At 73.0% G+C, this 111,631-nt stretch carries 112 protein-coding genes and 1 pseudogene (2 of these 113 running past the window's edge); 69 read left to right on the forward strand and 44 right to left on the reverse strand.

The genetic code is table 11. The features are described from left to right. The 8 genes from ACIA8N_RS10975 to ACIA8N_RS11010 all read left to right on the forward strand — a co-directional run. Positions 1-793, forward strand: partial view of an alpha/beta fold hydrolase gene (locus tag ACIA8N_RS10975; RefSeq protein ID WP_365779981.1) — the 3' portion only. Its footprint begins 458 nt before the window's first position; only the last 793 of its 1,251 coding nucleotides appear in the window; its start codon lies off the left edge, out of view; the stop codon is at positions 791-793. Positions 794-802: 9 nt separating this feature from the next. Then, a complete protein-coding gene (locus ACIA8N_RS10980; protein WP_365779983.1) occupies positions 803-1,435 on the forward strand; it encodes an MBL fold metallo-hydrolase in 633 nt (210 codons plus the stop codon). Between the two features lie 70 nt (positions 1,436-1,505). Next, positions 1,506-2,285 (forward strand): exodeoxyribonuclease III, encoded by a 780-nt coding sequence (locus ACIA8N_RS10985; RefSeq protein ID WP_365779985.1) that lies wholly within the window; start codon positions 1,506-1,508, stop codon positions 2,283-2,285. Between the two features lie 116 nt (positions 2,286-2,401). Further along, a complete protein-coding gene (locus ACIA8N_RS10990; RefSeq protein WP_365779987.1) occupies positions 2,402-2,845 on the forward strand; it encodes a DUF6278 family protein in 444 nt (147 codons plus the stop codon). A gap of 174 nt (positions 2,846-3,019) precedes the next feature. Next, a complete protein-coding gene (locus ACIA8N_RS10995) occupies positions 3,020-3,766 on the forward strand; it encodes an amino acid ABC transporter ATP-binding protein (protein WP_365779989.1) in 747 nt (248 codons plus the stop codon). A gap of 14 nt (positions 3,767-3,780) precedes the next feature. Further along, a complete protein-coding gene (locus ACIA8N_RS11000; RefSeq protein WP_365779991.1) occupies positions 3,781-4,698 on the forward strand; it encodes a glutamate ABC transporter substrate-binding protein in 918 nt (305 codons plus the stop codon). A gap of 31 nt (positions 4,699-4,729) precedes the next feature. Beyond that, on the forward strand, positions 4,730-5,374 hold the full coding sequence (locus ACIA8N_RS11005; RefSeq protein ID WP_365779993.1) for an amino acid ABC transporter permease: 645 nt from the start codon (positions 4,730-4,732) through the stop codon (positions 5,372-5,374). Next, on the forward strand, positions 5,371-6,228 hold the full coding sequence (locus ACIA8N_RS11010) for an amino acid ABC transporter permease (protein WP_365779995.1): 858 nt from the start codon (positions 5,371-5,373) through the stop codon (positions 6,226-6,228). The genes ACIA8N_RS11005 and ACIA8N_RS11010 overlap by 4 nt, the downstream gene beginning before the upstream one ends. 38 nt (positions 6,229-6,266) lie before the next feature. Here the strand turns inward: ACIA8N_RS11010 and ACIA8N_RS11015 are convergent, their stop codons facing one another. Further along, entirely contained in the window at positions 6,267-7,832 is a 1,566-nt protein-coding gene (locus tag ACIA8N_RS11015; protein WP_365779997.1) for an alpha/beta fold hydrolase, read from the reverse strand. Between the two features lie 281 nt (positions 7,833-8,113). Here ACIA8N_RS11015 and ACIA8N_RS11020 point away from each other — a divergent pair, with 281 nt between their 5' ends. Continuing rightward, on the forward strand, positions 8,114-9,373 hold the full coding sequence (locus ACIA8N_RS11020; protein ID WP_365779999.1) for a cytochrome P450: 1,260 nt from the start codon (positions 8,114-8,116) through the stop codon (positions 9,371-9,373). Here the strand turns inward: ACIA8N_RS11020 and ACIA8N_RS11025 are convergent. Beyond that, positions 9,324-10,055, reverse strand: coding sequence for a hypothetical protein (locus ACIA8N_RS11025; RefSeq protein WP_365780002.1), 732 nt, complete (start codon positions 10,053-10,055; stop codon positions 9,324-9,326). The two genes, ACIA8N_RS11020 and ACIA8N_RS11025, sit on opposite strands and share 50 nt — an antisense overlap. Positions 10,056-10,160: 105 nt before the next feature. Between ACIA8N_RS11025 and ggt the strand changes: the two genes are divergently transcribed. After that, a complete protein-coding gene (gene ggt / locus ACIA8N_RS11030) occupies positions 10,161-11,960 on the forward strand; it encodes a gamma-glutamyltransferase (RefSeq protein ID WP_365780004.1) in 1,800 nt (599 codons plus the stop codon). A 27-nt stretch (positions 11,961-11,987) separates the two neighbouring features. Here ggt and map read toward each other — a convergent pair whose 3' ends face one another. Beyond that, the gene (gene map, locus ACIA8N_RS11035) at positions 11,988-12,755 is read right to left on the reverse strand and encodes a type I methionyl aminopeptidase (RefSeq protein ID WP_365780006.1); all 768 of its coding nucleotides are present in this window, start codon (positions 12,753-12,755) and stop codon (positions 11,988-11,990) included. A 32-nt stretch (positions 12,756-12,787) separates the two neighbouring features. On the opposite strand from map, the gene ACIA8N_RS11040 reads away from it, so the two are divergent. From ACIA8N_RS11040 to ACIA8N_RS11070, 7 genes are all read left to right on the forward strand, one after another. After that, positions 12,788-13,039, forward strand: coding sequence for a helix-turn-helix transcriptional regulator (locus tag ACIA8N_RS11040; protein WP_365780008.1), 252 nt, complete (start codon positions 12,788-12,790; stop codon positions 13,037-13,039). A 46-nt stretch (positions 13,040-13,085) separates the two neighbouring features. Then, positions 13,086-13,469 (forward strand): PPOX class F420-dependent oxidoreductase, encoded by a 384-nt coding sequence (locus tag ACIA8N_RS11045; RefSeq protein WP_365780010.1) that lies wholly within the window; start codon positions 13,086-13,088, stop codon positions 13,467-13,469. Between the two features lie 115 nt (positions 13,470-13,584). Beyond that, positions 13,585-14,907 (forward strand): UL36 very large tegument protein, encoded by a 1,323-nt coding sequence (locus ACIA8N_RS11050; RefSeq protein WP_365780012.1) that lies wholly within the window; start codon positions 13,585-13,587, stop codon positions 14,905-14,907. Positions 14,908-15,144: 237 nt separating this feature from the next. Then, a complete protein-coding gene (locus ACIA8N_RS11055) occupies positions 15,145-15,987 on the forward strand; it encodes a nitrilase-related carbon-nitrogen hydrolase (protein WP_365780014.1) in 843 nt (280 codons plus the stop codon). Next, positions 15,984-17,264, forward strand: a complete 1,281-nt coding sequence (locus tag ACIA8N_RS11060; RefSeq protein ID WP_365780016.1) for an aspartate aminotransferase family protein — start codon at positions 15,984-15,986, stop codon at positions 17,262-17,264. Before ACIA8N_RS11055 ends, ACIA8N_RS11060 begins: the two co-directional genes overlap by 4 nt. Before the next feature lie 28 nt (positions 17,265-17,292). After that, a complete protein-coding gene (gene hydA / locus ACIA8N_RS11065; protein WP_365780019.1) occupies positions 17,293-18,696 on the forward strand; it encodes a dihydropyrimidinase in 1,404 nt (467 codons plus the stop codon). Between the two features lie 27 nt (positions 18,697-18,723). Continuing rightward, a complete protein-coding gene (locus ACIA8N_RS11070; RefSeq protein ID WP_365780021.1) occupies positions 18,724-19,722 on the forward strand; it encodes a TIGR03842 family LLM class F420-dependent oxidoreductase in 999 nt (332 codons plus the stop codon). Between the two features lie 45 nt (positions 19,723-19,767). Here ACIA8N_RS11070 and ACIA8N_RS11075 read toward each other — a convergent pair whose 3' ends face one another. Beyond that, positions 19,768-20,124, reverse strand: a complete 357-nt coding sequence (locus ACIA8N_RS11075) for a cupin domain-containing protein (RefSeq protein WP_399416135.1) — start codon at positions 20,122-20,124, stop codon at positions 19,768-19,770. Between ACIA8N_RS11075 and ACIA8N_RS11080 the strand changes: the two genes are divergently transcribed. Together ACIA8N_RS11080 and ACIA8N_RS11085 are read left to right on the forward strand one after the other, a co-directional pair. Then, the gene (locus tag ACIA8N_RS11080; RefSeq protein WP_399416137.1) at positions 20,125-20,553 is read left to right on the forward strand and encodes a solute carrier family 23 protein; all 429 of its coding nucleotides are present in this window, start codon (positions 20,125-20,127) and stop codon (positions 20,551-20,553) included. A gap of 120 nt (positions 20,554-20,673) precedes the next feature. Next, entirely contained in the window at positions 20,674-22,215 is a 1,542-nt protein-coding gene (locus ACIA8N_RS11085) for an NCS1 family nucleobase:cation symporter-1 (RefSeq protein ID WP_365780023.1), read from the forward strand. Here ACIA8N_RS11085 and ACIA8N_RS11090 read toward each other — a convergent pair. From ACIA8N_RS11090 to ACIA8N_RS11100, 3 genes are all read right to left on the reverse strand, one after another. Next, on the reverse strand, positions 22,169-22,960 hold the full coding sequence (locus ACIA8N_RS11090) for a serine protease (RefSeq protein WP_365780025.1): 792 nt from the start codon (positions 22,958-22,960) through the stop codon (positions 22,169-22,171). The two genes, ACIA8N_RS11085 and ACIA8N_RS11090, sit on opposite strands and share 47 nt — an antisense overlap. Before the next feature lie 186 nt (positions 22,961-23,146). Continuing rightward, complete coding sequence (locus ACIA8N_RS11095; RefSeq protein WP_365780027.1) at positions 23,147-24,031, reverse strand: hypothetical protein; 885 nt, start codon at positions 24,029-24,031, stop codon at positions 23,147-23,149. A 56-nt stretch (positions 24,032-24,087) separates the two neighbouring features. Continuing rightward, positions 24,088-25,155, reverse strand: a complete 1,068-nt coding sequence (locus ACIA8N_RS11100; protein ID WP_365780134.1) for a biotin/lipoate A/B protein ligase family protein — start codon at positions 25,153-25,155, stop codon at positions 24,088-24,090. A 111-nt stretch (positions 25,156-25,266) separates the two neighbouring features. On the opposite strand from ACIA8N_RS11100, the gene ACIA8N_RS11105 reads away from it, so the two are divergent. From ACIA8N_RS11105 to ACIA8N_RS11130, 6 genes are all read left to right on the forward strand, one after another. After that, positions 25,267-26,103: an inositol monophosphatase family protein gene (locus ACIA8N_RS11105; RefSeq protein WP_365780029.1), complete on the forward strand. Its 837-nt coding sequence runs from the start codon at positions 25,267-25,269 to the stop codon at positions 26,101-26,103. Positions 26,104-26,175: 72 nt separating this feature from the next. After that, complete coding sequence (locus ACIA8N_RS11110; RefSeq protein WP_365780135.1) at positions 26,176-27,600, forward strand: NAD(P)/FAD-dependent oxidoreductase; 1,425 nt, start codon at positions 26,176-26,178, stop codon at positions 27,598-27,600. A gap of 46 nt (positions 27,601-27,646) precedes the next feature. Further along, positions 27,647-28,267 carry an L-threonylcarbamoyladenylate synthase gene (locus ACIA8N_RS11115; protein ID WP_030551207.1) on the forward strand — a complete coding sequence of 207 codons (621 nt, stop codon included), beginning with the start codon at positions 27,647-27,649 and terminating at the stop codon, positions 28,265-28,267. 159 nt (positions 28,268-28,426) lie between these two features. Continuing rightward, positions 28,427-29,191 carry a metallophosphoesterase gene (locus tag ACIA8N_RS11120; RefSeq protein ID WP_365780031.1) on the forward strand — a complete coding sequence of 255 codons (765 nt, stop codon included), beginning with the start codon at positions 28,427-28,429 and terminating at the stop codon, positions 29,189-29,191. Between the two features lie 75 nt (positions 29,192-29,266). Then, positions 29,267-30,751: an AlkA N-terminal domain-containing protein gene (locus tag ACIA8N_RS11125; protein WP_365780033.1), complete on the forward strand. Its 1,485-nt coding sequence runs from the start codon at positions 29,267-29,269 to the stop codon at positions 30,749-30,751. Positions 30,752-30,757: 6 nt separating this feature from the next. Continuing rightward, a complete protein-coding gene (locus ACIA8N_RS11130; RefSeq protein WP_365780035.1) occupies positions 30,758-31,261 on the forward strand; it encodes a methylated-DNA--[protein]-cysteine S-methyltransferase in 504 nt (167 codons plus the stop codon). Between the two features lie 17 nt (positions 31,262-31,278). Here ACIA8N_RS11130 and ACIA8N_RS11135 read toward each other — a convergent pair whose 3' ends face one another. After that, the gene (locus tag ACIA8N_RS11135; protein WP_365780037.1) at positions 31,279-31,998 is read right to left on the reverse strand and encodes a Sir2 family NAD-dependent protein deacetylase; all 720 of its coding nucleotides are present in this window, start codon (positions 31,996-31,998) and stop codon (positions 31,279-31,281) included. Between the two features lie 64 nt (positions 31,999-32,062). Here ACIA8N_RS11135 and ACIA8N_RS11140 point away from each other — a divergent pair, with 64 nt between their 5' ends. Continuing rightward, positions 32,063-32,266 (forward strand): type II toxin-antitoxin system VapB family antitoxin, encoded by a 204-nt coding sequence (locus tag ACIA8N_RS11140; RefSeq protein ID WP_365780039.1) that lies wholly within the window; start codon positions 32,063-32,065, stop codon positions 32,264-32,266. A gap of 18 nt (positions 32,267-32,284) precedes the next feature. Here ACIA8N_RS11140 and ACIA8N_RS11145 read toward each other — a convergent pair whose 3' ends face one another. The 3 genes from ACIA8N_RS11145 to ACIA8N_RS11155 are packed head-to-tail and all read right to left on the reverse strand — an operon-like array spanning position 32,285 to position 35,515. Then, on the reverse strand, positions 32,285-32,779 hold the full coding sequence (locus ACIA8N_RS11145; protein WP_365780041.1) for an NUDIX hydrolase: 495 nt from the start codon (positions 32,777-32,779) through the stop codon (positions 32,285-32,287). Next, complete coding sequence (locus tag ACIA8N_RS11150) at positions 32,776-33,843, reverse strand: ADP-ribosylglycohydrolase family protein (protein WP_365780043.1); 1,068 nt, start codon at positions 33,841-33,843, stop codon at positions 32,776-32,778. The genes ACIA8N_RS11145 and ACIA8N_RS11150 overlap by 4 nt, the downstream gene beginning before the upstream one ends. A gap of 1 nt (position 33,844) precedes the next feature. Beyond that, positions 33,845-35,515, reverse strand: a complete 1,671-nt coding sequence (locus tag ACIA8N_RS11155) for a BCCT family transporter (protein ID WP_365780045.1) — start codon at positions 35,513-35,515, stop codon at positions 33,845-33,847. Between the two features lie 112 nt (positions 35,516-35,627). Here ACIA8N_RS11155 and ACIA8N_RS11160 point away from each other — a divergent pair, with 112 nt between their 5' ends. Continuing rightward, entirely contained in the window at positions 35,628-36,779 is a 1,152-nt protein-coding gene (locus tag ACIA8N_RS11160) for a glycerate kinase (protein ID WP_365780047.1), read from the forward strand. Between the two features lie 45 nt (positions 36,780-36,824). Here the strand turns inward: ACIA8N_RS11160 and ACIA8N_RS11165 are convergent, their stop codons facing one another. Then, entirely contained in the window at positions 36,825-38,027 is a 1,203-nt protein-coding gene (locus ACIA8N_RS11165; RefSeq protein WP_365780049.1) for a helix-turn-helix domain-containing protein, read from the reverse strand. 196 nt (positions 38,028-38,223) lie between these two features. On the opposite strand from ACIA8N_RS11165, the gene ACIA8N_RS11170 reads away from it, so the two are divergent. The 6 genes from ACIA8N_RS11170 to ACIA8N_RS11195 all read left to right on the forward strand — a co-directional run bounded on the left by ACIA8N_RS11170 (position 38,224) and on the right by ACIA8N_RS11195 (position 44,209). Further along, positions 38,224-39,042, forward strand: a complete 819-nt coding sequence (locus ACIA8N_RS11170) for an ABC transporter ATP-binding protein (protein ID WP_365780051.1) — start codon at positions 38,224-38,226, stop codon at positions 39,040-39,042. Then, on the forward strand, positions 39,039-39,848 hold the full coding sequence (locus ACIA8N_RS11175) for an ABC transporter ATP-binding protein (protein WP_365780053.1): 810 nt from the start codon (positions 39,039-39,041) through the stop codon (positions 39,846-39,848). The genes ACIA8N_RS11170 and ACIA8N_RS11175 overlap by 4 nt, the downstream gene beginning before the upstream one ends. Further along, a complete protein-coding gene (locus ACIA8N_RS11180; RefSeq protein ID WP_365780054.1) occupies positions 39,845-40,735 on the forward strand; it encodes a branched-chain amino acid ABC transporter permease in 891 nt (296 codons plus the stop codon). Before ACIA8N_RS11175 ends, ACIA8N_RS11180 begins: the two co-directional genes overlap by 4 nt. Beyond that, positions 40,728-41,879: a branched-chain amino acid ABC transporter permease gene (locus ACIA8N_RS11185; RefSeq protein ID WP_399416143.1), complete on the forward strand. Its 1,152-nt coding sequence runs from the start codon at positions 40,728-40,730 to the stop codon at positions 41,877-41,879. Before ACIA8N_RS11180 ends, ACIA8N_RS11185 begins: the two co-directional genes overlap by 8 nt. Beyond that, complete coding sequence (locus tag ACIA8N_RS11190; protein WP_365780055.1) at positions 41,876-43,141, forward strand: ABC transporter substrate-binding protein; 1,266 nt, start codon at positions 41,876-41,878, stop codon at positions 43,139-43,141. The genes ACIA8N_RS11185 and ACIA8N_RS11190 overlap by 4 nt, the downstream gene beginning before the upstream one ends. Positions 43,142-43,207: 66 nt before the next feature. Continuing rightward, positions 43,208-44,209 (forward strand): GNAT family N-acetyltransferase, encoded by a 1,002-nt coding sequence (locus ACIA8N_RS11195; protein WP_365780056.1) that lies wholly within the window; start codon positions 43,208-43,210, stop codon positions 44,207-44,209. A 71-nt stretch (positions 44,210-44,280) separates the two neighbouring features. Here ACIA8N_RS11195 and pssA read toward each other — a convergent pair whose 3' ends face one another. The 9 genes from pssA to ACIA8N_RS11240 form a co-directional block, all read right to left on the reverse strand. Next, positions 44,281-45,147, reverse strand: coding sequence for a CDP-diacylglycerol--serine O-phosphatidyltransferase (gene pssA / locus ACIA8N_RS11200; protein WP_030211152.1), 867 nt, complete (start codon positions 45,145-45,147; stop codon positions 44,281-44,283). Beyond that, on the reverse strand, positions 45,140-45,796 hold the full coding sequence (locus tag ACIA8N_RS11205) for a phosphatidylserine decarboxylase (RefSeq protein WP_030211151.1): 657 nt from the start codon (positions 45,794-45,796) through the stop codon (positions 45,140-45,142). The genes pssA and ACIA8N_RS11205 overlap by 8 nt, the downstream gene beginning before the upstream one ends. 168 nt (positions 45,797-45,964) lie before the next feature. Beyond that, positions 45,965-47,170 carry an acyl-CoA dehydrogenase family protein gene (locus ACIA8N_RS11210; RefSeq protein WP_030211147.1) on the reverse strand — a complete coding sequence of 402 codons (1,206 nt, stop codon included), beginning with the start codon at positions 47,168-47,170 and terminating at the stop codon, positions 45,965-45,967. A gap of 2 nt (positions 47,171-47,172) precedes the next feature. Continuing rightward, a complete protein-coding gene (locus ACIA8N_RS11215) occupies positions 47,173-47,697 on the reverse strand; it encodes a MaoC family dehydratase (protein ID WP_315894343.1) in 525 nt (174 codons plus the stop codon). 4 nt (positions 47,698-47,701) lie between these two features. Further along, positions 47,702-48,676, reverse strand: a complete 975-nt coding sequence (locus ACIA8N_RS11220) for a CoA ester lyase (protein ID WP_359205018.1) — start codon at positions 48,674-48,676, stop codon at positions 47,702-47,704. Continuing rightward, positions 48,673-50,685 carry a protein meaA gene (locus tag ACIA8N_RS11225; protein ID WP_359205015.1) on the reverse strand — a complete coding sequence of 671 codons (2,013 nt, stop codon included), beginning with the start codon at positions 50,683-50,685 and terminating at the stop codon, positions 48,673-48,675. Before ACIA8N_RS11225 ends, ACIA8N_RS11220 begins: the two co-directional genes overlap by 4 nt. A gap of 14 nt (positions 50,686-50,699) precedes the next feature. Beyond that, the gene (gene ccrA / locus ACIA8N_RS11230) at positions 50,700-52,037 is read right to left on the reverse strand and encodes a crotonyl-CoA carboxylase/reductase (RefSeq protein WP_359205012.1); all 1,338 of its coding nucleotides are present in this window, start codon (positions 52,035-52,037) and stop codon (positions 50,700-50,702) included. 383 nt (positions 52,038-52,420) lie between these two features. Beyond that, complete coding sequence (locus ACIA8N_RS11235; RefSeq protein WP_365780058.1) at positions 52,421-53,281, reverse strand: TetR family transcriptional regulator; 861 nt, start codon at positions 53,279-53,281, stop codon at positions 52,421-52,423. Between the two features lie 97 nt (positions 53,282-53,378). Then, positions 53,379-55,160, reverse strand: coding sequence for a 3-hydroxybutyryl-CoA dehydrogenase (locus tag ACIA8N_RS11240; protein ID WP_365780059.1), 1,782 nt, complete (start codon positions 55,158-55,160; stop codon positions 53,379-53,381). A gap of 309 nt (positions 55,161-55,469) precedes the next feature. Here ACIA8N_RS11240 and ACIA8N_RS11245 point away from each other — a divergent pair, with 309 nt between their 5' ends. Continuing rightward, positions 55,470-56,093: a HEAT repeat domain-containing protein gene (locus tag ACIA8N_RS11245; protein ID WP_365780060.1), complete on the forward strand. Its 624-nt coding sequence runs from the start codon at positions 55,470-55,472 to the stop codon at positions 56,091-56,093. 289 nt (positions 56,094-56,382) lie between these two features. Here ACIA8N_RS11245 and ACIA8N_RS11250 read toward each other — a convergent pair whose 3' ends face one another. From ACIA8N_RS11250 to ACIA8N_RS11260, 3 genes are all read right to left on the reverse strand, one after another. Beyond that, positions 56,383-56,793: a RidA family protein gene (locus ACIA8N_RS11250; protein ID WP_365780061.1), complete on the reverse strand. Its 411-nt coding sequence runs from the start codon at positions 56,791-56,793 to the stop codon at positions 56,383-56,385. A 79-nt stretch (positions 56,794-56,872) separates the two neighbouring features. Then, positions 56,873-58,552, reverse strand: coding sequence for an alpha/beta hydrolase (locus ACIA8N_RS11255; protein ID WP_365780062.1), 1,680 nt, complete (start codon positions 58,550-58,552; stop codon positions 56,873-56,875). A 147-nt stretch (positions 58,553-58,699) separates the two neighbouring features. Further along, positions 58,700-59,731, reverse strand: a complete 1,032-nt coding sequence (locus ACIA8N_RS11260; RefSeq protein WP_365780063.1) for an Rv2578c family radical SAM protein — start codon at positions 59,729-59,731, stop codon at positions 58,700-58,702. A 149-nt stretch (positions 59,732-59,880) separates the two neighbouring features. On the opposite strand from ACIA8N_RS11260, the gene ACIA8N_RS11265 reads away from it, so the two are divergent. Beyond that, the gene (locus tag ACIA8N_RS11265; RefSeq protein ID WP_365780064.1) at positions 59,881-60,324 is read left to right on the forward strand and encodes an SRPBCC family protein; all 444 of its coding nucleotides are present in this window, start codon (positions 59,881-59,883) and stop codon (positions 60,322-60,324) included. Positions 60,325-60,576: 252 nt separating this feature from the next. Then, positions 60,577-63,063, forward strand: a complete 2,487-nt coding sequence (locus ACIA8N_RS11270) for an MFS transporter (protein ID WP_365780065.1) — start codon at positions 60,577-60,579, stop codon at positions 63,061-63,063. Positions 63,064-63,067: 4 nt separating this feature from the next. Here the strand turns inward: ACIA8N_RS11270 and ACIA8N_RS11275 are convergent, their stop codons facing one another. Next, on the reverse strand, positions 63,068-64,270 hold the full coding sequence (locus ACIA8N_RS11275) for a hypothetical protein (protein ID WP_365780066.1): 1,203 nt from the start codon (positions 64,268-64,270) through the stop codon (positions 63,068-63,070). 166 nt (positions 64,271-64,436) lie between these two features. On the opposite strand from ACIA8N_RS11275, the gene ACIA8N_RS11280 reads away from it, so the two are divergent. The 6 genes from ACIA8N_RS11280 (at position 64,437) to ACIA8N_RS11305 (ending at position 73,060) form a co-directional block, all read left to right on the forward strand. Beyond that, a complete protein-coding gene (locus tag ACIA8N_RS11280) occupies positions 64,437-65,765 on the forward strand; it encodes a hypothetical protein (protein ID WP_365780067.1) in 1,329 nt (442 codons plus the stop codon). Positions 65,766-65,862: 97 nt separating this feature from the next. Then, positions 65,863-66,696: a M55 family metallopeptidase gene (locus ACIA8N_RS11285; protein WP_365780068.1), complete on the forward strand. Its 834-nt coding sequence runs from the start codon at positions 65,863-65,865 to the stop codon at positions 66,694-66,696. Then, positions 66,689-68,023 (forward strand): M20/M25/M40 family metallo-hydrolase, encoded by a 1,335-nt coding sequence (locus tag ACIA8N_RS11290; protein WP_365780069.1) that lies wholly within the window; start codon positions 66,689-66,691, stop codon positions 68,021-68,023. The genes ACIA8N_RS11285 and ACIA8N_RS11290 overlap by 8 nt, the downstream gene beginning before the upstream one ends. A 61-nt stretch (positions 68,024-68,084) precedes the next feature. Then, positions 68,085-70,085, forward strand: coding sequence for a prolyl oligopeptidase family serine peptidase (locus ACIA8N_RS11295; protein WP_365780070.1), 2,001 nt, complete (start codon positions 68,085-68,087; stop codon positions 70,083-70,085). Beyond that, entirely contained in the window at positions 70,082-71,068 is a 987-nt protein-coding gene (locus ACIA8N_RS11300) for an LD-carboxypeptidase (protein ID WP_365780071.1), read from the forward strand. The genes ACIA8N_RS11295 and ACIA8N_RS11300 overlap by 4 nt, the downstream gene beginning before the upstream one ends. Positions 71,069-71,239: 171 nt before the next feature. After that, complete coding sequence (locus ACIA8N_RS11305; RefSeq protein ID WP_365780072.1) at positions 71,240-73,060, forward strand: CocE/NonD family hydrolase; 1,821 nt, start codon at positions 71,240-71,242, stop codon at positions 73,058-73,060. Positions 73,061-73,082: 22 nt separating this feature from the next. Here the strand turns inward: ACIA8N_RS11305 and ACIA8N_RS11310 are convergent, their stop codons facing one another. Together ACIA8N_RS11310 and ACIA8N_RS11315 are read right to left on the reverse strand one after the other, a co-directional pair. Further along, entirely contained in the window at positions 73,083-74,171 is a 1,089-nt protein-coding gene (locus ACIA8N_RS11310) for an adenosine deaminase (protein ID WP_365780073.1), read from the reverse strand. Between the two features lie 236 nt (positions 74,172-74,407). Beyond that, positions 74,408-75,190, reverse strand: a complete 783-nt coding sequence (locus tag ACIA8N_RS11315; RefSeq protein WP_365780074.1) for a GntR family transcriptional regulator — start codon at positions 75,188-75,190, stop codon at positions 74,408-74,410. A 179-nt stretch (positions 75,191-75,369) separates the two neighbouring features. Between ACIA8N_RS11315 and ACIA8N_RS11320 the strand changes: the two genes are divergently transcribed. The 5 genes from ACIA8N_RS11320 (at position 75,370) to ACIA8N_RS11340 (ending at position 79,149) form a co-directional block, all read left to right on the forward strand. Further along, positions 75,370-75,630 carry a DUF1049 domain-containing protein gene (locus ACIA8N_RS11320; RefSeq protein WP_365780075.1) on the forward strand — a complete coding sequence of 87 codons (261 nt, stop codon included), beginning with the start codon at positions 75,370-75,372 and terminating at the stop codon, positions 75,628-75,630. Further along, positions 75,627-75,977: a hypothetical protein gene (locus ACIA8N_RS11325; RefSeq protein ID WP_365780076.1), complete on the forward strand. Its 351-nt coding sequence runs from the start codon at positions 75,627-75,629 to the stop codon at positions 75,975-75,977. Before ACIA8N_RS11320 ends, ACIA8N_RS11325 begins: the two co-directional genes overlap by 4 nt. 107 nt (positions 75,978-76,084) lie before the next feature. Beyond that, positions 76,085-76,624 (forward strand): GNAT family protein, encoded by a 540-nt coding sequence (locus ACIA8N_RS11330; protein ID WP_365780077.1) that lies wholly within the window; start codon positions 76,085-76,087, stop codon positions 76,622-76,624. 242 nt (positions 76,625-76,866) lie between these two features. Next, the gene (locus tag ACIA8N_RS11335) at positions 76,867-78,846 is read left to right on the forward strand and encodes a DUF5107 domain-containing protein (protein ID WP_365780078.1); all 1,980 of its coding nucleotides are present in this window, start codon (positions 76,867-76,869) and stop codon (positions 78,844-78,846) included. A gap of 129 nt (positions 78,847-78,975) precedes the next feature. Beyond that, positions 78,976-79,149 carry a hypothetical protein gene (locus tag ACIA8N_RS11340; RefSeq protein WP_365780079.1) on the forward strand — a complete coding sequence of 58 codons (174 nt, stop codon included), beginning with the start codon at positions 78,976-78,978 and terminating at the stop codon, positions 79,147-79,149. Positions 79,150-79,165: 16 nt separating this feature from the next. On the opposite strand, the gene ACIA8N_RS11345 is transcribed toward ACIA8N_RS11340, so the two are convergent. Together ACIA8N_RS11345 and ACIA8N_RS11350 are read right to left on the reverse strand one after the other, a co-directional pair. Then, positions 79,166-80,011, reverse strand: coding sequence for a methyltransferase domain-containing protein (locus ACIA8N_RS11345; protein WP_365780080.1), 846 nt, complete (start codon positions 80,009-80,011; stop codon positions 79,166-79,168). 90 nt (positions 80,012-80,101) lie between these two features. Further along, positions 80,102-80,620, reverse strand: coding sequence for a GNAT family N-acetyltransferase (locus ACIA8N_RS11350; protein ID WP_365780081.1), 519 nt, complete (start codon positions 80,618-80,620; stop codon positions 80,102-80,104). 192 nt (positions 80,621-80,812) lie between these two features. Between ACIA8N_RS11350 and ACIA8N_RS11355 the strand changes: the two genes are divergently transcribed. From ACIA8N_RS11355 to ACIA8N_RS11365, 3 genes are all read left to right on the forward strand, one after another. Next, entirely contained in the window at positions 80,813-82,021 is a 1,209-nt protein-coding gene (locus ACIA8N_RS11355; protein WP_365780082.1) for a sulfite oxidase, read from the forward strand. A 149-nt stretch (positions 82,022-82,170) separates the two neighbouring features. Then, positions 82,171-83,403, forward strand: a complete 1,233-nt coding sequence (locus ACIA8N_RS11360) for an aminotransferase class I/II-fold pyridoxal phosphate-dependent enzyme (RefSeq protein ID WP_365780083.1) — start codon at positions 82,171-82,173, stop codon at positions 83,401-83,403. Positions 83,404-83,521: 118 nt separating this feature from the next. Then, positions 83,522-84,577, forward strand: a complete 1,056-nt coding sequence (locus ACIA8N_RS11365; RefSeq protein ID WP_365780084.1) for an MBL fold metallo-hydrolase — start codon at positions 83,522-83,524, stop codon at positions 84,575-84,577. Here ACIA8N_RS11365 and ACIA8N_RS11370 read toward each other — a convergent pair. Next, complete coding sequence (locus ACIA8N_RS11370; protein WP_365780085.1) at positions 84,557-85,243, reverse strand: VTT domain-containing protein; 687 nt, start codon at positions 85,241-85,243, stop codon at positions 84,557-84,559. The two genes, ACIA8N_RS11365 and ACIA8N_RS11370, sit on opposite strands and share 21 nt — an antisense overlap. Beyond that, complete coding sequence (locus tag ACIA8N_RS11375; protein WP_365780086.1) at positions 85,243-86,022, reverse strand: MBL fold metallo-hydrolase; 780 nt, start codon at positions 86,020-86,022, stop codon at positions 85,243-85,245. Before ACIA8N_RS11375 ends, ACIA8N_RS11370 begins: the two co-directional genes overlap by 1 nt. Positions 86,023-86,157: 135 nt before the next feature. Here ACIA8N_RS11375 and ACIA8N_RS11380 point away from each other — a divergent pair, with 135 nt between their 5' ends. The 3 genes from ACIA8N_RS11380 (at position 86,158) to ACIA8N_RS11390 (ending at position 90,483) form a co-directional block, all read left to right on the forward strand. Continuing rightward, positions 86,158-86,562 (forward strand): hypothetical protein, encoded by a 405-nt coding sequence (locus ACIA8N_RS11380; protein ID WP_365780087.1) that lies wholly within the window; start codon positions 86,158-86,160, stop codon positions 86,560-86,562. Between the two features lie 336 nt (positions 86,563-86,898). Next, positions 86,899-89,013, forward strand: a complete 2,115-nt coding sequence (locus tag ACIA8N_RS11385; RefSeq protein ID WP_365780137.1) for a phage holin family protein — start codon at positions 86,899-86,901, stop codon at positions 89,011-89,013. A gap of 66 nt (positions 89,014-89,079) precedes the next feature. Next, positions 89,080-90,483 carry an amino acid permease gene (locus ACIA8N_RS11390; protein WP_365780088.1) on the forward strand — a complete coding sequence of 468 codons (1,404 nt, stop codon included), beginning with the start codon at positions 89,080-89,082 and terminating at the stop codon, positions 90,481-90,483. Between the two features lie 39 nt (positions 90,484-90,522). Here ACIA8N_RS11390 and ACIA8N_RS11395 read toward each other — a convergent pair whose 3' ends face one another. Beyond that, the gene (locus ACIA8N_RS11395; RefSeq protein ID WP_365780089.1) at positions 90,523-90,786 is read right to left on the reverse strand and encodes a helix-turn-helix domain-containing protein; all 264 of its coding nucleotides are present in this window, start codon (positions 90,784-90,786) and stop codon (positions 90,523-90,525) included. A gap of 33 nt (positions 90,787-90,819) precedes the next feature. Next, positions 90,820-91,170, reverse strand: a complete 351-nt coding sequence (locus ACIA8N_RS11400; protein WP_365780090.1) for a hypothetical protein — start codon at positions 91,168-91,170, stop codon at positions 90,820-90,822. Between the two features lie 617 nt (positions 91,171-91,787). Here ACIA8N_RS11400 and ACIA8N_RS11405 point away from each other — a divergent pair. The 5 genes and pseudogenes from ACIA8N_RS11405 (at position 91,788) to ACIA8N_RS11425 (ending at position 93,777) form a co-directional block, all read left to right on the forward strand. Then, positions 91,788-91,985, forward strand: coding sequence for an alpha/beta hydrolase fold domain-containing protein (locus tag ACIA8N_RS11405; RefSeq protein ID WP_399416411.1), 198 nt, complete (start codon positions 91,788-91,790; stop codon positions 91,983-91,985). Between the two features lie 169 nt (positions 91,986-92,154). After that, positions 92,155-92,436: pseudogene (locus ACIA8N_RS11410) on the forward strand (serine hydrolase domain-containing protein); the annotation flags it as partial. A 150-nt stretch (positions 92,437-92,586) separates the two neighbouring features. Then, complete coding sequence (locus ACIA8N_RS11415; RefSeq protein ID WP_365780091.1) at positions 92,587-92,976, forward strand: hypothetical protein; 390 nt, start codon at positions 92,587-92,589, stop codon at positions 92,974-92,976. Between the two features lie 57 nt (positions 92,977-93,033). Beyond that, positions 93,034-93,195, forward strand: a complete 162-nt coding sequence (locus ACIA8N_RS11420) for a hypothetical protein (RefSeq protein WP_365780092.1) — start codon at positions 93,034-93,036, stop codon at positions 93,193-93,195. A gap of 153 nt (positions 93,196-93,348) precedes the next feature. Beyond that, positions 93,349-93,777, forward strand: a complete 429-nt coding sequence (locus tag ACIA8N_RS11425; RefSeq protein ID WP_365780093.1) for a hypothetical protein — start codon at positions 93,349-93,351, stop codon at positions 93,775-93,777. Positions 93,778-93,832: 55 nt separating this feature from the next. Here ACIA8N_RS11425 and ACIA8N_RS11430 read toward each other — a convergent pair whose 3' ends face one another. The 3 genes from ACIA8N_RS11430 to ACIA8N_RS11440 are packed head-to-tail and all read right to left on the reverse strand — an operon-like array spanning position 93,833 to position 95,212. Then, positions 93,833-94,228, reverse strand: a complete 396-nt coding sequence (locus ACIA8N_RS11430; RefSeq protein ID WP_365780094.1) for a DUF2267 domain-containing protein — start codon at positions 94,226-94,228, stop codon at positions 93,833-93,835. Beyond that, the gene (locus tag ACIA8N_RS11435) at positions 94,225-94,785 is read right to left on the reverse strand and encodes an STAS domain-containing protein (protein WP_365780095.1); all 561 of its coding nucleotides are present in this window, start codon (positions 94,783-94,785) and stop codon (positions 94,225-94,227) included. The genes ACIA8N_RS11430 and ACIA8N_RS11435 overlap by 4 nt, the downstream gene beginning before the upstream one ends. Beyond that, a complete protein-coding gene (locus ACIA8N_RS11440) occupies positions 94,778-95,212 on the reverse strand; it encodes an Hsp20/alpha crystallin family protein (protein WP_365780096.1) in 435 nt (144 codons plus the stop codon). The genes ACIA8N_RS11435 and ACIA8N_RS11440 overlap by 8 nt, the downstream gene beginning before the upstream one ends. 129 nt (positions 95,213-95,341) lie before the next feature. Here ACIA8N_RS11440 and ACIA8N_RS11445 point away from each other — a divergent pair, with 129 nt between their 5' ends. Next, on the forward strand, positions 95,342-96,031 hold the full coding sequence (locus tag ACIA8N_RS11445; protein WP_365780097.1) for a type III effector protein: 690 nt from the start codon (positions 95,342-95,344) through the stop codon (positions 96,029-96,031). A gap of 31 nt (positions 96,032-96,062) precedes the next feature. Here the strand turns inward: ACIA8N_RS11445 and ACIA8N_RS11450 are convergent, their stop codons facing one another. Next, positions 96,063-96,872, reverse strand: coding sequence for a helix-turn-helix transcriptional regulator (locus ACIA8N_RS11450; protein ID WP_365780098.1), 810 nt, complete (start codon positions 96,870-96,872; stop codon positions 96,063-96,065). Between the two features lie 90 nt (positions 96,873-96,962). Between ACIA8N_RS11450 and ACIA8N_RS11455 the strand changes: the two genes are divergently transcribed. Both ACIA8N_RS11455 and ACIA8N_RS11460 read left to right on the forward strand, forming a co-directional pair. After that, positions 96,963-97,268 (forward strand): 4a-hydroxytetrahydrobiopterin dehydratase, encoded by a 306-nt coding sequence (locus ACIA8N_RS11455; RefSeq protein WP_365780099.1) that lies wholly within the window; start codon positions 96,963-96,965, stop codon positions 97,266-97,268. 39 nt (positions 97,269-97,307) lie between these two features. Further along, positions 97,308-98,060 (forward strand): class I SAM-dependent methyltransferase, encoded by a 753-nt coding sequence (locus tag ACIA8N_RS11460; RefSeq protein WP_365780100.1) that lies wholly within the window; start codon positions 97,308-97,310, stop codon positions 98,058-98,060. Here ACIA8N_RS11460 and ACIA8N_RS11465 read toward each other — a convergent pair. Both ACIA8N_RS11465 and ACIA8N_RS11470 read right to left on the reverse strand, forming a co-directional pair. Continuing rightward, positions 98,047-98,514, reverse strand: coding sequence for a hypothetical protein (locus tag ACIA8N_RS11465; RefSeq protein ID WP_365780101.1), 468 nt, complete (start codon positions 98,512-98,514; stop codon positions 98,047-98,049). The genes ACIA8N_RS11460 and ACIA8N_RS11465 overlap by 14 nt on opposite strands. Next, on the reverse strand, positions 98,511-99,005 hold the full coding sequence (locus ACIA8N_RS11470) for a hypothetical protein (RefSeq protein ID WP_365780102.1): 495 nt from the start codon (positions 99,003-99,005) through the stop codon (positions 98,511-98,513). Before ACIA8N_RS11470 ends, ACIA8N_RS11465 begins: the two co-directional genes overlap by 4 nt. Positions 99,006-99,044: 39 nt before the next feature. On the opposite strand from ACIA8N_RS11470, the gene ACIA8N_RS11475 reads away from it, so the two are divergent. Beyond that, complete coding sequence (locus ACIA8N_RS11475) at positions 99,045-99,995, forward strand: YafY family protein (protein WP_365780103.1); 951 nt, start codon at positions 99,045-99,047, stop codon at positions 99,993-99,995. Between the two features lie 8 nt (positions 99,996-100,003). Here ACIA8N_RS11475 and ACIA8N_RS11480 read toward each other — a convergent pair whose 3' ends face one another. Further along, positions 100,004-100,930 (reverse strand): NmrA family transcriptional regulator, encoded by a 927-nt coding sequence (locus ACIA8N_RS11480; protein ID WP_399416162.1) that lies wholly within the window; start codon positions 100,928-100,930, stop codon positions 100,004-100,006. Positions 100,931-101,036: 106 nt separating this feature from the next. Here ACIA8N_RS11480 and ACIA8N_RS11485 point away from each other — a divergent pair, with 106 nt between their 5' ends. Beyond that, positions 101,037-101,969 (forward strand): AraC family transcriptional regulator, encoded by a 933-nt coding sequence (locus tag ACIA8N_RS11485; protein WP_365780105.1) that lies wholly within the window; start codon positions 101,037-101,039, stop codon positions 101,967-101,969. Positions 101,970-102,072: 103 nt separating this feature from the next. Next, positions 102,073-103,023, forward strand: a complete 951-nt coding sequence (locus ACIA8N_RS11490) for a class I SAM-dependent methyltransferase (protein ID WP_365780106.1) — start codon at positions 102,073-102,075, stop codon at positions 103,021-103,023. Between the two features lie 12 nt (positions 103,024-103,035). On the opposite strand, the gene ACIA8N_RS11495 is transcribed toward ACIA8N_RS11490, so the two are convergent. From ACIA8N_RS11495 to ACIA8N_RS11510, 4 genes are all read right to left on the reverse strand, one after another. Next, positions 103,036-103,500 (reverse strand): RICIN domain-containing protein, encoded by a 465-nt coding sequence (locus tag ACIA8N_RS11495; RefSeq protein WP_365780107.1) that lies wholly within the window; start codon positions 103,498-103,500, stop codon positions 103,036-103,038. 71 nt (positions 103,501-103,571) lie between these two features. Further along, on the reverse strand, positions 103,572-104,366 hold the full coding sequence (locus ACIA8N_RS11500) for an aldo/keto reductase (RefSeq protein ID WP_365780139.1): 795 nt from the start codon (positions 104,364-104,366) through the stop codon (positions 103,572-103,574). 189 nt (positions 104,367-104,555) lie between these two features. Beyond that, a complete protein-coding gene (locus ACIA8N_RS11505; protein WP_365780108.1) occupies positions 104,556-106,379 on the reverse strand; it encodes a long-chain fatty acid--CoA ligase in 1,824 nt (607 codons plus the stop codon). A gap of 374 nt (positions 106,380-106,753) precedes the next feature. Next, positions 106,754-107,620: a LysR substrate-binding domain-containing protein gene (locus tag ACIA8N_RS11510; protein ID WP_037635730.1), complete on the reverse strand. Its 867-nt coding sequence runs from the start codon at positions 107,618-107,620 to the stop codon at positions 106,754-106,756. A 124-nt stretch (positions 107,621-107,744) separates the two neighbouring features. On the opposite strand from ACIA8N_RS11510, the gene ACIA8N_RS11515 reads away from it, so the two are divergent. The 5 genes from ACIA8N_RS11515 to ACIA8N_RS11535 all read left to right on the forward strand — a co-directional run. Beyond that, positions 107,745-108,836, forward strand: coding sequence for a bile acid:sodium symporter family protein (locus tag ACIA8N_RS11515; protein WP_365780109.1), 1,092 nt, complete (start codon positions 107,745-107,747; stop codon positions 108,834-108,836). Positions 108,837-108,861: 25 nt separating this feature from the next. Next, positions 108,862-109,383, forward strand: a complete 522-nt coding sequence (locus ACIA8N_RS11520; RefSeq protein WP_365780110.1) for an isochorismatase family protein — start codon at positions 108,862-108,864, stop codon at positions 109,381-109,383. Next, the gene (locus tag ACIA8N_RS11525; RefSeq protein ID WP_359204871.1) at positions 109,380-109,763 is read left to right on the forward strand and encodes a (2Fe-2S) ferredoxin domain-containing protein; all 384 of its coding nucleotides are present in this window, start codon (positions 109,380-109,382) and stop codon (positions 109,761-109,763) included. Before ACIA8N_RS11520 ends, ACIA8N_RS11525 begins: the two co-directional genes overlap by 4 nt. A gap of 218 nt (positions 109,764-109,981) precedes the next feature. Beyond that, on the forward strand, positions 109,982-110,941 hold the full coding sequence (locus tag ACIA8N_RS11530; RefSeq protein WP_365780111.1) for a beta-ketoacyl-ACP synthase III: 960 nt from the start codon (positions 109,982-109,984) through the stop codon (positions 110,939-110,941). A gap of 217 nt (positions 110,942-111,158) precedes the next feature. Beyond that, on the forward strand, positions 111,159-111,631 hold the 5' portion of the coding sequence (locus ACIA8N_RS11535) for a hypothetical protein (protein WP_365780112.1). It continues 97 nt past the right edge of the window; the window shows 473 of its 570 coding nt (coding positions 1-473); the start codon lies at positions 111,159-111,161; the stop codon falls past the right edge of the window.

Genomic DNA, 111,631 nt, shown 5'->3' on the forward strand with positions numbered 1-111,631 from the left:
GCTCTTCGCCGGCGCGCAGCCCGCCATCGTCGACTGGGCCGTCCAGATGGTCCGTACGACCGATCCCGGCTGCTACGTCGCCGCGTGCGAGGCCCTCGCCGTCTTCGACGTGCGTGAGGCCCTGGGCCGTATCGGCGTCCCCGCGCTCGTCCTCGTCGGTTCCGAGGACCAGGTCACAGGACCCGCCGAGGCCCGCACCCTGGTCGCGGGCATCGCGGACGCCCGCCTCGCCGTCGTCCCCGGTGCCTCGCACCTCGCCCCCGTCGAGCAGCCCGCCGCCGTCACCGACCTGCTCACCGAGCACTTCGCGGGCACCGCCCCGGAGACCAGCGGCACGCTGACCGTGCCGCCCCTGCCGGTGTCCGCGGTCCCCCTGGCCGTGCCCGCCCCCGCCGCCGAGCCCGCGGAGGCCGGCCGCCCCGACCCGTACGAGCGGGGGCTCGGGCTGCGCCGGGAGGTCCTCGGCGACGCCCATGTCGACCAGGCCCTCGCCGACGACCCCGACGGAGGCTTCCAGGAGCTGGTCACCCGCTACGCGTGGGGCGAGGTCTGGAGCCGTCCGGGCCTCGACCGGCGCACCCGCAGCGTCGTCACCCTGACGGCCCTCATCGCCGGCGGCCACCGGGAGGCCCTCGCCGACCACACCCGCGCCGCCCTCCGCAACGGCCTGTCGCCCGAGGAACTGCGCGAGATCGTGCTCCACGCGGGCGTGTACTGCGGCTTCCCCGCGGCGGAGACCGCGCTGCGGGTCGTGGCCCGCGTCGTCGAGGAGGAGACGACGCCCCCGGCGTAACCTGGCGGCGTGAAGCTGACGAAGAAGTCCCACGCGTGCGTGCGGCTGGAGAAGGACGGACGGACGCTCGTGCTGGACCCGGGAGGGTTCACCGAGGAGGACGCGGTCCTCGGGGCCGACGCCCTCCTCGTCACGCACGAGCACCCCGACCACTTCGACGAGGGCCGCCTGCGCGCGGCCCTCGACGCCAACCCGGCCGCCGAGGTCTGGACGCTGCGCAGCGTCGCCGGTCAGCTGTCGGCGGCCTTCCCCGGGAGGGTGCACACCGTCGGTCACGGCGACGCCTTCTCGGCGGCCGGGTTCGACGTCCAGGTGTACGGCGAGCTGCACGCGGTGATCCACCCGGACATCCCGCGCGTCACCAACGTCGGCTTCCTCGTCGGCGGCACCGTCTTCCACCCCGGCGACGCGCTCACCGTCCCCGACCGGCCCGTGGACACGCTGCTGCTGCCCGTCATGGCCCCCTGGAACAAGATCTCCGAGGTCATCGACTACGTCCGCGAGGTGAAGCCGCGCCGGGCCTACGACATCCACGACGCCCTGCTCACCGATCTCGCCCGGCCCATCTACGACCGCCAGATCGGCGCCCTCGGCGGCACCGACCACGACAGGCTCGCCCCCGGCGCCTCCACCGAGCTGTGAGCGCTCGTCGACGAGCCGTCCCTGCCCGGTGAGGCGTCGGTTGTCGGACCCCGCACGTAGGCTTGCGGGCATGCGCATCGCCACCTGGAACGTCAATTCGATCACCGCCCGGCTGCCCCGGCTCCTGGCCTGGCTGGAGAGCAGCGGCACGGACGTGCTGTGCATCCAGGAGACCAAGTGCACCGCCGAGCAGTTCCCCACCGAGGAGCTGCGCGCCCTCGGATACGAGTCCGTGGTCAACGCCACGGGCCGGTGGAACGGCGTGGCGCTGGTCTCCCGCGTCGGCCTCGCGGACGTGGTCACGGGCCTCCCCGGCGGTCCCGAGTACGAAGGGGTCGAGGAGCCCCGGGCGATCTCGGCGACCTGCGGCCCGGTCCGCGTCTGGTCGGTGTACGTGCCGAACGGCCGGGAGGTGGCCCACGACCACTACGCGTACAAGCTGCGCTGGCTGGAGGCGCTCAAGGCGGCCGTCGGGGACGACGCGGCGGCGGACAGGCCCTTCGCCGTCCTCGGCGACTACAACATCGCCCCGACCGACGACGACGTCTGGGACATCGCCCTGTTCGAGGGCGCCACGCACGTGACGGAGCCGGAGCGGGCCGCCCTCGCCGGCCTGCGCGAGGCCGGTCTGACCGACGTGGTCCCGCGCCCCCTCAAGTACGACCACCCCTACACGTACTGGGACTACCGCCAGCTCTGCTTCCCGAAGAACAAGGGCATGCGCATCGACCTGGTCTACGGCAACAAGCCGTTCGCCGAGGCGGTCACCGACAGCTATGTGGACCGTGAGGAGCGCAAGGGCAAGGGCGCGTCGGACCACGCGCCCGTCGTCGTCGACCTGGACGTCTAAGGGGTGTCTTCCGGACCATCCGGGGCTCTCGGGCCGGTTGCCGGCCCGGCCCGGCGGCGGGATGATCTCCGCGCGCCGGGTGGTCGACCCCGAGGTGACGGTGCGAGGCTGTTCAGATGAACATCCCGTTTCTGGACCAATGGCGCAAGCGGCATGAGCCCCCCTCTCCCGGTGCCTCGCTGGCCGCGGCCTTCGACCGCGACCCGGAGGGAGTGGGGGAACTGCTCGCCGAGTGCGAGCTGCTGCGCGCCCGGGTCGCGGACACCGGGGTGTCGCTCGACGACACCCCGCGTTCCCTCCAGGAGCTGGACCAGCTGCCGCCGCGCTGGCGCGACGATCCGGAGGAGCTGCCCTGGGTCGGGAACGACGCCGGGCTCTACCTCGGCACGGTGATCGTCCGGAACGTGCGGGGCGCCCGCTGGCAGGTGCTGCCGAGCGGCGGACCGGTCGTGCGGCTCGCCTCCGGCCGGGAGATCCATGTCGTCGGGGCGGGTCTCGACTGGGCGATGACGGGGTCGCCCGAGCTGTCCCAGGTGTACGCGGAGGCCGCCGAGTACTGAGCCCGCCCCCGCCCGGAATTGGAAGCGCGCCCCCGCCATCTGTCGTACAGCCGTGCCACCCTTCCGCAGCAAATACGGTTTTTCCCGTTTTCATGCGTGTCAGCCGTGAAGTCCCTTTCCCGGTGGATAGTTTGCGTTGACTCGACACCGCTGAGAAATGGGGCAGGGCAGCGTATGGCCGTCGTCGATCCGCTGATCGAACTGCGTGGCGTCAACAAGCACTACGGCACGTTGCACGTCCTCCAGTCCATCGATCTCACCGTCGGCCGGGGGGAGGTGGTCGTCGTCATCGGCCCGTCCGGGTCCGGCAAGTCCACCCTCTGCAGGGCGATCAACCGCCTGGAGCGCGTGGAGTCGGGCGAGATCCTCATCGACGGACAGCCGCTCCCCGAGGAGGGCAAGGCGCTCGCCCGGCTGCGGGCCGAGGTCGGCATGGTCTTCCAGTCGTTCAACCTCTTCGCGCACAAGACCGTCCTCGCGAACGTCTCCCTCGCACAGCTCAAGGTCCGCAAGCGCAGGAAGGACGAGGCCGACCGGCGGTCCCGCGAACTCCTCGAACGCGTCGGACTCGCCGCGCACGCCGACAAGTACCCGGCGCAGCTCTCCGGCGGCCAGCAGCAGCGCGTGGCCATCGCCCGCGCCCTCGCCATGGACCCCAAGGCGCTGCTCTTCGACGAGCCGACCTCGGCGCTCGATCCCGAGATGATCAACGAGGTCCTGGAGGTCATGCAGCAACTCGCCCAGGAGGGTATGACGATGGTCGTCGTCACGCACGAGATGGGCTTCGCCCGCTCCGCCGCCAACCGGGTCGTCTTCATGGCCGACGGGAAGATCGTCGAGGACCGCGCCCCGGAGGACTTCTTCACCGCCCCGCGCAGCGAGCGCGCCAAGGACTTCCTCTCCAAGATCCTCAAGCACTGAGCGGGGTGGGAACCATGCAGCGCACGCACCGGACCCCGCTCGCTCTCGCCCTGCTGCTCGCCGTGACGGCGGCGCTCGGCGGCTGCGGCAGGGAGGGCAGCCCGCCCGTCAAGGGCCCCCAGCCCGAGCAACTCCCCGTCTACCAGGTCCAGTCGGACTTCACCCTGCCCGACTCCGCCACCTGGAACCGGGCGAAGAAGCGCGGCCGGCTCGTCGTCGGCGCCAAGGAGGACCAGCCCTACATGGGCGAGAAGGACCCGGCCACCGGCCGCTACTCGGGCTTCGACATCGAGATCGCGAAGATGATGGCGGCCTCCCTCGGCTTCGACCCGGCCGGCATCGACTTCCGTACGATCGCCTCGGCCAACCGCGAGACGGCCCTGCAGAACGGCCAGATCGACTACTACGTCGGCACCTACACCATCAACGACAACCGCAAGAAGCTCGTCGGCTTCGCCGGACCCTACTACCAGGCCGGCCAGTCCCTCCTGGTCCGCACGGACGAGAACCACATCAAGGGCCCCCAGGACCTGGCGGGCAAGCGCGTCTGCTCGGCCGCCGGCTCCACCCCGTACCAGCGGATCGAGAAGGACTACCCGCAGGCCGAACTCGTCGCCTACGACACGTACTCGGCCTGCGTGGACAACCTCCTGACCTACCAGGTCGACGCCGTCACCACCGACGACACGATCCTCATGGGCTACGCCGCGAAGGTCCCCGACGAACTCAAGGTCGTCGGGGAGCCGTTCTCGAAGGAGCCGTACGGCATCGGCGTCCCGCGCGGCGACAACGCGCTGCGCTTCGCCCTCGACGACGCCATCGCCGCCCACGAGAAGAACGGCGACTGGAAGAAGGCGTACGACGCCACCCTCGGCCTCTCCGGGGTCCCCGCACCGCCGCCGCCCGCCATCGACCGCTACCCGGCGAGCTGACCCGGAGGAGCCCCCACATGGAGTCACTGGCATGGACGTCCTGACCGACAACTTCTCGCTCTACGGCAAGGGATTCCTCGGCACCGTCGAACTCACCGTCTACGCATCCGCGCTGGCCCTCGTCCTCGGCTTCCTCATGGCCTCGTTCCGCGTCGCGCCCGTCGGCTCCTTCCGGGTCTTCGGCACGGTCTGGGTCACCGTCCTGCGCAACACCCCGCTGACCCTGCTCTTCTTCGCCGTCATGCTGGGCCTGCCCCGGTTCGGACTCGTGCTGCCCTTCCAGCTGTTCGCGGTCCTCGCCCTCGGGTGCTACACCTCGGCCTTCGTCTGCGAGGTGCTCCGCTCCGGCATCAACACCGTGCCGCGCGGCCAGGGCGAGGCCGCCCGAAGCCTCGGCATGACCTTCACCCAGACCCTCGGCACGGTCGTCCTGCCGCAGGCCTTCCGCACGGTCATCCCGCCGATCGGCTCCACCCTGATCGCCCTCGCCAAGAACTCGGCCATCGCGGGCGCGTTCAGCGTCACCGAGCTCCTCGGCACCTACAAGACGCTGAGCGAACTCGGTTACAACATCGTCTGGACCTTCGTCTGGATCGCCGTCGGATACCTGATCATCACCCTCACCATCAGCGCCCTCTTCCACGTGCTGGAGAAGCGCTGGGGAGTCGCCCGATGACCGAGTCCACCGCCCTCTACGACATCCCCGGCCCGCACGCCAGGCGGCGCCACCTCCTCTACGGCCTCGCGTCGACCGTGGTGCTCCTCGCCCTGGCCGGCTGGCTCCTCTATCTCCTCTTCGACACCGACCAGTTCACCTCCACCAAGTGGTCGCCCTTCCTCTACGAGGGCATCCAGGAGCTGCTGCTCGAAGGCCTCGGCAACACCCTCAAGGCCTTCGCGTACGCCTCGGTGCTCTCGCTCGCCCTCGGGGCGGTCCTCGCCACCGGGCGTCTCTCCGAGCACCGGGTGCTGCGCTGGATCTCCACCCTGATCGTCGAGTTCTTCCGCGCCATGCCGGTCCTCGTGATGATCTTCTTCATCTTCGTGGCGCTCAAGGTGCAGCCGCTGCCCGCGCTCGTCGCCGGACTGACCCTCTACAACGGCTCCGTGCTCGCGGAGGTCTTCCGCACCGGAATCCACTCCGTCGCACGCGGCCAGGGCGAGGCCGCGTACGCGCTGGGCATGCGCAAGACGCAGGTCATGACCTACGTCCTGACGCCGCAGGCGGTCCGCGCGATGCTGCCCGCCATCATCAGCCAGCTCGTCGTGGCCCTCAAGGACACGTCGCTCGGGTTCCTCATCACCTACGAGGAGTTCCTGCACGCGGGCAAGCTGATCGCGTCGAACCTCGACTACGACCTGCCGTTCATCCCGGTCGTGCTCGTCATCTCACCCATCTACATCGGCATGTGCATGCTCCTCTCCTGGTTCGCCACCTGGGTGGCCCGCAAGGAGCGCCGCAACCCGAAGACCAAGGCCGTGGAGGTCGCTCCGGCCGAACCACAGACGCTGCTGCCGGGACAGCCGTAGCGAGCGAGGAGCCGCACCCGCCCGGCAGCAGCCGGTGATCACTCCTTCCGCAGCGGTACCGACACGTACGACGGGTCGGCCGCGGGGGAGGAGAAGGTCAGCTGCGCGCCGGTCGGGTTGTGCTCGATGTAGAGCGGATCGACGGTGTCGACGACCAGCGCGAGCCGGTGCCCTGCCGGTACGTCGTACGCCGTGGAGAACAGCTCCAGGTCGACGGGGAAGGGCGTTCCCGGGGTCCGGTCGTGGAAGGTGTACGGGGCGTTGCTGATCAGCTTGCCGACGCCGAGCGGGCCCACGTCGTAGAGGTACGCGACGAGGGTGCCGCTGCTCTCGGCGGGGGTGACGGTGGTGTGCACCTTCACCGTGCCGCGCACCCGCTGTGCGGTGTCGTACCGCACCGACTGCCAGACGCCGGCGAAGGCGCGGGGCAGCAGGGGGACGGAGACCAGGGGAGGGGTGCGGAGGAACTGGTCCAGTGCGTTGGTGAGCAGGGTGATGCCGCCGTTGGCGCCGGAGTCGACGTTCGCCCAGATCCGCTGCGTACCGTCGAGGTCGAACTTGCGCTGGTTCGCGTGGACGGACTTCCAGTCGGGGTAGCCCTCGTAGCCGCCGGTCGAACGGGACTTGAGCTGGACGGGCTGCTCGCGGTCGATGCCGTTGTCGACGCCCTTGAGGTGGTGGTCGAACCAGCGGTGGGCGCTGGTCCAGGTGTCGTTGGGCAGTCCGAACAGGCCGGTGGCCTCGGCGGTGGCGTGGTCGCCCGGGCGGAACTCCAGGCGCTTGGGGCCGGTCAGCTTCTCGTAGAAGCTCGCGTACTGGTTGGGCGGGAAGATGGTGTCCCCCCAGGCGTTGCCGAGCATGATCGCGGCGCCGTTGGCGTTGATCCGGTCCAGGTGGGCGGCGGGGGAGCGGGTACGGCCCCAGGCGATCATCTCGTCCTCCTTGTCGAGGTTCGACGAGAGGAAGTCGCCCAGGATCTCCTTGAGTTCGGGTCCGGGCCGGCCCGTCAGATATCCGGCGCCGCCGAGCAGGGCGGCGGCCTGGAGGTGCTGGGTGCGGCCGCTGTAGATGGACTCGATGAGGTCGGCCCAGCCGCTGAGCGCGGCGACCGCCTTGATGCGCGGGTCGTGGGCGGCGGCGAGGAGGCTGATCCCCGCCCCGTACGAGACGCCCGCCATGCCTATGTGATCGGGGTCGGACGGCGTGTTCGCGAGGGCCCAGTCGACGACCTTCGAGGCGTCGGCGATGTCCTTGGGGCCCGCGGTCTCGATCTCTCCGCCGGACTGCCAGAAGCCGCGCGAGTTGTAACTGACCACGACGTAACCGGAGTCGGCGAGCTGCTTGGCCTGGGCGAGGTACTCGATCTGGGGCATGGCCCAGCTGGTGGGGAGCACGATCAGGGGGTGGCGGGCGGCGGCGCCGGCACCGGCGGGGGTGACGACGTTCGCCTTGAGGACGGTGCCTCCCTCTCCGGCGATGTCGACGAAGCGGATGCCGGTGTCGGTGCTCGTGCCGGTCTCTTCGGCCTGGGCGGCGGGGGCGAGCCCGAGGGCCGTCCCGGCCACGAGGGCGGCCGAGACGGCGAGGGCCAGGGATGTGCGCACGGGTCACTCCTCACTGGGGACACTGCTGGGGCGTGATGGGGGGCAGTGAAAGTGACCCGACGGTAACCTCGGTCTCTTACCCGTGGTAACCGGTCGGTATGTTACGTGCGAGTAACGATTGCACCCGCGGCGGTGGCCGCGGCCTCGGCGTGCGGCGAGTTTCGGCAGGTGGGCCGCCGGGCTCGCCCGGGCGAGCGCCTGTGTGATCAGTCCTACGAAGACCGCCCCTGACCTGTCATGATGGGAACGTCTTCACCCCTGGACAGCTGTCGGCGGGAGGCATGGTGGGGGACGCGAGCGACGTGCCTGATGTCTTCGATCCGCGGATCTACGCCGCCGGGATCCCGCACGACCGCTTCCGCGCGCTGCGCGATCTGGCCCCCGTCGCCCGGCAGGCGGAGCCGGAGATCCTGGGGTGGCCCGCGGGGACCGGCTTCTGGGCCGTCACCCGGCACGCCGACGTCGTCCGGGTGCTCAAGGACTCGGGAACGTACTCCTCGTGCATCGGCGCCACCCAGATCCGCGACCCCGACCCCGCCGACCTGCCGTTCATCCGGCGCATGATGCTCAATCAGGACCCGCCGCTGCACGGTAGGTTGAGGCGGCTCGTCAGCCGGGCCTTCACCCCGGGGCGGATCGAGCGCTTCGGCGCCACCGCGCGCGAGCGGGCCAGGACCCTGATCGCCGCCGCGGTGGCGGACGGCGGCGAGACGGACCTCGTCCGGACCGTCACCGACGACTACGCCCTGCTCAACCTGACCGACCTGCTCGGCGTCCCCGCGAGCGACCGGGGACTCCTCCACGCCTGGACGGAGCGGGTCATCGCCTACCAGGACCCCGACGAGCCGCCCGTCCTCGACGCCGAGGGGCGGCCGGTCAACCCCCGCTCGCCCGCCATGCTCGCCGAGATGTTCGCCTACGCCCAGGAGCTCGCCGCCTACAAGCGCGAGCATCCCGCCGACGACGTCATGACCTCGCTCGCCACGTCCGAACTCGTCGACGCCGAGCTGGAGATGTTCTTCTTCCTGCTGACCGTCGCAGGAAACGACACCGTCCGCAGCGCCGGCCCCGGCGGACTCCTCGCCCTCGCCGAACACCCGGACGAACAGCGGAGGCTGTGGGCGGGGCAGGTGGGCCTGGACACCGCGGTGGACGAACTCCTGCGCGTGCACCCGCCCGTGCTGTCGTTCCGGCGCACCGCGGCCCACGACACCGAGCTGGCCGGTCAGCCCATCCGGCGCGGCGACAAGGTCGTCGTCTTCCACGCCTCCGCCAACCACGACGAGCGCGTCTTCCCCGACCCGCACCGCCTCGACCTCGGCCGGACCCCGAACCCGCACGTCTCCTTCGGCGACGGCCCGCACGTCTGCCTGGGCGCCCACTTCGCCCGGCTCCAACTCCGTGTCCTGCACGAGGAGGTGCGCCGGGCCTGCGGCGGCCTGGAACTCACCGGACCGCCCCGCCGGCTCGTCTCCAACTTCATCAACGGCGTCAAGTCGCTGCCGGTGCGGCTGCGGGAGCCGTCAGCGCCGCGCGCGTGACATCGGCCACCAGCTCCACCACATCAGGGCCGTACGCCTGGGTGTTGACCACCTTGAGGAGCAGGACGAAGGTGCCCGAGCGGTGAGTGCGCGCCAGGGACTCGTGGTGGCGGGCCAGGTAGCGGGTCGCCGCCTGGTTGGTGATGGCACGTTGCCCGCAGAAGAGGAAGACGGGCCGGCCTCCCTCCCCGGCCGTGAGCCGGGCGAGTATCACGTACTCGGCGACCCCCTTCTCCATGAGGTGCTGCTCGCCGCCGACCGTGATCGATCCCCGGACGTCGCTGGGCTGCACGTCCACGTTCATGGTCACACCGGGGAGCAGGGTCGCGAGATGCGCGGCCGTGCGTCTGTTCGAGTACGGTCCGCCGACACAGAACTCGGTCCGGTCCCCGAAGCCCTGGTGGGCCACATCGTGCGCGAGGATCCGGGCCTGTGCCCCGCAGTCCTTGATGAGCGCGGAGAGTTCGAGCATCGCGAAGACGTCGAAGCGGTGCACGACGTTGTCGCCGCCCGCCTCGCGGTTCACCACGAGCAGGCACTCCGAGCCCGCCGGAAGCCCGAAGAACGCCTGCTTCCGGCGGAGCCTGCGCCGCCAGAGGTACGTACGGGCCAGCCAGCCCAGGGACGCGCTGACCCCGGTCGCCAGGACTCCCAGCACGATGTTGCGCACGTCTTCGTTCATGGGCGCGCATGTTAGGGCATGTCCGGCCCCGTGTTCGAGGCGGTCCTGACGGAACGGGCCCGGGGAAGTTACGCTGCGCGGACGGTCGTTGACTGGAGGTTGCGCATGCGTCGATCCGCCGCTCGGAAGGTCTCCGTTCTCGCTGTCGCGGTGACGGTCCTCTCGATGGGCGCCGCCGCGCCTCCCGGAGCCCCGCCGTCACCGGTCAAGGTGCCAGTCGCCGTCGGCTACGGCGGCGCCGTCGCCAGTGTCGACGCCGACGCCTCGGCCGTCGGCGTCGAGGTGCTCCGCAAGGGCGGCAACGCGGTGGACGCCGCCGTCGCCGTCGCGGCCGCCCTCGGCGTCACCGAGCCCTACTCGGCGGGCATCGGAGGCGGCGGCTACTTCGTGTACTACGACGCGAAGAGCCGGACCGTGCACACCGTCGACGGGCGCGAGACCGCGCCCCGCTCCGCCGACGCGAACCTCTTCGTGGAGGACGGCAGGCCCATCCCCTTCGAGGAGGGCATGACCAGCGGCCTCGGCGTCGGCACCCCCGGCACCCCGGCGACCTGGAAGACCGCGCTCGACGCCTGGGGCAGCAAGCGGCTCGGAACCCTCCTGGAGCCCGCCGAGCGCCTGGCCCGGGAGGGTTTCACCGTCGACCCGACCTTCCGCGCGCAGACCGCGGCCAACGAGGCGCGCTTCCGCGACTTCGCCGCCAGCTCCGAACTCTTCCTTCCGGGCGGGCAACTGCCCGTGGTCGGCTCCGTCTTCAAGAACCCCGACCTCGCCCGTACGTACGACACGATCGGCCGCCAGGGCGTCGGCGCGCTCTACCGGGGCCCGCTCGCCCGCGACATCGTGAACACCGTCCGGACACCCCCGGTCCGCCCGGACACCACCCGCAAGGTCCGGCCGGGTGACCTGACGGAGGGCGATCTCGCCGCGTACCGCACCGAGTCGCTCCGTCCCACGAAGGTCTCGTACCGGGGCCTCGACGTCTACGGCATGGCCCCCTCCTCCTCCGGCGGCACGAGCGTCGGCGAGGCCCTCAACATCCTGGAGGGCACCGACCTCGCCGCCGCCTCCCCGACCCGCTATCTGCACCGGTACATCGAGGCCAGCCGCATCGCCTTCGCCGACCGGGGCCGCTGGGTCGGCGACCCGGCCTTCGAGCCGGTGCCGACGCGCGGCCTGCTCTCCCAGCGGTACGCCGACTCCCGCGCCTGCCTGATCCGCGACGACGCCGTCCTGACCAGCCCCCTGGCGCCCGGGGATCCGAACAGTCCGGTGCCGTGCGCGAGCGGCGGCACGGCGGCCCCGACCACGTACGAGGGCGAGAACACCACCCACCTCACCGTGGCCGACAAGTGGGGCAATGTCGTCGCCTACACGCTCACCATCGAGTCCACCGGCGGCAGCGGCATCACCGTGCCCGGCCGGGGCTTCCTGCTCAACAACGAGCTGACCGACTTCTCCTTCGCCCCGGCCAACCCGGCCGTGCACGACCCGAACCTGCCCGGACCCGGCAAGCGGCCGCGCTCCTCGATGTCCCCGACGATCGTCCTCGACGGACACGACCGGCCCGTCCTCGCCCTCGGGTCCCCGGGCGGCGCGACCATCATCACCACCGTCCTGCAGACCCTCACCGGGGTCGTCGACCGGGGCCTGCCGCTCGTCGACGCCATTGCCGCGCCCCGCGCCAGCCAGCGCAACCAGGCGACCACCGAACTCGAACCGGGTCTGTGGAACAGCCCCGTCAGGGCCGAGCTGGAAGCGATCGGGCACGGTTTCCGGCAGAACGCGGAGATCGGTGCGGCGACCGGCGTTCATCGCCTCCCGGACGGTCGCTGGGTGGCCGCCGCGGAGACGGTCCGCAGGGGCGGCGGCTCGGCGATGGTGGTCCGGCCGGCGGGGAGGTAGCCGGCCCGGAGCCCTCCGAGGCTCGTCCTACAGCGCCGTCAGCACGCGCGGGCCCTGGTCGGTGATCGCCACCGTGTGCTCCGCGTGCGCGGCGCGCGACCCGTCGAGGGTGCGGATCGTCCAGCCGTCGCGTGCCGTGTAGTGGTCGTCCGTCCCGCCCCCGATGAGCATCGGCTCGATCGCGAGCACCATCCCGTGGCGGAGCTTCATGCCCCGGCCCGGGCGTCCCTCGTTCGGGACGCCCGGGTCCTCGTGCATCGTGCGGCCGATGCCGTGGCCGCCGAAGCCGTCCGGGACGCCGTACCCGGCGGCCCGGCAGACCCTGCCGATCGCGTGCGCGATGTCGCCGATGCGGTTGCCGACGACGGCCGCCGCGATGCCCGCCTCCAGGGCAGCCTCCGCCGCGGCGATCAGCCGGGTGTCCTCCGGCCGGGCCGGGCCGACCGTGAAACTGACGGCCGAGTCGCCCGCCCAGCCGCCGAGCAGGGCCCCGCAGTCCGCCGAGACCAGGTCTCCGGGGGCCAGCACGGTGTCGTCCGGGATGCCGTGCACGATCGCGTCGTTGACGGACACGCACACGACCGCGGGGAACGGGACCGGCGCCCATTCCGGGCGGTAGCCCAGGAAGGGGGAGCCGGCGCCCGCGGCGTCCAGCACCTCCCGCGCGGCCTGGTCGAGCTCCGTCAGCTTCACGCCGGGCGCCGCCTTCTCCCGTACGGCCGCGAGGGCGCGCGCCACCACCCGTCCCGCTTCACGCATGGCCGTCAGGTTCTCGTTCGTCTTGATCTCCACCATTCCAATTACTATACCGGTATTAGAATGACGGCATGGTGCGTACACCCCTGACCCCCGAAGAGCGCGAGCGCGGCGAGCGCCTGGGCCTGTTCCTGCGCGAGGCGCGCGGCGAGCGGTCCATGGTCGAGATCGCCGCCGCGGCCGGCCTGTCCGCCGAGACCCTCCGCAAGATCGAGACCGGCCGGGCGCCGACCCCGGCGTTCTTCACCGTCGCGGCCCTCGCCGGGGTCCTCGGCCTGTCCATGGACGAGCTGGTGGTCCGGTGCGCGTTCGTGCCCGTCTGAGGCCCGGGACTCACCCGCCGGCCGTCCCCCGCATAGGCTCCCGGGCATGATGCCCGAAGAGCTGCGGCGCGGCCGCTACGTCAGCCTGACCACCTACCGGAAGAACGGCACGGGGGTCGCGACACCCGTCTGGTACGCGGTGGACGGCGCCGAGCTGTACGTCTGGACCCGCGCCGACTCCTGGAAGGTCAAGCGCCTGCGGAACGACCCGCGGGTCGAGGCCGCCGTCTGCGACCTGCGGGGGAACGTCCCCGAGGGCGCCGAGCGCGTCACCGGCGAGGGGCGGCTCGTGGAGGGCGACGAGCTGCGCCGGATCCGGCGGCTGCTCTCGCGCAAGTACACCTGGCAGTTCTGGCTGACCGACGTGCCGGCCATGCTCGTCCGGCTCGGCAAGCGCCCGCACACCGGGATCGTCGTGACCTTCGGGTGAATCGCGTCGGACGGACCTCAGAGGAAAACGGTCCGTAGTCGTCCCGTAACACGACTGCGGTCCAATACCCGCGGACCGGAAGGTTCCAGTCGACGGCGGGGCAGGTGCGTATCGCATGACGGTCTATCAACTCCCGGTGGAGGTGGCCACCTTCACGCGCTGGCTGGCGGAGCTCATGGGCCGCGTTCCGGCGGGAGCCGGCTGGCACGGAGTCTTCGCCGAACGCGACCCCGAAGGACTCCGGGCCTGCTTCGCCGGGGCGGAGATCCTTCCCTGGGACGTCGTCGAGTCCCTCCTGCAGGACGTCGGGGAGCCGGCCGACGGGCCGCTCGCACTTTGGGGCCGGGAGCTGTACACGGCAGCCGCCCACGCCCATGACCGCCGGCCCGGCGGAGCGGCGGCGCTCACCGAACGCCGGGAACTCATGGAACGCGAGCGCCGGTACGCCGAGTCCCGGGCGCGCGAGCTGGACGACCGGTTCCGCGCGCACCCGGCGCCGGGCCCCGAGGAGGCCGCCCGGCTCGAACACGACCTCGCCTGGACGCGGGACGACCACGCGAGAGCGGCGGCCCGCGTCGCGGATCTGACGGCCCGCCTGAGGCGCCTGGGGGAGCCGGGTGCTCCCGCGCCGGGGCGCGACGCGCCGGGTCCTTCCGCGCCGGGGCGCGACGCGCCGGGCGGGGGTGCCCCGCACCGGGAGAGCCTTCCCGCGAAGGCCAGGCGGCGCCCCCGCGGCGCGCGGTACGCCTGGCTGGAGGAGGCCGACGACCAGGGGCCGGTGGCCACGCCCGTACCCGAGGCGGTGCTCCCGACCGGGGGCGCGGCGCCCCGGGGGGCCCGGTTCGGCGGTGCCGCCGCGCCCGAGCGGCCGCCCGGCGCGGTCCCGACCCCGGAGGCCGACCCCGCCGAAGTCGCCCGCGCCGCCGCCAACGCTGTCTACGCCCTTCAGCGGCTCCGCGCCCAGGGCCGCAGCGGCGAGGCCCACGCGCTGCTCTGCGAGGCGCTCAACGGGCCGCCCGCCAGACTGCCGGCCCTCGCGGGCGAGCTGCACAGGGCCGGACTCGGCGCCGACTGGACGGTCCTCCTCTGGGAGGCGGCCTCACTGCCCCCCGGCCGTCTCGCCGCCGTCGCCGGAGTGCTCGCCGACGCGGGCCGGACGTCCGACTGCGAGCAGCTCCTCCGGCAGGGCGTGGCGCGGCCGGTGGAGGAACTCGCCGGAGCGTGCGCCGCCCTGCGCGCCGAGGGTCACCACGGCGAGGCGCACGCGCTGCTCACCGCCTTCGTGCGGGTCAGGACCCCCGAGGACGCGGCCCGCCTCGCGGGCGAGGATCCGCGCGGGCTCGTCCCCCGGCTCCTCGAAGCCGCCCGCGCCGTGTCGACGGCCCGCGAGCGCGACCTCGTCCACGCCCTGCGCGTGGCGGGCCTCGCCGGCGTCTGAGGCCGTACCTTCCCACGCCCTCGCGGGCGTCTGAGGCCGTATCCCCTCCACGTGTCCGCCCTTGCCGGTACGTGTCGGTACGTGTCCGACGTGGACCACTCGGGTATGAAACATGATCGACCCGGCCGCTTCACTGCGGCGGTCTTGCTCCGCGGTGTGACGGGGCTTACGTTCTCCTCCTACGCATCGCGTCTACGTGCGTAGAGGCTCTCTGACGCCGTGCCGAAGGAGCAGCTCATGACCGACGTCGTACGCGCCGCGCTCGTCCAGGCGACCTGGACGGGCGACACCGAATCCATGATCGCCAAACACGAGGAGCACGCCAGGGAGGCGGCCCGCCAGGGAGCGAAGGTGATCGGCTTCCAGGAGGTCTTCAACGCCCCCTACTTCTGCCAGGTCCAGGAGCCCGAGCACTACCGCTGGGCCGAGCCCGTCCCCGACGGCCCGACCGTGCGCCGGATGCGGGACCTCGCCCGGGAGACCGGCATGGTGATCGTGGTGCCCGTCTTCGAGATCGAGAGCGAGGGCTTCTACTACAACACCGCCGCCGTGATCGACGCCGACGGCACGTACCTCGGCAAGTACCGCAAGCACCACATCCCCCAGGTCAGGGGCTTCTGGGAGAAGTACTACTTCCGCCCGGGCAACGCCGGCTGGCCGGTCTTCGACACCGCCGTCGGCAAGGTCGGCGTCTACATCTGCTACGACCGCCACTTCCCGGAGGGCTGGCGCCAACTCGGCCTCAACGGCGCGCAGTTGGTCTACAACCCGTCCGCCACCCACCGCGGACTCTCCTCCCACCTCTGGCAGCTGGAACAGCCGGCCGCGGCCGTCGCCAACGAGTACTTCGTCGCCGCCATCAACCGCGTCGGCGTCGAGGAGTACGGCGACAACGACTTCTACGGCACCAGCTACTTCGTCGACCCGCGCGGCAAGTTCGTCGGCGACGTCGCCTCCGACAAGACCGAGGAACTTGTCGTCCGCGACCTCGACTTCGGCCTCATCGAGCAGGTGCGCCAGCAGTGGGCCTTCTACCGGGACCGCCGACCCGACGCGTACGACGGGCTGGTGAGCCCGTGAGCAGCCTCCACGACCGGCACAAGGCCGTCATCCCCGACTGGGTCGCCCTGTACTACCAGGACCCCATCGAGATCACCCACGGCGAGGGCCGGCACGTCTGGGACGCCGAGGGGCGCAGGTACCTCGACTTCTTCGGCGGCATCCTCACCACCATGACCGCCCACGCCCTGCCCGAGGTCACCAAGGCCGTCGCCGAGCAGGCCGGACGGATCATCCACTCCTCCACGCTCTACCTCAACCGCCCGATGGTGGAGCTCGCCGAACGGATCGCCGCACTCTCCGGCATCCCCGACGCCCGGGTCTTCTTCACCACCTCCGGCACCGAGGCCAACGACACGGCGCTGCTCCTCGCCACCGCGTACCGCCGCTCGAACCAGATCCTGGCCATGCGGAACAGCTACCACGGCCGCTCCTTCTCCACCGTCGGCATCACCGGCAACCGCGCCTGGTCGCCGACCGGCCTCTCCCCGCTGCAGACCCTGTACGTGCACGGCGGCGTCCGCACCCGGGGCCCGTACGCCCAGTACACCGACGAGCGGTTCACCGAGGCATGCGTCGCCGACCTCGAGGACCTCCTCGGCCACACCAGGGACGTCGCCGCCCTCATCGCCGAGCCGATCCAGGGAGTCGGCGGCTTCACCTCCCCGCCCGACGGCCTGTACGCCGCCTTCCGCCGCGTCCTCGACCGGCACGGCATCCTGTGGATCTCCGACGAGGTGCAGACGGGCTGGGGCCGCACCGGCGACAACTTCTGGGGCTGGCAGGCCCACGGCCAGGCCGGGCCGCCCGACATCCTCACCTTCGCCAAGGGCATCGGCAACGGCATGTCCGTCGGAGGCGTCGTCGCCCGCGCCGAGGTCATGAACTGCCTCGACGCCAACTCCATCTCCACCTTCGGCGGTTCACCCATCACCATGGCGGCGGGCCTCGCCAACCTCGCGTACCTCCTCGACCACGACCTCCAGGGCAACGCGCGCCGCGTCGGCGGCCTCCTCGTCGAACGCGTACGGGCGGCCTGCGCCGGAGTGGCGGAGGTACGCGAGGTCCGCGGCCGCGGCCTCATGATCGGCATCGAGCTGACCGAACCGGGCACCGAACGGGCGAACCCGGACGCGGCAGGCGCCGTCCTGGAAGCCGCCAGGGAGAACGGCCTGCTCATCGGCAAGGGCGGCGGCCACAACACCAGCACCCTGCGCATCGCCCCACCGCTCTCGCTCACCGTCGCCGAGGCCGAAGAGGGCGCGGCGATCCTCGAACAGGCCCTTGCCGCGCTGTAGTTCCCGCTCCTCAAGCAGGGAGAGTCCCGTGAGCACCCGTACCGTCATCCGGGGTGGCCTCGTCGTCACCGCCGCCGACGAACTCCACGCCGACGTGCTGATCGAGGACGGCCGCGTGGTCGCCCTCGCGGCCCACGGCTCGGACGTGGCGGCCGGCTGGACCGCCGCCCGCACCCTCGACGCCACCGACCGCTACGTGCTGCCCGGCGGCGTCGACGCCCACACCCACATGGAACTGCCCTTCGGCGGCACCTCCGCATCGGACACCTTCGAGACCGGCACCCGCGCCGCAGCCTGGGGCGGCACCACCACCATCGTCGACTTCGCCGTCCAGACCGTCGGCCAGGCCCTGCGCGAAGGACTCGACACCTGGTACGCCAAGGCCGACGGCAACTGCGCGATCGACTACGGCTTCCACATGATCCTCTCCGACGTCAACGAGCACACGCTCAAGGAGATGGACTGGCTCGTGCAGGAGGGCATCACCTCCTTCAAGCTCTTCATGGCCTACCCCGGCGTCTTCTACAGCGACGACGGCCGGATCCTGCGCGCCATGCAGCGCTCCGCCGAGAACGGCGGGCTGATCATGATGCACGCCGAGAACGGCATCGCCATCGACGTCCTCGTCGAACAGGCCCTCGCCCGCGGCGAGACCGACCCCCGCTACCACGGGGAGGTCCGCAAGGCCCTGCTCGAGGCCGAGGCCACCCACCGGGCGATCCAGCTCGCCCGGGTCGCCGGCGCGCCGCTGTACGTCGTCCACGTCTCGGCGGAGGAGGCCGTCGCCGAGATCACCACCGCCCGCGACAAGGGACTGCCCGTCTTCGGCGAGACCTGCCCCCAGTACCTCTTCCTCTCCACCGACAACCTCGCCGAGCCGGGCTTCGAGGGCGCCAAGTACGTGTGCTCGACCCCGCTGCGCCCCAAGGAGCACCAGGCCGCGCTGTGGCGCGGGCTGCGGACCAACGACCTCCAGGTGGTCTCCACCGACCACTGCCCGTTCTGCTTCACGGGCCAGAAGGAGCTGGGCCGGGGCGACTTCTCGAAGATCCCCAACGGCCTTCCGGGCGTCGAGAACCGCATGGACCTGCTCCACCAGGCGGTGGTGGACGGACACATCTCGCGCCGCCGCTGGATCGAGATCGCCTGCGCGTCCCCGGCGAGGATGTTCGGCCTCTACCCGCAGAAGGGGACCATCGCGCCGGGCGCGGACGCGGACATCGTCATCTACGACCCGCACACCACCCAGACCCTGTCGGCCGCGACGCACCACATGAACGTCGACTACTCGGCGTACGAGGGGAGGACCGTCACCGGGCAGGTCGAGACGGTGCTCTCCCGGGGCGAGACGGTCATCGACCGGCGCGAGTACGTCGGCCGCGCCGGCCACGGCACCTTCGTCCCCCGCTCCACCTGCCAGTACCTCGACTGAACCGATCCTCGAACCAGGAGGCCCCGCATGGACTTCGGACTCGTCCTGCAGACCGACCCGCCCGCCTCGCAGGTCGTCGGGCTGATGCGCCGGGCGGAGCGCAACGGCTTCCGCTACGGATGGACCTTCGACTCCGCCGTCCTCTGGCAGGAACCCTTCGTCGTCTACAGCCAGATCCTGGAGCACACCACCAAGCTGCACGTCGGCCCGATGGTGACGAACCCGGGGACGCGGACGTGGGAGGTGACGGCCTCGACCTTCGCCACGCTCAACGACATGTTCGGCAACCGGACCGTCTGCGGCATCGGCCGCGGCGACTCCGCGATGCGCGTCGCCGGCCGCAGGCCCAACACCCTGGCCCGGCTCGGCGAGGCCATCGACGTCATCCGCGACCTCGCCGAGGGCCGCGAGGCGGTGGTCGACGGCAGCCCGATCCGCATCCCGTGGATCAAGGACGGGAAGCTGCCGGTGTGGATGGCGGCGTACGGCCCCAAGGCCCTCGCACTCGCGGGCCAGAAGGCGGACGGCTTCATCCTCCAGCTCGCCGACCCGTTCCTGACCGAGTGGATGGTCAAGGCCGTCCGGCAGGCCGCCACCGACGCGGGCCGCGACCCCTCCTCGATCACGGTGTGCGTCGCCGCACCGGCGTACGTGGGCGACGACCTGGCCCACGCCCGCGACCAGTGCCGCTGGTTCGGCGGCATGGTCGGCAACCACGTCGCCGACCTCGTCGCCAAGTACGGCGAACACTCCGACATGGTCCCCGAGGCGCTCACCGCGTACATCAAGGACCGGCACGGCTACGACTACTCCCACCACGGGCGCGCCGACAACCCGTCGACCGACTTCGTCCCCGACGAGATCGTCGACCGCTTCTGCCTGCTCGGCCCCGCCGAGGCCCACATCGAGAAGCTGCGCCGCCTCAAGGACCTGGGCGTCGACCAGTTCGCCGTGTACGCGATGCACGACGACCGCGAGGGCACCATCGACGCCTACGGCTCCGACATCATCCCGGGGCTGAGCTGACGAAGCCGTAGGACGGGGGTTCCCACGCGGGGCGGCACCGCACCGTCAGGAATCCAGTACCTCCACGTGGTCGCCGATCGCGACCACCAGGACCCGCGAGCCCGGCTCGGTGGAGCGCCAGCGGTGCCGGACGCCTCCGGACAGCAGCAGCGTGTCCCCCCGGCCCAGCCGGTGGACCCGGCCGTCCGCCTCCACCTCCACCGAGCCGTCCGCCACGTACATCAGCTCGTCGTTCCGGTGCCGGAACTCGCGGTCCGCCTCGTGCGCGCCGACGAACTCGAGGGCGTGCAGCTGATGGCGGCCGCGCACCACCGGGCGGACGCCCGCCTCCCGGACGAGGCCGCTGTCGTCGCCGGCGCGCACGACGTCGACCGTGCGCGTCTCGTCGGAGGCCGCGAGCATTTGGTCACCAGCGCCGAGAACATCGGCATCGGCCGCCTCACCGGAGCCCGCAGCCGCTTCGTGACCGCCGGGGCCGGAGTGCTCCTGATCGCCCTCGGCCTGGCCACACCCATCTCCCGGGCGCTGGCCGGCGTACCCGAGGCCGTCGTGGGCGGCTCCGCCCTCGTCGTCTACGCCGTCATCGCGGTGATGGGCGTCGAGATGCTCCGCCGCGCCGACCTGTCCGGAACGGGTACGGGCAACCTGACGACCGCGCTCGCACTCACCGCGGGACTGCTGCCGCTGCTCAGCCCGGACCTGTACGCGGGGTTCCCCGGCTGGGCCCGCACGATCCTGGGCAGCGGCGTCGTCGCAGGCACCCTGACGGCGGTCCTCCTCACCGCGCTGCTCGGCCGGTTCGGCCCGGGGAGCCGCCCACGGAAACGCTAGACGTTGGGGGCGGCCGAGAACTGGGTAGTCCCCTTGTTCCGGCGGCGCCCCGTCCCACGGCCCGGCCCGCCGGCCCCGCACGGCCTCGTTCCGTCCCCGAACGAAGGGTTCCCGCCTGCGATGACCGCCACCACGCCCTCCGGAAGACCCGCACCTCCGCCCCCGCCCGGCGGCCGGGTCGAACTCGCCCCCGGCGCCGCCCCCGACGATCCCCGCTTCGTCAACGACGACCTGCTCCCCGTCCCCGTCGAGCGGCGCCGCTGGACCACGTACAACTTCGCCGCCCTCTGGGTCGGCATGGCCCACAACATCCCCTCCTGGATGCTCGCCTCCGGTCTCGTCGCCCTCGGCATGGACTGGAAGCAGGCCGTCCTCACCATCGCCCTGGCCAACGTCATCGTGCTCCTCCCGATGCTGCTCACCGGGCACGCGGGACCCAAGTACGGCATCCCCTTCCCCGTCCTGGCCCGCGCCTCCTTCGGCCTGCGCGGGGCTAACCTGCCCGCCCTGATCCGGGGCGGGGTCGCCTGCGCCTGGTTCGGCATCCAGACCTGGATCGGCGGCCAGGGCGTCTTCGTCCTGCTCGACAAGGTCTTCGGGGGCAGTTGGGCCGAGGCGTCGAAGGTCGGCGGGCAGCCCTGGACCCTCTGGCTCTGCTTCGTCCTCTTCTGGGCGCTCGAACTCGCCATCATCTACCGGGGGATGGAGGCACTGCGCCGCTTCGAGAACTGGGCCGCGCCGTTCGTCATCGTCGGCGCGCTCGCCCTCCTGGTATGGATCACGGTCAAGGCCGGCGGCCTCGGCCCCCTCCTCGACCAGCCCTCACGGCTCGGCTGGGGCGCGGACTTCTGGCCCGTCTTCTTCCCCGCGCTCATGGGCATGATCGCCTTCTGGGCGACACTCAGCCTCAACATCCCGGACTTCACCCGCTTCGGCGCGGGACAGCGCGCCCAGGTCCGCGGGCAGGTGCTCGGACTCCCCACCACCATGACCTTGTTCGCCCTGCTCTCGGTGCTCGTCACCTCCGGCTCGCAGGCCGTCTACGGCGCACCCGTCTGGGACCCGGTGGCCCTCGCGGCGAAGGCCGACAGCGTCTTCGGGCTGCTGTTCGCCCTGGTCACCGTCCTCGTGGCGACCCTCTCGGTGAACATCGCGGCGAACGTCGTCTCCCCGGCGTACGACCTCGCCAACCTCGCCCCGAAGCTGGTGAACTTCCGCACGGGCGCCCTGATCACCGGTGTCGTCGGCGTGCTCATCATGCCGTGGAAGCTGACCGCCACCCCGGAGCTGTACATCTTCACCTGGCTCGGCCTGGTCGGCGGTCTCCTCGGTACGGTCGCCGGCATCCTCATCGCCGACTACTGGCTCGTCCGCCGTACCGTCCTCGACCTCGAAGGGCTCTACCGGGCCGACGGCCCCTACTGGTACCGGGGCGGCTGGAACCCGGCGGCCGTACTGGCCTTCGCCGTCGGCGGGGTCCTCGCGGTCGGCGGCTCCCACTCCGCCCCCGGCACCGGCCCGTTCCCCGAGGACGGCCTGATCCCCTTCCTCAAGCCCCTCGCGGACTACGGCTGGGCCGTCGGCCTCGCGGCCTCCCTGCTCCTCTACACCGCGCTCATGAGGCGCGGGGGAGCTGCCCGGTCGTCCGCTCGATCCAGTTGACGTACGACCGGACGCGGGTGTTCACGGCGGGGGTGTCGGTGGCGCACTCCCTGCCGTAGGACACCAGACCCACCACGTACGGCCGGCCCTTGACCGCGCGGACGAGGGGGCCGCCGGAGTCGTACTGGCAGGTGTCGCGGCCGGGGGCGTAGGTGCAGATCTGGGTGGCGGCGACCTGCGCCATGCCCCGGCTCGCGCAGGCCGCGTTGCTCATGGTGCCGAGGGCCACCGTCCGCAGCACGTCGGAGGCACGGCCGCCGTACGAGGTGGTGCCCCAGCCGGGGACCTCGACCTGGGTGTCGTCGAAGGAGCCGTGGGCGTACGAGGCGGGCAGGGCGATCGGCCGTACGTGGCGGTTGAGGTCGACCGGCTCGGCGAGCCGGACGAGGGCGATGTCGTTGCGCTGGGTGTCCGGGTCGTACTCCGGGTGCGGCAGGAGACGGTCGGGGGTCGCCAGGACCGCGTGCGGGCTGTCGGCCCTGGTCGTCAGGTCGTGGTCGCCGAGGAGCACGCCTACCCGGGTGGGGTCGCTGTACGAGCCCGTCAGGCAGTGCGCGGCGGTGAGCACGTACCGGTCGCCGATCAGCGATCCGCCGCACATCACCCTCCGCTCCACCACGTCCACGAGTCCCGCCATGAAGGGGTACTGGTGGGGCCGCGCCTCCTGCCCCCCGACGACCGCCTGCGCGGGCGGCGCGATGCCGAGGGGGCTCACGGCCATCACCGCGCCCGCGACCGTCGCCATGAGCCTTCTCGCCCGTCCCACTTGATCTCCGTCTCCGTCGGCGCCGTACGACCGGGGCCGGGGGTCTGCGGAGACGTTTCCGCACAGCCGTCCCCGGCCCGCGTCGGCATCAACGACGCGGGCGGGACCAGGTCACTCGACCACGGGGCCGGACTGGTGACCGAAATCGCGGTCAGTGGTCAGTGGTCAGTGGTCCGCGTCCGGCGCCCAGCCGGATACGTGGGCGGCGGCGGCCGCGTCCCAGGCGGGGGCGCCGCCCGGGAACGGCCAGGCGCGGGTGAGGTCGTAGGCGTGGACGATGGCCCTGAGCTGGGCGGCCAGCATCCGGCTCTCGTTCGCGATCCGTGTCGGAGCGAGGGGGCCCTCCAGCGTGGCCATCCGCTTCTCGTACTCGAGCACCGGACGTTCCGCCCAGCGCGCCACCCAGGCGGCGTCGGCCGCCCGGGAGAGGAGGAGCACCCGCGGCCTGCCCCCTTCCGCGAGCGCCGCCGTCAGCCGGTCGTGACCGTCGAGTACCACGGGTGAGTTGAGGCCGCTGATCCACCAGGCGAACACCGGCGGCAGCACCCCCTCCCGGTACTGACGGCGGTACGCCTTCACCCGCGGCGCCTCCGGATGCGACAGCGCCCGCAACGGCAGCAGGTCGCGCGCGTCCTCCACCGGATCGCCGTACCCGAACCAGGTCAGATGGCCCCGGTCCGGGTCGTGGGCCAGGAGCTTGGGCCAGTTCGCGTCCGCGAACCACCGGTGGGCGTCCGGGGCCAGCAGCCACTCGCCCGTGTGGAGCGGGCCGCCGGCCGCCGCGCGGAGCTCCGACTCCGCGTACGCGGCCCAGCGCTCCGACCACTCCGCCGATCCCGGAGCCGCCGACTCCGCGGCCACCCGCGCCCGTTCGGCCCGCAGGGGCGGCAGCGGGGACGCGTACCGGCCGGTGCGCGCGTAGTGCAGACCGCGGTGCGTGGCCCGCTGCCGGGCGAAGAGCACGGGAACCGTGCCCTGCAGCAGGACCAGCCGGCCCCCGTCGGCGCTCTCCATCCGCAGACCGGGCTTCACCGGACCCTCGACACGCATGCCACGACCCTACGCGGCAGCGCCGGAGGCGCCTCCGCCCGCCGGCGGACCAGGCCCTACGGCACCCGGGCCGTCCACTCCGCCGTGCCGAACTTCGATTCCGCGAGTTCCTTCGCCCGCGTCAGCTCGTCCTCCGTGACGTGGCCCTCCGACAACCCGTACCGGCCGCGGAAGGCGGCGATCATCCGCTCGATGACCGTCTCGCGCGGCAGGCCCGTCTGGCGCCGCAGCGGGTCCACCCGCTTCTTCGCGCTCTTCGTGCCCTTGTCGGAGAGCTTCTCGCGGCCGATCCGGAGGACCTCCGTCATCTTGTCCGCGTCGATGTCGTACGCCATCGTCACGTGGTGCAGGACCGCCCCCTGCCCCGTCACGATCCGCTTCTGCGCCGCGCCCGCGATCTTGCCGGCGTCCGTGGCGATGTCGTTGAGCGGCTGGTACCAGGCCCGGACCCCCATGTCACCGAGCGCGCCGAGCACCCAGTCGTCGAGGTAGGCGTAGCTGTCGGTGAAGGACAGGCCTTGCACGAGGGCGTCGGGCACGGAGAGCGAGTACGTGATCGTGTTGCCCGGCTCAATGAACATGGCTCCGCCGCCGCTGATCCGGCGCACCACCTGGATGCCGTGCCGCTCCGCCGCCGCCGGATCGACCTCGTTGCGCAGCGACTGGAAGCTGCCGATCACCACCGCGGGGGCGCCCCACTCCCAGACCCGCAGGGTCGGCGGGCGCCGGCCCGCGGCCACCTCGGCCGTGAGGACCTCGTCGAGTGCCATGTGCAGGGCGGGGGACTGCGCCGGCTCGTGGATCAGCTGCCAGTCGTAGTCGGTCCAGTCCGTGGCGTGCGCGAGGGCCCGGCGGACCGCCACCCCGACGCCCTCCGCGGTCAGCCCGAACATCCGGGTGTCCGGCGGCAGCGCCGCGTCGATCCGCGCCGCCAGCCCGGCGGCGTCGGTGTCGGCCGGTGCGCCCTCCAGGGCGTGGTCGATCGCGAGGATCGCCTCGTCCGGTTCCAGGAAGAAGTCCCCCGCGACCCGGACGTTCCGCAGGACGCCGTCCTCGGTGTCGAGGTCGACAACCACCAGCTTCCCGCCGGGGACCTTGTACTCGCCGTGGTACGCGCCGTGCACGGAACCCTCCTGCGTGTAAGGGGTGAACTCGGCCAAAGGGTACTCCCCGGGAGAACGGAGGATGACGAGTGCGGTGGCCTGCCCGTCAGTGCCGCGTGCTTAGCTGGAGACATGACCGAAGACCTCATCGAGCACGTCCTCGGCGGCCGTACGACCGAGGTGGAGGAGGCCGTCCGCAAGGCCGCCGCCGCCGAGATCATGCCGCGCTTCCGGCAGCTCGCCGCCCATGACATCGTCGAGAAGAACGGGCCGCACGACCTGGTCACGGTCGCCGACCGGGCCGCCGAGGCCCATCTCGCCACCTCCCTCACCGCCCTGCTGCCCGGCTCGGTCGTCGTCGGCGAGGAAGCCGTCCACGCCGACCCCGCGGTCTACGAGGCCCTGCGCGGCGACGCCCCCGTCTGGATCGTCGACCCCGTCGACGGAACCCGCCAGTTCGTCCACGGCGACCCCGCCTTCTGCACCCTCGTCGCCCTCGCCCGCCGGGGCGAGCTGCTCGCCTCCTGGACCTTCGCACCGGCCCTGGACGAGTTCGCCGTCGCCGTACGGGGCAGGGGCGCCACGCTCAACGGGCAGCGGCTGCAGGCCGGTTCGCCCGCCCCCGGCGCGGTCCTGGAGGTCGCCACGTCGCACCCCGACTACACCACCCCGGACCAGAAGCGGGCCCTGCTCGGCCTGGTCACCGAGGGCGTCGCCCCCCGCCCCTGCGGTTCGGCGGGCCTGGAGTACCTGGCCGTGGCGCGCGGCACGCTCGACGCCACCGCCTTCTCCTGGGAGTACGCCTGGGACCACGCGGCCGGACTGCTCCTGGTCACCGAGGCGGGCGGCGCCCAGACGACCGTCGCGGGAGAGCCGTTCCGAATCACCGGAGGCAACGCGCTGCCGTTCACGGCGGCCCGGGACGCGGCCACCGCCGACCGGATCCGGACACTCCTGAGGGGCCGTTAAGGGACGTCGGGGCACGGGAATATCCTGGGAGTGCTGGTCATCGGCTGACGAAGGAGTCCGAAGGTGTCGAAGGTGACGTCGATGCTCGATGCCGTCGTCGTGGGCGCGGGGCCCAACGGACTGACCGCCGCCGTCGAACTGGCCCGCCGCGGGCTCTCGGTGGCCGTCTTCGAGGCCGAGGCCACCATCGGCGGGGGCGCCAGGACCGAGGAGCTCACCCTCCCCGGCTTCCGCCACGACCCCTGCTCCGCCGTCCACCCGCTCGGCGCCGGCTCGCCCGTCTTCAGGACGATGCCGCTGGACCGGTACGGCCTGGAGTGGCTCCACCCCGAACTGCCCATGGCCCACCCTTGGGACGACGGCACCGCCGCCGTCCTCGCCCGCTCCGTCGCCGAGACCGCCGCCTCCTTCGGACCGCGCGACGCCGGGGCGTACCGCCGCCTCGTCGCACCCTTCGCCGACAAGTGGGACACCCTGGCACGGGACTTCATGCAGCTGCCGCTCACCGCGCTGCCCCGCGACCCGGTCACGCTCGCCCGCTTCGGCCTCGCCGGGCTGCCGCCCTCCACCTGGCTGATGCGCCGCTTCCGCGACGAGAAGGCCCGCGCGCTCTTCGCCGGGCTCGTCGGCCATGTCATGGCCCCGCTCGGCGGATTCGCCACCGGCGCCGTCGGCCTGGTCTTCGCGCTCGCCGCGCACGCGGGCGGCTGGCCCCTGCCCCGGGGCGGCTCGCAGTCGATCTCCGACGCCCTCGCCGGGTATCTCAAGGACCTCGGCGGCGCCGTCCACACCGACTTCGAGGTCAAGCGGCTCGACGACCTGCCGCCGGCCCGCGCCTACGTCTTCGACACCTCGCCCACCGCCCTCGCCCGGATCGCGGGCTTCGGCGGGCACTACGACCACTACCGGTACGGCGCGAGCGCCTTCAAGATGGACTACGCCCTGGACGGCCCCGTGCCCTGGACCGCCGAGGAACCCCGGCGCGCCGGCACCGTCCAGATCGGCCCCACCGCCGGTGAGATCGGCGCCGCCCTGCGCCAGGCCTCCTCCGGCACCGCACCCGAGGTGCCCTTCCTCATCACCGCCCAGCCGAGCCTCGTCGACCCCTCCCGCGCCCCCGAGGGCAAGCACGTCTTCTGGGCCTACGGACACGTACCCAACGGCTGGCGGGGCGATCTCACCGAGGCGATCGAGCGTCAGATCGAGCGCTTCGCCCCCGGCTTCCGCGACCGCGTCCTCGCGCGCGCCACCGCCGGACCGCCCGAACTCGCCGCCCGCAACGCCAACTACGTCGGCGGCGACATCGCCTGCGGCGCCGCACGCGGCCTCCAGCTCCTGCTGCGCCCCACCCTCTCGCCTCGCCCCTACGCCACCCCGCACCCGGCGGTCTTCCTCTGCTCCTCCGCGACCCCGCCCGGCCCCGGCGTCCACGGCATGTCAGGACACAACGCGGCGAAGGCGGTCTGGCGCAGCCTGCGCGCCCAGGCGGTCCGGTAGGGCCTGTCTGTCGGACCGGGCCCGCCGGCGAAAATAGACTGCCCCCATGGCCAAGTACTTCGACGTCCACCCCGACAACCCCCAGCCCCGCACGATCAGCGCGGTGGCCGACTCCATCCGGAACGGGGCGCTCGTCGCGTACCCGACCGACTCCTGCTACGCGCTCGGCAGCCGCCTCGGCAGCCGTGACGGCATCAGCCGGATCCGCGCGATCCGCGACCTCGACGACCGGCACCACTTCACGCTGATGTGCCAGAACTTCGCCCAGCTGGGCCAGCTCGTGCACGTCGACAACGACGTCTTCCGCGCGGTCAAGGCGTCGACCCCGGGTGCGTACACCTTCATCCTGCCGGGGACGAAGGAGGTGCCGCGCCAGCTGCTGCACCCCAAGAAGAAGACGGTCGGCGTCCGTATCCCCGACCACGTCGTCACGCAGGCCCTCCTCGCCGAACTCGGCGAGCCGCTGCTGTCCAGCACCCTGCTCCTGCCCGACGAGGCGGAGCCGCTGACGCAGGGCTGGGAGATCAAGGAGCGGCTCGACCACCAGGTGGACGCGGTGCTCGACTCCGGCGAGTGCGGAACCGAACCCACCACGGTCGTCGACTTCTCCAGCGGCGAGCCCGAGATCGTCCGCCGCGGGGCGGGGGACACCTCCCGGTTCGAATAGGCACTTCGACCAGGCACTCCCGACAGGCACTTCGAACCGGCACGACGAGTGGCACGGGAAGCGGTCCACCGGCTCCCGGGCGGCCCTTTCCTGCCCGGTCGTGATCGCCGTACGGTCGCGTGGACGCCCGTCCACGCGCACCCACGGAGGTTCGGCCGCATGATCGTCATCGCCCACGTGAGCGACGTCCACATCGACGGCGACGAGCGCGCCGCGGAGCGCACCCGCGCCGTCCTGCGGTACCTGGAGGAGCTGCCGTACGACCTGTCGGCGGTCCTCGTCACCGGGGACGTCGCCGACCACGGGACGCCGGACGAGTACGCGCGGGCGCGGGAGCTGCTGACCTCCCGTCACCCGCTGCTCGTCTGCCCCGGCAACCACGACGACCGTGCCGCCTTCCGCAAGGCCCTGCTTCCGGAGGAGACGCCGACCCTCCCGTACGCGCCCGTCAACCAGGTGCTCCGCGGCGAGGGCTTCGTCGTCGCCCTCTGCGACTCCTCCGTCCCCGGTGAACACCAGGGCCTGCTGGAGGACGAGACGCTGGAGTGGCTGGACGCGGTCCTCGCCGGCACTCCGCGCGAGCTGCCCGTCCTGGTCGCCTTCCACCACCCGCCCGTACCCCTGCACACCCCGTACGTCGACGAGATCCGGCAGTTCGGCGAGGAGCGGCTCGCCGCGCTCGCCGCCCGCCACCCCCACCTGACGGCCTTCCTCGCGGGCCACGCGCACACCGCCGCCGCCACGACCTTCGCCGGGCGCCCGCTGCTCGTCGCCCCCGGCGTCGTGTCCGCACTGCGCCTCCCGTGGGAGAACCCCGGCCCGGACTCCCCGCACGTCCACCTCGACCTGCCGCCCGCGCTCGCCTTCCACGTCCTCGGCGACGACGGCCGGCTGACCACCCACTACCGGACGGTCACCGTCTGACCGGCGGCCCCGGGAGCGGACGTCCATGTCGTTTTCTCGCCAGCCCGCGAGCCGGCCGTCAGCGATCCTGGACTCATGCACACCGACACCGAGCGCTGCGTAGGGGCCGTCCAGTCGAAGGACGCCCGCTTCGACGGCGTGTTCTTCACCGCCGTCCGTACCACCCGGATCTACTGCCGGCCCAGCTGCCCGGTCGTCCCGCCCAAGCCCGAGAACATGGAGTTCCACGCCAGCGCCGCGTCCTGCCAGCGGGCCGGCTTCCGGGCCTGCAAGCGGTGCCGGCCGGACACCAGCCCCGGCTCGCCCGAGTGGAACGTCCGCGCCGACGCCGTCGCCCGCGCCGTGCGGCTCATCCAGGACGGGGTCGTCGACCGGGAAGGCGTCCCCGGGCTCGCCCGCCGCCTCGGCTGGTCCACCCGCCAGATCGAACGCCAGCTCCTCGCCGAACTGGGCGCGGGACCCCTCGCCCTGGCCCGCGCCCAGCGCGCCCAGACCGCCCGGGTCCTCATCGAGACGACCCCGATGCCCCTGGGCGAGGTCGCCTTCGCGGCCGGCTTCTCCTCCATCCGCACCTTCAACGACACCGTCCGCGAGGTCTTCGCCCTCACCCCCGGCGAGCTCCGCGCCCGCGCCGCCCGCCCGGCGTCCGACCGCGCCCGCACCCCCGGCGTGATCAGCCTCCGGCTCCCCTTCCGCGCCCCCTTGGAGCCCTCCAACCTCTTCGGCCACCTCGCGGCCACCGCGGTGCCCGGGGTGGAGGAGTGGCGCGACGGCGCCTACCGGCGGACCCTCGCCCTGCCGTACGGGCACGGCATCGTCGGCCTCGCCCCCCGTCCCGACCACATCGCCTGCCGCCTCTTCCTCACCGACCCCCGCGACCTCACCCACGCCATCAGCCGCTGCCGCCGCCTCCTCGACCTCGACGCCGACCCCGTCGCCGTCGACGACCGGCTGCGCGCCGATCCGCTGCTCGCCCCGGTCGTCGACAGGGCGCCCGGCCGCCGGGTGCCCGGGACCGTCGACCCCGCCGAGTTCGCCGTACGGGCCGTCCTCGGCCAGCAGGTCTCCACCGCCGCCGCCCGCACCCACGCCGCCCGGCTCGTCACCGCGTACGGCACCCCCGTCGACGACCCCGAGGGCGGCCTCACCCACCTGTTCCCGAAGCCCGAGGTGCTCGCCGGCCTCGACCCCGAGACCCTCGCGCTGCCCCGCAGCCGCCGCACCACCCTCCTCACCCTGGTCAGGGCCCTCGCCGACGGCTCACTGCCCCTCGGCCCCGCCGACGACCGCGAGGAGGCCCGCGCCCGGCTGCTCGCCCTGCCCGGCTTCGGCCCCTGGACCACCGAGATCATCGCGATGCGGGCCCTCGGCGACCCCGACGCCTTCCTCCCCGGTGACCTCGGCGTCCGCCGCGCCGCGACGGGACTCGGCCTGCCCGGCACCCCGGCCGCGCTCACCGCCCGGGCGGCCCAGTGGCGCCCCTGGCGCGCGTACGCCGTCCAGTACCTCTGGGCGACCGACGACCACCCGATCAACCACCTGCCCAGCGAAGGACACTGAACCGCCATGACCCCCACCGTCCGGCACACCGTCGTGGACAGCCCGTACGAGCCGCTGACCCTCGTCGCCGTCGACGGCGTCCTCAGCCGCGTCCATATGACCGGGCAGCGCCACCGCCCGCCCGAGGAGACCTTCGGCGCACCCGACCCGCGTCCCTTCGGCGAGGCGATCCGCCAGCTCGACGCCTACTTCGCCGGCGAACTCACCGAGTTCGACCTGCCGTTGCACCTGATCGGCACCCCGTTCCAGGTGCGGGTGTGGGAGCAGCTGCTCCGCATCCCGTACGGGGAGACCCGGACGTACGGCGAACTCGCCGAGGAGCTGGGCAACCCCGCCGCCTCCCGCGCGGTGGGCCTCGCCAACGGCAAGAACCCCGTCGGCATCATCGTCCCCTGTCACCGGGTGATCGGCGCGGGCGGCGGCCTCACCGGCTACGGCGGCGGCCTCGACCGCAAACAGCGCCTCCTCGCCTTCGAGTCGGGCACGCCGGAACCGGCCGGCCTCTTCTAGGCCGCGTCCCGCGGCGGCTACCGGAGCCGGTCGAGCAGCGCGGGCAGCGCCGTGCCGATCGGCTCACGCACGACCTCGGCGGCGACCGGGTCGTACGGAGTGGGCTCGGCGTTCACGATGATCAGCCGCGCGCCGTGCTCGGCCGCGATCCCCGCGAGGGAGGCCGCCGGCTGCACCTGGAGACTGCTGCCGACCGCGACGAACACCTCGGTGGCCTTGGCGATCGACATGGCCTCCCCGAGCACCACCGGATCGAGCCGCTGCCCGAACATCACGGTCGCCGACTTCAGGATCCCGCCGCACACCCGGCACGCGGGGTCGTCCTCACCGGCCCGCACCCGGTCCAGGGCCTCCTCCATCGACGAGCGGGCGTGGCAGGCCGTGCACACCACCGACCGCGCGGAGCCGTGGAGTTCGAGCACCTTGCGGCCGGGCACCCCGGCGGCCTGGTGCAGTCCGTCCACGTTCTGGGTGATCACCCGCAGCGCGTGCCCGCTCGTCCGCTCGTACGCGGCGATCGCGTGGTGCGCCGCGTTCGGCTCGGCGCTCAGGGCGGGACCTTCGAGCCGCATCCGCCAGGATCGGCGGCGGATCTCCGGGTCGGCCATGTACGGCCCGTACGTGACGAGCCGCTCGGCCTCGGGGTCCCGCCGCCACAGGCCGTTCGGCCCCCGGTAGTCGGGGATGCCCGAGTCCGTCGAGATACCGGCTCCACTGAGAATCGCGACCATCGTCATACGACGACCCTAGGCACCGCGAAACCGCTCCCGCGAACGGGTTTCCGGGTGTTAGGTTCCCGGCATGGCCAAGGTGAACATCGCGCTCGACGCCGACCTCGTCGTGGAGGTCATGGTTCTGGCAGGGGTCGGGAACCCACAGGACGCGGTGGAGGCCGTCGTCCGCGACTACATCGCACGCGGACACCGCACCGAGGCCCGGGTCGCCACCCGCGACGAACCGCACCGCGCCGGCGAACTCCAGCCGCCCGAGCCCCCGCAGGGCTGAGCACGGGGCGGGGACGTGTCATCCCCCGGCCGGGCGACCGTTCTCCAGCTCCACCGGCCCCGTGCCCGCCGCCAGGACGTCCAGCGAGGCGAGGACCCGCACGCCCAGGCTGCCCCGGAGGTGGGCGGTGACCTCCTCGCGGTCGATCAGCTTCCAGGAGAGCAGCTCCTCCTCCTGGAGCCGGATCTCCGCGAACCGTTCCTCGGCCAGCACCCCGCCGTCGAACACGTACGCCACGATCGGCGGCCGGCCCGAGCCGTGCGACCAGTCGACGGAGAGCAGCGGGCCGAGGGCCACGTCGAGGCCGATCTCCTCGGCCGTCTCCCGGCGGGCCGCCTGCCGGGGCGTCTCGCCGGTGTCGGACTCGATCGTGCCGCCGGGCAGCGTCCAGCTCTCGCGGTAGTTGGGCTCCACCACCAGGACGCGCCCCGCGGCGTCCCGGAAGAGTGCGGCGGCGGCGGCCAGGACGCGGGGGAGACCGGCGATGTACGTGGCGTATTCGGTCGTGGTCATGGCGTCAGCGTAGCCAGCCGCAGGGTCCGCTCGGCCAGTTCACCGATCCCGACGCCGTCGAAGCCGAACACCGCGCTGCTCACCCGGTCCCGCAGCGGCTCCGACCACTGGGGCGGGATCGCCGCCGCCCCGCACATGACGCCCGCCACCGAACCCGCCGTCGCCCCGTTGGAGTCCGTGTCCAGGCCGCCGCGCACGGCCAGCGCGATCGTGCGGGTGAAGTCCCCCTCGCCGTAAAGGAGTCCGGCGGTCAGTACGGCCGCGTTGGGGACGGTGTGGATCCAGCCGAGGCCCGCCGTGCGCTCCGTGAGCTCGTCGAGCGCGGCGGACCAGCCGAGCCCGGACGCGTGCAGGGCGATCGTCCCGCGCACCGTACGGGCGAGCCGGCTGCTCGGCGGAACCTGCGCCAGGCCCGCTTCCAGGGCGGTCGTGACGTCCGGCGCGGTGAACGCCGCCGCGATCACGGCCGCCGCCCACATCGCCCCGTACACCCCGTTCCCGCTGTGCGAGAGGACCGCGTCCCTGCGGGCCTGCGAGGCGGCCCGGCGCGGGTCGCCTGGACTGGTCCAGCCGTGGACGTCGGCCCTGATCAGCGCGCCGATCCACTCCTGGTACGGATTGTCGTACGTGGCCGTGAGCGGCGGCCGCAGGCCGTTCGCGAGGTTCCGGTAGGCGGCCCGCTCGGCCGTGAACGTCCGTAGGTACGGCAGCCGCAGCAGCCACTCCCGCCCCACCTGCTCGGTCGTGAAGGCGGAGCCGTACGTCTCCAGGAGGTGCAGCCCGAGGACCGACCAGTCGACGTCGTCGTCCCGGCAGCTGCCGTCGATCCCGCCGCGCACGCACCTCTCCCACTCCGGGCGCAGCTCGAAACCGGTCGCCCCGGGCGGCGGGGGCGGCAGGTAGTCCGTCAGGGGCAGCGCGCCCGTCAGCCGCAGGTAGGCGTCGATGTGCTCCCGGGTCCAGTGGTCGCCCTGCTCCACGGGCTTGCCGAGCATGTTCCCGGCGATCCGGCCCGTCCAGCCGCCCAGGATCCGGTCCGCGAGCCCTCCGTCCGTACGGTCCACGTCAGCCCTCGCCCTCGGGAGGCTCCACGTCGGTGCGTGCCTTCGCCGCCCGGCGCAGCCGGTGGTGGCGCGACCCGCCCTGCTCCGTGGTCGCCTCCCCTACCAGGGCCTTGACCGCGTCACCGAGCCCGTGCATCGCGTGGTGCCGGACCGGGCCGGCCCCCGGGTCCTCCCGCAGCTCCTTGAGCAGCGCCCAGCACAGCGCCAGCATCACCACCACGAACGGCAGCGCGACCAGGATCGTCGCCGTCTGGAGCGAGTTCAGACCGCCCACCACAAGCAGGACCGCCGCCACGGCGGCCATCAGGACGCCCCAGATGACCACCAGCCAGGTCGGTGGGTGGAGCGAGCCGCCGCTGGTCAGGGACCCCATGACGAGCGAGGCGGAGTCCGCGCTCGTGACGAAGTACGTCATCACCAGGATCATCGCGAGCACCGAGGTGACCGTGCCGATCGGCAGCGCCTCCAGCATCGCGAACAGCGAGGCCTCCGCCCCGTCCTCCACCGCCGTCGCCAGGTCCGCCGCGCCCGTGGACTCCAGCCGGATCGCCGTACCGCCCATCACGCAGAACCACACCACCGTGGCCCCCGACGGCACGAGCAGTACCCCGACCAGGAACTCCCTGATCGTCCTGCCGCGCGAGATCCGGGCGATGAAGGTGCCGACGAACGGCGCCCAGGACAGCCACCACGCCCAGTAGAAGATCGTCCACGTCCCCAGCCAGTCGGGATCGGTGAACGCGCCCGTCCGGCTCGCCATCGGCAGCAGCTGGTGCAGATAGCCGCCCACGGAGGCCGGAATGGTGTCCAGGATGTACACCGTCGGGCCGAGCAGGAACACGAACAGCATCAGACAGCCCGCGAGGACGATGTTCAGGGTCGACAGCCACTTCACGCCCTTGTGCAGCCCCGAGAAGGCCGACAGGACGAAGGCCGCGGACAGGGACACGATGATGATCAGCTGGGTGGACGTCGAGTTATCCACGCCCATCGTCAGGTTCAGCCCCTCGGCGACCTGCAGCGCACCGAGCCCGAGGCTCGTCGCCGTGCCGAACACGGTCGCGAACACCGCGAGCAGATCGATCGCCCTGCCCGGCCAGGAGGCCGCCCGCCGCGCCCCGAGAAGCGGTACGAACGCGGAACTCAGCCGGTTCCCCCGCCCCTTGCGGAATCCCGCGTACGCCAGGGCCAGACCCGCGATGCCGTAGATCGCCCACGGGGTCAGCGTCCAGTGGAAGAACGAGTACTCCATCGCGGTACGGGCCGCGCCGCCCGTCCCCGCCGGAACGCCGCTCGCCGGGGGAGGGCTCAGGAAGTGCTGGAGCGGCTCCCCGACCCCGTAGAACATCAGGCCGATGCCCATGCCGGCGCTGAACATCATCGCGATCCACGCCAGGTTGCCGAACTCCGGCTCCGAGTCGTCCGCGCCCAGCCTGATCCGGCCGAAACGGCTCAGGGCGATCACCACGCACAGGACGAGGAAGGTGTCCGCCGCGACGACGAAGAGCCAGGCGAAGTTGGACAGCACCCACTGGAGGGCCGTGTCCGAGGCGCTGTCGAAGGAGTCCTCGCCCAGAGCCGCCCACCCGACGACCGCGACGACGGCCGCCACCCCGATCCCGATGACCTTGCCGTCCGGCCCGGCGTCGGAAACGATCTTTTCCGTACTCATGTGACCCCACTATGGTGCGGAATATCGCCTTATCAGGGGGTGGCACGCCGTCCAGGGGTACGGATAGGGTCGGCCACGGCGCGACTGCACGTTCGAAAGCAAGGGATGCAAGGTGACGGACGGGGCAGCAACTCAGGTCGCACACGTTCTCGTGGCGGCCGACAAGTTCAAGGGCTCGCTCACGGCCGTACAGGTCGCGGAGCGGGTCACAGCAGGACTGCGACGGGTCGTCCCCGGCCTCACCGTGGAGACGCTCCCCGTCGCCGACGGCGGCGACGGCACCGTCGCGGCAGCCGTCGCGGCCGGATTCGAGCGCCGCGAGGTCCAGGTGACGGGACCGCTCGGTGAGCAGGTCACCGCCGCCTTCGCGCTGCGCGGCACCACCGCCGTCGTCGAGATGGCGGAGGCCTCCGGCCTCCAGCTCCTCCCGCGCGGCGTGTTCGCCCCGCTGACCGCGACCACGTACGGCTCCGGCGAGCTGCTCCGCGCCGCCCTGGACGCCGGTGCGACCACCGTCGTCTTCGGCGTCGGCGGCAGCGCCACCACCGACGGCGGCGCCGGCATGCTCGCCGCGCTCGGCGCCCGGTTCCTCGACGCGTCCGGCGACCCCGTGGGCCCCGGCGGCGCACCCCTCGCCGACCTGGCCACCGCCGACCTCGGCGGCCTCGACCCCCGCTTCGCCTCGGTCGACCTGATCCTCGCGAGCGACGTCGACAACCCGCTCACCGGCCCCAAGGGCGCCCCCGCCGTCTACGGCCCGCAGAAGGGCGCCACCCCGGACGACGTCCGCACCCTGGACGCGGCCCTCGCCCACTTCGCCACCGTCCTCGAGAAGGCCGTCGGCCCCAGGGCCGCCGAAGCCGCCGTCGCCCCCGGCGCGGGCGGCGCGGGCGGCATCGGCTACGGCGCGCTCATCCTGGGCGCGAGCTTCCGTCCCGGCATCGAGCTCATGCTGGACGTCCTCGGCTTCGCCCCCGCCCTGGAGCGCGCCACCCTGGTCATCACCGGCGAGGGCTCCCTCGACGAGCAGACCCTCCACGGCAAGGCCCCGGCGGGCGTCGCCGCGGCGGCCCGCGCCGCCGGCAAGGAGGTCGTCGCCGTCTGCGGCCGCCTGGCCCTCCCGCCGGAGGCCCTCGGCAAGGCGGGCATCCGCCGCGCCTACCCCCTCACGGCCCTGGAACCCGACCCGGCCAAGTCCATGGCGAACGCGGGCCCGCTCCTGGAGGACGTGGCCGCGGACATCGCGCGGGACTTCCTGTCGTAACCCCGGCCCGCCGCCCCCGAAGCCGGGGGCGGCCGCCCGGTGTACTCAACCCCCCGGCGCCGTCAGGCGGAACGCGTCCAGGGCCAGCGTCATCTCCGTCAGGTCCCGCGGCCTCGACAGCGACCGCGACGTCAGCTGTTCGAGCCGCCGCAGCCGGTTGAAGACCGTGTTCCGGTGGCAGTAGAGGCGTCCCGCCGCCCGGCCCGCCGACCCCTCGCACTCCAGCCACGCGTCCAGCGTCTCCAGGAGCACCGCCCGGTCCGCCGGGTCCAGTTCGAGCAGACCTCCCAGGACGTCGGAGACCAGCAGGCTCGCCATCTCCGGCTGGCTCACCACCAGCGCACCCGCCATCCGGCGGTCGAGCCGCACGATCTGGCGGCTGCCCGGCGGACAGGTCCGCAGCGCCAGCTCCGCGAGGCGCCGCGCCCGGCCCAGCTCGGTCAGGCCCACCACCACGGGACTGATCCCGCCGGGCCCCGGGCACCGCCCGTCGAGCAGCTCGGACAGCGCGTCGAGACCGGTGTCGTGGGCCAGCGCCACGACCCCCAGCTCGCAGTCCGCGCCCATCCGCCACAGGAACCGCACGCCCTCGCCCTGCACCTGCCGGTGGAACGGCTCCCGCTCCTCCCGCCGGTCGTAGCGCAGCACCACCACCGCGTACCGGCCCTGCTCCGGCAGGTCCAGGCCCGCCGCCGCCCGCGACACCAGCTCGGGCGACCGCTGGCCCTGGAGCAGCGCGTCCAGGAGCGCCTGGAGCTGCTCGTCCGTCCGGCGGCTCAGCTCCAGCTCCGCCGACCGGTACGCCTCCGACGCCGTGTCCGCCTGCGCGTCCACCGCCGACCACACGGTCGTCGCCGACTGCATCAGCGCCGCGAGCTGCGCCGTGTCCGACCCCGCGCCCTCGATCAGCGCGTCCCACACCAGATGCCCGGCGTGCCGGTACGCGTGCACGACCAGTTCGAGCGGCATGCCCTGCGCGGCCCGCCGACGGCCCACCTCCTCCGCGTTCTCCAGGTCCCTGCGGGGCGAGTTCCGGGGCGCCGAGATCATCTCGATCCCGATCCGCATCGCCTCCTGGGCCTCCTGCCAGTGCTGGTCGTACGGGAGGATCCGCGCGTACGCGGGCTCGTACGCGTGAAGTTCCCTCAGGTGCTCGTCCACCAGCTCCGGCACCCGCTCCAGGAGAGCCGTGCACGCCTGAGCGAGCACCTTCCAGTCGTCATCGGTTCGCCGTCTGCGCCGTCCCATGCCGGGAGGATCCACCGCCCCGGCCCTCCCCGCACAGCCCTGACGCGCACTGTTGTGCGCATGCACAGCCCGCCGCCGCGCCCGCTGGTCACCGGCAGCGATTCGGCCGCGGGACGTGGACGCGCGGTCCGCAGCGGTGTTGGGGTGAGCGCCACTGAACGGCCGAGTAACAAGTACGGCCGGGGAAAGGGGAACCATGGGAGGTACCGCACCCGCACTCCAGGTGACGGACCTGACGGCGGGATACGGACCGGTACGCGCACTGCGGAAGGTGTCGCTGACCGTACCGGCGGGCGCCGTCGTCACCGTCCTGGGCGGCAACGGGGCCGGTAAATCGACGCTGCTGAGGGCGGTCTCGCGCACCCTGCGGTTCCACGGCGGCGCCGTGGTGTCCGGCACGGTGAGCCGCGACGGCCGGCCGCTCGACGGACTGCCGCCGGACCGGGTCGTCGCGGCCGGCGTCTCCCAGGTGCCCGAGGGCCGCCAGGTCTTCGCCCGGATGACGGTCGAGGACAACCTGCGCGCCGGCGCGCTCGGCAGGCGCGGCAGCCGGGCGTCGAAGGCCGCCGCACTCCACCGGGTCCACGAGCTGTTCCCGGTCCTCGCGGACCGCGCACGCCAGCAGGCCGGGCTGCTCTCGGGCGGTGAGCAGCAGATGCTGGCCGTCGGCCGGGCGCTGATGGCCGCGCCGGGCCTGCTGCTCCTGGACGAGCCGTCCCTCGGCCTGGCCCCGCTGATGGCGGCCAGGATCGCGGACGCGATCCGGGAGATCAACGCCCAGGGCACGGCGGTGCTCCTCGTCGAGCAGAACGCCGCGCTCGCGCTGCGGCTCGCCTCCCGGGCGTACGTCCTGGAGGTCGGCGAGGTCACCCTGTCCGGTCCCGCCGACGAACTCGCCGCCTCCGACGAGGTCCGCCGCCGCTATCTGGGCGTGGTCGACGAGGACGCCGCCGCCGACGCGGCCCGCGCCGACGCCACGCACCCGGTCCTGTCCCGCTGGGAGGAGACCCGATGACCGACGCACCGGCCACCACCGCGGCCGCCCCCGGCGTCCCCGCCCTCGTCGTCGAGGGCCTGACCGTCCGCTTCGCGGGACTCACCGCCCTCGACGGCGTCGGGTTCACCGTCCGGCCGGGCACCGTGCACGCCCTCATCGGGCCCAACGGCGCCGGCAAGTCCACCTGCTTCAACGTGCTCTCGGGTGTCTACCGGGCCACCGAGGGCTCCGTCCGGTTCGGCCCGCACGAGCTGACGGCGCTGTCCCCGCACCGGATCGCGGACCTCGGCGTCGGCCGGATCTTCCAGAACCTGGCCCTGCCGCCCCGCGCCAGCGTCGAGGACAGCCTGATGCTCGGCCGCCACCGGCTGACCCGTACCGGCTTCGTCGCCGCGGGGCTCAGGCTCCCGTCCGCCGCCCGCGAGGAGGCGCGTCACCGCGCCAGGGTCCGGGAGATCGCCGCCTTCGTCGGCCTGGAGAAGCAGCTCGCGCAGCCCGCGGGCTCCCTCCCGTACGGACAGCAGAAGCTCGCCGAACTCGCCCGAGCCCTCTGCATGGAGCCGAAACTGCTGCTGCTCGACGAGCCCGTCGCCGGCATGACCGCCGACGAGCGGGTCCGTACCGCCGCCGTCATCGCCGGCGTCCGCGACAGCCTCGGCATCTCGGTCCTGCTCGTCGAGCACGACATGGGCCTGGTGATGCGGCTCGCCGACTCCGTCACCGTCCTCGACTTCGGCCGCCGGATCGCCGACGGGGTCCCCGCCGACGTCCAGAACGACCCGGCGGTCGTCCGCGCCTACCTCGGAGAGGAGTCCGCCGCGTGAGCACGTTCGCCGAGTTCCTGATCAACGGCATCTCACTGGGCTCGATCTACGCCCTCATCGCCCTCGGCTTCGTGGTCATCTTCCGCGCCACCGAGGTCGTCAACTTCGCCCACGCCTCCCTCCTCCTGGCGGGCGGCTACGTCACCGCCGTGCTCCATGACGACATCGGCTTCTGGCCCGCCCTGCTCGCCGGCATCGCGGGCGCCGCGGTGGTCGGCGCGGCCGTCGAGTTCTTCGTCATGCGCCGCCACCGGGGCGGCGACCACAGCGTCCTCGCCATCGTCACCATCGGCGTCGACATCCTGCTCGCCACCGAGCTGACCCGCCGGATCGGCACCGACATCCTCGCCCTCGGCGACCCCTGGGGCGACGCCGTCGTCACCGTGGGCCCCGTGACCATCGCGGAGACCCGGATCGCCGCACTGCTCGCCGCGGCCCTCCTCATCACCGCGTTCCTGGTCGCCTTCCGGTACACCTCCTGGGGCGTCGCCATGCGGGCCGCCGCCGAGAACCAGGAGACCGCCGCCCTCATGGGCATCCGGCTCGGCCGGGTCTCGCTCGGCGCCTGGGCGGTCGCCGGCGGTCTCGCCGCCGTCGCCGCGCTCTTCCTCACCGTCTTCCCGACGCCGGGACTCGAACGGGCCACCTCGCTCGCCGCCCTCAAGGCGTTCCCCGCCGCCATCCTCGGCGGCCTCGACTCCACCACCGGCGCCCTCGTCGGCGGCCTCCTCGTCGGCGTCACCGAGTCCCTCGCCACCGGCTACCAGAGCGACCTGGCGTTCCTCGGCCGGGGCATCGGCGACCTGGCCCCCTATCTCGTCATGGTCGCGGTGCTCCTGATCCGCCCGGCCGGACTCTTCGGCACGAAGGAGCTGGCCCGTGTCTGAGACCCTCGCCCGGAGCGGCCTGCGGGTCCGCACCCCCGCGGTGTACGGGTGGGCCGCCGCCGCCCTCGTCCTCGTCGTCCTGCCGTTCTACCTGGACCGCTTCTGGCTCCAGGCGGGCCTGTTCGCGATGGCCGCCGCCATCGGCGCCATCGGCATCAACCTGCTGACCGGCGCCACCGGCCAGCTCTCCATGGGACACGCCTTCTTCCTCGCCGTCGGCGCCTACGGCTACTGCCTCTTCGCCGGCGACGGCGCCGACGGGCTCGCCGGACTCGGCCTGCCCGGCTGGCTCGCCGCCGTCCTCGCGGTCGCCCTCTCGGGCCTGGCCGGCGGGGTGTTCAGCCCCATCGCGGGCCGGCTGCGCGGCGCGTACCTCGGCATCGCCACCCTCGCGCTGATCTTCATCGGACAGCACGTCCTCTTCAACGCCCACGACCTCACCGGCGGCTACAACGGCCGCGCCGTCCCGCCGCTCAGCCTCTTCGGCCTCACCTTCGACGACACCGAACTCCTGATCGCCCAGGTGCCGTTCGGCGCGGTCGAGAAGCTCTGGTACCTCGGACTCGCGCTGCTCCTCGCCGGGGTCGTCTTCGCCCGAGGAGTGCTCAGGGGCCGCCCCGGGCGCGCGATGAACGCCATCCGCGACCACCGGATCGCCGCGGGAGTGATGGGCATCCCGGTGGCCCGCTACCGCGCCGCCGTCTTCGTCCTGTCCTCCATGTACGCCGGCCTCGCGGGCGTCCTGCTCGCCCTGGTCTTCCAGCGCACGGTGCCCGAGTACTTCGGCATGGCGCTCTCCCTCGAATACCTGGCCATGATCGTCATCGGCGGTCTCGGCTCGGTCGCCGGAGCCGTGGCCGGAGGCGTCTTCGTCTCCCTCCTGCCGCAGTTCCTCAACCGGTACAGCGAGGCGCTCCCGCTGGTCTCCGCCCCGGGAACGGGCGGCATCGCACCGGGCGAGGCCTCCCGTTACCTGTACGGCGCCGCCGTCGTCGCGGTGGTGCTGTTCCTGCCCGGAGGCCTGGCCCGGCTCGCGGCCCGGAGACCCGGCAGACCCAAGAACCCCACACCCGACACGCCCGCATCCACCACCCCCACTCCGCCCGACACCTCTTCCACCGAACCCTCAGGGGAGCCACGATGACCCACAGACGACAGGCCGCGCGGGGCCTGGCCGCAGCGCTCGCCGCACTGGTCGCCCTCACCGCCGCCGGATGCAGCTCCAAGGCCAAGACCGGTGACGGCAAGCAGACCGACGCGGGCGGGGTGAAGACCGGCGAGGGCGTCACCGACAAGGCGATCTCGCTCGGCGCGCTCACCGACATGACCGGCGTGTACGCGACCCTCGGCAAGAGCGTCACCCAGGCCCAGCAGCTGTACGTCAAGCAGGTCAACGCCGCCGGCGGCATCTGCGGCCGACAGCTGGAGCTCACGGTCCGCGACCACGGCTACGACCCGCAGAAGGCGCTCGCCGCCTACACCGAACTGGAGCCGAAGGTCGTCGGCTACGCCCAGTTCATCGGCTCCCCGTTCGTCGCCGCCGTCAAGCCCCTGGTCGACGGCAAGGACAAGGGACTCGTCCTCCCGCAGGCCTGGTCGGCCTCGCTGCTCGGCTCCCCGTACATCCGCGTCCTGGGTGCCACGTACGACGTCGAGACGATCAACGCCGTCGACTTCCTGGTGAAGGAGAAGGGCCTGAAGTCGGGCGACAAGCTCGGCCACGTCTACTTCGAGGGCGACTACGGCGAGAACGCGCTCAAGGGCTCCAAGCACGCGGCGGAGGCGGCCGGTCTGACCGTCGTCGAACAGAAGATCAAGCCCACCGACAACGACATGTCGGCGCAGGTCGCGGCCCTCAAGCAGGCCGGGGTCAAGGCCATCGTCATCAGCGCGGGCCCGCGCCAGGCCGCCTCCCTCGTCGGGGTCGCCGCCGCCACCGGCCTCAAGGTGCCGGTGGTGGGCAACAACTCGGCCTTCGCCCCGCAGCTCCTCGGCACCCAGGCCGGTCCCGCCCTGGAGAAGATGTACTGGTTCGCCTCCCCGAGCCTCCCCATCGGCGCGGACACCCCGACCGCGAAGAAGCTGGTCGCCGACTACAAGGCCGCCTACCCGAGCGACACCCTCGACAACGGCATCGTCGCCGGCTGGACCGCGGCGAGCGTCTTCGGCGAGGCCCTGAAGAAGGCCTGCGCGGAGAAGAACCTCACCCGCGAGGGCGTCGGCAAGGCGCTCCTCACCATGACGGCCCACGACGCCGGCTTCGGCATGAGCCACAACCTCGGCGACCCCAAGGCCCCCTCGTCCCGCGAGTCGGTCATCATCCAGCCGGACAAGTCCGTCCCCGGCGGCATGCGCACGGTCCGCCGGCCCTTCGTCGCGGACGCCGCGAAGTCCTACACCCCCTGACCGACCACGGTCGCCCCCCGGGCCGGGCTTCACACGCGTGAAACAACGCGGTGTGAAGCTCGGCCCATGAACGTGATGATCGAGGAGAACCGCTCCCACCCGCGACTCCCTGAACTGCTGGCCGCGTACCACCTGCTCAACGAGGCCGAGAAGGGGACGCCCGCGGCGTCGGTCGCCGAGCTCCCGGCCGTATACCGTGCGGAGGCCGAGGACCCGGCCGCCGCCTTCAGCGCCGACACGGTCCTGCTCGCCACCCCGTCCGGTGAGGACCTCCCGGCCGGCTGCGTCGTCCTCAAGACGCCGTACGAGGGCGGGGCGCCCGAGATCAAGCGGCTCTGGGTCGAGCCCCACGCCCGCCGCAAGGGTCTCGCCACGGCCCTCATGGCCGAGGCCCTGCGGCGGGCCGCCACCTCGGGCGCGTCCGCCGTACGCCTCACCGTCTGGTCCTGGCGGGCGGAGCCGCTCGCCCTCTACCGCGCTCTCGGCTTCGAGGCCGTCGACTCGTGGGACGAGCGGCCGGACCTCGTCTGCCTGGAGAAGCCGCTCGACGTGATCGAGCGCCTCACCCCCGACGCCGTACGGGCCCACGCCGGGGCCGGTCTCGCCGCGCTCCTCGTGGACGCCGTGGACAGCGGCGCCTCCGTGGGCTTCCTGGCGCCCCTGGAGGCCGCCGAGGGGGCCGCCTGGTGGTCGGGCGTCGCCGAGGAGGCCGCGGCGGGCGTACGGGACGTCTGGGCGGCCCACGGCCCGGACGGCGGCCTGGCCGGCGTCGTCACCCTCACCCGTACCGGCACCGCCAACGGCCGCCACCGCGGGGAGATCGCCCGGCTCCTCGTGCACCGCTCGGCCCGCGGCCGGGGCCTCGGCCGCCGGCTGCTCGCCACGGCCGAGGCCCACGCCGCCGCCACCGGTCTCACCCTGCTCGTCCTGGACACCCGGACCGACAGTCCCGCCGAGCGCCTCTACCGGGCGGCGGGCTGGACGGCCGCCGGCACGATCCCGGACTTCGCCGCCGACCCGGCCGGCACCCTGCGCCCCACCACGCTGTACTACAAGCGCCTCGGGTAGGCCCCCTCGCGCACGCGAGAGGGCCCGGGAGGCGATATCGCCTCCCGGGCCCTCTCGTACACATGAATCCGCTACGGCAGCTGTGCCGCCCGCGCCTCCCGGCTCTCACGCCGGTTGCCGCGGAAGGTGTTCACCCGGCGGGCCGTCGCGAAGAGGGGGATCACGGCGCCCATCACCACCTGCAGCGCGCAGCCGGCCTGGAGCAGGAACGCGCCGCCCGGGGCGTCGAACGCCCAGGCCGCCAGCATGCCCATCGCACCGACGATCCAGCTGAGCATCGCCACCGCGAGGATGCCCCGCGGCTTGGGGTACTCGACCCGGCTCACCATCAGCCAGGCCACCCCGATGATCGCGAGCAGCGTCGGGATGAACGGCAGCTCGAGAAGCACGATCGAGACGACCGTCAGCGCGCCGAAGGGGCTCGGCATGCCCTGGAACATACCGTCCTTCATGGTCACGCACGAGAATCTCGCCAGCCTCAGCACCACCGCGAGCAGCACCACGATCGCGGCCACCGCCGAGACCTTCTGCTGCGCGCCGGGCGTGACCATCCCGTACACGAGTACGAAGTAGGCCGGGGCCAGACCGAAGCTGATCAGGTCCGAGAGGTTGTCGAGCTCGGCGCCCATCGGCGACGAACGCAGCTTGCGCGCCACGATGCCGTCGAAGAGGTCGAAGATCGCCGCGGCCAGCATGAGGATCACGGCGGTGGCGGCGCTGTTGCGCGCCATGCCGGTCTCGGTGCTGCCCGTGAGGTGCGGGATGAGGATGCCGGTGGTGGTGAAGTACACCGCCATGAATCCACACGTGGCGTTACCGAGCGTGAGGGCGTCCGCTATGGACAGCCTCAGCGACAACGGCATCTCCTCGGCCTCGTCGGCCGCCTCCGGATCCGTGCCGGCGACCCAGTCGGCGGCTCGTGTGTCGGGATCAATCACGGTCAATGCGAGTCACCCCCGCTGTGGTGACCTGGCCGACCTCGACGTCGACGTCGACACCCTCGGGGAGGTAGATGTCGACGCGCGAACCGAAGCGGATGAGACCGATCCGGTCACCCTGCTCGACCTTCGTCCCCTGCGGGATGTACGGCACGATGCGCCGGGCGACGGCGCCCGCGATCTGGATCATCTCGATGTCGCCGAGCTCGGTGTCGAAGTGCCAGACAACGCGCTCGTTGTTCTCGCTCTCCTTGTTGAACGCCGGGACGAACCCGCCGGGGATGTGCTCCACGGACGTCACCGTGCCGGCCAGCGGCGCGCGGTTGACGTGGACGTTCAGCGGGCTCATGAAGATGGCGACCCGGGTGCGTCCGTCCTTCCACGGCATGATGCTCTGCACCACACCGTCGGCGGGGGAGATGACCCGGCCCTGAGCGATCTCACGCTCGGGGTCGCGGAAGAACCACAGCATGCCGGCCGCGAGAGCGGTGGTCGGCACGGCGATGGCCGCGGCCCGCCTCGACTTGCGCGCGCGCACGAGGGAGAGCGCCGCGGTGGCGACGGTCGGCAGAAGCCACGGCGATGCTCCGCGCGCGAGGCGTACGCCGGAGAGGCTGTCGCGGTGTGCAGAGGTTTGGCTGTGGGGCATGGATGACCTTCGTAGCGGATGATGCCGCACTGGCAACGGGGACGGCGGCTTTCCCGCGATGCTATCGGTTGCGGGGCGCAACTGGGTAAGCCAGGAACCGAGTCGACGGCCGGAAGACGAACACAGGGTGTGATCTTCTTCGCGGCCGTATCGACCCAAATCCGACAATCAACCCTGGAATCGGTACTCCTCGAGCAGCCGACGACCAATGATCATTTTCTGGATCTCGGCGGTACCTTCACCGATGAGCAGCATCGGCGCCTCGCGGTAGAGACGCTCGATCTCGTACTCCTTCGAGAACCCGTAGCCGCCGTGAATGCGGAACGCGTCCTCGACGACCTCCTTGCAGTATTCGGAGGCGAGGTACTTCGCCATCCCTGCTTCGAGGTCGTTTCGTTCCCCGGAGTCCTTTTTGCGTGCTGCGTTCACCATCATGGCATGAGCGGCCTCGACCTTGGTAGCCATCTCGGCGAGCTTGAACTGAATCGCCTGGTGCTCGGCGATCGCCTTGCCGAAAGTGTGACGCTGCTGGGCATACGAGACACCCAGTTCGAAGGCACGCTGAGCGACGCCGCAGCCACGCGCCGCCACGTTGACGCGGCCGACCTCCACGCCGTCCATCATTTGGTAAAACCCTCGGCCGGTGGTGCCGCCGAGTACCCGATTGGCCGGAATGCGCAGTCCGTCCATGATGAGTTCGGTGGTGTCGACGCCCTTGTAGCCCATCTTGTCGATCTTCCCGGGGATGGTGAGGCCGGGGCGGACCTCTCCGAAGCCGGGCTCCTTCTCGACGAGGAAGGTCGTCATCGACTTGTGGGGGGCGGTGCCCTCCGGGTGTCCTTCGTCACTCCGGACGAGAACGGCGACCAGCGACGACGTTCCGCCGTTCGTCAGCCACATCTTCTGGCCGTTGAGGACGTACTCCTCGCCGTCCTTCACCGCCTTCGAGGTGATGGCCGACACGTCCGAGCCGAGACCCGGCTCCGACATCGAGAACGCGCCACGCGTCTCGCCGGCCGCCATCCGCGGAAGGAAGTAGTCCTTCTGCTCCTGGGTGCCGTGCTGCTTCAGCATGTACGCCACGATGAAGTGGGTGTTGATGATGCCGGAGACCGACATCCAGCCACGGGCGATCTCCTCCACGCACAGCGCGTAGGTGAGCAGCGACTCACCCAGGCCGCCGTACTCCTCGGGGATCATCAGACCGAAGAGACCGAGTTCCTTCAGCCCGTCGACGATCTGCTGGGGGTACTCGTCACGGTGCTCCAGCTCGGTCGCGACCGGGATGATCTCCTTGTCGACGAACTCCCGGACGGTCTTGAGGATCTCCTGCTGGACGTCCGTGAGCCCGGCGGTCTGGGCGAGTCGGGCCATGGCTACTTCTCCGTCTTCTTGGCGGGCTCGATCAGCGTGGGGCGGCCCGGCTGCTCGCCGCCGCGCTCCTTGATGTACGTCTCGGTGGGGACCATCACCTTGCGGCGGAAGACGCACACCAGGGTGCCGTCCTGCTTGTAGCCCTTGGTCTCGACGTAGACGATGCCGCGGTCGTTCTTCGACTTCGACGGGGTCTTGTCGAGGACCGTGGTCTCGCCGTAGATCGTGTCGCCGTGGAAGGTCGGCGCCACGTGCCGCAGCGACTCGATCTCCAGGTTGGCGATGGCCTTGCCGGAGACGTCCGGCACGGACATGCCGAGCAGCAGCGAGTAGATGTAGTTGCCGACGACGACGTTCTTGCCGAAATCCGTCGTGTTCTCGGCGTAGTTCACATCCATGTGCAGCGGATGGTGGTTCATCGTCAGCAGACAGAAGAGGTGGTCGTCGTACTCGGTGACCGTCTTCCCGGGCCAGTGCTTGTAGACGGCACCGATCTCGAACTCTTCGTAGGTACGGCCGAACTGCATGGTCCTACGCCTCCGGGATCTCGAACTTGCTGGTGCGCTGCATGCCGGCGGCGCGGCCCTTGCCGGAGATGACCAGGGCCATCTTGCGGGAGGCCTCGTCGATCATCTCGTCGCCGAGCATCGCGGAGCCCTTCTTGCCGCCGGCCTCGGACGTGTAGTAGTCGTACGCGTCGAGGATCAGCTCGGCGTGGTCGAAGTCCTCCTGCGAGGGCGAGAAGATCTCGTTCGCGGCGGCGACCTGGTCCGGGTGCAGCACCCACTTGCCGTCGAAGCCCAGGGCCGCGGCGCGCTGGGCGACCGCCTTGTAGCCCTCGGGGTTGCGGATCTGCAGGTACGGGCCGTCGATCGCCTGGAGGTTGTTGGCGCGGGCGGCCATCAGGATCGCCATCAGGATGTAGTGGTAGGCGTCGGCGCCGTAGCCGGGCGGCTGCTCGCCGACGACCAGGGACTTCATGTTGATGGAGGCCATGAAGTCGGCCGGGCCGAAGATGATCGTCTCGACGCGCGGGGAGGCCTGCGCGATCGCGTTGACGTTGTTCAGGCCCTGGGCGTTCTCGATCTGCGCCTCGATGCCGATCTTGCCGACCTCGAAGCCCATCGTCTTCTCGATCTGCGTGAGCAGCAGGTCGAGCGCGACGATCTGCTGGGCGTCCTGGACCTTCGGCAGCATGATGCAGTCGAGGTTCTGGCCGGCGCCCTCGACGACCGTGACGACGTCACGGTAGGTCCAGTGGGTCGTCCAGTCGTTGACGCGGACCACACGGGTCTTGCCGGTCCAGTCGCCCTCGTTGAGGAACTTGACGATGGTGTGGCGGGCCTCGGGCTTGGCCAGCGGGGCGCACGCGTCCTCCAGGTCCAGGAAGACCTGGTCGGCGGCGAGGCCCTGGGCCTTCTCCAGGAAGCGCGGGTTGGAGCCGGGGACCGCCAGGCAGGAGCGGCGGGGGCGCAGCCGGTTCACGGGGGACGCGGGGCTGGTCATGCGGGGACCTCCAGGGGGTCGAGCTTGTTCGCTGTCCGGATCTCGTCGACGATACGGCCGATGATCTCCGTGATACCGAAGTCCTTCGGTGTGAAGACGGCGGCGACACCCGCCCGCTTCAGTTCTGCGGCGTCGGCGTTCGGGATGATCCCGCCGACGATGACGGGAACGTCGGTGGCGCCCGCCTCGCGGAGGCGCTCCAGGACGTCCGGTACCAGCTCGGCGTGCGAGCCGGAGAGGATCGAGAGACCGACGCAGTGCACGTCCTCGGCGAGGGCCGCGTTCACGATCTGCTCGGGGGTCAGCCGGATGCCCTGGTAGACCACCTCGAAACCGGCGTCACGCGCGCGTACGGCGATCTGCTCGGCCCCGTTGGAGTGCCCGTCCAGGCCCGGCTTGCCGACGAGCAGCCGCAGCCGCCCGCAGCCGAGCTCCTCGGCGGTCCGCGCCACCTTCTCCCGCACGAGAGCCAGCGGGGTGCCCGCCTCGGCCGTCACGGCGACCGGGGCGGAGGACACGCCCGTGGGGGCGCGGAACTCGCCGAAGACGTCCCGCAGCGCCCAGGACCACTCCCCGGTCGTGACGCCCGCACGCGCGCACTCCAGGGTGGCGGCGAAGAGGTTGCCGTCGCCGGCAGCCGTCGCCTTCAGCTTCGCCAGGGATTCCTGGGCGCGGGTCTCGTCGCGGTTGTCGCGCCACTCGTGGAGGGCCGCGACCACCCGCGCCTCGTTCGCCGGGTCCACCGTCATGATCGCGGTGTCGAGGTCGGCGGTGAGGGGGTTCTCCTCGGTCGCCTGGAAGATGTTGACGCCGATGATCTTCTCGTCGCCGGCCTCGATCCGGGCGCGCCGCTCGGCGTGCGAGGAGACGAGCTGCGACTTGAGGTAGCCGGACTCGACGGCGGCCATCGCGCCGCCCATCTCCTGGATGCGCCCGATCTCGGCCAGGCACTCCTCGACGAGCGAGCCGACCTTGGCCTCGATGACGTGCGAGCCCTCGAAGATGTCCTCGTACTCCAGGAGGTCCGACTCGTGGGCCAGGACCTGCTGGATGCGGAGCGACCACTGCTGGTCCCAGGGCCGGGGCAGGCCCAGCGCCTCGTTCCACGCGGGCAGCTGCACGGCGCGGGCGCGGGCGTCCTTGGAGAGGGTGACGGCCAGCATCTCCAGGACGATCCGCTGGACGTTGTTCTCCGGCTGGGCCTCGGTCAGACCGAGCGAGTTGACCTGTACGCCGTAGCGGAACCGGCGCTGCTTCTCGTTCTCGATGCCGTACCGCTCACGCGTGATCTTGTCCCAGATGCGGCCGAAGGCGCGCATCTTGCACATCTCCTCGATGAAGCGGACGCCCGCGTTCACGAAGAAGGAGATGCGGGCCACGACCTCGCCGAAACGGTCCGCCGGGACCTGCCCGGAGTCCCGTACCGCGTCGAGCACCGCGATGGCGGTGGACATCGCGTACGAGATCTCCTGGACCGGAGTGGCCCCCGCCTCCTGCAGGTGGTAGCTGCAGATGTTGATCGGGTTCCACTTCGGGATGTTGTTCACCGTGTAGGTGATCATGTCCGTCGTGAGGCGGAGCGACGGGCCGGGCGGGAAGACGTGCGTCCCGCGCGACAGGTACTCCTTCACGATGTCGTTCTGGGTGGTGCCCTGGAGCCGGGTGACGTCCGCACCCTGCTCCTCGGCGGTCACCTGGTAGAGCGCCAGCAGCCACATGGCGGTGGCGTTGATGGTCATCGAGGTGTTCATCTGCTCCAGGGGGATGTCCTGGAACAGCCGGCGCATGTCACCGAGGTGCGAGACGGGGACGCCGACCCGGCCGACCTCGCCGCGGGCGAGGATGTGGTCGGGGTCGTACCCGGTCTGCGTCGGCAGGTCGAACGCGACCGAGAGGCCGGTCTGACCCTTGGCGAGGTTGCGCCGGTACAGCTCGTTGGACGCCTCGGCGGTCGAGTGACCGGCGTACGTCCGCATGAGCCACGGCCGGTCCTTCTGGCGCTCAGTCATCTATGGTCCCGGGCTCAGATGTTGCGGAAGCGGTTGATGGCGTCGATGTGCTTCTCGCGCATCTCCGGGTCCCGCACGCCAAGGCCCTCCTGGGGGGCGAGGGCGAGGACGCCGACCTTGCCCTGGTGCAGGTTGCGGTGGACGTCGTAGGCCGCCTGGCCGGTCTCCTCCAGGGAGTAGACCTTGGACAGGGTCGGGTGGATCTTGCCCTTGGCGATGAGGCGGTTGGCCTCCCACGCCTCGCGGTAGTTGGCGAAGTGCGAGCCGATGATGCGCTTGAGCGACATCCACAGGTAGCGGTTGTCGTACTCGTGCATGTAGCCCGAGGTCGAGGCACAGGTGGTGATCGTGCCGCCCTTGCGGGTGACGTACACGGAGGCGCCGAAGGTCTCGCGGCCCGGGTGCTCGAAGACGATGTCGATGTCCTCGCCGCCGGTCAGCTCACGGATCTTCGAGCCGAAGCGCTTCCACTCCTTCGGGTCCTGGGTGTGCTCGTCCTTCCAGAACTTGTAGCCCTCGGCGTTGCGGTCGATGACCGCGTCGGCGCCCATCGCCCGGCAGATGTCGGCCTTCTCGGGGGAGGAGACGACACAGATCGGGTTGGCGCCGCCGGCCAGCGCGAACTGGGTGGCGTACGAGCCGAGGCCGCCGCTCGCGCCCCAGATGAGGACGTTGTCGCCCTGCTTCATCCCGGCGCCGTTGCGGGAGACCAGCTGGCGGTACGCGGTGGAGTTGACGAGACCGGGGGAGGCCGCCTCCTCCCAGCTCAGGTGGCCGGGCTTCGGCATCAGCTGGTTCGACTTGACGAGGGCGATCTCGGCCAGGCCGCCGAAGTTGGTCTCGAAGCCCCAGATGCGCTGCTCGGGGTCGAGCATCGTGTCGTTGTGGCCGTCGGAGGACTCCAGCTCGACCGAGAGGCAGTGGGCGACGACCTCGTCGCCGGGCTTCCACGAGTTCACGCCGGGGCCGGTGCGCAGCACGACGCCCGCGAGGTCGGAGCCGATGATGTGGTACGGCAGGTCGTGGCGCTTGCTGAGGTCGCTGAGCCGGCCGTAGCGCTCCAGGAAGCCGAAGGTCGACACCGGCTCGAAGATCGAGGTCCAGACCGAGTTGTAGTTGACCGAGCTGGCCATGACGGCGACGAGGGCCTCGCCCGGGCCGAGCTCGGGCAGCGGCACGTCGTCGAGGTGCAGCGACTTGCGCGGGTCCTTGTCGCGGCTGGCCAGCCCGGCGAACATCTCCGTCTCGTCCTTGTGGACGGTGACGGCCCGGTACGACTCGGGGAGCGAGATGTTCGCGAAATCGGCGGACGAGGAGTCCGGCGACTGGATCGCGTCCAGGATGTCCTTCACGGGGTTGCCTCCGGCGGTGCGGCGTCCTGGGGCGGACGCGCTGAGGGTTACGTCTTGGAGTGCTGCTGTGGAGGTGTGCCGTCGGTTCGGCGGGTGGAGCGGTGGCGGCGCTGGTGAGCGCGAGGGGTGCCTGTGACGCAGGCGTCCGGGCGCACAATCACGATCGCTTGTGGGGACAGCCGGCGCACGAGGAGAACTCTGCGCGCCGACCGCCCGGACACCCTCAACGTATGGCACGCCGTGTCACGTGACAAGGCACTGCGTGCCAACAATTTCACTCATATGCAATCTGCCCGTCACATCTGAGCGATGATCGATCGAACGGGGGGAGAAAACGGACGAAGGCCGCCCCGGAGAGGGGCGGCCTTCGGTGGAGGAGGGGGTCAGTTCTTGCGCAGGGCCTGCTGGATCGTGCGCATGACCTCGTCCAGAGGTGCGTCCGTACGGGCCACGGCGACCACCACGTCCCCCTCCGTGGAGGCGACGGCGGCGGGCACGGCGGCGGTCACGGCGACGGGCGAACCGGCCGGCTGCTGCGTCGACGCGGCCGGCCGGGCACCTATGCCCGAACCGAAGGTGTCCCGGACGATCGCGAAGGCGTGGTCGAGCTGGGCCTCCACGTCACCCTCACCGCCCGCCCGTAGCCAGCGGCGCAGCACGTGGTTGTGAGCCGTGACCACCGCGGAGGCGGCCACCTCCGCAAGCAGCGGGTCGTCGTTGCCGTCGTGGTGGTCCCGCTCGTCGAAGTGCCCGAGGAGATACCGGGTGAACAGGCGCTCGTAGCGGGCCACGGACGCGATCTCCCGCTCCCGCAGGGTCGGCACCTCGCGGGTCAGCCGGTAGCGCTCCACGGAGACCGCGGGGGACCCCGCGTACATCTTCATGACTTCCTTGATGCCCCGGCACACCGTGTCCAGCGGGTGCTCGTGCGGCGGGGCCGCGTTGAGCACCGCCTCCGCACGCACGAGCGTGTCGTCGTGATCGGGGAAGATCGCCTCTTCCTTGGAGCGGAAGTGGCGGAAGAACGTGCGCCGCGCGACCCCGGCCGTCGCCGCGATCTCGTCGACCGTCGTGGCCTCGTACCCCTTGGTCGCGAAGAGCTCCATCGCGGCCGTGGCCAGCTCCCGCCGCATCTTCAGCCGCTGGGCGGCGGCGCGGGTGCCCGCCGCGCTCTCCGGAGCGTCGGACGGGGAGGTGGCACGGGGTGTCTTCGCGGCCTTGGGCATGGACCGAACGTACTGCATCGGAGGGACAGTGTGCCCAGGTGGGGGCGGGGAGCCCCCCGGGGCACCGACGGTGCCCCGGGTCCTCAGCAGACCGCCCCAGCCGGCCGCTCCCGGCTCAGCGTCGGGCATATTCGCGGAAGCCGCGCCCCGTCTTCCGGCCCAGGCAGCCGGCGGCCACGAGGTGCTCCAGGAGCGGTGCGGGCGCGAGACCCGGGTCGCGGAACTCGCGGTGCAGCACCTGCTCGATCGCGAGCGAGACGTCCAGACCGACCACGTCGAGCAGCTCGAACGGGCCCATCGGGTAGCCGCCGCCCAGCTTCATCGCCGCGTCGATGTCGTCCAGGGTCGCGTAGTGGTCCTGCACCATCTTGATCGCGTTGTTCAGGTACGGGAAGAGCAGCGCGTTCACGATGAATCCGGCCCGGTCGCCGCAGTCCACCGGGTGCTTGCGGATCTTCGCGGTGACCTCGCGGACGGTCGCGTGGACGTCGTCGCCGGTCAGCACCGTACGGACGATCTCGACCAGCTTCATCGCCGGCGCCGGGTTGAAGAAGTGCATCCCGATCACGTCCTGCGGACGCGAGGTCGCCCGGGCGCAGGCCACGACCGGCAGCGAGGAGGTCGTGGTGGCGAGCACCGCGCCCGGCTTGCAGATCTTGTCGAGCCGGGCGAACAGCTCCTGCTTGATCTCCAGGTCCTCGGCCACCGCCTCGACGGCCAGGTCGACCTCGGCGAAGGCGTCGAGCGTGCCCGCCGCGGTGATCAGGGCCAGGGTCGTGTCCCGGGCCTCGCCCGTCATCCGGCCCTTCTCGACGGAACGGGCCAGCGACTTGGCGATGCGGGCCTTGGCCGTGTCCGCCTTCTCCTGGGAGCGGGCGGCGAGGACGACCTCGTACCCGGCCTTGGCGAAGACCTCGGCGATGCCGGAGGCCATGGTGCCCGAGCCGGCGACACCGACCGAGCGCACCTCACGGCCATCGGCCGCGTCGGCGGAGCTGAGCGGGGTGAGCGCGTCCCGCACCACCTCGCCGGAGCCCGGCGCCTCGTACGTGTAGAAGCCGCGGCCCGACTTGCGGCCGGTCAGACCCGCCTCGCTGAGCTGCTTGAGGATCGGGGCCGGGGCGTGCAGCCGGTCGTGCGAGTCCGCGTACATGGCCTCCAGGACCGTACGGGCCGTGTCGACGCCGATCAGGTCGAGCAGCGCGAGCGGGCCCATCGGAAGCCCGCAGCCGAGCCGCATCGCCGCGTCGATGTCCTCGCGGGAGGCGTACTTGGCCTCGTACATGGCGGCGGCCTGGTTCAGGTAGCCGAAGAGGAGTCCGTCGGCGATGAAACCGGCCTTGTCGCCGACCGCCACCGGCTCCTTGCCGAGGTCCTGGGCCAACCGGGTGACGGCGTCGACCGCCCGCGGGTCGGTCAGCACGGAGGAGACCACCTCGACCAGCTTCATCGCCTGGACCGGGGTGAAGAAGTGCAGGCCGAGAACCCGCTCCGGGTGCGCCGAGTCGGCGGCCAGTCGGGTGACGGAGAGCGCGTTGGTGCCGGTGGCCAGGATGGTCCCCGGCCGGACGATGCCGTCGAGGGCCCGGAAGACCTCCTGCTTCGCCTCGTAGGACTCGGGCACGACCTCGATCACGAGGTCCGCCTCGGCGGCCGCCTGGAGGTCGGAGAAGGTACGGAAGCGGGCCAGGACGTCCTGCCGCTCCTCCTCGGTGATCCGCTCGCGGGCCACCGCACGGGCGGTCGAGGCCTCCAGGGCGGCGACGGCCTGGGCCGCGGCGGTGTCGCTGATGTCGATGCCGATGACCTCGCGGCCGGCGCGGACGAGGACGTCGGCGATGCCGGTGCCCATGGTGCCGAGACCGACGACGGCGATGGTGGAGAGAGGGGTGTCCATCAGGGGACTCCTGAGAGGAAGAGTGACGACTGAGGGCAGTGCGCGCGCGAGGGAGAAAGGTCGCGGGAAAGAACGAGGGTGATGCCCTGCAAGAAGGGGCGATGCCCTGGAAAAGGGGGCGATGGACTCTGTCCCGGAGTCACATCCGAACTGCCGAACCGACGAAACAATCACAACAGCTGCGTCACCAGGCTGCTGTGAGGAAGGCGGGGGGTGGCCCGCTCACCTGAGACTAACCGGCCGGTAACGAGCGCGCCAGTCCTCGGAAGTTGAGAAAGTGTGATCTGGATCGCGGATAGGCTCGGATTCATGGAAATCGCCGAGGATCCCGAATTCTGCTCGATGATCGATCGATTGCGGGACGAGATCCGGAATGGCATCGGAGAAGTCCCCGCGGCATTCGGAGAACTCGCCGGAACCACCGACCCGGAGGAACTCCACCAAGCCCTCACCGCACCGGGACAGCCGCTCTGGGCGCGCGAGATCGCCGCCTTCAAGCTCGGGCTCGCGGGCGACCCGCGCGCCTTCGAGGCGCTCGTGCTCCTTCTCAACCACCGCGACCCCGAGCGCTGCGTCACCGCCGCCCACGCCCTGACCCGGCTCGGCGACCCGCGCACCGCCCGAGCGGCCGCCGCCCTCGCCACCAACGAACTGCGGATCGCCTACGCCCTGCTGCCGGTTCGGCTGCTCGCCGAGCTGCGCGCCCCCGAGTCCGTCGCGGCCCTGATCACCGTCCTCGAACGGCGCCTCCCCGCCGACGACCCCCACTGGCGGGTCGGCCTCGCCTGCGTCGAGGGCCTCGGCAGGCTCGGTGACACCCGCGCCCGGCCCGCCCTCGAAGCCGCCCTTCCCCACCCCCGCCTCGGTACGGCGGCCGCGGCGGCGCTGGGCCGCCTCGCACCCGGCGCCCCGGCCGCCCGCCCATCGGGGTGAACAACGCCGGGCATCCGGCCCGAGGTCATCGTCGGGCGAGCGTCTTCCGCCAAGGATGAGCGCCGGCGGTACCGGTCGGTCTCCGCCCTCGCGCACGCACGTACCGAGGTTGGTGGAGATGGCCGGCACCCGCCGTCGACGAGGACGCGCCCGGCTCGCCCTGCTGACGGGTTGTCTGCTGCTCGGGGCGGGAGCCGCGTATCCCTCGCCCGTGGTGGCAGCGGTGCCCGCCGCCCGTACCGACGTCACGACGATCTCCGAGGACACACGTTCCGACCGCCCGGTCCGTTCAGGAGGCGTCGTCCGGGACCAGCGCGAAGGCCTCGATCTCGATGAGGAGTTCCGGGCGGACCAGCGCCGCCACCTGCACCGCCGAACTCGCCGGCAGCGGCGTCCCCGCGAAGTGCGCGTCCCGCGCGTCCCGTACCGCCGGGAGATGGGCCACGTCCGTGACGAAGTAGGTCAGCTTGACCACGTCCTCGAACCCGGCGCCCGCCGCGTCGAGGCAGCGGGCCAGGTTCGCGAAGACCTGCCGGGCCTGCGCCACCGGGTCGCCCTCCCCGACCACCGCGCCGGAGGCGTCGAACGCGCACTGGCCGGATATCGCGACGAAGCGGCCCGTCCCCCACACGACGTGGCTGTACTGGGGGCTGGCGGCGATGCCGTCTGGTGCGGGGAGGTGGGTGAGGTGGCTCGTCATGACGGACATCCTCGCGCACGCCACTGACAGTGCCCGCGTCCCCAGGGGCGCGGGCACTGTCAGTGGGGCTGCGGAGATGTCAGCGCACGTGGCCGAGGAGCTCGTGCAGGAGGCCGCCGGCGGACTCCGTCCGGACGGGTCCGGCGGCCTCCGCCCGCGCCGGGGCGACGCTCGCCGTCCCCGGCGGGAGGGACCGGGCGGCCGTCTTCCCCTTGGCCTGCTTGCCGGCCGGCGGCGTGAGCGGCTCCGGCTCGGGCTCCGGAAGGGCGGCGCAGACCGCGTCCACCTCGGCGTCGTCCTTGGCGCGTGGGACCTTGCCCGTCGCCAGGTAGGTGGCCAGGTGCTCGTCGAGGCAGTCGTTCCCGCCGAGCGTCACCCCGTGGTTCCCGCCGCCCTCCTCGACGACCAGGCTGGAGCCGCGCATCAGCCGGTGCAGGGCGACCCCGCCCTCGTACGGCGTCGCCGCGTCGTCCGTCGCCTGGAGGATCAGGACCGGCGGCACCTGGTCGTTGCTGACGTCCGGCGGGGTGAGCGAGTCCACCGGCCAGAACGCGCACGGCGCGTTGTACCAGGCGTTGTTCCAGGTGGAGAAGGGCGCCTTCGCGTGCACGTCCCAGCTGTCCTTGCGCCAGACGTTCCAGTCCCGGGGCCAGCCCGCGTCCCGGCACTGCACGCTCGTGTAGACCGAGTAGCCGTTGTCCGCCGCGGCGTCGGCCTCCCCGTACCGCTCGTACGCCTCCGTCAGCGGTACCGCGTCGGCGTCGTTGACGTACGCGGAGAAGGCGGTCGCGAGGCGGGGCCAGTAGCCGTTGTAGTACCCGCCGGGCAGGAAGGTGTCCTCCAGCTCGCCCGGGCCGACCTTCCCGCCGGCCGGGGCCGCGCGCAGCGCGTCGCGCATCCGGTACCAGGCCGCTTCGACCGCCGCCGGGTCGGTGCCCAGCTTGTACACGGCGTCCTGGCGGGCCACCCAGGCCATGAAGTCCTTGTGGCGGGTGTCGAAGGCGTAGTCCTGCGCGATGTTGTCCTCGTACCAGACGCCGTGCGGGTTGACGACGGAGTCGAGCGCCATGCGCCGCACCCGGTCCGGGTGGAGCCGCGCGTAGACGGCGCCCAGGTAGGTCCCGTACGAGTAGCCGAGGTAGTTGATCTTCGGAGCGCCGAGCGCGCGGCGGATGACGTCCAGGTCGCGCGCGGTGCTCACGGTGTCGATGTACGGCAGCACGTCCGCGTACTTGTCGCCGCAGGCGTCGGCGAAGTCCTGCGCCCGCTCGACCGCGGCCCGCTCGCCCTCGGCGCCGCGCGGCACCGAGTCGGGGCGGACCGGCGCGAAGTGACCGGGCCTGCAGTCGAGGGCGGGCTCGCTCTTGCCGACCCCGCGCGGGTCGAAGCCGATGACGTCGTACTGGGCGGCCACCTCCGGGGGCAGCGAGGCCGCCACGTACCCGGCCATGGTCCGCCCGCTGCCGCCGGGCCCGCCCGGGTTCACGAGCAGCGGTCCCTGGAAGGTCTTCGCGGTGTGCGGGACCCGGCTCAGGGCGAGGGTGACGGTCCGGCCGGCCGGGTCGTCGTGGTTGAGGGGGACCTTGAGGGTGGCGCACTGGAGCTTCGGGTACGCCTTGACGGCGCAGCCGGTCCAGGCGAGCGGGGGGAGGGGACGGGGGGCCGGTTCACCGGCGCCCGCGGGGGCGGCGGGCAGGACGGTGACCGTCCCGGCGACCAGCGCTCCTGCGGCGATCAGCATTCCTGCGCGTGGGGTCATAGGGCGTTTGTGTCCCGAACGGGCCGCCGGGGGACCTGTTTCGCCGAGAGTTGACCCGAACGGAGGGGGAGCCGACGGCGTGTCAGGTGAACGGTCCGATGATCGGAAAGACCCCCCCTAGGGGGTGCGGGAGGTGACGGGTGGTGATCAGAGGAGGGTGAGCTGCTCCGGAGCCGCCGCCGTCTCCGGTTCCTCCGGTACGGGTACGCGGCGCGAGGCTCCCCGGTGCGAGGGTCCGATGCCGAACTCGGCGGCGAACTCGTGCACCTGACGGGTGATCCGGCGCTGGTACCAGGTCGGCGCGTAGGCCCCGTCCGCGTACATCCGCTCGTACCGCCGTACCAGGTCGGGGTGGTGGCGCCGCAGCCACTGCATGAACCACTCGCGGGCGCCCGGCCGCAGATGCAGCACGAGCGGGGTGACCGAGCTCGCCCCGGCCTCGGCTATCGCGCGGACGGTGTCGCGCAGCTGCTCGGGCCGGTCGCCGAGGAAGGGCACGACGGGCGCCATCAGGACCCCGCAGTCGATGCCGTGCTCGCCGAGCGTGCGGACCACGTCCAGGCGGCGCTGCGGGGAGGGGGTGCCGGGTTCGATCGTGCGCCACAGCTCCTGGTCGGTGAAGCCGACCGAGACGGAGATGCCGACCTCGGTGACCCGGGCCGCCTGGACGAGGAGCTCCAGGTCGCGCAGGATCAGCGTGCCCTTGGTGAGGATCGAGAAGGGGTTCGCGCGGTCCCGCAGGGCCGTGAGGATGCCCGGCATCAGGCGGTACCGGCCCTCGGCCCGCTGGTAGCAGTCCACGTTGGTGCCCATGGCGATGTGCGCGCCCTGCCAGCGGGCGGAGGCGAGCTGGCGGGCCAGCACCTCCGGAGCGTTGATCTTGACGACGATCTGGGAGTCGAAGCCGAGCCCGGTGTCGAGGTCGAGATAACTGTGGGTCTTGCGGGCGAAGCAGTACACGCACGCGTGCGTGCAGCCCCGGTACGGGTTGACCGTCCATTCGAACGGCATCCGGGAGGCGCCCGGCACCCGGTTGAGGATCGAGCGGGCCCGTACCTCGTGGAAGGTGATGCCCCGGAACTCGGGGGTGTCGAAGGTGCGGGTGGTGACCGCGTCCGTGCCGAACAGCGCGATGTCGGCGGGAGCGGCAGGGGTGTCGCCCAGATTGTCCCAGCGCATTGCACGTCTCCTCGGTGGCTCTGCTTCGACCGTTCGACAAGAATAGAACAACTGTTCCCTTGATCGTCGCAACCCGGATTTCGCGCCCCGCAGCCCACGTGGTTCGCTAGGCCGCACACCCCCGAGGAACCACGAGCTGGAGGAAGTCAATGGCGCAGGTCGAGGCCACGACGGAACGAATCATCGCCGCGGACGCGGAGACGGTGTTCGACGCGCTGGCCGACTACAGCGGCACGCGCGCGAAGGTGCTCCCCGAGCACTTCAGCGAGTACGAGGTGCGTGAGGGCGGCGACGGCGAGGGCACCCTCGTCCACTGGAAGCTCCAGGCCACCAGCAAGCGCGTCCGCGACTGCCTGTTGGAGGTCACCGAGCCCACCGACGGGCAGCTCGTCGAGAAGGACCGCAACTCCTCCATGGTCACCACCTGGACCGTGACCCCGGCCGGCGAGGGCAAGTCCCGCGCCGTCGTCACCACCGTCTGGGACGGCGCCGGCGGCGTCGGAGGGTTCTTCGAGCGGACCTTCGCGCCCAAGGGCCTCGGCCGCATCTACGACGCCCTTCTCGCCAAGCTGGCGGACGAGGTCGAGAAGTAACGCCCGGAGCGTTCACCGATTCGAGTGGATCGCCCGCGCCCCCGTTACCCGCGCCCGCGCGTGACGGGGGCGCGGGCCCTCTCGTAAACGCGCTGATGAGCGACCCAAGTGCGCCGTAGCTCCCGGCCGTTCGGCGCCCCGGACGCCACTGCCCTCCCGTACCGCCCGACTTGCTCCCCCTTCGTGCCCAATGCGAAGAATGGCGCGGCGCAGACGCCGTGACGAGGGGAGCAGTACGTGGGTGGGATCGCGATGGCGAAATCCGTCAAGGGCACTGCCGATGCGGAGGGCACCGCCGGCGCGGTGGACGCCGCGGTGGGCGCGGAACGCCTCGCCGCGAGCGGCCCGCCCGCCGACCCCGCGCCCCCCTCCGAGCAGGGGCCGGCCCCCCTCGACCCCCGCCGCGTCCGGCTCGTCTTCTGCGGCCTCATGCTCGCGCTGCTCCTCGCCGCGCTCGAGCAGATGATCGTGGCGACCGCCCTGCCGAAGATCGTCGGCGAGCTCCAGGGCCTCGACCGGATGTCCTGGGCGATCACCGCCTATCTGCTGACCTCCACCATCGGCCTGCCGATCTACGGCAAGCTCGGCGACCTCCTCGGCCGCAAGAGCGTCTTCCTCTTCGCCATCGTCGTCTTCGTCATCGGCTCCGGCCTCGCCGGCTGGTCCCGCAGCATGGACGAGCTCATCGCCTTCCGCGCGCTCCAGGGCGCGGGCGCCGGCGGGCTCATGATCGGGGTCCAGGCGATCATCGCCGACATCGTCCCCGCCCGCGAACGCGGCCGGTACATGGGCCTGATCGGCGCCGCCTTCGGCCTCGCCTCCGTCGCCGGACCCCTGCTCGGCGGCTTCTTCACCGACCACGTCTCCTGGCGCTGGTGCTTCTACTTCAACGTGCCGTTCGGGCTCGTCACCCTCGCCGTCGTCGCCGTCGTCCTGAAGCTCCCCAAGCCCACGGCCCGGGCGCGCTTCGACGTCCTCGGCGCGCTGCTCCTCGCCGCCGCCTCCACCTGCATCGTCCTGCTGACCAGCTGGGGCGGCACCGAATACGCCTGGGACTCCCGGGTCGTCCTCGCCCTCGCCTGCGGCGCCGCCGGAACGACCCTGCTCTTCCTCGTCGTCGAGCACTTCGCGCCCGAACCCCTCATCCCGCTCCGGCTGTTCCGCGACTCGGTCTTCACCGTCACCGCCCTCGTCGGCGCCGTCGTCGGCATCGCGCTCTTCGGCGCCGCCAGCTACCTCCCCAGCTTCCTGCAGATGGTCGAGGGCGCCACCGCCACCGAGTCCGGCCTCCTGATGCTGCCGCTGATGGGCGGCATCGTCATCGCCTCCGTCGTCTCGGGGCAGCTCATCAGCCGCACCGGGCACTACAAGATCTACCCGGTGGCCGGCGGGGCCGTCTCCGTCCTCGGCATGTGGCTGCTCTCCCGGATGGACGTCGACACCCCGCGCCTCCAGCACAGCCTCTGGCAGGCCGTCCTCGGCACCGGCATCGGACTCGTCATGCCGGTCCTCGTCCTCGCCGTGCAGAACTCCGTACGCCCGGCCGACCTCGGCACCGCCACCAGCGCCCACAACTACTTCCGCCAGATCGGCGGCAGCGTCGGCGCCGCTGTCTTCGGCACCCTCTTCGCCTCCCGGCTCGACGACGCCCTCGGCGACCGGCTCGCCGGCGTCCTCTCCGGCGGCCCGGTGACCCTGCCGCCGGCCGAGTCGATCACCCCGCAGACGGTGCACACCCTGCCGCCCGCCGTACGCGACGCCTACATCCAGGCGTACGCGGACGCGATGCCGCGCATCTTCCTCTACCTCGTGCCGGTCCTCGTGCTCGGCCTCGTCCTCGCCTTCTTCCTCAAGGAGAAACCGCTGGTGTCCCACCACAGCCCCACCACCGAGGCCACCGGGGCCGACGGCTTCGGCGGCGTCCAGGCCGTCCCGCACGCCCGGCACGCCGCCGCCCCCGCGTCCGTCGCCGCGCCGCACTCCGGTCTCCCCGTCTGCGGCACCGTCCAGCACCACGACGGCAGCCGGGTCCCCCGCGCCGCCCTCACCCTCATCGACGTCCAGGGCCGGCAGGTGGGCCGCGGCGCCAGCGGCGAGGACGGCCGGTACGCGCTGAGCGTCCCCGGCGGCGGGGCGTACGTCCTCATCGCGGCGGCCGGCGGACACCAGCCCCAGGCCGTCTCCGTCACCGTCGGCGACCGGCCGGTCGAGCTCGACGTCGTCCTCGGCGGCGCCGGGCGGCTCGCGGGCAGCGTCGTCACCGCCGACGGGTCGCCGGTACGGGACGCGGCCGTCACCCTCACCGACGTACGCGGGGAGGTCGTCGCCTCCACCCGCAGCGGGCGCGAGGGCGGGTACGTGATCACCGAGCTGGTCGCGGGCGAGTACACGCTCGCCGCCAGCGCCCCCGCCTTCCGGCCGGCCGCGCTCCCCGTGAGCGTCCAGTCCTCCCGCGAGACCCGCCAGGACATCGAACTGGCCGGCGGCGCCGTGCTCCGCGGCACGGTACGGGCCGGCGGCGGGCGCCCCGTCGAGGACGCCCGGGTCACCCTGCTCGACGCCGCGGGCAACGTCGTCGACACCCTCACCACCGGCCCCGACGGGACCTTCCGGTTCGTCGACCTGTCCTCCGGCGAGTACACGGTCATCGCCGCCGGCTACCCGCCCGTCGCGACGGTCCTCCAGATGGCCGGCGGAGGCCGCACCGAGCGCGACCTCCAGCTCGGCCACCAGGACTGAGGGGTCAGGAGGAGGTGGTCGTCGCCTTGCGCAGCGCGCTGATGCAGGTGCCGATCGCCTCCTGGAGGGCTTCGAGGCGCTGGAGCATGTCGGCCTCGTAGATGTCCTCCTCCATCACCTCGTCCAGGGTCAGCTCCTCGAAGACCTTCGTCGCCTTCTGCAGGCTGCTGTAGAACTTCGTCCGCCGCTCCTGGACGCGCAGCGCCGGGTCCTCCTCGACGGCCTTCGCGACGAGGCCCCTGACCGTGTCGTACGCCTCACCGGCCCACTCGCCCGCCTCCTCGGAGTCGTCCAGCTCGTCGAGGAGCGACAGGTGCCGCTCCGCCTCCGCGCGCAGCTCGGCCGGCGCCTCCACGGTCTGCCCTGCGGGGGTCCTGATCTGGCCGTTCTCGACGATCTGGCGTACGTACCCGATGCGGTCGGCCGCCTTCGCCTCGCTCGCCACCGCCTTCTTCAGGTCGTCGGTCCGCGCGATGGCGCGGGCCATCTCGGTCTGGAGGGCGGGGTCCTCCTTCATCCGGTCGAGCAGCGCCCCGCGCGCGGCCTCCGCCGTCCCCGGGTCGGCGAGGATCGCGGCCCGCAGCGCCGTCGGGTTCTCGGCCACCTCCAGGGCCTTCGTCGGCCGGATGCCCTCCGCCTCGGCCGCCGCGCTGATCGCCTGGCCGCGCACCGACGAGGCGCTGTTGCGGGAGGTGTAGTACGAGAGCCAGACGTCCGCCTCGGGCAGCTCGATGTCCTCACCCGGGACGAGCACCTCGAACTGGGGGACCAGACCGTCGTCGGCCGCCATGTCCCAGGCCTTGTAGTACCGCATGACCCGCTCCGGCGAGCACCCCGCGAGCTGCGCGAAGGCCTTCGCCGACACCTTCGTCCGGGCCGTCCCCTCGGCCGACTGCCCGCCGGGCCGGACGCTCCGCGCCACCTTGAGGGCGAAGGCCCAGCCGCCGGTCCGCGCGTACACCCCGAAGTCGTGGGCGTCGCGGACGACCACGGGGTCGTGGTCCCGGCTGTGGTCGTCGTCCGTGCCGTCCGTGTCCTCCGCGTCGTCAGCGTGGTACAGGCCCTGGTCGTCCGCTGCGTCCGGTACGTCCCGTGTCGCCTCCTGGGGCTCGGGAGCCGACGGCTCCCAGAACTCCGGCTCCGAGATCGCCGCGACGGCCTCGGGTTCGGCGGGGGACGATGCGGACGGGGTGAAGGCGATGGTCACCGAGGGCTCTCCGGAAGGTCGACTACGACAACTGCGGCCGACAGCCTATACGCACCCGTTGGCGATGGTTCGTCCGATTCGAAGCCCCGGCAAACCGGTGGCGGCGGGGGCGCGGCAGAGGGCAGCATGCCTCCATGACCTACGGAATCGAGCTCCACCCCGCGCGATGAGCGCCCCGCACGAGCGCCCGACACTCGCACCCTCCCTGTACGCGTACGCCAAGGGCCTGTGCGACAGCGACCCCGACGCGCCGCCGCCCCAGGGCGGCCACCCCCTCCCCGGCACGGCGAACCCCCCGGGCCGCAGGAACCTCCGCCACGCCGAGGCCCGCGCCGCCGTCACCGCCGTCCTGCTCCCGCTCCTCGACGCCCCCGACCCCGTGCGGGCCGCCGCCGAGGCGGAACGCGCGCTCGCCGCGACGGGCGTCGTCCGTGGGCAGGTCGTCTTCCATACGGCGGCGGCCGTCGAACCGCCCGAGGAACCCGCCGCCCGCGCCCGCACCCGAGCGCTCGCCCGGCACCTCGTCCGGACCGGGACGATCGTCACCGGCGTAGCCGCCGGCCTCGGGCTCCTCAGCGGGCTCGCGGAACCCGAGGACGTCCCCTACCTGCGCGTCCTCGGCCTCCTCGACGGTCTCCTCGACCCCGTAGACCGCACCCTCGCACCTCTGGACCGGGAGTCGGCCGCCCTCCTGTGGCTGATCCACCGGACCCGGGACGAGGAACTCCGCGGCCTCGTCGAAGCCCTCGCCGCCGGAGACCGGGCGGCCGTGTCCGACCGGCTCCAGAGGCTCCCCACGGAGGCACGGGACATGGGGCCCGAGGCCTCCCGCCGGGTCGCCGACCCCGGCGACCCCGACGTCGTCGAGACCCGCTTCCTGATCGACGGGCGGCCCCTCGTCCCGGAGGCCTTCGGGCTGGGCCCGGGGGAGTCCCCCGAGCGGCTCCTCGACAGCGGCGCGCTGCGGGCCGGGCCCGAACCCCGGGAGGTGCGGCTCGCCGAGGCGTACTGCACCGAGGGCTGCTGCGGCGCCCTGTACGTGACCGTGCGCCGCGACGGCGAGCACGTCGTGTGGAGCGACTGGCGGTGGCCGGGGAGACCGGCCGAGCTGCCGGACCTCCCCGCGTACCGCTTCGACGCCGACGCCTACGACGCCGAGATCGCGCGCGCCGAGCACGACCACTCCTGGACCTGGCCGGCCCGCCGCACCGCCCGGCTGATCACCGCCGGGCTGCGCGACCGCCCCGACCTCCTCACCCGCTGGGGACTCCGGCAGGGCTGGATCGGCTCGGACTTCGGCGAACCGGACACGACCGTCGTCACCTTCACTGGACCGCCGCTCGGGGACGGGGGCCGGAGCGCGGCGGAGGGGGAGCCCCGGCAGTTCCTGTGGCGGCTGCCGGACGACGGCGCCCCTCCCGAGGAGCGGGCCGCCACCGCCCTGCGCCGGCTGGCCGAGGGGGACCCCAGGCGCTATCCGGAACTGCGCGGATGATCCCGTACCGCCGTCCCGGTGACCTCCAGTGGTCCACTCCAACGGCGGTTGTCCACAGGGGTGGTGAGGCCGCCGGGCGGCGCGTACGGTGCCAGACATGAAGATCCTCATCAGCGCCGACATGGAGGGCGCGACCGGTGTGACCTGGCCCGCCGACGTGCTGCCCGGCACGCCCCAGTGGGAGCGGTGCCGCGCGATGTTCACCTCCGACGTGAACGCCGCCGTGCTCGGCTTCTTCGACGGCGGCGCTGACGAGGTGCTCATCAACGAGGCGCACTGGTCCATGCGGAACCTGCTCCTGGAGCGGCTCGACGAGCGCGCCGAGATGCTCACCGGACGGCACAAGTCCCTCTCCATGGTCGAGGGCGTGCAGCACGGGGACGTCGACGGCATCGCCTTCGTCGGCTACCACACGGGCGCGGGCGCCGAGGGCGTCCTCGCCCACACCTACCTCGCCAACTCGATCACCGGGGTCTGGCTCGACGGGGAGCGGGCGAGCGAGGGCCTGCTCAACGCCCACGTGGTCGCGGAGTACGGCGTGCCCGTCGTCCTCGTCACCGGGGACGACCTCACCTGCGAGGACGCCCTCGGGTACGCGCCCGAGGCACCCAAGGTCGCCGTCAAGGACCACGTCTCGCGGTACGCGGCGGTGTGCAGGACCCCCGCCAGAACCGCCGCCGACATCCGGGCGGCGGCGAAGACCGGCGCCGCCCTCGCCGTCCGCCACGAGCCGGTCCGCGGCGGGCCCTTCACCGTGGAGCTGGAGTTCGACGCCGAGCACCTGGGAGCCGCCGCCACGGTGGTTCCCGGCGTGGCGCGGAGCGGCGAGCGGCGTGTCGCCTACACCAGCGAGACGATGTACGAGGCAATTCGCACGTTCAAGGCGGTCACGACCATCGTCTCGGCCGCGGTGGAGGAGCAGTATGGCTGAGGAGGTCCGGGGCCCGGACACGACGGCGCTCGACGAGGTGGTCACCTTCACCTCCGAGCTCATCCGCATCGACACCACCAACCGGGGCGGCGGCGACTGCCGTGAGCGGCCCGCCGCCGAGTACGTCGCCGAACGGCTCGCCGCCGCCGGCGTCGAACCCACCCTCCTGGAGCGGACCCCCGGCCGCACCAACGTGGTGGCGCGCATCCCCGGCACCGACCCCTCGGCCGACGCGCTCCTCGTCCACGGCCATCTGGACGTGGTGCCCGCCGACCCCGCCGAGTGGACCACCCACCCCTTCTCCGGGGAGGTCCGCGACGGGACCGTGTGGGGGCGGGGCGCCGTCGACATGAAGAACATGGACGCGATGGTCCTGTCCGTCGTCCGCTCCTGGGCCCGGCAGGGCGTCCGGCCGCGCCGCGACATCGTCCTGGCCTACACCGCCGACGAGGAGGCCAGCGCGGAGGACGGCTCAGGCTTCCTCGCCGACCGGCACGCCGCACTCTTCGAGGGCTGCACGGAGGGCATCAGCGAGTCGGGGGCGTTCAGCTTCCATCCGCAGCCCGGCACCACCCTCTACCCGATCGCCGCGGGGGAGCGGGGCACCGCCTGGCTCAAGCTGACCGCCCACGGCCGGGCGGGCCACGGCTCCAAGGTGAACACGGCCAACGCCGTCACCCGCCTCGCCGACGCCGTCGCCCGGATCGGCTCGCACCCCTGGCCCGTCCGCCTCACCACGACCGTCCGCGCCGCCCTCACCGAACTGGCCGCGCTGTACTCCATCGACGTGGACACCCACGCGCCCGACCTCGACGTGGACCTGCTCCTCGACAAGCTCGGACCGGCCGCCGCCCTCGTCGAACCGACCGTCCGCAACAGCACCAACCCGACGATCCTCGACGCCGGGTACAAGGTCAACGTCATCCCGGGCCAGGCCGTCGCCTACATCGACGGGCGGACCCTGCCGGGCACCGAGGAGGAGTTCGCCGCGACCATGGACCGGCTCACCGGGCCGGACGTGGAATGGGAGTTCCACCACCGCGAGGTGGCCCTCGAAGCCCCTGTCGACTCACCGACCTTCGCCAAGCTGCGGGCCGCCGTCGAGCGCTTCGACCCGGCGGGGCACGTCGTGCCGTTCACCATGTCCGGCGGCACCGACGCCAAGCAGTTCTCCCGGCTCGGCATCACCGGCTACGGCTTCTCGCCGCTCCGGCTGCCCCCGGGCCTCGACTACGCGGCCCTGTTCCACGGCGTCGACGAACGCGTCCCCGTGGACGCCCTGCACTTCGGCGTCCAGGTGCTCGACCACTATCTGAAGTCCGCGTAGCCGTGAGGACGCGTAGCCGCGAGGACGCGGCCGCGCGCAGGAACGACCGGGGGGAAGTCCCATGAAGAGCACGGCCGCCTACGGAAGCTGGCCGTCACCCGTCGACGCGGCGCTCGCCGCCGCGCACGACGGGCGGCCCGAGTACCTCGGCGCCGTCGGCGACGAACTGTGGTGGACCGCGCCCCGCCCCGCGGAGGGCGGCAGGCGCGCCCTCGTCAGGCGGCGCGCGGACGGCACCGAGGAGGGCGTGCTGCCCGCCCCGTGGAACGTTCGGAGCCGGGTGATCGAGTACGGCGGCCGGCCCTGGGCGGCGGTCGCACGCCCGGCGGGCGGACCGCTCGCCGTGTTCTGCCACTTCGCGGACCAGCGGCTGTACGCCTACGAGCCCGACGCCGTTCCCGGCGCGGAGCCGAGGCCCCTCACCCCCGTCTCCGCGGTCGGCGGCGGACTGCGCTGGGCCGACCCCGTGATCCGCCCCGACCGGGGCGAGGTGTGGTGCGTCCTGGAGGAGTTCACCGGACCCGCCCCCACCGACGTGCGCCGGGTGATCGTCGCCGTGCCCCTGGACGGATCGGCCGCCGACGACCGCGCGGCGGTGCGCGAACTGTCCGACGGGAGGCACCGGTTCGTGACCGGGCCCCGGCTCTCCCCGGACGGGCGCCAGGTGGTCTGGATCGCCTGGGACCACCCCCGGATGCCCTGGGACGGCACCGAGGTCATGCTCGCCGGGGTCGGGCCCGACGGGACCTTCCACGATGCCAGGACCGTCGCCGGCGGGCCCGCCGAGTCGATCCCGCAGGTCGACTGGGACGGGGCGGGACGCCTGCTCCTCGTCAGCGACCGCACCGGCTGGTGGAACCTCTACCGCGCGGAGGTCGACGCGGCCGGCGGGGTGGCCGAACCGGTCGCGCTCTGCCCCCGCGCCGAGGAGTTCGGCGGACCGCTCTGGAAGATCGGACTCACCTGGTTCACGCCCCTCGACAACGGGCTGATCGCCGTCGTCCACGGCAAGGGCACCACCGCCCTCGGCATCCTCGACCCCGAGCGCGGCGCACTCGTCGACGCCCACGGACCCTGGACCGAGTGGGCCTCGACGCTCGCCGCGCACGGCACCCGGGTGGTCGGCCTCGCCGCGGGACCGGGGAGCGCGTACGAACTCGTCGAACTCGACACCCGCACCGGCCGGACCCGCGTGGTCGGCGCCGCGCACCGCGACGCCGTCGACCCCGCCCACTATCCCGAGCCCCGCGTCCGCACCTTCACCGGACCCGGCGGCCGGGAGATCCACGCACAGGTCTACCCGCCGCACCACCCGGAGTTCGCCGGACCCGAGGACGAACTGCCGCCGTACGTCATCTGGGCCCACGGGGGTCCCACCGGACACGCGCCGCTCGTCCTCGACCTGGAGATCACGTACTTCACCTCACGGGGCATCGGGGTCGCCGAGGTCAACTACGGCGGCTCGACCGGCTACGGCCGGGAGTACCGGGAGCGGCTGCGCGAGCAGTGGGGCGTCGTCGACGTCGAGGACTGCGCGGCCGTCGCCCGGGCACTCGCCGCCGAGGGCACCGCCGACCCTGCACGCCTCGCCGTCCGCGGCGGCAGCGCGGGCGGCTGGACGACCGCCGCCTCCCTCGTCGCCACCGACGTCTACGCGTGCGGCACGATCATCTACCCCATCCTCGACCTCCGCGGCTGGGCGACCGACGAGACCCACGACTTCGAGTCCCAGTACCTGTACAACCTGATCGGACCCGTCGGCCAGGTGCCCGCCCGCTACAAGGAGCGCTCGCCGATCGAGCACGTCGACCGGGTCACCACCCCCTTCCTGCTGCTTCAGGGGCTCGACGACGTCATCTGCCCGCCCGCGCAGGCCGAGCGGTTCCTCGCCCGCACGGCCGGCCGCGGCGTCCCGCACGCCTACCTCGCCTTCGAGGGAGAGGGCCACGGCTTCCGCAGGGCCGACACCATGGTGCGCGCCCTGGAGGCCGAACTCTCCCTGTACGCCCACGTCTTCGGCATCGGCCGGACCGACGTCCCCGCCCTGGAGTACCGCACATGACCACGCCCGGCACCCCTCCCGCCACCGCCGACCGAGAGATTGGGAGCCGACCGCCGGTCGGTGCGCTCACCCGGCCCGACCGGCTCCGGCCGGGCGCCCGCGTCGCCGTCGTCGCACCCAGCGGGCCCGTCCCGGAGGAACGTCTCAAGGCGGGCCTCGACATCCTGGGCGGCTGGGGCCTCGATCCCGTGGTCGCCCCGCACGTCCTGGACACCCACCCCACCCTCGACCACCTCGCGGGCGCCGACCGGGCACGCGCCCGGGACCTCACGGAAGCCTGGTGCGACCCCTCGGTGTCCGCCGTCATCTGCGCGCGCGGGGGATTCGGGGCGCAGCGCATGGTCGACCTCGTCGACTGGAGGGCCATCGGGGAGGCCGGGCCCAAGGCGTTCGTCGGGTACAGCGACGTCACCGCCCTGCACGAGGCCTTCGCCGTCCGCACCGGGTTCGCCACCCTGCACGGTCCGATGGTCGCCGCGGGCACGTTCCTGTCGGACCCGCGCACCCAGGAGTCGCTGCGGGCCACCCTCTTCGAGCCCGAGTCGGTGCGGACGCTCGGGCTCGGGACGGCACGGGCCCTGGTGCCGGGCCGGGCCCGGGGCGTCACGCTCGGCGGCTGCGCCAGCCTCCTCGCCGCCGACCTCGGCACGCCGCACGGCCGGCCGTCGGCGCGCGGCGGGCTGCTGCTCCTGGAGGACGTGGGGGAGGAGCCGTACCGGCTCGACCGCGTCCTCACCCAACTGCTGCGCTCCGGCTGGCTGGACGGCGTCACGGGCGTCGCCCTGGGCTCGTGGGAGGAGTGCGGCCCGTACGAGGAGGTGCGGGCGGTCCTCCTCGACCGGCTCGGCGGGCTCGGCGTGCCGGTCGTGGAGGAGATGGGCTTCGGGCACAGCATGACGGCGCTGACCGTGCCGCTCGGGGTGCGGGGGACGCTCGACGCGGAGGAGGGCACGCTCACGCTCGACGTACCGGCCCTCCGCTGAACCGAGCAGCGGGCCTCTCCGGGGGCGCGCGGTCTTCACTGAATCTCCGTCAACAACCTTCGTTCGGCGGATTGACGGGCTCTGACACGTGTCACAGCATGGGCGCTGCCCGGGTACCTACCACTCGGTAGGTACCCGGCCTTCGGCGTCGTCCTCAGCGTGGAGGTCCCTGTGTCCCGTGCCGTGCCCCGCCCCCGCAAGCCCCTCGCGCTCGTGGCCGGTGCGGCCGCGCTCGCCGCGCCCCTGGCTCTGGCCGCACCCCCGGCCCTCGCCGCCCCTCCGGCCCTCTCCTCGCCCGCGACCGGAGCGGGCACGGACAGCGCGACCGGAACGTACACCGTCACCCCGCTCCGGTTCACCGTGCAGGCGGACGGCCGGAGTTGTGCCGTCGACGCCGACCTCTACCGGCCGACGGGCGTGGACGCCGCCCGTCCCGCACCCGCCGTCCTCGCCACCAACGGCTTCGGCGGCAGCAAGAGCGACGGCTCCACCGACGCCATCGGCAAGGCCTTCGCCGCCCGCGGCTACGTCGGTCTCGTCTACTCCGGCCTCGGCTTCGGCAGGACCGGCTGCCTGATCTCCCTCGACGACCCGGAGATCGACGGCCGCGTCGCCGCCCGGCTCGTCGACTTCCTCGCCGGCGGCCTGGCCGCCGACGACGGAACCCGCGTCGACTTCGTCACCCGGGACGGCGCGGACGACCCCCGCGTCGGCATGATCGGCGGCTCCTACGGAGGGGCCGTGCAGCTCGCCGCCGCCTCGGTCGACCGGCGGATCGACGCCCTCGTCCCCCTGATCACCTGGAACGACCTCGCGTACTCCCTCGCCCCCAACGCCGCGGACCGCGCCACACCCGGCGTCTTCAAATGGCAGTGGGCCAACGGCTTCTACCTGATGGGCGAGGGGCAGCCGCTGCTCGTCCCCTCCCTCGACCCCAGCCGGATCAACTCCCTCGGCTGTCTGCACTTCGTCAGCGACGCCTGCGACACCGTGCGGCTCCTCAACTCGGGCCGCTACCCGAAGGCCGAGACCGAGAAGATGCTCGCCTACGCCCGGAGCGTCTCCCCGGTCTCGTACGTGGACCGGATCACCGCCCCCACGCTCCTCGTCCAGGGCCAGGCCGACACCCTCTTCACCCTCAACGAGGCACGGGCCACCTACGACCGGCTGCGCGAGCGCGGCGTCGACACCGGGATGATCTGGCAGTCCTGGGGCCACAGCGGGGGACAGCGGCCCGGCGAACTCGACTTCACCAAGGGCGATCTGGAGGGCAGCTACGTCGGCCGGCGCGTCCTCGGCTGGTTCGACCGCCACCTGCGGAAGGACACGACCGCGGACACCGGCCCCGCCTTCGCCTGGTTCCGCGACTGGCAGGGCGACTACGGCACGGCGTCCGGGGTCCCGGCCCTCAGTCAGCGGCTGTACCTCTCCGGCGACGGTAAGCTCGTCGACAACCGTACGAAGGTGGCCAGGGGTTCCCGCTGGTACAGCAACTGGCTGTTTCCGACGAGCCACTCCGAGTCCTCGCTCGCCGGCATGATCGGCCTCGCCGACCGCGCGCCGTACGACACCCCCGGCACCCACCTCGCCTGGACCAGCGCGCCGCTCACCGCGCCCGTCGACCTGGTCGGCGCGCCGAAGGCCACCCTGAAGGTGCTCTCCCCGGCGACCGAGCGGGTCCAGGACTCCGGCGACGCCTCCGACAAGCTCGTGCTCTTCGCCAAGCTCTACGACATCGCGCCCGACGGCACCAAGACCCTGGTCAACCGCCTGGTCGCCCCTGTGCGGGTGCCGGACGTCACCCGCCCGTTCACCGTAGAGCTGCCCGCCGTCGTCCACCGCTACGAGACCGGCCACCGGCTGGAGCTGGTGATCGCGGCGAGCGACACGGCCTACTCCGGCAACCGGGGCGTCAAGCCGGTGACCGTCGTCAGCGCCCCCGAGGACACGGGGACGCTCGAACTGCCCCTGGTGCAGGGGCGGGTGGGCTGACGCCCGACCCGCGGGGCGGCTCCTAGAGCGCCGCGTACCCGGGGCGGACGACCTCGTCGATCAGCCGCTGCCGCTCCGGCAGCGGCAGGAAGGCGGCCTCCAGGGCGGCGACCGTGAACTCCTCGAAGACCTCGGGGCCGTACCCGAAGGCGTCCACCATGTGCTGGAACTCCTCGCTCATGGTGGTGCCGGAGACCAGCCGGTTGTCCGTGTTGAGCGTGATCCGGAAGCCGAGGCGGCGCAGCTCGTCGATCGGGTGCGAGTCGTAGTCCTTCGCCGCGCCGGTCTGGAGGTTGGAGGTCGGGCAGACCTCCAGGGCGATGCGGTTGTCCCGGACGTACGAGGCCAGCCGGCCCAGGGTGCCGTCCTCGGCGATGTCGTCCGTGATCCGCACGCCGTGGCCGATCCGCTCGGTGCCGCAGACCTGCACGGCCTCGTGGATCGACTCGGCGCCGACGGCCTCGCCCGCGTGGATCGTGAAGTGGCAGTTCTCCCGCTTCAGGTGCTGGAAGGCGGGGAGGTGCCGGGCGGGCGGGTTGCCGATCTCGCCGCCCGCGATGTCGAAGCCGGCCACGCCGTTGTCCCGGTGCGCGACCGTCAGCTCCGCTATCTCGAGCGAGCGGTCCGTGTGGCGCATGCCGGTGAGGAGGGTGCGGACGGTGATCCGGCCGCCGGAGCGGAGCTCGCCCTCACGGAAGCCGTCGTTGACCGCCACGACGACCTCGTCGAGGGTCAGCCCGCCCTCCAGGTGCTGCTCGGGGGCGTAACGGATCTCCGCGTAGACGACACCGTCCGCCGCCAGGTCCTCCGCGCACTCGGCCGCGATGCGCGTGAGCGCCTCGCGGGTCTGCATGACCGCGCAGGTGTGGGCGAAGGTCTCCAGGTAGCGCTCGAGGGAGCCGGAGTCGGCGGCGTCCCGGAACCAGACCGCGAGCGCGGCCGGGTCCTCGGTCGGCAGCGCGGTGTAGCCGCACTCCCGCGCCAGCTCGACGATGGTCGCGGGACGCAGTCCGCCGTCGAGGTGGTCGTGCAGGACGGCCTTGGGGGCCCGGCGGATCCACTCGGAGACGGTGGCGGCGACAGGCGTGGCAGGGTTGTCAGACAAGTGCATGGCGGGGAAGTGTACGCCACGGGGGCGGGGGGCGCTGTGACGGGCCTTACGCGGGTGCCGGGACCGGCCTCGCGGGGGTGTCCGGAGGGGCCGGGGTGCGGCCCCGCGCCGGTGTCCGGGCGGGCGCGGGTGCGGCCCTGTGCGGGTGTCCGGGCGGGCGCGGGTGCGGCCCTGTGCGGGTGTCCGGGCGGGGCGGGGCCCCGGCCCCGGGGCGGTCCCGTGCCGACGGGCGAGGCTCAGTGGGACTGGAGCACCGGCAGGGCGGGAGCGCCCGTCGGGAGCATGTGCTTGGCCGCCAGGACCGGTACCTCGCCGACCCGGACGACTTGGGTGACCAGGACGGCGGGGGTGTCCGCGGCGCGCCCCAGCTGCTCGCCGCGCCGCCGCCCGAGCAGCGTCGCCGTGATCCCGCTGTGCGCGCTCAGAGCCGTCTCGCGCGAGGCCCCGAGGAGGACCGCGAGCATGGAGACCGCGGGGCCGTGCCCGGCGCCCCCGGCCGGCGCCCGGGCATCCGTCTCCGCCGTCCGCAGGGCCTGCGCGAACTCCGGATGTACCCGGTCGAGCAGCTCGTCGGCCGCCGCCCACTCATGGCTCAGCGCCGCCGCCGCACCCTCCCCCGCCAGCACGGACTCCCAGAACCGCAGCTCGGCGCGGGCGGGAGCGAGCAGGTGCTGCGTCGTGAAGTCCGTGGGCTCCTCGACCGTCCGCAGCAGCGCCCGCACCCGCAGCGGCGTCCCCGCTCCGATCAGCTCCTCCAGCGGCTGCACGTGCTCGAAACCGCGCCGCGGCGGGCGGTCGTTGACGGTGCGCCCCACCCCGCGCCGTACGGAGAGCAGACCGTCCTCCTGGAGCAGCAGCAGCGCCTCGCGCAGGGCCGGCCGGCTCACGCCGAGCTCGGCGGCGAGCTTCGGCTCCGAGGGGAGCGTCGAGCCCGGCGGATAGGTGCCGTCGTGGACGGCGTCCGCGATGCGCTCGTAGAGCGCCACGACCGGTCGCCGCCGCTGTCCGCTGACCGCCACGGCCGCTCCTCGTCTCGTTCCCGCCGATGTCCGGCACCCACCGTAGCCGCCCGCGTTGTCTGACAAGTCACCCGTACGGATGCGCTCGCCGTCACGGAGAAGGCCCGCCCGCCCCATTCTGGTCCCACGGCGGTGGCCGGGTACGACCGACGGCACCACGACGGAGGAGAGGGCCGGGCATGAGTCCCAAGGACACGTCACGGGCATCGGGCGGGGGAAGCGGGGGGAGATCCGGGTTCACCGCGTCCCTCACCCCGGGCCGCGTCGGGCCGGCCGTGCTCGCGGCCGTCACCCTGATCTTCATCTTCGAGAACGCCGGCGACGTCAAGATCCGCGTCCTGATCCCCGAGGTCCCCATGCCGCTCTACCTGGCGCTCCCCGCGACCGCGATCCTCGGCGCGGCCTGCGGCTTCCACGTCGCCGCCCGGAGGCGGAAGTGAGGCGGCGGGCCGTCGTGGGCGCGGGCGCCGTCCTCGCGCTCGCCGCCGTCGCCGTCACCTCCACCGAGGAGAGCGCCGCGGCCGACGACGGGGCCCAAACGCGTCCCGTGCCCGACTTCCTGGGCCGGGGGCTGTGGCAGGTCTTCATCCGCCTCGACCGCCGCACCCGGCTGGACGTCCACGACGTCAGCGGGCGGGACCGGCGGGTGCTCTGGCCGCCGAGGTGGGAGGTCTGCACGCAGTACCCGGCGGCGGGCACGGACCTCGACCGCCGGACCACCGTCATGATCGGAGTCGTACGGAAGGGCGAGACCTGCCCGCCCCGGGTCCGGACGGCGCGCCGCTGAGGGGCAGACCCCCGGACATCGCCTCGGACACAGCCTCGGCCTCGGACACGGCTTCGGCCGCGGCCCCGGGCCGGGCCACGCTCCGGCGCACGGCATAACCTGGCGGGATGTCCGAAGACTCAGGCCGGTACCTCGCCGTGGGCCCCCGCGTGGGCCTGCGCGCCTTCTCTCTCGACGACGCCGAGGAGTTCACCGCACGCGCCCGGGAGAGCCGGGAGCTCCACCGGCCCTGGCTCTTCCCGCCGTGCACGACGGAGGCGTACCGGACCTACGCGGCCACCCTGACGGGGGATCCGGCGCGCGCCGGCTACCTGGTGTGCGACCGCGAGGCGGACGGCGCGATCGCCGGATTCGTCAACATCAACAACATCGTCCGCGGCGCCTTCCGCAGCGGCGCGCTCGGCTACGGCGCCTTCGCGCACGCGGCCGGGCGCGGCCTGTTCACCGAGGCCCTCGGGGCGGTGATCGCGTACGCCTTCGGGCCCCTGGACCTGCACCGCCTGGAGGCGAACATCCAGCCGGGCAACCTCGCGTCCCGCGCGCTCGTCCTGCGCGCGGGCTTCCGCCTGGAGGGGTTCTCGCCCGCGATGCTGTTCATCGACGGGGCCTGGCGCGACCACGAGCGCTGGGCGATCACCGCGCCCTGACCGGCACCCTGGCCGGGCCCCCGAAACGGGGCTTCCAGCCGTCGCGGCTCAGCGCTTGTAGTTGATCTTCATCGTGTCGAGGTCGGTGACGGTCGACCGCAGCGCCTTGTGCCCGTGGCCGCGCCGACCGTCCGCACTACGGTCGCGAGGCCCCCGCCGCCGGGAGTATCCGGGCCGCCACGGGCCGTCCTCGCCGCGGAGAGCCCCTGGTCAGGACGGCCTCCTGCGTGTTCGATGGGGCGATGACGACCGTACGACGTGCCGTACTGACGCTGCCCGCCGCCCCGTTGGGCCCGGACAACCCTCTGCCCGCACTGCGGGCCCCCGCCGGTGCCGGGGCCCACGCGGTCGACGCGCGGACCCTCGCGGAACTCCCGCGCGACATGGCCCGCGGCATCGGGCGGGCGCCGCTGCGCAGCCTGCTGCCCGTCCCGGTGCGTGACGGCTACGGCCGTGAGCGCACCCCCACGGACCTCGACACGATCGTGATCGAGAACGACCGGCTCCGCGCGACGGTCCTGCCCGGCCTCGGCGGCCGGATCCACTCCCTCCACCACAAGCCCACCGGGCGCGAACTCCTCTACCGCAACCCGGTGTTCCAGCCCGCCGCCTTCGCGCTCAACGGTGCCTGGTTCTCCGGCGGCATCGAGTGGAACATCGGGGCCACCGGTCACTCCGCCCTGTCCTGCTCGCCCCTCCACGCCGCCGTCGTCCGCGCGCCCGACGGCGGCCCGATGCTCCGCCTCTGGGAGTGGGAACGGCTGCGCGACCTGCCCTTCCAGGTCGACCTGTGGCTCCCGGACGGCTCCGACTTCCTGTACGCCGGGGTCCGGATCCGCAATCCCCACGAGCGCGCCGCCCCCGTCTACTGGTGGTCCAACACCGCGGTCCCCGAGGACCGCCGGATCCTCGCGCCCGCCGACGCGGCCTGGCACCACGGCTACGAGCGCGGCCTGCGCAGGCTGCCCGTCCCCGTCACCGAGGACGGCACCGACCGCTCGTACCCGCTGAACGGCACGCACGCCGCCGACTGGTTCTACGACCTGCCCGCTGGGCAGCGCCGCTGGATCGCCGCCCTCGACAGGGACGGCACCGGGCTCGTCCAGACCTCCACCGACCCGCTGCGCGGACGCAAACTCTTCCTGTGGGGCACCGAGCGCGGCGGCCGGCGCTGGCAGGAGTGGCTGACGGAGCCGGGCACCCCCGGCTACGCCGAGATCCAGGCCGGGCCGGCCCGCACCCAGCTGGAGCACCTGGAGCTCGCGGGCGGAGCGGAGCTCAGCTGGCTGGAGGCGTACGGGCCGCTCGCCGCCGATCCCGCCGCGGTGCTCGGCGAGGACTGGGCCGCCGCCCGAGCCGACGCCGAACGGAGCCTGGCCGACGCCCTGCCCCGGGCCGCGGTCGACGCGGCGTACACGGCCTGGCGCGAGGACGCGGCCGACGCGGCACCGCGGGAGGTCCTCGCCCCGGGGTCCGGCTGGGGAGCCCTGGAAGTGCTCCGCGGCCGCTACGAGTTGCCGGGCACGCCGTTCCCCGAGTCGACGCTCGGCCCCGAGCAGGAGCCCTGGCGGGAGCTGCTCCACACCGGCGTCCTGCCGCCCCCGGCGCCGGGCGCCGCGCCGGGCGCGCCGCTGGTCTCCGCGCCCTGGCGGGACATGCTGGAGACCGCCCCCGCCGATCCGTCCACCGAGTACCACCTCGGCATCGCCCAGTGGCACGCCGGTGACCGGGCCCAGGCGGTACGGAGCTGGGAACGCGGCCTGAAGGAGGCGGGCGTGCGCTGGCCCCTGCTGTACTGCCTGGCCGTCGCGGACCGTGAGGACGGCCATCCGGACCGGGCGGCCGAGCGGTTCACCGAGGCCTTCACCGACCACGCGTCGCCCTCGCCGTCCCGGCCGGTAGGCGACCCGGCGCACGGGGAGTGCGCGGCAGCCCTCGGCCGTGAAGTGGTCGAGGCCCTGCTGGCCGCCGGGCGGCCGGACCAGGCCCGGTCCCTGTGGGGACGGCTGCCCGAGCGGGCCCTGCGGACCGGGGCCTTCCGGCTCCTCGAAGCGGGGCTGCTGCTCGCCGAGGGCAGGAAGGACGAGGCCCGCTCCGTCTTCGACACCGGATTCGAGGTCGCGGACCTGCGTGAGGGCGCCGAGATCCTGGGCGAGGTCTGGGCCCGTCTGACCGACGAACCCCTGCCGTACGCCTACGAGTTCAGGATGAGGCCGAGCTGAGACCGGGCCGGGAGGGGCGGTCGGGTCGCTACCCTGGAAAGGGCGGTGGACCGCGAGGGGGCGGGGGCGGAGATGGGGGCATGGGCGACGCAGGAGTGCCGGTGCGGACATCCGCGTTTCCGTCACGGCGTGCCCCGGTTCGCGGGTGCCTGCGACGCCTGCCTCTGCGACGCCTTCGCGATGCCGCCGCCCGCACCGGACCTCGGGGAGCCGCCCCCGCCGCCGGAGCCGGACCGCACGCCCCATCCGAGCTGTCCTCGTCAGGACCCGGACTGCAACGGCATGCACCCCGACCTCTACTGAGCGGCGGTCCCGCCCGTCAGGACACGCGGCACAGGATCTCGCCGTGCGGGACCATGAACCAGGCGTCCTCCCGGCCGCCCCACTCCCGCCACGCCTCCGCGATCGACGTCAGTTCGGCGCCGGTGGCGTGGCCGCCGGCGACGGCCAGGTCGGCGTAGCCGGAGTCGGTCGTACGGTCCGCCCACAGGCCGCTCCACCAGGCCCGCTCCTCCGGGGTGGCGAAGCACCAGGTGGCGGCGGTCGTCGTGATGTCGGTGAAGCCGGCCTGCCGGGCCCACGAGAACAGGCGTCGTCCGGCGTCCGGTTCGCCGCCGTTGGCGCGGGCCACCCGGTGGTACAGGTCCAGCCACCCGTCGAGCGCGGGTGGTTCGGGGAACCAGGCGAAGGCCCCGTAGTCGCTGTCGCGGGCCGCGACGACCCCGCCGGGGCGGCACACCCGCCGCATCTCGCGCAGCGCCCGTACCGGGTCGCCGACGTGCTGGAGCACCTGATGGGCGTGGACGACGTCGAAGGAGTCGTCGGGGAAGTCCAGGGCGTGCACGTCGGCGACGGCGAACGCGACGTTCGCCAGACCGCGTTCGGCCGCGACGGTGCGGGCCTTGGCGAGGACGCCCTCGGCCGCGTCCACGCCGGTCACCCGGCCCGGCGCGACCAGCGCGGCCAGATCGGCGGTGATGGTGCCGGGCCCGCAGCCCACGTCCAGGACGTCGAGACCGGCGTGCAGTGCGGGCAGCAGATAGGCCGCCGAGTTGGCGGCGGTCCGCCAGCTGTGCGAGCGCAGGACCGACTCGTGGTGGCCGTGGGTGTAGACGGCGGTGTCGTGGGCCGCGTCGTGCGCGGACGGGACGGGGGCATGCGTCATGGAAGCGACTCCCTCGGTGCGGGTGCGTGCCACCACCGTACGCACGCATGTCGCATGATGAGACCTGTGTCTTGTCATGTGGACAGCAACTCAGGTCAACAGGGCGCGCCGGTAGCGGAGTTCGTCGAGCGCGCGGCCTCCCGTCTCCTCCCGTACGACCTCGCCGTCCGGCCGCCAGCCCGCCGCCTCGTAGAACCGGCGCCCCCGCGCGTTCCCCGCCAGCACCCACAGCGCCGCCGTACGGAACCCGGCCGCCGTGAGCGCCTCCGTGGATGCCGAGAGCAGCGCCCGCCCGACGCCCGTGCCCCACGCCTCCGGCAGGGCGTAGAGCGCCGCCAGCTCGCCCGTCGTCCGGGGGTCCAGGTCCTCGCCCCGCCACGCCCGGAAGCAGGAGAAGGCGAGCACCTCCCCGCCCGAACCCGTCGCCACCAGGACCGAGGGCCGGTCCGGGGCCGTCAGGCGGGTGCGCCACACGGCGGTGCGCTCCGCCGCGTCCAGGGCTTCCAGGTAGGCGGCGGGGAGCAGGTCGCGGTAGGCGGCCCGCCAGGACAGGACGTGCACGGCGGCGACGGCTGCCGCGTCCTCGGGAAGTGCTTCACGTATCGACATGCCGCATTGTCGACGAGAGGGAGCGTCCGGCGCCTCCCCGTTCCGGTCCACCCGTCGGCGGCGGTGGGCGGGAACGGACCTGACGAACCCTTCTGTGACAGCCCCGTGAACAGGCCGCCCCGACCGCGTCCACGCCTCTAGGGTGGGCGCGCCGCCGCCCGGTGGCCCGCCTCCCACCTGCATAGGAGTCCCGTGCCGAACCCGCCCGCGCCCGACCGCCGCACCCTGCTCAAGCTGCTCGCGGCGGGCCCCGCGGCCACCGCGCTCGCCTCCGCCGCGCCCGCGTACGCCGCGCCCGCCGGTACCGGCTCCCTCGCCGCCCCGGGCATCGTCAAGGCCCTCCCGGCCGAGCACTTCACCGTCCGGGGTACCAACGCCGAGGCGCGGTTCGACGGCTTCGCGGACACCGGCCTCCTCACCCCAGCCGACCGCTTCTTCGTCCGCAACCACACCTCCACCCCCGTCCTCGACGCCGCCGACTGGCGCCTGACCCTCTGGGGCGACGGACTTCACGGCCGCAGCCCCGTCCACTTCACCTACGGGCAGCTCCGCGACCTGCCCTCCGTCACCCGTACGGCCCTGATGGAGTGCGCCGGAAACGGCCGCAGCCTCTACGCGAGCCAGCAGGGCGAACCGGTCACGGGCACCGCATGGACCCTGGGCGCCGTAGGAGCCGCCCGCTGGCGCGGCGCACGCCTCTCCGACGTCCTCCGGCTCGCCGGGATCGCCCAGGACGCCGTCGACCTCCAGCCGCGCGGCCTCGACGACCCGTACGTCTCCGGCGGCGTCGACCTCGGCCGGGTGCGCCGCCCGCTGCCGGTCGCCAAGGCGCTGGACGACGTGATCCTCGCGTACGAGATGAACGGCGAGCCCCTCCCGTACGACCACGGTCATCCGGTCCGGCTCGTCGTGCCCTCCTGGGTGGGCATCGCCTCGATCAAGTGGCTCGGCGACATCGAGGTCTCCACCCGGCCGCTCGCCTCGCCCTGGTCCACCGACTGGTACCGGCTCTTCGGCACCGCCCACCCCGAAGGCGGCAGCGCCCCGATCAGCCGCCAGACCCTCAAGTCCGGTTACCAGCTGCCCTTCGGCGCCACCCTGGAGGCGGGCCGGCTCCACCGGCTCACCGGCCGCGCCTGGTCCGCCCTGGCGCCGGTGCGGAAGGTGGAGGTGTCCACCGACGGCGGCGCCCACTGGCGCCCGGCCCGGCTCCTCGACGAGCCCCGGCGCGACGGCTGGGTCCGCTGGAGCGTGCCGTGGCGCCCGCAGGCCACCGGGCCCGTCACCCTGCTCTCCCGTACCACCGACGCCGCCGGCAACACCCAGCCCGAGCGGTCCGTCCACAACACCCAGGGCTACCTCTTCGACGCGGTCGTCCGCCATCCCGTCACCGTCGTCTGACCGTCCTGCCGTCCTGCCGTCCTGCGGCCCCCGTGGCGCCGCACCCGTCGCCCGAAGTGACGCCTGGAGCGGCGGAAACGCCCGAAACTTCGTATAAAGGGCACGGGGGTGCCGTGCCGGCGCCCCCGTGCGCTCAGGAGGTTCGGGACATGCGGCAGACGGCTCCGGAAGGCCGCGGCCCGGTGCGCTACGGCCCTCCCGCCCCCGACACCGGCCTGCCCGTCCTGCCGGGGCTCGCCGGACTCCTCGCGGCCGCCGCCGGACGGACCAGCCCCGAGCCGCCCGGCGGCGGCCCCGTCCTGCGCGAGGCCGCCGCCGGCTACTGGTGGCGCCGCGGCCTGCGCACCCACCCCGAGGACGTCGTCGCCGCTCCCGGCGCCGCCGCCCTGCTGCTCGCCCTGATCGCCGCCCACGGCGGCGACCTGCTGCTGCCCCGGCCCTGCCCCGCCTGGTGGACCCCGCAGGCCCGCCTCCTCGGCCGCCCCGCCTACCACGTGCCGACCTCCGCCGAGTGCGGCGGCGTCCCCGACCCGTACGCCCTCCTGGAGACGGTCCGGCGGGTCCGCGCGGAGGGCGGCAGCCCCCGCCTCCTGCTGCTCTCCGTCGCCGACGACCCCACCGCCACCGTCGCCCCGCCCGAACTCGTCCGTGAGGCCTGCGAGGCCGCCGTCGCCGAAGGCCTGCACGTCATCAGCGACGAGACCTGGCGCGACACCCTCCACCACCCCCACGACACCGTGCTCCTCAGCCCCGCCGAGATGTGCCCCGACGACGTGACCGTCGTCAGCGACCTCGGCGGCGCCCTCACCCCGGCCGCCTGGCCCTGCGCCGTCGCCCGGTTCCCGCCCACCGACCCCTCCCGCGCCGACCGCTGGACCGACCGCAGGGCCCGCGTCCTCGACGTGCTCACCGCCCTCGGGGCCGTCGTCCCCGGCCCCGTGGCCCCCGCCGCCGCCCACGCCCTCGACGAACCCGAGGACGTGACCGTACGGGCCCGGCGCGCGGCCACCGTCCACGGCCGCCTCGCCGGGGCCGCGCACCGCACCGTCCTCGCCGCCGGGGTCCTCGCCAGGCCACCGCAGGCAGGCCGCCACCTCTACGCCGACCTCGGACCGCTGCGGGCCGGCCTCGCCGCCCGGGGCGTCACCGACTCCCTGGAGCTGGAGAGCCATCTCACCGCGCGCCTCGGCGCCCCGGCGACCGGCGGCCACCGCTTCGGCGACGAACTCGGCGCGCTGCGCGTCCGGTTCGGCACCGGCATGTTCCTGGGCGCCACCGAGGAGGAGCGGGACGAGACGCTCCGGGCCCGCGACCCGGTGGAACTGCCGCACGTGGTACGCGCGTTGGAGGAGTTCGGAGGGGCTCTGGAGGAACTCCGATGACACTGCCCCCGGACCGCCTCCGCCGCCGCCCGACCCGCGGTGCGCCGTACCGCCGCCACCACGGACGGCGCCCCCACCCACGTCCACGCCCACGAGCCGCGCAGAACGGAGCCCGCAGATGACCGAACGGACGGCAGACAGCGCGCGCGCCGCACGCGCCCCCGCCACCGCTCCCGAGGCCGTCCCCGCGACCGCCCCCGTCCCCACCCCCGTGCTCCAGCCCGTCGGGCGGCTCCGCGCGGACTGGCCCCGCACCTTCGCCGACCGGCTCACCGCGCCCCTCCCCGGCCTGCGGGCCCTGGCCCGCCTCGCCCGCGAGGGAGCCGTACGCCCCCGCCCCGAGGGGCTCCGCGACGTCCCCCTGCTGCCCTTCGAGCCGGGCCCGCTGCCCCCCGCGGGACCCGAAACCCTCGCCGTCACCTGGGCGGGACACGCCAGCTGGGTGCTGCGGATGGGCGGACTCACCGTCCTCACCGACCCCGTCTGGTCCCGCCGCATCTTCGGCACCCCCGCCCGGCTCACCCCCGTCGGGGTCCGCTGGGAGGACCTGCCGGACGTCGACGCCGTCGTCATCAGCCACAACCACTTCGACCACCTCGACGCCCCCACCCTGAGACGGCTGCCCCGGCACACCCCGGTCTTCGTCCCGGCCGGCCTCGGCCGCTGGTTCACCCGACGCCGGTTCAGCAGGGTGACCGAACTCGACTGGTGGGAGGCGGCCGAACTCGACGGCGTGCGCTTCGACTTCGTGCCCGCCCACCACTGGTCCAAGCGCACCCTCCTGGACACCTGCCGCTCCCTGTGGGGCGGCTGGGTGCTCACGGACCGCTCAGGGCGCCGAATCCACTTCGCCGGGGACACCGGCTACGGCCACTGGTTCGCCGAGATCGGCCGCCGCTACCCCGGCATCGACCTGGCGCTGCTCCCCATCGGGGCCTACGACCCCCGCTGGTGGCTCAGCGACGTCCACACCGACCCGGAGGAGGCGGTCCGCGCCCACCAGGACCTCGGGGCGCGGCGGATGGCACCGATGCACTGGGCCACCTTCGTCCTGTCCTCCGAGCCCGTGCTCGAACCCCTCGGCCGGGTCAGGACCGCCTGGGAGCGGGCCGGGCTGCGCCGGGAGGACCTGTGGGACCTGCCGGTCGGCGGCTCACGGGTGCTCGCGCCCTGAAGGCACCCCGGGGCCCGCCTTCCGGCTCGGGCCGGGCTCCCGGCGTCCCCGGACCCGCCGCCACAGCGCCGGGACCGCGCTGACCAGCACCGTCAGGCCCACCGCCGCGACCACGCCCTGCCAGGGCTTTGGGAAGAGCGAACCGCCCAGGATGCCGATCAGCTGGTATGTCGCCGCCCACGCCAGACAGGCCGGGATGTCGCCCCGCACGAAGCGCCGCAGCGGCATCTGGGCGAGCAGACACGCCAGCATCACCGGGATCCGCCCCGCCGGCACGAGCCGGGACAGCACCAGGACCGACACCTGGTGGGTGTCGAGCCGTGCCCGGGCGTCGGCAAGGCGGTCCGGGGTCACCCGGCCCCGCAGCGCCGCGAGCCACCGCGAGCCGTTGCGCGAACGGACCCCGCGCTGCCCCAGCCAGTAGAGGGCCGTGTCGCCGAGGCACGCGGCGAATGCCGCCACGAGGAAGACGAAGAGCAGCGCCGTCGGCGAGCTCTGGTGGAAGGCGACCACCGCGGCCGAGCTGACGATCGCGCCCGTCGGCACCACCGGCACCAGCGCGCCGAGCGCCACGAGCAGGAACAGCGAGGGGTAACCGACCGCCTGCTGGGTCGACTCCGGCGGCAGCTCCCGCACCGCCTCCGCGAGCCGGGTGAGCCCGTCCATCACCGGGCGACCTCCGGCCGTACCCTTTCGCCGTGGCCGAGCAGATGGACCGCGACCTTCGGCGCGAGCCGTGCGGCGTGCCGTACGAACTCGTCGCCCGGTGCGTGGAACTCGTGCGGCCGGACCCCGTCGAGCCCGATCGGCCAGTACGTACCGAAGTGGACCGGGACCGCCGCGGCGGGCGACAGCGCGGCGAGCGCCTCCGCCGCGCGGCCCGCGTCGAGGTGGCCGTGCCCGAGGTACGGGCCCCAGCCACCGACCGGCAGCAGCGCCACGTCCACCGGCCCCACCGCCTCCGCCATCCCGTCGAACAGGCCGGTGTCCCCGGCGAAGTACGTCCGCGCCTCGCCCTCCACGACGTACCCGAGCGCGGGAGCGCGATGCGGTCCGACCGGCAGCCGCCGTCCGTCGTGGAGCGCCGGGACGGCCCGCACCGTCACACCCTCCACCGTCACCGTGTCGCCGGGACCCACCTCGGTCAGCCGCACCCCGTTCCCCGCGAGCCTGCGCAGCCCCGGTACGGCGTCGGGGGCGCCGCGCGGCACCACGACCAGCGTCCCGGGCGCGAGCCGGGCGAGCGAGGGCAGGTGCAGGTGGTCGGCGTGCAGGTGCGAGACGAGGACGGCCTCGGCGAGCGCGGCCCCGGGCGGCGGCAGGGCGCCGCGCCGGCGTCGCAGGTGCGCGAGCCGCCGCGTGAACAGCGGATCGGTGAGGAAGCGGACCCCGGAGTCCTCGACCGTGCAGGTCGCGTGGCCCCACCAGGTGACCTCCACCGGCATGCCGCCTTCCGTTCTCGCGGGTCGCGGCCCCCGGTCAGATGTCCGTGGCCGTTCCCTATCTCCTTGACGAGGGTAAATGTCCGGAGCGGCCGCCGGAGGATGTTCGGCCGTCCCGTCCCGCAGTAGGGTCTGGCCATGGACGACGTTCGGGTGGCGGCGATCGCCAGCCTCACCCCGCTCGAAGAGCTGGACAGCGACCCCTTCCTTGTCGACACGCGCGAGCAGCACGCGCGGTGCGCCCGCTGGGCGGACGACCGGGGGTACGTGGTCGCCCGCCAGCTGCTCTTCTACGGCATCCGGCCCGATCACGCGGCGCTGTGGGTGGACGTGGAGGCGGGGGTGGTCGACCTCTTCGTCGCGGCCAACGAGCGGGTCCTCGCGCGCGCGTTGACGTCCGTGCCCGGCTTCCGCGCCGAGTGCGCGCGGCGCGGGGTACGGCTGGAGACCGTCGGCCCCGAGGAGCCGGCGTACGACGCGGCGGCCAAGGCGGGGGTGCACCGGCGGCTCTCGATGCCGACGGCCGGCTACGACGGCTGCTGACCCGCGCCCGACCTGACACCGACTCCTGCGCAGGTCCGACGCCTGACCGGACGCGGGCCCCGCGCACCTCCTGACGCGAGCTCCGGCGCACTCCTCGTACCCGAGCCGACCCGAGCTCCGGCGCACTCCCCGTACCCGAGCTCCGGCGCACGCCCGGCGCCCGACCTGACACATCCGGGCTTCTTCCCGTCACCCGTCGTCACCCGTTTCCCGCGCCGATCGTGGGCGTTGTGCCACGCTTGGGGCAGGAAACGGGCGAAAGGCGAAGCGGGCGTGGGTGACAGGCGATGGGGTGGCGCCGACCGCTGGCGGTCCGCGGGCCGTGCGGCGGGGCGGATGGCCGTGGTCTGGGCGGTGTCCACGCTCACCCTGCTGGTCCTCGCCGGACTGCTCCCGGACTTCCAGCTCCAGTCCGCCGACGGCGACACCTTCACGAGGACCGCGCTCACCGCCGCGGCCGCGGCCGGCGCCTTCGGTCTGCTGGGCGTGCTCGTGTGGCCGCTGATCGTGCGGGCCCTGCTGCTCGTCCCGGCCCTCGTCCTCGGCCTGCTGGTGTTCTTCCTCAACGGTTCGCTGCTGCTCGTCGCACTCTGGCTGATCCCCGACGGGCGTGGCGTCGCCGACCCCGAGACGGCCGTCGTGGTCGCCGCCGTCATGTCCGCCGTCGCCTCCGCGACCTCCACCGCCCTCGCCGTCCGCGACGACGACGCCTACCGCCGCCGCCTCTACCGGCTCACCGGCCGCACCCGGCCGCGCCGGCCCGAGGACGCCCCCGAGCAGGCCCCCGGTACGGTCTTCCTCCAGCTGGACGGCGTCGGCCACCACGTACTGCGCGGCGCGGTCGCCGACGGCCTGATGCCGACCGTCGCGGGCTGGCTGGACGCCGGCCACCGGCTCACCCCCTGGCGCACCGACTGGTCGAGCCAGACCGGCGCGAGCCAGCTCGGCATCCTGCACGGCTCCAACGAGGACGTGCCCGCCTTCCGCTGGTACGAGAAGGACACCGGCTGGCTCATGGTGTCGAACCGTCCGGCGAGCGCCGTGGAACTCCAGCGCCGGGCCGTGCGCCGCACCGGGCACGGCGGGCTCCTGACCGTCGACGGCGCCTCCCGGGGCAACCTCTTCAGCGGCGGCGCCGACCAGGTCGCCCTCGTCCTGTCGGTGGCCGCCCGGCGCGGCCCGCGCAACCGCTCACGGGCCGGCTACTTCGCGTACTTCTCCGACCCGGCGAACGCCGTCCGTACCGCGGGGTCGCTCGCAGCCGAGTGTCTCCGCGAGGTGGGGCAGTCGACCCGGGCGCGGCTGCGCCGCCAGACCCCGAGGGTCTCGCGCGGCGGCACGTACCCCTTCGTCCGCGCCTTCGCGACGGTCGTCGAGCGGGACGTGGTGGTCTCCGCCGTGATGGGCGACATGCTCGCCGGGCGGACCGCCGTCTACGCCGACCTCGTCGCCTACGACGAGGTGGCGCACCACTCGGGCCCGCACGGCCGGGACACCGACCAGGTCCTGCGGCGCCTCGACCGCTCGATCGCGCTCATCGCCACCGTCGCCGAGCACGCCCCGCGTCCGTACCGGATCGTGCTGCTCTCCGACCACGGGCAGAGCCCCGGCGAGACCTTCGAGGGGGCGTACGGGCTGACGCTGAAGGACCTCGTCCGGGCCGGGTGCGGGCTCCCGGTGCCGCGTCGCGTACGGCGCACCCGCAGCGGTTCGGAGGCGCGGGACGCGGCCAGGGACGCGCTGCGGCTCGCGCTGCACCGGCCGGTGGACGAGACCGGCGAGACGGCGAAGGAGCTGCCCGCCAGGCCGTCCGAGCCCCTCGTCCTCGCGTCGGGGAATCTCGGTCTCGTCTCCTTCCCCGACGTACCGCACCGGATGACCCGGGAGGAGATCGACCGGCGTCACCCGGCGCTGCTCCGTACCCTCGCGAACCATCCGGGCGTCGGCTTCGTCCTGGTGGCGAGCGCCGAGCACGGCTCGGTGGTGCTCGCCAGGGGCGGGGTGGAGGTGCCCGTCGCGGAGCTGGACGACGGGGGACCGCTGGCGGTGTTCGGGCCGGGCGCGGCGGAGGCGGTACGGCGCACGGACGGTTTCCCGCACGTCGCGGACATCATGGTCAACTCGATGTACGACCCGGCGACCGGCACCGTGCACGCCTTCGAGGAGCAGATCGGTTCGCACGGCGGGCTCGGCGGCGAGCAGTCGCACCCCTTCCTCCTGTCGCCTCCCGAGCTGTCGCCGCCGGTCGGCGAGGGGGAGGAGCTGGTCGGCGCGGAGCGGGTGCACCGGGTGCTGCGGCGCTGGCTGCGGGAGTGCTCGGGTCCGCAGGTGCCGCTGTCGTCGCCGTCGGCACCGTCGGCACCGTCGGCGCTGGAGATTTCCCTGCCCACGGACGAATCGGAATCACTTCTTCCGGTTGATCGCCCTGTCGTGCAGGATAAAAACCCCTGATTTGGACGCCTGTTCGTCGTTACCGGACGATGGTCCGGATTTGTACGACGGAAGGCGCACCACCCCATGAGCACGGCCACCACAACTCCACAGCGCGGACCCCGGACCGACACCCCGCCGGCCGAGCGGCACTCCCGCCGCTTCGGGCTCCCCATCGCGACCGCCCTGGTCATGGGCAACATCATCGGCGGCGGAATCTTCCTCCTGCCCGCCTCCGTCGCCCCCTTCGGCACCATCAGCCTGGTCGCCTTCGGCGTCCTCACCCTCGGCGCGATCGCCCTCGCCCTGGTCTTCGGCCGTCTCGCTCACCGCCACCCCACGACCGGCGGACCCTACGTCTACGCCCGCGAGGCCTTCGGCGACTTCGCCGGATTCCTGACGGCATGGTCGTACTGGATCACCACCTGGGTCTCCAACGCGGCCCTCGCCGTCGCCGCCGTCGGCTACCTCGACGTCCTGATCCCCGTCCACGGCTCCCTGGCCGCCACCATCGCCGCCGCGCTCCTCCTCCAGTGGCTGCCGGCCCTCGCCAACCTCGCCGGAACCCGCTGCGCGGGCATGGTCCAGCTCGTGGCCACCGTGCTCAAGTTCGTGCCGCTGCTGCTCGTCGCCGTCGGCGGGCTCTTCTTCTTCGACAGCGCCAACCTCGGCCCCTTCCGGGCCGGTGACGAGAGCGCCCTCGGCGCCGTCTCCGCCTCCGCCGCGATCCTGCTCTTCAGCTACCTCGGTGTCGAGTCGGCCGCCGTCAGCGCCGGCGAGGTCCGCGACCCGCGCCGCAACGTCGGCCGCGCCACCGTCCTCGGCACCCTCGCCGCCGCCCTCCTCTACCTGCTCACCACCGTGTCCGTCTTCGGCACGGTCCCGCACGAGCGGCTCGTCGCCTCCAGCGCCCCCTTCACGGACTCCGTCGACCTCATGTTCGGCGGCTCCTGGGGCGGCACCGCCGTCGCCTGCATGGCCCTCGTCTCCATGGTCGGCGCCCTCAACGGCTGGACCCTGCTCAGCGCCCAGACCCCGTACGCCGCGGCCCGCGACGGCCTCTTCCCGAAGGTCTTCGCCCGCAAGCGGCGAGGCGTCCCCACGGCCGGCGTCCTCGTCACCGTCGCCCTCGCCTCCCTGCTCACCGTCTACAACTACACGGCCGGCACCGAGGGCGTCTTCGAGATCCTCGTCCTCGTCACCACCTTCACCGCCACCGTCCCCTACCTGCTGTCCTCCGCCGCCCAGCTCTACTTCCTGCTCTCCGGACAGGCCGACCGGGTCCACCGCCCCCGGCTCGTCCGCGACACCGTCCTCACCCTCGCCGCCTTCGGCTTCTCCCTCTGGCTGGTCGCGGGCTCCGGCTACGCGGCCGTCTACCAGGGCGTCCTGTTCCTCTTCGCCGGCGTGCTCGTGTACGCCTGGATGTCGGCCCGCAGGCAGCGCACCGCCGCCGGAGCCGGAGCGGCGGACGGCGACGCGGGGGAGTGACGGCCGCTGCCGGCCGACGAGGCCGGAGGCGGGTCCCGCTCAGTCGTCGAGCAGCCGCCACGCGGTGAGGGCGAGTCTGGCCCGGGTCAGTCCGGCGGGCCGGGTGAGTTCGATGCCCAGGGTCTTCGCGATCTGCTCGATGCGGCGGGCGACACTGCTGTGGTGCAGGTGGAGAAGATCCGCCGCGTGCCGCAGGGAACCGGTGACGCAGTACGCGTCCAGCGTCCTCAGATCCTTCGGACTGCCGGCCACGCGGGCGACCGCGACCACGTCGGCGTTGCCCCGCGAGACCTCCGGCGGCACATCGGCCAGGAGCGCCAGCGCGCCCAGGTCCTCCTAACGGACGACGAGTTCGCGCGGGCCGGTGAAGCGGAGCGCGGTGCGGGCCTGCCGCCAGGAGTCGTCGGGGCCGCAGGCGGCGCCGATGCCCGCGCGTACGGCCGGCGGAAACCCCGCCGGGTCGACGGCGGTCGCCAGGATGACGCCCACGTCGGCGAGCGCCGCCGCCTTGACCGGGCGGGCCCGGCAGACCAGACCCCCGACCTCGTCGAGCGGGAGCCGCGAGCGCACGGCGACGACACGGACCGGCAGGTCGGGGGAGAAGCCCAGCAGCCGCAGCGCCCGGGCCCTGGCCGCCTCGTCGCTGTCGGAGCTGATCGCCAGTTCGACGAGAGCGGGGTCGGCCATGGTGGTGAGGGCCGGGCCGGGCCGGGCCGTGCCGCTCGGCGACCGCCGCGGCGGCGATGGCGAGCCGGTCGAGGAGCACGTCGTCGAGCGCGTCCGGCGAGCCGGGGCGTTCCAGCCACACCGTGCCGATCTCCTCCCCGTCGAGCGTGACCGGCGCCGCGGTGGACGCGGACGCCGGCGGACCGGACGCCGGTCTGCCGTCGGGCCCGACCCGGATCACCCGCCCCGTACCGTGCAACCCCAGTCCGGCCACGCACTCGGCCAGGCCCGCCGAGGCCCGGGCGAGCGCCGGGAGATCCACCCGACGGCGCATCAGCGTGTCGTAGAACCCGACGATGCGCATCGCGCCGTCCAGGTGCGGATCCAGTCCCGACAGCCGTACGGCCAGTGCCTCCACGGCAGAAGGATAGAAGGGCGGGGGCGCGGCGGGCGGTGCGCGATCGGGGCGGGATACGCGACGGACGGCGGATGAACCCCGGGGCGGCGGCCGTGAGGATGGCCGTCATGGACCCCGAACTCGAAGCATTCATCCCGTTCCTCCCCCAGGCCGACATGAACGACCCCGTCACGGCGCGCAAGAACTTCGCCGAACGGGCCGCCGCCGCACCGGCACCCACATCTCCACCGCGGAGTTCGACCCCAACCGTGACGAGGGCGTCGAGTACGCGCTGCGCCTGCTGCGGGCGGGCGTGCCGGTCGAGCTCCACCAGTGGCCCGGCACCTTCCACGGATCGCAGGCGATCCTCTCCGCCGCCGTGTCGCAGCGGCAGAACCTCGAACTCGGCGCCGCTCTGCGCCGCGCTCTGGCCGCATGAACTCCTCGATCAGGAAAGGACGGACGCCATGAGGATCCGACTGATGTGGTGCGCGAGCGTGGCCGCGCTGAGCGTGTGCGCCGGCACGGTGGCCGCCGCGTCCCCGACCACCACCGGGGCGTCGCCCGCGCCCACCGGGACGACGACCGCACTCAGCGGGGCGTCGGCCGTGCCGGCCGGCGGCGCGAGCCCGCCGGCCGGCCTCGACCCGGCGGAGCTGGAATCCGCCCTGGACGGCGTCCACCGCGCCGGGATACCGGGGGTGTACGCCGAGGTACGCGACGACGGCCGGGCATGGCGCGGCGCCTCCGGCGTCGCCGACGTCACGACCGGCCGCCCCGTCACGCCCGAGATGCGCCAGCGCGTCGGCAGCATCACCAAGACCTTCACCGCCACCGCCGTCATGCAGCAGGTCGAGCGGGGCAGGATCCGGCTCGACGCGCCGATCGGCGGCTGCCCCGTAGCCCTGGTCGTGGCCGGAGCGGTTCGGGCCCACCGTGACCGCCGGGCCGGTGAAACAGGGCCCCGCCCGTAGGCCGCTCGGGCGGATCTGCCGTCAGGGGTGCCGCGCCGGGGGCCACGCGGGGCATGACGGATCTTCGTGAGCCCCGCACCCGAGCCGCCCGAACCGCCCGCCGTCCCGGCGGGGGGCCCGGTGCGCCAGGACCGGGGCCCACGGCGCTGGATCGTGTTGCTCCTCGTCCTCGCCGCACTGCTCGGCACCGGCGCCGCGGCCACCCTCACCGGGGGAGCCGAACTCCGTCCCGCCGCCGCCCCGGTGTCCGACCCGAGCGGCGAGATCCACGATCCCGCCGGCGCCGAGGCCGGACTCCCCGGCCGCTCCCGACGGCGCCGTACGCGACTGCGCCCCGTACGGCCCCGGCCCGGGCCCCGGCTGTACGCCGTCCGCAGGCTCGTCCGGATCCCGTTCCCCGCCCCCGTGGTCGCCCCGCGCGGCGCCGCGCTCCGGTGCGTGGTGATGCGCTGCTGAGAGGCCCCGCCTCCCAGCGGTTTCCGACATCACCCCCCCACCACGAGGAGTCGCGTCATGCCCGCAGACCCGTTCGCCGTCCTCCAGGCCCTGCTGCGCGCCGAGGCCTCCCGCGCCCGACGCACCGACCGGGCGCCCGAACCCCCCGCCGAGATCCCCGATCCGGCCCCGGCCCCGGCGCCCGAGCCGCCCACGTACCGGGACGGCCCCATCCGCTGACGACCGCGAGCCGCCCCCCCCGCATTACCTCGCGGGTAATCGACCCCCTCAGGGCCTCGCGGCATGCTCATGAACACCGGAACCCGGGCGGCGCACTCCGCCCGGGCTCCGGGTCCATACCGCCCGAACGTCCCCCATGGAGGGTGATCCGTCATGTCCCAGGCCCTGCTCACCGGTCTCGCCCGCACCACCCGGCCCCAGTCCGCCGTCCGCCGGTTCCTCGCGCTCGACGCCGTCGTCACCGGCGCCAACGGCGTCGCCTACGCCGCCGCCTCCGGGCCGCTCGGGGACCTCCTCGGGATCGACGCGGGGCTGCTGTTCGAACTCGGTCTCTTCCTCACGCTGTTCGCCGCCGGGGTCGGCTGGCTCGCGAGCCGGCCGCAGCCCCCGGCGCTCGCCGTGAAGCTCGTCGTCGACCTCAACGTCCTCTGGGCCGTCCTGAGCGTGGTCGCCCTGGTCGCCTGGCTGGAGCCGACCACCGCGGGCCTGGTGTGGACGCCGATGCAGGCGGTCACCGTGGCCGGGTTCGCCGTCCTCCAGTGGACCGCGCTGCGGGCTGTCGCCGCCAGGCCGTCCTCGTGACGCCGACGGTCGCCGTCCGTCGCGCGGAGACGGCCCGGGACGCGGGCCGTCTCCCTCAGCCCCCGCCGGGCCGGCCGAACAGGAGGTCGTAGCCGGTGGGGAGCTGGAACAGGACGCGCTTCATCAGGTCCTCGCCCGCGGCGTCGGCCACGGTGCTGAGGACGGCGCTGACGTCCCAGGTGGCGGTGGTCTCCGTGGCCCCGTCGATCCAGGCCGCGGTGGCGCGGATGAACCGCTCGGGGCTCAGGGGCTCGGCGGACTGCAGGGGATTGAGCAGGATCAGCGCGTACGTCTCGGGGAGGCGGGCGGCCAGCTCGGCCCGTTCCGAGCCGATCAGGTGGGCGCCGAGGAGGGCGAGCACGACGCGTGCCGCCCGGTCGGCCTCCTGCGAGCCGGGGTACCTGCCGCGTTCCCTGACCTGTTCCAGAAACGGTTCCTGTCGCAGTGTCATCGCCGGTGCCTCCCTCCGGTCCGCCCGCCGGCTGTGGGCGCCCCGCTCCGTGACGAGGGTTCGACCGGCAGCCGCTCATGGGCGCCGGTCAGGCGGAGGAGCCTGGTCACCTGGCGGTTCGGGGAGCGCAGGGTGAGGGCGTGTCCGTGGCGCTCGGCCACGTGGAGGGCCGCGATGAGGGCACCCAGGCCCGCGCAGTCCATGAACTCCACGCCGGAGAGGTCGACCACCACTCCGTGGTTGCGTTCGAGGGCCTCCGCGATCTCGTCACGCAGCGCGGGGCCGGTGTCGATGTCGAGTTCACCGCGGGCCGTGATCACGGTACGGCCTTCGGCGGTGGATCCGGAGGCGGTGGCCGTTCCAGAGGCGGCGGTCGTTCCGGACGCGTCGGTGGTGCCAATGGCGCCGGTGGTGTCGGTGGCACCGGTGGTGTCGAAGGTGCCCATGATGTCCAGCCTCCCTCCAGTGGTCCGGAGTGCGGCCCGGCCCCCGGGGCCCGCCGGACGGGCGGACCGCGGGGGCACGGGCAGCAGGGTGCCCGCCGAGACGTCAGGCACGGATCTCCTTGTGCGTGGCGCCGCCCTTGATCTCGATCTTGTGGGGCTTGGCGCGCTCCGCGATCGGGATGCGGAGGGTCAGCACGCCGGCCTCGTAGTCGGCCCTGATGTGCTCCGTGTCCAGGGTGTCGGCCAGCACGACCTGGCGGGAGAAGGCGCCCAGGGGACGCTCGGACAGCTCCATCTGCACGTCGCCGGTGTTCACGGCAGGCCGTCGCTCGGCCCGCACGGTGAGCATGTTGCGCTCCACGTCGACGTCGATGGCCTCCGGGGTGACACCGGGGATGTCCAGGGCCACCACGTACTCGTCGCCCTCTCGATAGGCGTCGAGCGGCATCGCCGAGGGGCGTGACCACGTGCCGTTCGTCCCGAGCAGTTGCTGGGTGAGCCGGTCCAGTTCGCGGAAGGGGTCGGTGCGCATCAACATCACGGACACCTCCAGTCGGTTCAGGCATGTGCTGCTTCGTGCGCTTCACCTGCCTCCGTTGTAACATGTCATAGGAACGATGACAACCAGGAAGTCGTCGAAATGGTGACGCTGACAGGAGAGGCGTGAATGGACCCGAACCGCAGCTCCGCTCGACAGGACGCGTCCGAAGTGGACAGCGAGTCCTTCCTCGCCGCGCAGAGCGCCCTGCGCGCGATCGACCACGCCCTGCGGTCGGCCCGGGCGGCCCGGGACGAGCCCTCCGGCACCGCCGCGACTCCCGGACCCGAGAGGGCGCTCACCGCTCTGCCGTTGCTGCGGGAACTCCGCGAGCGCCTCGACGGCTGGGAGCACGGCCTCATCGAGAGCGCCCGCGACGCCGGCGCCAGCTGGGCCGACCTCGCCTCCCCGCTCGGCGTCGCAAGCCGCCAGGCCGCCGAACGCCGCTACCTGCGACTGCGCCCCGCGGACGCGGACCCCGGCGCCACCGGCGACCAGCGCGTCAAGACCGAGCGCGACCGCCGCGCCGCGGAACGCGCGATCAGCCGATGGGCCCGCGTCAACGCCTCGGAGCTGCGCCGCCTCGCAGGCCGGATCGGCTCTCTCGACGACCTTCCCGGCCCCGCCCGCACCTCGCTCGGCGTTCTGGTCCGGGCGCTCGCGGACGACGACGCCGCGCGCCTCCTCGCCCCCCTCATCGACACCACGCCCCACCTGAGGGCGCGGTACCCCGAGCTGGCCGCCCAGACCCAGGCCCTGGCCGACCACACCGAACGACTCCGGCGCGCCAGCGACCACCACCGCCGCAACCTGCGATGACGGCCACGCCTCCGGGAGCGGAACAGAGGCCCTAAGGCGTCTGAAGAGACCGCAGGTACGCGACCGTCGCCGGGTCCGCAGGGAGGAACGTCTCGATGGCCAGCTCGGCCACGGTCACGTCCATCGGCGTGTTGAACGTCGAGATCGACGACACGAACGACAGCACCTGCCCCTCGTGCTCGATACGGAGCGGCAGCGCGAAGTACGGGTACGGCTCGGCGTCCGGCCGGTCCTCCGGATCGACCTCGGCCGGCAGCGGATAGGCCGCCACCTCCTCGTACAGCGCGCGCAGCGACTCCGAACGGGCCAGCGCGATCTGACGGTCCATCTGGGCGAGCAGGTGGCCACGCCACTCCCGCAGATTCCGGATCCGGGGCGCCAGACCCTCCGGGTGCAGGGTGATCCGCATCGCGTTCATCGGCGGCGTCAGGAGGTGCTCCGGCAGCCCGTCGAGGAGCAGCCCGATGCCCCGGTTGGCCGCCACCACCGTGTACGTGCCGTCCACCACCAGGGCCGGGTACGGCTCATAGCCGTCGAGGAGCTGCTGGATGCCCCAGCGCAGGGTGTCGAGGCGCGGCGCGTCGAGCGGCGACTCCGTGTACCGGGGCGCGTATCCCGCGGCGAGCAGCAGCGCGTTCCGCTCCCGCACCGGCACCTCCAGGTGCTCGGCGAGCCGCAGGACCATCTCCTCGCTCGGCCGCGAACGGCCCGTCTCCACGAAGGAGATGTGCCGCGCCGACGAATCAGCGCGCAGGGCCAGCTCCAACTGGCTCAGCCTCCGCTGCTCGCGCCATCCGCGCAGCAGCGACCCCACCCCCGTGTCGCTCACGACAGTCGTCATGGCCAGACGGTATCCCAGAGGGGTCCCCGGGTAGCTTTCCCGGGGACCCCGAACGCCACCGCGCACACCCCGACCCGAGGGAGCACCCCCGTGCCCACACAGCCCCTGTCGCAGAAGGAGATCGAGGACCGGCTGCGGGAACTCCCCGGCTGGTCCGTCGAGGACGACCGCCTCACCCGCGTCTACCGGCTCGGCGACCACTTCGCGGCGACCGCCCTCGTCGTCCACGTCGCCCAGATCCAGCAGGAGCTCGACCACCACTCGGACCTGACCCTCGGCTACAACACGGTCTCCCTCTCCGTGAACACCCACTCCGCGGGCGGCGCCGTCACCGAGAAGGACTTCGAACTCGCCGAACGTGTCGAGGGGATCGCCCCGGGCCACGGCGCCAACTGACCCTCGGCGGGACCCCGTACCCTTCGTAGGATCATCGGCATGGCGGAAACCGAGACCCTGCTCGACTACGAGGCCGAGGCCGCGCACTACGACCGGACCCGGGGCGGGGCGCCCCGGGCCGCGGCGGCGGCCGAGGCCGTCCTGCGGCTCGTGCCGCCCGGCGCCCGCACCCTCCTCGACCTGGCCTGCGGCACCGGTCTCGTCACCGAGCGGCTCACCCGGCCCGGACTCCGCGTCCACGGCGCCGACGCCGCCCACGCCATGCTGCGGGTCGCCGCCGGACGCGTACCCGGCCGGGTCGTCCGCGCCGACGCCCGGCGGCTGCCGCTGCCCGACGCCTCCCTCGACGCGGTCAGCGCCGTCTGGCTGCTGCACCTCGTGCCGTTCACGGCCGAGATCGTCGCCGAGGCGGCCCGCGTCCTGCGCCCCGGCGGCGTCCTCGTCGCCACCGTCGACAAGGACGCCGCCCACGACGTCGGCAGCGACATCGACGCCGTCCTCCGCCCGTACCGGTCGGCCGAAGCCGCCTCCGACCGCGCCGACCTCATCACCCGGTACGCCGCCGCCCACGGCCTCGAACCCGCCACCGGCACCCACTTCACCGGACACGGCCAGGGCGCCACCCCGCGCGACACCGTACGCAAGCTGCGCGCCGGCTACTTCGCCTCCTGGTTCGACGGCGACACCGCGACCTCCGACGCGGTCGCCGCCGCCCTCGCGGCCCTGCCGGACCAGGATCGCCCCCGTGACGACCCCCGATACCGGCTCGCCCGCTTCGTCAGGCGCGGCTGAACTCCATCACCCAGTTCGTCACCCACCCCTCCTCGCCCCCGCCGTCCGCCGGCGCGAACGCCTGCTCCCAGCGGGCCGTGTGCGGGCCGATCCCCGACCAGTGGAACCGCACCCGGACCGGGCGCCCCGCATAGGTGTCCGTGCCGTGGAACGTGCCCGTCCCGTCCTCGGCGAACCGGCCCCTGACCGGCGGGTCGAGCCTCCCCGTACGGCTGGCCGACCAGTTCAGCGTCCACTCCCCGGTCTCCGGCTCGTACAGCCGCAGCGTCAGCCCGCTGAACCCCATCGACGGGAAGACGATCTCGTCGACGTGCGCACGCCCGTCCCAGAACAACCGCCCCGTCGTGTGCCCCTCGAACTCCGTCCAGCGGCTCTCCGGATCGAGGAAGTCGGCGAGCCGCCGGTTGTGGACGTGCCAGTCCCCGTCGAGGAAGTCGAAACCGCGGCCCTTCACGACGACACCTCCGTCGTGCCGGAGGGCAGCGCGTCCCCGAGATAGCCGGCCAGATCCGGGGCGTCCGGGGCCAGTACGTGACGGATCCAGGCGCTCCGCTCGTGTTCGAGCGGAGCCAGCTCCCACACGCAGCCGATCCACGAGCGGTCCACCCGGACGAAGTGCGCCGGATCGGTGTCGGGACAGCCGAGGACGGGCTGCCCCGCCGCCCCGCCGCCGAAGTGGAGCACGTTGTCCCACACCCAGCTGTACGCGTTCAGGTACGCGCCGGTGTCACCGCCCCGGTGCAGCACCACGAAGCCCGCCGCCGGCGTGCCGTCCGCCGACGTGCCGTCCGCCGGGGGCAGCAGCTCCGGCAGCAGCGCGTACGCCGCCTTCTCCACCTCCGGCTCGATGCCCGCCGGATCCGAGGTCACGTGATAACGCTTGAGCCGCCGCCCGCCGATCTCCACCGGCGGCAGCGTGAAGAGGAACTTCTCCGCGAAAGCCATGGCTGGACTGTAGGAGCACTTCACTGACACCTTGTGTCAGTGAAGTCCAGCCGACTCCTCTCGATCCTCCTGCTGCTCCAGACCCGGGGCCGGATGACGGCCGCCGCACTCGCGGAGGAACTGGAGGTCTCCGTCCGCACCGTCTACCGCGACGTCGACTCCCTGCACGCCGCCGGAGTGCCGCTCTATGGGGACGCCGGACACCGAGGCGGCTACCGCCTCCTCGCCGGACACCGCTCCCGACTCACCGACCTCTACACCCGTGAGGCCGAGGCGCTCGTCCTCGCCGGCATGCCCGGCGCCGCCGAAGAGCTCGGGCTCGGACCGCACTTCGCCGACGCCCAGCTGAAACTGCGCGCCGCCCTCCCCGCACCCCTGCGCGAACACGTCGACCGGCTGCGGGCCCGCTTCCACATCGACGCCCCCGGCTGGTACGACGAGGGCACCGAAACCCCGTTCCTGCCCCAGGTCGCCGACGCCGTCCGCACCGGGCGCGCCCTCGAACTCCGCTACCGGCGCTGGCGGACACCGACCGACGTCGACCGCCGCCTCGAACCGTACGGCCTCGTCCTCAAGGCAGGCCGCTGGTACCTGATCGCCGGACCCGGACCGCGCACGTACCGCGTCGACCAGATCCTCGACCTCACCGTCACCGACGAGGAGGTCACCGCCCCGGAAGGCTTCGACCTCGCCCGCCACTGGCGCGAGAGCCAGGCCGACTTCCACGCCCGGCTGCACCGGGGCGAGGCCCTCGTCCGCCTCTCCCCGGCCGGCGCGGCCCGGCTGACCGGCGCAGCGGCCCGCGCACTCGCGGCGACCGGCACCCCGGAACCCGACGGCTGGACACGCGCCACGCTCCCCGTCGAATCGGCCGACCACGCCCACGACACCTTCCTCGCCCTCGGCACCGACGTGGAGGTCCTGGCCCCCGAGGAACTCCGCACCCGCATCGCCGAGACCGTACGGACCCTGGCACGGCGCTACGCCTGAGCAGGGCGTCAGCGCGCCGGACCACCCCAGGCCTCCGCCGCGAACGCGGCGAACGAGCGCGGCTCGCGGCCCAGGACCCGCTTCACCCCGTCCGTCACCGAGGCGTTGTGGCCGTCGAGGAGCGTCGCGAACAGGGCCGCGAGCCACTCCGCCTCCGGTGCCGGCAGTCCGAACCCTGTGAGGAGCTCCGCGTAGTCGGCCTCGGACACCGCCCGGTAGGCCACCGGGCGGCCCGAGACCCGCGCGATCTCCGCCGCCACCTCGGCGAAGCCGACCGGACGCGGCCCCGTCACCTCGTGCACCCGCCCCGCGTGCCCGTCCACCGTCAGCGTCTCGACGACCACGTCCGCCAGATCGTCCACGTCGACGAAGGGCTCGGCCGTGTCACCCGCCGGGAAGACGAGCACACCCTCCGCGACCTCGTCCGCCAGCAGCCCCTCGGAGAAGTTCTGCGCGAAGAACGAAGCCCGGACGACGGCCAGTTCGACCCCGGTCGCCGCCGCCCGCAGCGCCTCCTCCGCCACCACGGCCTCGGGCTCCCCACGGCCGGACAGCAGCGTCAGACGCCGCACCCCGCTCTCGGCGGCGAGCCGGCCGAAGGTCCGCATCGCCTCGGCCGCGCCGGGGGCGGCGAGGTCCGGGTAGTAGGCCACGTACGCGGCGTCCGCGCCCCGCAGCGCCGGGGCCCAGGTCGCCGGGTCCTCCCAGTCGAAGGGCGTCGCCCCGGTGCGGGACCCGGCCCGGACCGTCACCCCGCGGGCCCCGAGCCGCTCGGCCACGCGCCGCCCGGTCTTGCCGGAGGCGGACGTGACGAGGACCGTCCGCGTGCGCTGGAAGTCCATGTCCTGCGTGTCCTGGATGCGCTGTGTGCCCTGGAGGTGCTGCGTGTCCTGGATGTGTCGCGTGTTCTGGGTGTTCTGCGTGTTCGTCGTCATGGCTCAAGACTCCCGCCCGCGAACCCGTCCGCCCATGCTCCGCAGTCTCACCCGCCTACGCCTCCGTCTCACCCGTCCGCACGCCCTGCCCGTACCCTTGCGGACCATGGACGCACTCGCCGGACTCCTCGACGGGCCCCGCGCCAAGGGCGCCTTCCTGCTCCGCATGATCATGGAGCCGCCGTGGTCCGTGCGCATCGAGGACGGCGCTCCGGTCTGCCTGATGTGCGTCACCGAGGGCGAGGCCTGGGTCGTCCCGGACACCGGCGAGCCCGTCCTGCTGCGGCCCGGGGACATCGCCATCGCCCGCGGCCCCGAGCCGTACACCGTCGCCCACACCCCCGACGCGCCGCCCCGCGCCCGGATCGGCCCCGACGGCGCCTGCACCACCCTCACCGGGGAGCCGCTCGCCGACGCCATGCGGCTCGGCGTCCGCACCTGGGGCAACGCCCCCGACGGCGGCACCACCGTCCTCGTCGGCACCTACCGGATGGACGGCGAGGTCGGCCGACGGCTGCTCGACGCCCTGCCGGGCTTGCTCCACCTGCCCGCCGACACGTGGAACTGCCCCCTCATGCCCTTCCTCGGCGAGGAGATAGCCCGCGACGAACCCGGCCAGACCGCCGTACTCGACCGGGTCCTCGACCTGATGCTCATCGCCGGCGTCCGCGCCTGGTTCGCCCGGCCCGGCGCCGAGGCCCCCGCCTGGTACCGGGCCATGGGCGATCCCGTGGTCGGCCGGGCGCTCCGGCTGCTCCAGAACGACCCCGCCCATCCCTGGAGCGTCGCCTCGCTCGCCGCGAAGACGGGTGTGTCCAGGGCCGCGCTCGCCCGCCGCTTCACCGCACTCGTCGGCGAGCCCCCGATGGCGTACCTCACCGGCTGGCGGCTCGAACTCGCCGCCGATCTGCTCCGCGACCCGGACGCGACGGTCGAGTCCGTCGCCCGGCGGGTCGGCTACAGCGGGGCGTTCGCCCTGAGCGCCGCCTTCAAGCGGGTCCGGGGCGTCAGTCCGCAGGAGCACCGCACCGCGGCCTGAACCGACCGCCCACGACCGTTCACCCCTTCACCCGAATGGCCGATTCTTTGCCGTACTGGCAATATTTCTCGCACTTCGGGGCCGCTGGACTCACGCTGGACCCATGAGTCAGCACAGCGAATCCCGCCACGGCGATCACGGCGACCATGGCGACCACGGTCACGGCCAGGGCAAGGGACAGGGTCCCGCGCACGCGCACCACCACGACGGTCCCCACCTGGACTGGAACGAGCTCGCCCCGCTCCTGGAGCGGCAGGCCGAGATCGCGATCCCCGCGTACGCCGACGCCGCCGCCTGGCTCGGCACGCTCGCCCCCGTGCAGGGCGTCCGCCGGATCCTCGACGTCGGCAGCGGCCCCGGCGTCGTCACCAGCCTGCTCGCCGAAGCCTTCCCCGCCGCGGAGACCGTCGCCGTCGACGGCACCCCCGAACTCCTTGCCCGCACCCGCGACCGCGCCGAGGCGCGCGGCCTCGGCGCCCGCGTCTCCACGCTCCACGCCGAACTCCCCGAGGGCATCGCGGGCCTGGGGCAGGCCGACATCATCTGGGCGGGCAACTCGGTGCACCACATCGGCGACCAGCGGGCCGCACTCGTGGAGTTCGCCGCGCTGCTGAACCCGGGGGGCCTGATGGTCCTCGTCGAGGGCGGCCTGCCGACCCGTCACCTGCCCTGGCACATCGGCATGGGCCGGCCGGGTCTCGAAGCGCGTCTCGACGCCGCCGGCGCGGACTGGTTCGGCGAGATGCGCGCCGGACTCCCCGGCACCAAGGACGAGCCGGACGACTGGCGCGCGCTGCTCGCCGGCGCCGGCCTCACCCCGGCGGGCACCCGCACCTTCCTCACCGACGTTCCCGCGCCGGTGTCCCCGGTCGTACGGGAGCTGGCCGTCACCCACTTCGGCCGGCTCAGGGAGGGCTGCGGCACCCGGCTCGACGCGGACGACCGGGTGACGCTCGACCGGCTCCTCGACCCGGCCGACGAGCTGTCCCTGCACCACCGCACGGACCTGTTCCACCTCACGGCCCGCACGGTCCACACCGCCCGCAAGGGCTGACGGCCCCGCCCGTCAGGACACCGGCTCCAACCGCCACCACTGGAACGGGGAGTCGGTGTCCTCCCACTGCCGTACGTTGCCGCCGTCGGCCGTCGAACCGTCCGCGACCTCCAGGAAGAGCCCGCTGATGAAGCTCACCAGCGCGACCGTCCCCGGCGACTGCAGGTCCTGCTCGATGATCCACTCCTGCGCGCCGAAGTTGTTCGCCTTCCACTGCTGGACGTTGGCGCCGTTCTCCGTGGACGCGTTGGCGACGTCGAGCCGCTTCCCGCTGGCCGCGTTCACCAGGTGGTAGAGCCCCCCGCCGTTCGGCACGGGCGTGATGTGCCACTGCTGCCCCGGCGATCCGTTCCCGCTGCCCTGCTGGACGTTGGCGCCACTGCGGCCCGAACCCTCGTACACCTCCAGGAGCAGCCCGCTGCCCACGTTCCGCACCTGGTAGAGGCCCGCTTCCACGGGCCCCGGCGAACCACTCACCGTACCGACTCCCTCGGCCAGGGACTTCGGCGAACCACTCACCGTACCCACCCCCTCGTCGTCGTCCGCGCTCAGGCGCCGACGCTGAACTCCGCCGGGTCCGGGCCCAGTCGGCGGCTCTCGTCGAGCGCGGCGATCGCGGCCAGGTCCTCGGCGTCCAGCTCGAAGCCGAACACGTCGATGTTCTCCCGGATACGGGACGGGGTGACCGACTTCGGGATCACCACGTTCCCCAGCTGGAGGTGCCAGCGCAGCACCACCTGGGCCGGCGTCCTGCCGTGCTTGCGGCCGATCGCGACGATCGCGGGAACGTCCAGGAGGCCCTGCCCGGAGCCGAGCGGCGACCACGCCTCGGTCGCGATGCCGTACCGGGCGTGCGCCTCGCGGGAGGCCGCCTGGGGGAACTGCGGGTGGAGCTCGATCTGGTTGACGGCGGGCACGACCGACGTCTCGCCGATCAGCCGCTCCAGGTGCTCGGGGAGGAAGTTCGAGACGCCGATCGCCTTCGCGCGGCCGTCCGCGTGGATCTTCTCGAACGCCCGGTACGTGTCGACGTACGCGTCCTTCGCGGGCAACGGCCAGTGGATGAGGTACAGGTCGACGTAGTCGAGGCCCAGCTTGTCGAGCGAGGCGTCGAAGGCCTTCAGCGTCGAGTCGTAGCCCTGGTCGCCGTTCCATAGCTTGGTGGTGATGAACAGGTCCTCGCGGGCGATGCCGGAAGCGGCGACGGCACGGCCCGTGCCCTGCTCGTTCCGGTAGATCGCGGCGGTGTCGATCGAGCGGTAGCCGGCCTCCAGCGCGGTCGCGACGGCCGGGGCCGCCTCGTCGTCCGGGACCTGCCAGACACCGAAGCCCAGCTGCGGCATCAGGACGCCGTTGTTCAGAGTGACCGAGGGAACCTTGCTGTCCGTGCTCACGTGGAAGTGGTCCTTACCTTGTCGCGGGTCGTGACGGTGCGCCCCGCACAGGCCGTAAGCCGTACGGAGACACTCCCAGCGTCAACGATCACGGGCCGTCGCGCATTCCACTTCCCACATTCCGCCGACGCGAACGGCTCAGCCGTACAGCGCCGCGACCTCCGCCGCGTACGCCCGCTCGATCGCTTTCCGCTTCAGCTTCAGGGAGGGCGTGAGCAGCCCGTGCTCCTCGCTGAACGGATGCGCCAGGATCCGGAACGTACGGATCGACTCGGCCTGCGAGACCAGCGTGTTCGCCGCCACCACCCCGCGCCGGATCTCGGTCTCCAGGGCCGGATCCCGCACCAGCTCCGCCGGTGCCAGCGGCGCCCGCCCCTGCATCGCGAGCCAGTGCTCCACCGCCTCCTGGTCGACGGTCACCAGGGCGGCGATGTACGGCCTGTCGTTGCCGACCACGATGCACTGGGCGATCAGCGGATGCGCCCGCACCCGCTCCTCCAGACGCCCCGGGGCGACGCTCTTGCCGCCCGACGTCACCAGGATCTCCTTCTTGCGGCCGGTGATCGTCAGATAACCGTCCTCGTCGAGGGCGCCGAGGTCCCCGGTGGCCAGCCAGCCGTCGTTGAGGACCGCGGCCGTCGCCTCGGGGGCGTTGAGATATCCGGAGAAGACCTGACCGCCGTGCAGCCACACCTCCCCGTCCTCCGCGATGTGCACCGTCGTACCCGGAACCGGCTGCCCGACCGTCCCGTACTTCACGCGCTCGGGCGGGTTCGCCGTCGCGGCCGCCGACGACTCCGTCAGGCCGTACCCCTCGAACACCGTGATCCCCGCACCCGCGAAGAACAGGCCCTGCCCGCGGTCCATCGCCGAACCGCCCGACATCGCGTGCCGCATGCGGCCGCCCAGGGCCGCCCGGATCTTCGCGTACACCGTCTTCTCGAAGAACTGGTGCTGCACGCGCAGCGCCGCCGAAGGCCCGGGACCGGTCCCGAACGCCTTCTGCTCCAGCGCCTCCGCGTACGCCACCGCCACCTCCGCGGCCTTGTCGAAGGGCCCGGCCTTCCCCTCCCGCTCCGCCCTGCGCCGCGCCGCGTGGAAGACCTTCTCGAAGACGTACGGGACGGCCAGGACGAAACTCGGCCGGAACGACGCCAGGTCGGGGAGCAGCTCACCGGCCGCCATCACCGGCTGATGGCCCAGCTTCACCCCGCTCCGCACCGCCGCGACCTCCACCATCCGGCCGAAGACGTGCGCGAGCGGCAGGAACAGCAGCGTCGACGCCTGCTCGCCCGGCCGGGAACGGAACACCGGCTCCCAGCGGCCCACGAGCATGTCCGTCTCGAACATGAAGTTGGCGTGGGTGATCACACAGCCCTTGGGGCGGCCGGTCGTCCCCGACGTGTAGATGACCGTCGCCACCGTCTCCGGGGTCACCGCCCGCCGGTGCCGGTGCACGACGTCCTCGTCGATGTCCGCCCCCGCCGCCGTCAGCTCGGCCACCGCGCCCGCGTCCAGCTGCCACAGGCGCCGGAGCAGCGGCAGCCGGTCGACCACCGAGCCGATCGTCATCGCGTGGTCCTCGTGCTCCACCACGCACGCCGTGACCTCGGAGTCGTGCAGCATCCAGAAGACCTGCTCGGCGGAGGACGTCGGGTAGACCGGCACCGGCTGGGCGCCCAGGGACCACAGCGCGAAGTCGAAGAGCGTCCACTCGTAGCGGGTACGGGCCATGATCGCGACCCGGTCGCCGAACCGCACACCCTCCGCGATCAGCCCCTTCGCGAGACCGAGGACCTCGTCCCTGAACCGCGCGGCCGGCACGTCCCGCCACTCCCCGTCCGGGCCCTTCCGGCCGAACGCGACCCGGTCGGGCTCGGCGAGAGCGCGCTCGTACACGGCGTCCGCCAGACCGCCGACCTGAGGCGCCGCCTCGACGGGCGGCACGGTGAACTCGCGCACTGACCTGCTCCTCGACGGCTCGGTGGCTGAAAAAGCCCGTTGTCGCGCTCCGTACGGCGCGGGTGACGGTACCCCACCCGACTGCCCGGCGGCAGGGCCTTCACCAAGCCGGGACATTCCGCGTTCTCACAGGTCAGGGTGGGTGGGGGAGCCAAGTCGCAGACCCCTCCGGGCTGTTACCGACCGGACGGTACGTCCGCCGGGCGCGAATCTCCACCGAATCTGTACCGACCGCTCACGGGAGCGCCGCCCCGACGCCTCCTTCATGCCGCCCAGCCGCTCGGGTACGGCCCGCCGCCGTTCACCGGAACGTCGCCACACACTCGTTGAGGGGCCCGTGCGACGGACCCGGAGCGTCTGTGGCCCGTATCCGCTCACCCGGACCGGTGCAGCCGGTCGCCGCCCGCAAGGATCGCCTCCGCCAGCGCGTCCGCCGCCTCCTGGACCGACCCGCCCCGACGGCCGCCGCGCAGCACGAAGCCCACGTCCCCCAGCTCCGGCAGCCCCGCCCGGTCCGGCACCGGTACGAGCCCCGGCGGCACAAGACCCCGCGTGTGCGCCATCACCCCCAGCCCCGCGCGCGCCGCCGCCACGTTCGCGCTCAGACTGGAACTCGTACACGCGATCCGCCACGCCCGGCCCTGCGCCTCCAGCGCCTCCAGGGCCCGCTCCCGCGTGATCCCCGGCGGCGGGTACAGGATCAGCGGCACCGGACGGTCCGGATCGAGCCGCAGCCCCGGCGCCCCGATCCAGATCAGCGCGTCCTCCCACACGAGCCGGCCCTCGCTCTCCCCGCCCCGCCGCTTCGCCAGGATCAGATCGAGCCGACCCGCCGCGAGCCGGGCCTGCAGCGTGCCCGACAGCTCCACCGTCAGCTCCAGGTCGACCTCCGGATGCTCACGCCGGAACGACTCCAGGATCTCCGGCAGCCGGGTCGTCACGAAGTCCTCCGACACACCGAAGCGCAGCCGGCCGCGCAGCCGGGTCCCGCCGAAGAACGCCGCCGCCCGCTCGTGCGCCTGGAGGATCGTCCGCGCGAAGCCGAGCATCGCCTCACCGTCCTCCGTCAGCGCCACCCGGTGCGTGTCCCGGGTGAACAACGGCCGGCCGGTCGCCGTCTCCAGCCGCCGCACATGCTGGCTGACGGTCGACTGGCGCAGCCCGAGCCGCTCCGCGGCCCGCGTGAAGCTCAGCGTCTGGGCCACGGCGAGGAAGGTGCGCAGGTGCGTGGGCTCGTACACCACCCCATCATCACAGATCGTGATGACAGTCAGAGGGCTGTACGGGATACCCGATCACCGGGTCGTGGAACAGGATGGGAGGACGCGCCCCGCCCCCCCCGCAGTGCACAGAGCAGTGGAGCCCATGACCGTCCCTACGCCCACTCGTACCGCCCGCCCCGCCACCCGCCGTACCCCCCGCCTCCCGTCCTGGCTGCCCGTCGACGGACACGTCCTCGCCCTGCTCGGCACGGTCGCCCTCGCCACGCTCCTGCCCGCCTCCGGAGCCGCCGCCGACATCGCGCAAGGAGCCTCGACCGGGGCCGTTGCCCTCCTCTTCTTCCTCTACGGCGCCCGGCTCTCCACCCGCGAGGCCCTCGACGGCCTCAAGCACTGGCGGCTCCACCTCACCGTCCTCGCGAGCACCTTCCTGGTCTTCCCGCTCCTCGGACTCGCCGCCCGCGGCCTCGTCCCCACCGTGCTCACCCCCCAGCTCTACAGCGGCTTCCTCTTCCTCTGCCTGGTGCCCTCCACCATGCAGGCCTCCATCGCCTTCACCTCGATCGCCCGCGGCAACGTCCCCGCCGCGATCTGCGCGGGCTCCTTCTCCTCCCTCGCCGGCATCGTCCTGACCCCCCTGCTCGCCGCGGCGCTCCTCGGCGACAGCGCGGGCGGCCTCTCCGCCGCGGCGCTCCTCAAGATCGTGTTCCAGCTCCTCGTACCGTTCCTCGCCGGACAGCTCCTGCGCCCCTGGGTCGGCGGCTTCGTCCTACGCCACAAGAAGGTCCTCGGGCAGGTCGACAGGGGATCGATCCTCCTCGTCGTCTACACCGCCTTCAGCCTGGGCATGACCGCCGGGATCTGGCACCTGGTGACCCCGGCGAGGCTCGCCACGCTGCTCGCCGTCGAAGCCGTCCTCCTCGCGGCGATGCTCGCCCTGACCTGGTACGGCGCCGGACGCCTCGGCTTCGGCCGGGCGGACCGGATCGCCGTCCAGTTCGCCGGCTCGAAGAAGAGCCTGGCGGCGGGACTGCCGATGGCCAGCGTCCTCTTCGGCCCGCAGGCCTCGCTCGCCGTACTCCCGCTGATGCTGTTCCACCAGATGCAGCTGATGGTCTGCGCGGTGATCGCGAGGCGCCGCGCACGGGACGCGGAGACGGACGCCGAGACGGACTCCGAGGCGGAAGCCGAGACGGATGCGGAACCGGCCACGGAGTCGGGCGCGAAGACGCGGTGATCATCCGGGCCGATACGGTGCTCCCATGCCCGCACTCGATCCAGGCCGCACCGCACTCGTCCTCGTCGACCTCATGGAGCGCATCGTCGCGCTGCCCCTCGCCCCCAGGCCCGGCACCGACGCCCTCGCCGCGGCCTCCCGGCTCGCCGACACCTTCCGCGCCGCCGGTGCCCCCGTCGTCCACATCCGGTCCGAGCGCCCCGGCGTCGACCACCAGCCGCCCGGCAGCGACCTCGCCCCCCGCCTCGTCGGGGACGGCGAACCCGTCGTCGTCAAGCGCACCATAGGCGCCTTCCACGACACCGGACTCCACGAGCTGCTCACCGGACTCGGGGCCACCACCCTCGTCCTCGGCGGCATCGCCACCAACCTCGGCGTCGAGTCCACCGCCCGCGCCGCCTCCGACCACGGCTACGACCTCGTCTTCGCCGAGGACGCCATGACCGCGCTCACCGCCGACGAGCACCGCGCCTCCGTCGGCCTCGACTTCCCGCGCCTCGGCACGGTCGCCCCCGCCTCCGCGATCACCCTGGACGGCCCCGAGTGACCCCGGTCCCGATACGGTACGGGGCCCGCCCCTGCTCCCTCGTCGTCTGCCGGGGCTGCTGCTGCGGCGACGCCCGCAAGAACCCCGGCACCGACCACGCCGGCCAGCTCGCCCGCCTCCGGGAGGCCGCCGCCGCCTCCCGCGGCCGGCTCGCCGTCCGTACCAGCGACTGCCTCGGACCCTGCGCCCAGGCCAACATCGTCGTCGTCCAGCCCTCCACCGAAGGCCGGCGGCGCGGTGGGCGGGCCGCCTGGATCGCGTTCACCCTCGACGAGGACTCCCTCGACGACATCCTCGCCTGGACGGCCGCCGGCGGCCCCGGCGTCGCCCCGCCCCCGGCCACCCTCGCCCTCCAGATGATCGACCCGCCGAAGAACTGAAGAGAAGAACTGAAGAGAAGAACTGAAGAGAAGAACTGAAGAACCGACCCCGCCCACGGCGCCCCACGGTGGCGCGGAGGCCGTGCCCCGCCCGGGCCTTGTCACGGTCGGCCAAGGGGTGCCGGGGAATCTTGGTGGTTTACGTCACCCGTTACCCATCAGTCGCTGGCAAGACTGGGGGGTCCTGTCCACGATCGACACACCGAGGGGGCCCCGGTATGACGGGCACTCGCATCGCAGCGCTCGGGCACTACCAGCCCGCCAAGGTGCTCACCAACCACGACCTCGCGGAGTTGGTCGACACCGACGACGCGTGGATCACCAGCCGGGTCGGCATCCGCACCCGGCACGTCGCAGGGCCGGACGAACCCGTCGACGAGCTCGCGGCACACGCCGCGGGCAAGGCCCTGGCCACCGCGGGGCTCGTCCCCGACGACATCGACCTCGTCCTCGTCGCCACCTCCACGGCCATCGACCGCTCGCCCAACACGGCCGCCCGCGTCGCCGCCCGCCTCGGCATGACCTCGCCCGCCACCATGGACCTCAACGTGGTCTGCGCCGGCTTCACGCACGCCCTGGCCACCGCCGACCATGCCGTACGGGCCGGTGGGGCGCGCCGCGTCCTGGTCATCGGCGCCGACAAGATGACCGAGGTGGCCGACTGGACGGACCGCACCACGTGCGTCCTCGTCGGCGACGGAGCGGGTGCCGCGATCGTGGAGGCGGTGGACGACGAGACGGCCGCGGGGGAGGCGCCCGGCATCGGACCCGTCCTGTGGGGCTCCGTCCCGGAGATGGGCAACGCCGTCCGCATCGAGGGCACCCCGCCGCGCTTCGCGCAGGAGGGCCAGTCCGTCTACCGCTGGGCGACCCAGCAGCTGCCCGCGCTCGCCCGCAAGACCTGCGAGCGGTCCGGCATCGCCCCCGAGGAGCTCGCGGGCGTGGTCCTGCACCAGGCCAACCTGCGCATCATCGAGCCGCTCGCGGCGAAGATCGGCGCCGTCAACGCGATCGTCGCCCGCGACGTCGTCGACTCCGGCAACACCTCCGCCGCCTCCATCCCGTTGGCCCTGGCCAAGCTGGTCGAGCGCGGCGAGCTGGCGTCCGGAGCCCCGGTCCTGCTCTTCGGCTTCGGCGGCAACCTCTCGTACGCGGGTCAGGTCGTCCGGGTTCCCTGACGGGCATCCGCCATCCGGCGTCGGACGGCGGGACGCGCGGGCGCGCGGGTGACGGCCGTCACGGGTCACGGTGGTCACACGGGGGCATGACCCGTTCGGCGGAGCCCGGTGGCGGCGTGCCGGGGGCGGACCTAGCTTCGATCGCGGTGAGGGTCGTCGCCTTCCGGCACGGAATCGCTCCGCGGCCGGGCCCTCGCGTGATCTGGAGGACACCGCCATGCGCGCGATACGTGCCGCTTCCGCCGCCGCCCTGCTGAGCGCCGCCGCCGTGATCGCCGTCGCCCCGGCGGCGCTGGCGGGCGAGGGCGACCAGAACATCACGTCGTTCGGCTTCTCCGTCACGCCCGCGACGGTCGCCCCCGGCGGTTCCGTCACCCTCACCTCCGAAGGCTGCGAGGTGCCGTCCGTGACCGTCACCTCCGGGGTGTTCGAGACGGTGACCCTGAACGAGGGCCGCCCCGGTACCGCTACCGTGGACTTCGACGCCAAGGCAGGCGCCCAGTACAAGATCACCTTCGACTGCAAGGGCGAGCGCGGCACCACCACCCTCACCATCGGCGGCGCCGGCACCGGTGGAAACACGGGTGGGGACACGGGTGGGCACGACAACGGCACGCAGCCCGGAGCGCACAAGGGCGTGAAGGCCGGTTACGGCACCGCCGCCTCCGGCGCGGACTCCGAGGGGCTCGG

The organism is Streptomyces sp. NPDC051822 (genome assembly GCF_044452745.1).
Taxonomy (GTDB): domain Bacteria; phylum Actinomycetota; class Actinomycetes; order Streptomycetales; family Streptomycetaceae; genus Streptomyces.

Coding starts and splice junctions, on each gene's coding strand:
- ACIA8N_RS10985 (WP_365779985.1), top strand. CDS start 1,506: ATGCGCATCGCCACCTGGAACGTCAATTCGATCACCGCCCGGCTGCCC.
- ACIA8N_RS10990 (WP_365779987.1), top strand. CDS start 2,402: ATGAACATCCCGTTTCTGGACCAATGGCGCAAGCGGCATGAGCCCCCC.
- ACIA8N_RS10995 (WP_365779989.1), top strand. CDS start 3,020: ATGGCCGTCGTCGATCCGCTGATCGAACTGCGTGGCGTCAACAAGCAC.
- ACIA8N_RS11000 (WP_365779991.1), top strand. CDS start 3,781: ATGCAGCGCACGCACCGGACCCCGCTCGCTCTCGCCCTGCTGCTCGCC.
- ACIA8N_RS11005 (WP_365779993.1), top strand. CDS start 4,730: ATGGACGTCCTGACCGACAACTTCTCGCTCTACGGCAAGGGATTCCTC.
- ACIA8N_RS11010 (WP_365779995.1), top strand. CDS start 5,371: ATGACCGAGTCCACCGCCCTCTACGACATCCCCGGCCCGCACGCCAGG.
- ACIA8N_RS11020 (WP_365779999.1), top strand. CDS start 8,114: ATGGTGGGGGACGCGAGCGACGTGCCTGATGTCTTCGATCCGCGGATC.
- ACIA8N_RS11025 (WP_365780002.1), bottom strand. CDS start 10,055: ATGAACGAAGACGTGCGCAACATCGTGCTGGGAGTCCTGGCGACCGGG.
- ggt (WP_365780004.1), top strand. CDS start 10,161: ATGCGTCGATCCGCCGCTCGGAAGGTCTCCGTTCTCGCTGTCGCGGTG.
- map (WP_365780006.1), bottom strand. CDS start 12,755: ATGGTGGAGATCAAGACGAACGAGAACCTGACGGCCATGCGTGAAGCG.
- ACIA8N_RS11040 (WP_365780008.1), top strand. CDS start 12,788: ATGGTGCGTACACCCCTGACCCCCGAAGAGCGCGAGCGCGGCGAGCGC.
- ACIA8N_RS11045 (WP_365780010.1), top strand. CDS start 13,086: ATGATGCCCGAAGAGCTGCGGCGCGGCCGCTACGTCAGCCTGACCACC.
- ACIA8N_RS11050 (WP_365780012.1), top strand. CDS start 13,585: ATGACGGTCTATCAACTCCCGGTGGAGGTGGCCACCTTCACGCGCTGG.
- ACIA8N_RS11055 (WP_365780014.1), top strand. CDS start 15,145: ATGACCGACGTCGTACGCGCCGCGCTCGTCCAGGCGACCTGGACGGGC.
- ACIA8N_RS11070 (WP_365780021.1), top strand. CDS start 18,724: ATGGACTTCGGACTCGTCCTGCAGACCGACCCGCCCGCCTCGCAGGTC.
- ACIA8N_RS11075 (WP_399416135.1), bottom strand. CDS start 20,124: ATGCTCGCGGCCTCCGACGAGACGCGCACGGTCGACGTCGTGCGCGCC.
- ACIA8N_RS11085 (WP_365780023.1), top strand. CDS start 20,674: ATGACCGCCACCACGCCCTCCGGAAGACCCGCACCTCCGCCCCCGCCC.
- ACIA8N_RS11090 (WP_365780025.1), bottom strand. CDS start 22,960: ATGGCGACGGTCGCGGGCGCGGTGATGGCCGTGAGCCCCCTCGGCATC.
- ACIA8N_RS11095 (WP_365780027.1), bottom strand. CDS start 24,031: ATGCGTGTCGAGGGTCCGGTGAAGCCCGGTCTGCGGATGGAGAGCGCC.
- ACIA8N_RS11105 (WP_365780029.1), top strand. CDS start 25,267: ATGACCGAAGACCTCATCGAGCACGTCCTCGGCGGCCGTACGACCGAG.
- ACIA8N_RS11115 (WP_030551207.1), top strand. CDS start 27,647: ATGGCCAAGTACTTCGACGTCCACCCCGACAACCCCCAGCCCCGCACG.
- ACIA8N_RS11120 (WP_365780031.1), top strand. CDS start 28,427: ATGATCGTCATCGCCCACGTGAGCGACGTCCACATCGACGGCGACGAG.
- ACIA8N_RS11125 (WP_365780033.1), top strand. CDS start 29,267: ATGCACACCGACACCGAGCGCTGCGTAGGGGCCGTCCAGTCGAAGGAC.
- ACIA8N_RS11130 (WP_365780035.1), top strand. CDS start 30,758: ATGACCCCCACCGTCCGGCACACCGTCGTGGACAGCCCGTACGAGCCG.
- ACIA8N_RS11135 (WP_365780037.1), bottom strand. CDS start 31,998: ATGACGATGGTCGCGATTCTCAGTGGAGCCGGTATCTCGACGGACTCG.
- ACIA8N_RS11140 (WP_365780039.1), top strand. CDS start 32,063: ATGGCCAAGGTGAACATCGCGCTCGACGCCGACCTCGTCGTGGAGGTC.
- ACIA8N_RS11145 (WP_365780041.1), bottom strand. CDS start 32,779: ATGACCACGACCGAATACGCCACGTACATCGCCGGTCTCCCCCGCGTC.
- ACIA8N_RS11155 (WP_365780045.1), bottom strand. CDS start 35,515: ATGAGTACGGAAAAGATCGTTTCCGACGCCGGGCCGGACGGCAAGGTC.
- ACIA8N_RS11165 (WP_365780049.1), bottom strand. CDS start 38,027: ATGGGACGGCGCAGACGGCGAACCGATGACGACTGGAAGGTGCTCGCT.
- ACIA8N_RS11170 (WP_365780051.1), top strand. CDS start 38,224: ATGGGAGGTACCGCACCCGCACTCCAGGTGACGGACCTGACGGCGGGA.
- ACIA8N_RS11175 (WP_365780053.1), top strand. CDS start 39,039: ATGACCGACGCACCGGCCACCACCGCGGCCGCCCCCGGCGTCCCCGCC.
- ACIA8N_RS11190 (WP_365780055.1), top strand. CDS start 41,876: ATGACCCACAGACGACAGGCCGCGCGGGGCCTGGCCGCAGCGCTCGCC.
- ACIA8N_RS11195 (WP_365780056.1), top strand. CDS start 43,208: ATGAACGTGATGATCGAGGAGAACCGCTCCCACCCGCGACTCCCTGAA.
- ACIA8N_RS11205 (WP_030211151.1), bottom strand. CDS start 45,796: ATGCCCCACAGCCAAACCTCTGCACACCGCGACAGCCTCTCCGGCGTA.
- ACIA8N_RS11210 (WP_030211147.1), bottom strand. CDS start 47,170: ATGGCCCGACTCGCCCAGACCGCCGGGCTCACGGACGTCCAGCAGGAG.
- ACIA8N_RS11215 (WP_315894343.1), bottom strand. CDS start 47,697: ATGCAGTTCGGCCGTACCTACGAAGAGTTCGAGATCGGTGCCGTCTAC.
- ACIA8N_RS11220 (WP_359205018.1), bottom strand. CDS start 48,676: ATGACCAGCCCCGCGTCCCCCGTGAACCGGCTGCGCCCCCGCCGCTCC.
- ACIA8N_RS11225 (WP_359205015.1), bottom strand. CDS start 50,685: ATGACTGAGCGCCAGAAGGACCGGCCGTGGCTCATGCGGACGTACGCC.
- ACIA8N_RS11235 (WP_365780058.1), bottom strand. CDS start 53,281: ATGCAGTACGTTCGGTCCATGCCCAAGGCCGCGAAGACACCCCGTGCC.
- ACIA8N_RS11240 (WP_365780059.1), bottom strand. CDS start 55,160: ATGGACACCCCTCTCTCCACCATCGCCGTCGTCGGTCTCGGCACCATG.
- ACIA8N_RS11245 (WP_365780060.1), top strand. CDS start 55,470: ATGGAAATCGCCGAGGATCCCGAATTCTGCTCGATGATCGATCGATTG.
- ACIA8N_RS11250 (WP_365780061.1), bottom strand. CDS start 56,793: ATGACGAGCCACCTCACCCACCTCCCCGCACCAGACGGCATCGCCGCC.
- ACIA8N_RS11255 (WP_365780062.1), bottom strand. CDS start 58,552: ATGACCCCACGCGCAGGAATGCTGATCGCCGCAGGAGCGCTGGTCGCC.
- ACIA8N_RS11260 (WP_365780063.1), bottom strand. CDS start 59,731: ATGCGCTGGGACAATCTGGGCGACACCCCTGCCGCTCCCGCCGACATC.
- ACIA8N_RS11265 (WP_365780064.1), top strand. CDS start 59,881: ATGGCGCAGGTCGAGGCCACGACGGAACGAATCATCGCCGCGGACGCG.
- ACIA8N_RS11270 (WP_365780065.1), top strand. CDS start 60,577: ATGGCGAAATCCGTCAAGGGCACTGCCGATGCGGAGGGCACCGCCGGC.
- ACIA8N_RS11280 (WP_365780067.1), top strand. CDS start 64,437: ATGAGCGCCCCGCACGAGCGCCCGACACTCGCACCCTCCCTGTACGCG.
- ACIA8N_RS11285 (WP_365780068.1), top strand. CDS start 65,863: ATGAAGATCCTCATCAGCGCCGACATGGAGGGCGCGACCGGTGTGACC.
- ACIA8N_RS11290 (WP_365780069.1), top strand. CDS start 66,689: ATGGCTGAGGAGGTCCGGGGCCCGGACACGACGGCGCTCGACGAGGTG.
- ACIA8N_RS11295 (WP_365780070.1), top strand. CDS start 68,085: ATGAAGAGCACGGCCGCCTACGGAAGCTGGCCGTCACCCGTCGACGCG.
- ACIA8N_RS11300 (WP_365780071.1), top strand. CDS start 70,082: ATGACCACGCCCGGCACCCCTCCCGCCACCGCCGACCGAGAGATTGGG.
- ACIA8N_RS11310 (WP_365780073.1), bottom strand. CDS start 74,171: ATGCACTTGTCTGACAACCCTGCCACGCCTGTCGCCGCCACCGTCTCC.
- ACIA8N_RS11320 (WP_365780075.1), top strand. CDS start 75,370: ATGAGTCCCAAGGACACGTCACGGGCATCGGGCGGGGGAAGCGGGGGG.
- ACIA8N_RS11330 (WP_365780077.1), top strand. CDS start 76,085: ATGTCCGAAGACTCAGGCCGGTACCTCGCCGTGGGCCCCCGCGTGGGC.
- ACIA8N_RS11335 (WP_365780078.1), top strand. CDS start 76,867: ATGACGACCGTACGACGTGCCGTACTGACGCTGCCCGCCGCCCCGTTG.
- ACIA8N_RS11345 (WP_365780080.1), bottom strand. CDS start 80,011: ATGACGCATGCCCCCGTCCCGTCCGCGCACGACGCGGCCCACGACACC.
- ACIA8N_RS11350 (WP_365780081.1), bottom strand. CDS start 80,620: ATGTCGATACGTGAAGCACTTCCCGAGGACGCGGCAGCCGTCGCCGCC.
- ACIA8N_RS11360 (WP_365780083.1), top strand. CDS start 82,171: ATGCGGCAGACGGCTCCGGAAGGCCGCGGCCCGGTGCGCTACGGCCCT.
- ACIA8N_RS11365 (WP_365780084.1), top strand. CDS start 83,522: ATGACCGAACGGACGGCAGACAGCGCGCGCGCCGCACGCGCCCCCGCC.
- ACIA8N_RS11370 (WP_365780085.1), bottom strand. CDS start 85,243: ATGGACGGGCTCACCCGGCTCGCGGAGGCGGTGCGGGAGCTGCCGCCG.
- ACIA8N_RS11375 (WP_365780086.1), bottom strand. CDS start 86,022: ATGCCGGTGGAGGTCACCTGGTGGGGCCACGCGACCTGCACGGTCGAG.
- ACIA8N_RS11380 (WP_365780087.1), top strand. CDS start 86,158: ATGGACGACGTTCGGGTGGCGGCGATCGCCAGCCTCACCCCGCTCGAA.
- ACIA8N_RS11385 (WP_365780137.1), top strand. CDS start 86,899: ATGGCCGTGGTCTGGGCGGTGTCCACGCTCACCCTGCTGGTCCTCGCC.
- ACIA8N_RS11390 (WP_365780088.1), top strand. CDS start 89,080: ATGAGCACGGCCACCACAACTCCACAGCGCGGACCCCGGACCGACACC.
- ACIA8N_RS11400 (WP_365780090.1), bottom strand. CDS start 91,170: ATGGCCGACCCCGCTCTCGTCGAACTGGCGATCAGCTCCGACAGCGAC.
- ACIA8N_RS11420 (WP_365780092.1), top strand. CDS start 93,034: ATGCCCGCAGACCCGTTCGCCGTCCTCCAGGCCCTGCTGCGCGCCGAG.
- ACIA8N_RS11425 (WP_365780093.1), top strand. CDS start 93,349: ATGTCCCAGGCCCTGCTCACCGGTCTCGCCCGCACCACCCGGCCCCAG.
- ACIA8N_RS11430 (WP_365780094.1), bottom strand. CDS start 94,228: ATGACACTGCGACAGGAACCGTTTCTGGAACAGGTCAGGGAACGCGGC.
- ACIA8N_RS11440 (WP_365780096.1), bottom strand. CDS start 95,212: ATGTTGATGCGCACCGACCCCTTCCGCGAACTGGACCGGCTCACCCAG.
- ACIA8N_RS11445 (WP_365780097.1), top strand. CDS start 95,342: ATGGACCCGAACCGCAGCTCCGCTCGACAGGACGCGTCCGAAGTGGAC.
- ACIA8N_RS11450 (WP_365780098.1), bottom strand. CDS start 96,872: ATGACGACTGTCGTGAGCGACACGGGGGTGGGGTCGCTGCTGCGCGGA.
- ACIA8N_RS11460 (WP_365780100.1), top strand. CDS start 97,308: ATGGCGGAAACCGAGACCCTGCTCGACTACGAGGCCGAGGCCGCGCAC.
- ACIA8N_RS11470 (WP_365780102.1), bottom strand. CDS start 99,005: ATGGCTTTCGCGGAGAAGTTCCTCTTCACGCTGCCGCCGGTGGAGATC.
- ACIA8N_RS11480 (WP_399416162.1), bottom strand. CDS start 100,930: ATGACGACGAACACGCAGAACACCCAGAACACGCGACACATCCAGGAC.
- ACIA8N_RS11485 (WP_365780105.1), top strand. CDS start 101,037: ATGGACGCACTCGCCGGACTCCTCGACGGGCCCCGCGCCAAGGGCGCC.
- ACIA8N_RS11490 (WP_365780106.1), top strand. CDS start 102,073: ATGAGTCAGCACAGCGAATCCCGCCACGGCGATCACGGCGACCATGGC.
- ACIA8N_RS11500 (WP_365780139.1), bottom strand. CDS start 104,366: ATGCCGCAGCTGGGCTTCGGTGTCTGGCAGGTCCCGGACGACGAGGCG.
- ACIA8N_RS11515 (WP_365780109.1), top strand. CDS start 107,745: ATGACCGTCCCTACGCCCACTCGTACCGCCCGCCCCGCCACCCGCCGT.
- ACIA8N_RS11520 (WP_365780110.1), top strand. CDS start 108,862: ATGCCCGCACTCGATCCAGGCCGCACCGCACTCGTCCTCGTCGACCTC.
- ACIA8N_RS11530 (WP_365780111.1), top strand. CDS start 109,982: ATGACGGGCACTCGCATCGCAGCGCTCGGGCACTACCAGCCCGCCAAG.